Source organism: Delftia sp. PE138, from assembly GCF_018320755.1.
GTDB classification, from domain to species: Bacteria; Pseudomonadota; Gammaproteobacteria; order Burkholderiales; family Burkholderiaceae_C; genus Comamonas; species Comamonas tsuruhatensis.
On the sequence record NZ_JABEPN010000001.1, the window covers coordinates 1,461,735 to 1,571,683 of the forward strand.

General features: G+C 68.6%; 103 protein-coding genes (2 of these 103 cut by a window edge). 58 read left to right on the forward strand and 45 right to left on the reverse strand.

All coding sequences use genetic code 11. The annotated features are described in order from the left end of the window. Positions 1–161, forward strand: the 3' portion of a protein-coding gene (locus HFGMBDPB_RS06575) for a LysR substrate-binding domain-containing protein (RefSeq protein ID WP_212645094.1). The gene continues 145 nt to the left of window position 1, outside the view; only the last 161 of its 306 coding nucleotides appear in the window; the start codon falls outside the window, past its left edge; the stop codon is at positions 159–161. A gap of 190 nt (positions 162–351) precedes the next feature. Then, positions 352–1,110 carry a sulfite exporter TauE/SafE family protein gene (locus HFGMBDPB_RS06580; RefSeq protein ID WP_088165982.1) on the forward strand — a complete coding sequence of 253 codons (759 nt, stop codon included), beginning with the start codon at positions 352–354 and terminating at the stop codon, positions 1,108–1,110. Between the two features lie 10 nt (positions 1,111–1,120). Here HFGMBDPB_RS06580 and HFGMBDPB_RS06585 read toward each other — a convergent pair whose 3' ends face one another. Further along, a complete protein-coding gene (locus HFGMBDPB_RS06585; protein WP_212645095.1) occupies positions 1,121–1,486 on the reverse strand; it encodes an Arc family DNA-binding protein in 366 nt (121 codons plus the stop codon). Between the two features lie 156 nt (positions 1,487–1,642). Here HFGMBDPB_RS06585 and HFGMBDPB_RS06590 point away from each other — a divergent pair, with 156 nt between their 5' ends. Continuing rightward, positions 1,643–2,008, forward strand: a complete 366-nt coding sequence (locus HFGMBDPB_RS06590) for a hypothetical protein (RefSeq protein ID WP_249343353.1) — start codon at positions 1,643–1,645, stop codon at positions 2,006–2,008. 126 nt (positions 2,009–2,134) lie between these two features. Here the strand turns inward: HFGMBDPB_RS06590 and HFGMBDPB_RS06595 are convergent, their stop codons facing one another. The 3 genes from HFGMBDPB_RS06595 to HFGMBDPB_RS06605 form a co-directional block, all read right to left on the reverse strand. Then, positions 2,135–3,958, reverse strand: a complete 1,824-nt coding sequence (locus tag HFGMBDPB_RS06595) for a dipeptidase (protein WP_212645097.1) — start codon at positions 3,956–3,958, stop codon at positions 2,135–2,137. Between the two features lie 122 nt (positions 3,959–4,080). Then, on the reverse strand, positions 4,081–4,551 hold the full coding sequence (gene dtd, locus HFGMBDPB_RS06600; RefSeq protein WP_034366821.1) for a D-aminoacyl-tRNA deacylase: 471 nt from the start codon (positions 4,549–4,551) through the stop codon (positions 4,081–4,083). After that, the gene (locus tag HFGMBDPB_RS06605; RefSeq protein ID WP_212645098.1) at positions 4,548–5,558 is read right to left on the reverse strand and encodes a cation diffusion facilitator family transporter; all 1,011 of its coding nucleotides are present in this window, start codon (positions 5,556–5,558) and stop codon (positions 4,548–4,550) included. The genes dtd and HFGMBDPB_RS06605 overlap by 4 nt, the downstream gene beginning before the upstream one ends. 86 nt (positions 5,559–5,644) lie before the next feature. Between HFGMBDPB_RS06605 and HFGMBDPB_RS06610 the strand changes: the two genes are divergently transcribed. The 8 genes from HFGMBDPB_RS06610 (at position 5,645) to HFGMBDPB_RS06645 (ending at position 15,405) form a co-directional block, all read left to right on the forward strand. After that, positions 5,645–7,183: a sensor histidine kinase gene (locus tag HFGMBDPB_RS06610; RefSeq protein WP_212645099.1), complete on the forward strand. Its 1,539-nt coding sequence runs from the start codon at positions 5,645–5,647 to the stop codon at positions 7,181–7,183. Beyond that, complete coding sequence (locus tag HFGMBDPB_RS06615) at positions 7,180–7,821, forward strand: response regulator transcription factor (protein ID WP_016446543.1); 642 nt, start codon at positions 7,180–7,182, stop codon at positions 7,819–7,821. The genes HFGMBDPB_RS06610 and HFGMBDPB_RS06615 overlap by 4 nt, the downstream gene beginning before the upstream one ends. 157 nt (positions 7,822–7,978) lie before the next feature. After that, positions 7,979–8,482, forward strand: coding sequence for a GlcG/HbpS family heme-binding protein (locus tag HFGMBDPB_RS06620; protein ID WP_209799110.1), 504 nt, complete (start codon positions 7,979–7,981; stop codon positions 8,480–8,482). A gap of 210 nt (positions 8,483–8,692) precedes the next feature. After that, complete coding sequence (locus HFGMBDPB_RS06625; protein WP_016446545.1) at positions 8,693–10,765, forward strand: putative bifunctional diguanylate cyclase/phosphodiesterase; 2,073 nt, start codon at positions 8,693–8,695, stop codon at positions 10,763–10,765. Between the two features lie 3 nt (positions 10,766–10,768). Continuing rightward, entirely contained in the window at positions 10,769–12,265 is a 1,497-nt protein-coding gene (locus tag HFGMBDPB_RS06630) for an AMP nucleosidase (RefSeq protein ID WP_016446546.1), read from the forward strand. Between the two features lie 62 nt (positions 12,266–12,327). Further along, positions 12,328–13,611: a GGDEF domain-containing protein gene (locus HFGMBDPB_RS06635; protein WP_212645100.1), complete on the forward strand. Its 1,284-nt coding sequence runs from the start codon at positions 12,328–12,330 to the stop codon at positions 13,609–13,611. Positions 13,612–13,635: 24 nt separating this feature from the next. After that, a complete protein-coding gene (locus HFGMBDPB_RS06640) occupies positions 13,636–14,577 on the forward strand; it encodes an ATP-binding cassette domain-containing protein (RefSeq protein ID WP_016446548.1) in 942 nt (313 codons plus the stop codon). Positions 14,578–14,583: 6 nt separating this feature from the next. Continuing rightward, positions 14,584–15,405, forward strand: coding sequence for an ABC transporter permease (locus HFGMBDPB_RS06645; protein ID WP_017406567.1), 822 nt, complete (start codon positions 14,584–14,586; stop codon positions 15,403–15,405). A 14-nt stretch (positions 15,406–15,419) separates the two neighbouring features. Here the strand turns inward: HFGMBDPB_RS06645 and HFGMBDPB_RS06650 are convergent, their stop codons facing one another. Then, positions 15,420–17,012 (reverse strand): GMC family oxidoreductase, encoded by a 1,593-nt coding sequence (locus tag HFGMBDPB_RS06650; protein WP_212645101.1) that lies wholly within the window; start codon positions 17,010–17,012, stop codon positions 15,420–15,422. A 157-nt stretch (positions 17,013–17,169) separates the two neighbouring features. Between HFGMBDPB_RS06650 and HFGMBDPB_RS06655 the strand changes: the two genes are divergently transcribed. Further along, entirely contained in the window at positions 17,170–18,018 is an 849-nt protein-coding gene (locus HFGMBDPB_RS06655) for a 3-hydroxybutyryl-CoA dehydrogenase (protein WP_016446551.1), read from the forward strand. Positions 18,019–18,093: 75 nt separating this feature from the next. On the opposite strand, the gene HFGMBDPB_RS06660 is transcribed toward HFGMBDPB_RS06655, so the two are convergent. Both HFGMBDPB_RS06660 and HFGMBDPB_RS06665 read right to left on the reverse strand, forming a co-directional pair. Next, complete coding sequence (locus HFGMBDPB_RS06660; RefSeq protein ID WP_016446552.1) at positions 18,094–19,422, reverse strand: HipA domain-containing protein; 1,329 nt, start codon at positions 19,420–19,422, stop codon at positions 18,094–18,096. Further along, on the reverse strand, positions 19,419–19,823 hold the full coding sequence (locus tag HFGMBDPB_RS06665; protein ID WP_016446553.1) for a helix-turn-helix domain-containing protein: 405 nt from the start codon (positions 19,821–19,823) through the stop codon (positions 19,419–19,421). The genes HFGMBDPB_RS06660 and HFGMBDPB_RS06665 overlap by 4 nt, the downstream gene beginning before the upstream one ends. A gap of 212 nt (positions 19,824–20,035) precedes the next feature. On the opposite strand from HFGMBDPB_RS06665, the gene HFGMBDPB_RS06670 reads away from it, so the two are divergent. From HFGMBDPB_RS06670 to HFGMBDPB_RS06680, 3 genes are all read left to right on the forward strand, one after another. Next, on the forward strand, positions 20,036–20,851 hold the full coding sequence (locus tag HFGMBDPB_RS06670; RefSeq protein WP_047218472.1) for a crotonase/enoyl-CoA hydratase family protein: 816 nt from the start codon (positions 20,036–20,038) through the stop codon (positions 20,849–20,851). A 102-nt stretch (positions 20,852–20,953) separates the two neighbouring features. Further along, positions 20,954–21,424: a MarR family winged helix-turn-helix transcriptional regulator gene (locus HFGMBDPB_RS06675; RefSeq protein ID WP_016446555.1), complete on the forward strand. Its 471-nt coding sequence runs from the start codon at positions 20,954–20,956 to the stop codon at positions 21,422–21,424. A gap of 67 nt (positions 21,425–21,491) precedes the next feature. Further along, a complete protein-coding gene (locus tag HFGMBDPB_RS06680; RefSeq protein WP_016451896.1) occupies positions 21,492–21,908 on the forward strand; it encodes an organic hydroperoxide resistance protein in 417 nt (138 codons plus the stop codon). Here the strand turns inward: HFGMBDPB_RS06680 and HFGMBDPB_RS06685 are convergent, their stop codons facing one another. Next, positions 21,909–22,661: a 2'-5' RNA ligase family protein gene (locus HFGMBDPB_RS06685; protein WP_212645102.1), complete on the reverse strand. Its 753-nt coding sequence runs from the start codon at positions 22,659–22,661 to the stop codon at positions 21,909–21,911. A 30-nt stretch (positions 22,662–22,691) separates the two neighbouring features. Here HFGMBDPB_RS06685 and HFGMBDPB_RS06690 point away from each other — a divergent pair, with 30 nt between their 5' ends. Both HFGMBDPB_RS06690 and HFGMBDPB_RS06695 read left to right on the forward strand, forming a co-directional pair. Next, the gene (locus tag HFGMBDPB_RS06690; protein WP_016446558.1) at positions 22,692–23,756 is read left to right on the forward strand and encodes a serine/threonine protein kinase; all 1,065 of its coding nucleotides are present in this window, start codon (positions 22,692–22,694) and stop codon (positions 23,754–23,756) included. Between the two features lie 116 nt (positions 23,757–23,872). Further along, positions 23,873–24,823 carry a diguanylate cyclase gene (locus HFGMBDPB_RS06695; protein WP_016446559.1) on the forward strand — a complete coding sequence of 317 codons (951 nt, stop codon included), beginning with the start codon at positions 23,873–23,875 and terminating at the stop codon, positions 24,821–24,823. A 74-nt stretch (positions 24,824–24,897) separates the two neighbouring features. Here HFGMBDPB_RS06695 and HFGMBDPB_RS06700 read toward each other — a convergent pair whose 3' ends face one another. Next, entirely contained in the window at positions 24,898–25,365 is a 468-nt protein-coding gene (locus HFGMBDPB_RS06700; protein WP_212645103.1) for a hypothetical protein, read from the reverse strand. A gap of 271 nt (positions 25,366–25,636) precedes the next feature. Between HFGMBDPB_RS06700 and HFGMBDPB_RS06705 the strand changes: the two genes are divergently transcribed. Then, positions 25,637–26,848 carry an MFS transporter gene (locus tag HFGMBDPB_RS06705; RefSeq protein ID WP_502757458.1) on the forward strand — a complete coding sequence of 404 codons (1,212 nt, stop codon included), beginning with the start codon at positions 25,637–25,639 and terminating at the stop codon, positions 26,846–26,848. Between the two features lie 28 nt (positions 26,849–26,876). Here the strand turns inward: HFGMBDPB_RS06705 and soxR are convergent, their stop codons facing one another. Then, positions 26,877–27,347, reverse strand: a complete 471-nt coding sequence (gene soxR, locus HFGMBDPB_RS06710; protein ID WP_017407202.1) for a redox-sensitive transcriptional activator SoxR — start codon at positions 27,345–27,347, stop codon at positions 26,877–26,879. A 129-nt stretch (positions 27,348–27,476) separates the two neighbouring features. On the opposite strand from soxR, the gene HFGMBDPB_RS06715 reads away from it, so the two are divergent. The 7 genes from HFGMBDPB_RS06715 (at position 27,477) to ureC (ending at position 33,550) form a co-directional block, all read left to right on the forward strand. Continuing rightward, positions 27,477–28,004 (forward strand): RidA family protein, encoded by a 528-nt coding sequence (locus HFGMBDPB_RS06715; protein WP_061287165.1) that lies wholly within the window; start codon positions 27,477–27,479, stop codon positions 28,002–28,004. A 46-nt stretch (positions 28,005–28,050) separates the two neighbouring features. Then, positions 28,051–29,289 (forward strand): MFS transporter, encoded by a 1,239-nt coding sequence (locus HFGMBDPB_RS06720; RefSeq protein ID WP_160851696.1) that lies wholly within the window; start codon positions 28,051–28,053, stop codon positions 29,287–29,289. Between the two features lie 201 nt (positions 29,290–29,490). Then, the gene (locus HFGMBDPB_RS06725) at positions 29,491–30,399 is read left to right on the forward strand and encodes an urease accessory protein UreD (RefSeq protein WP_212645104.1); all 909 of its coding nucleotides are present in this window, start codon (positions 29,491–29,493) and stop codon (positions 30,397–30,399) included. 17 nt (positions 30,400–30,416) lie between these two features. Beyond that, on the forward strand, positions 30,417–30,719 hold the full coding sequence (locus HFGMBDPB_RS06730) for an urease subunit gamma (RefSeq protein ID WP_012203116.1): 303 nt from the start codon (positions 30,417–30,419) through the stop codon (positions 30,717–30,719). 158 nt (positions 30,720–30,877) lie between these two features. Next, positions 30,878–31,501: a HupE/UreJ family protein gene (locus tag HFGMBDPB_RS06735; RefSeq protein WP_017407198.1), complete on the forward strand. Its 624-nt coding sequence runs from the start codon at positions 30,878–30,880 to the stop codon at positions 31,499–31,501. A gap of 27 nt (positions 31,502–31,528) precedes the next feature. Beyond that, positions 31,529–31,834: an urease subunit beta gene (locus HFGMBDPB_RS06740; protein WP_026062842.1), complete on the forward strand. Its 306-nt coding sequence runs from the start codon at positions 31,529–31,531 to the stop codon at positions 31,832–31,834. A 12-nt stretch (positions 31,835–31,846) separates the two neighbouring features. Then, positions 31,847–33,550, forward strand: coding sequence for an urease subunit alpha (gene ureC, locus HFGMBDPB_RS06745; RefSeq protein WP_012203113.1), 1,704 nt, complete (start codon positions 31,847–31,849; stop codon positions 33,548–33,550). Between the two features lie 15 nt (positions 33,551–33,565). Here the strand turns inward: ureC and HFGMBDPB_RS06750 are convergent, their stop codons facing one another. Together HFGMBDPB_RS06750 and HFGMBDPB_RS06755 are read right to left on the reverse strand one after the other, a co-directional pair. Then, positions 33,566–33,970, reverse strand: a complete 405-nt coding sequence (locus tag HFGMBDPB_RS06750) for a type II toxin-antitoxin system death-on-curing family toxin (protein WP_034366858.1) — start codon at positions 33,968–33,970, stop codon at positions 33,566–33,568. Continuing rightward, positions 33,967–34,194 carry an AbrB/MazE/SpoVT family DNA-binding domain-containing protein gene (locus tag HFGMBDPB_RS06755; protein ID WP_016446570.1) on the reverse strand — a complete coding sequence of 76 codons (228 nt, stop codon included), beginning with the start codon at positions 34,192–34,194 and terminating at the stop codon, positions 33,967–33,969. Before HFGMBDPB_RS06755 ends, HFGMBDPB_RS06750 begins: the two co-directional genes overlap by 4 nt. 65 nt (positions 34,195–34,259) lie before the next feature. On the opposite strand from HFGMBDPB_RS06755, the gene ureE reads away from it, so the two are divergent. From ureE to ureG, 3 genes are read left to right on the forward strand one after another with little or no spacing between them, the layout of a single operon-like run. Continuing rightward, positions 34,260–34,904, forward strand: a complete 645-nt coding sequence (ureE, locus tag HFGMBDPB_RS06760) for an urease accessory protein UreE (protein ID WP_046239194.1) — start codon at positions 34,260–34,262, stop codon at positions 34,902–34,904. Beyond that, positions 34,897–35,613, forward strand: coding sequence for an urease accessory protein UreF (locus tag HFGMBDPB_RS06765; protein WP_043789353.1), 717 nt, complete (start codon positions 34,897–34,899; stop codon positions 35,611–35,613). The genes ureE and HFGMBDPB_RS06765 overlap by 8 nt, the downstream gene beginning before the upstream one ends. A 20-nt stretch (positions 35,614–35,633) precedes the next feature. Further along, a complete protein-coding gene (ureG, locus tag HFGMBDPB_RS06770) occupies positions 35,634–36,275 on the forward strand; it encodes an urease accessory protein UreG (protein ID WP_016446573.1) in 642 nt (213 codons plus the stop codon). A 19-nt stretch (positions 36,276–36,294) separates the two neighbouring features. Here the strand turns inward: ureG and HFGMBDPB_RS06775 are convergent, their stop codons facing one another. The 4 genes from HFGMBDPB_RS06775 to htpG form a co-directional block, all read right to left on the reverse strand. Further along, positions 36,295–37,050 (reverse strand): exosortase H-associated membrane protein, encoded by a 756-nt coding sequence (locus tag HFGMBDPB_RS06775; protein ID WP_212645105.1) that lies wholly within the window; start codon positions 37,048–37,050, stop codon positions 36,295–36,297. Between the two features lie 10 nt (positions 37,051–37,060). Further along, positions 37,061–37,612, reverse strand: a complete 552-nt coding sequence (gene xrtH / locus HFGMBDPB_RS06780; RefSeq protein WP_017407194.1) for an exosortase H — start codon at positions 37,610–37,612, stop codon at positions 37,061–37,063. Between the two features lie 149 nt (positions 37,613–37,761). Continuing rightward, entirely contained in the window at positions 37,762–41,370 is a 3,609-nt protein-coding gene (locus HFGMBDPB_RS06785) for an IPTL-CTERM sorting domain-containing protein (protein ID WP_212645106.1), read from the reverse strand. Between the two features lie 365 nt (positions 41,371–41,735). Beyond that, positions 41,736–43,682: a molecular chaperone HtpG gene (gene htpG / locus HFGMBDPB_RS06790; RefSeq protein ID WP_017407192.1), complete on the reverse strand. Its 1,947-nt coding sequence runs from the start codon at positions 43,680–43,682 to the stop codon at positions 41,736–41,738. Positions 43,683–43,925: 243 nt separating this feature from the next. On the opposite strand from htpG, the gene aqpZ reads away from it, so the two are divergent. The 3 genes from aqpZ to HFGMBDPB_RS06805 all read left to right on the forward strand — a co-directional run bounded on the left by aqpZ (position 43,926) and on the right by HFGMBDPB_RS06805 (position 47,909). Next, positions 43,926–44,630 (forward strand): aquaporin Z, encoded by a 705-nt coding sequence (aqpZ, locus tag HFGMBDPB_RS06795; protein WP_016446578.1) that lies wholly within the window; start codon positions 43,926–43,928, stop codon positions 44,628–44,630. A gap of 239 nt (positions 44,631–44,869) precedes the next feature. Continuing rightward, positions 44,870–47,095 carry a TonB-dependent receptor gene (locus tag HFGMBDPB_RS06800; RefSeq protein ID WP_016451913.1) on the forward strand — a complete coding sequence of 742 codons (2,226 nt, stop codon included), beginning with the start codon at positions 44,870–44,872 and terminating at the stop codon, positions 47,093–47,095. A 133-nt stretch (positions 47,096–47,228) separates the two neighbouring features. Next, positions 47,229–47,909, forward strand: coding sequence for a Fe2+-dependent dioxygenase (locus tag HFGMBDPB_RS06805; protein ID WP_212645107.1), 681 nt, complete (start codon positions 47,229–47,231; stop codon positions 47,907–47,909). Positions 47,910–47,933: 24 nt separating this feature from the next. Here HFGMBDPB_RS06805 and HFGMBDPB_RS06810 read toward each other — a convergent pair whose 3' ends face one another. The 4 genes from HFGMBDPB_RS06810 to HFGMBDPB_RS29660 all read right to left on the reverse strand — a co-directional run bounded on the left by HFGMBDPB_RS06810 (position 47,934) and on the right by HFGMBDPB_RS29660 (position 53,771). Next, positions 47,934–50,345, reverse strand: a complete 2,412-nt coding sequence (locus tag HFGMBDPB_RS06810; protein ID WP_212645108.1) for a TonB-dependent siderophore receptor — start codon at positions 50,343–50,345, stop codon at positions 47,934–47,936. Positions 50,346–50,464: 119 nt separating this feature from the next. Continuing rightward, entirely contained in the window at positions 50,465–51,535 is a 1,071-nt protein-coding gene (locus tag HFGMBDPB_RS06815; RefSeq protein WP_212645109.1) for a FecR domain-containing protein, read from the reverse strand. Beyond that, positions 51,535–52,032: a sigma-70 family RNA polymerase sigma factor gene (locus HFGMBDPB_RS06820; protein ID WP_016451916.1), complete on the reverse strand. Its 498-nt coding sequence runs from the start codon at positions 52,030–52,032 to the stop codon at positions 51,535–51,537. The genes HFGMBDPB_RS06815 and HFGMBDPB_RS06820 overlap by 1 nt, the downstream gene beginning before the upstream one ends. Before the next feature lie 212 nt (positions 52,033–52,244). After that, positions 52,245–53,771, reverse strand: coding sequence for a pseudouridine synthase (locus tag HFGMBDPB_RS29660; RefSeq protein WP_249343354.1), 1,527 nt, complete (start codon positions 53,769–53,771; stop codon positions 52,245–52,247). Positions 53,772–54,061: 290 nt separating this feature from the next. Here HFGMBDPB_RS29660 and HFGMBDPB_RS06830 point away from each other — a divergent pair, with 290 nt between their 5' ends. After that, positions 54,062–54,343: a hypothetical protein gene (locus HFGMBDPB_RS06830; RefSeq protein ID WP_155524836.1), complete on the forward strand. Its 282-nt coding sequence runs from the start codon at positions 54,062–54,064 to the stop codon at positions 54,341–54,343. Continuing rightward, the gene (locus HFGMBDPB_RS06835) at positions 54,340–54,879 is read left to right on the forward strand and encodes a hypothetical protein (RefSeq protein WP_034368690.1); all 540 of its coding nucleotides are present in this window, start codon (positions 54,340–54,342) and stop codon (positions 54,877–54,879) included. Before HFGMBDPB_RS06830 ends, HFGMBDPB_RS06835 begins: the two co-directional genes overlap by 4 nt. Before the next feature lie 17 nt (positions 54,880–54,896). Here the strand turns inward: HFGMBDPB_RS06835 and HFGMBDPB_RS06840 are convergent, their stop codons facing one another. Next, entirely contained in the window at positions 54,897–55,763 is an 867-nt protein-coding gene (locus HFGMBDPB_RS06840) for an IclR family transcriptional regulator (protein WP_203400034.1), read from the reverse strand. Positions 55,764–55,820: 57 nt separating this feature from the next. Here HFGMBDPB_RS06840 and HFGMBDPB_RS06845 point away from each other — a divergent pair, with 57 nt between their 5' ends. The 3 genes from HFGMBDPB_RS06845 to HFGMBDPB_RS06855 are packed head-to-tail and all read left to right on the forward strand — an operon-like array spanning position 55,821 to position 59,211. After that, positions 55,821–56,990, forward strand: coding sequence for an acyl-CoA dehydrogenase family protein (locus tag HFGMBDPB_RS06845; RefSeq protein ID WP_203400035.1), 1,170 nt, complete (start codon positions 55,821–55,823; stop codon positions 56,988–56,990). Positions 56,991–57,004: 14 nt separating this feature from the next. Next, on the forward strand, positions 57,005–58,003 hold the full coding sequence (locus tag HFGMBDPB_RS06850; RefSeq protein ID WP_126311341.1) for a Bug family tripartite tricarboxylate transporter substrate binding protein: 999 nt from the start codon (positions 57,005–57,007) through the stop codon (positions 58,001–58,003). Then, a complete protein-coding gene (locus tag HFGMBDPB_RS06855; protein ID WP_212645110.1) occupies positions 58,003–59,211 on the forward strand; it encodes a CaiB/BaiF CoA transferase family protein in 1,209 nt (402 codons plus the stop codon). Before HFGMBDPB_RS06850 ends, HFGMBDPB_RS06855 begins: the two co-directional genes overlap by 1 nt. 18 nt (positions 59,212–59,229) lie before the next feature. Here the strand turns inward: HFGMBDPB_RS06855 and HFGMBDPB_RS06860 are convergent, their stop codons facing one another. The 3 genes from HFGMBDPB_RS06860 to HFGMBDPB_RS06870 all read right to left on the reverse strand — a co-directional run bounded on the left by HFGMBDPB_RS06860 (position 59,230) and on the right by HFGMBDPB_RS06870 (position 61,767). After that, positions 59,230–60,144 (reverse strand): nucleotidyl transferase AbiEii/AbiGii toxin family protein, encoded by a 915-nt coding sequence (locus tag HFGMBDPB_RS06860; RefSeq protein WP_126311252.1) that lies wholly within the window; start codon positions 60,142–60,144, stop codon positions 59,230–59,232. Further along, positions 60,141–60,878 carry a type IV toxin-antitoxin system AbiEi family antitoxin gene (locus HFGMBDPB_RS06865; RefSeq protein ID WP_016446591.1) on the reverse strand — a complete coding sequence of 246 codons (738 nt, stop codon included), beginning with the start codon at positions 60,876–60,878 and terminating at the stop codon, positions 60,141–60,143. The genes HFGMBDPB_RS06860 and HFGMBDPB_RS06865 overlap by 4 nt, the downstream gene beginning before the upstream one ends. Before the next feature lie 160 nt (positions 60,879–61,038). Then, positions 61,039–61,767: a Crp/Fnr family transcriptional regulator gene (locus HFGMBDPB_RS06870; RefSeq protein WP_016446592.1), complete on the reverse strand. Its 729-nt coding sequence runs from the start codon at positions 61,765–61,767 to the stop codon at positions 61,039–61,041. Between the two features lie 320 nt (positions 61,768–62,087). Between HFGMBDPB_RS06870 and HFGMBDPB_RS06875 the strand changes: the two genes are divergently transcribed. The 8 genes from HFGMBDPB_RS06875 to HFGMBDPB_RS06910 all read left to right on the forward strand — a co-directional run bounded on the left by HFGMBDPB_RS06875 (position 62,088) and on the right by HFGMBDPB_RS06910 (position 72,082). Further along, entirely contained in the window at positions 62,088–64,025 is a 1,938-nt protein-coding gene (locus tag HFGMBDPB_RS06875; protein WP_017405426.1) for an AMP-dependent synthetase/ligase, read from the forward strand. 14 nt (positions 64,026–64,039) lie between these two features. Continuing rightward, positions 64,040–64,825 (forward strand): ABC transporter ATP-binding protein, encoded by a 786-nt coding sequence (locus HFGMBDPB_RS06880; RefSeq protein WP_012203089.1) that lies wholly within the window; start codon positions 64,040–64,042, stop codon positions 64,823–64,825. Positions 64,826–64,835: 10 nt separating this feature from the next. Beyond that, entirely contained in the window at positions 64,836–65,765 is a 930-nt protein-coding gene (locus HFGMBDPB_RS06885; RefSeq protein WP_016446594.1) for a branched-chain amino acid ABC transporter permease, read from the forward strand. Between the two features lie 24 nt (positions 65,766–65,789). After that, on the forward strand, positions 65,790–66,854 hold the full coding sequence (locus tag HFGMBDPB_RS06890; RefSeq protein ID WP_016446595.1) for a branched-chain amino acid ABC transporter permease: 1,065 nt from the start codon (positions 65,790–65,792) through the stop codon (positions 66,852–66,854). A 230-nt stretch (positions 66,855–67,084) separates the two neighbouring features. After that, the gene (locus HFGMBDPB_RS06895; protein ID WP_016446596.1) at positions 67,085–68,401 is read left to right on the forward strand and encodes an ABC transporter substrate-binding protein; all 1,317 of its coding nucleotides are present in this window, start codon (positions 67,085–67,087) and stop codon (positions 68,399–68,401) included. Positions 68,402–68,574: 173 nt separating this feature from the next. After that, complete coding sequence (locus HFGMBDPB_RS06900; RefSeq protein ID WP_016446597.1) at positions 68,575–69,408, forward strand: ABC transporter ATP-binding protein; 834 nt, start codon at positions 68,575–68,577, stop codon at positions 69,406–69,408. A 194-nt stretch (positions 69,409–69,602) separates the two neighbouring features. Continuing rightward, positions 69,603–70,850 carry a phenylacetate--CoA ligase family protein gene (locus HFGMBDPB_RS06905; RefSeq protein WP_016446598.1) on the forward strand — a complete coding sequence of 416 codons (1,248 nt, stop codon included), beginning with the start codon at positions 69,603–69,605 and terminating at the stop codon, positions 70,848–70,850. Between the two features lie 242 nt (positions 70,851–71,092). Beyond that, positions 71,093–72,082: a tripartite tricarboxylate transporter substrate-binding protein gene (locus HFGMBDPB_RS06910; RefSeq protein ID WP_016446599.1), complete on the forward strand. Its 990-nt coding sequence runs from the start codon at positions 71,093–71,095 to the stop codon at positions 72,080–72,082. A 109-nt stretch (positions 72,083–72,191) separates the two neighbouring features. Here the strand turns inward: HFGMBDPB_RS06910 and HFGMBDPB_RS06915 are convergent, their stop codons facing one another. After that, complete coding sequence (locus HFGMBDPB_RS06915) at positions 72,192–72,707, reverse strand: hypothetical protein (RefSeq protein ID WP_016446600.1); 516 nt, start codon at positions 72,705–72,707, stop codon at positions 72,192–72,194. Positions 72,708–72,771: 64 nt separating this feature from the next. Beyond that, a complete protein-coding gene (locus tag HFGMBDPB_RS06920; protein ID WP_017406673.1) occupies positions 72,772–73,656 on the reverse strand; it encodes a LysR family transcriptional regulator in 885 nt (294 codons plus the stop codon). Positions 73,657–73,807: 151 nt separating this feature from the next. Between HFGMBDPB_RS06920 and HFGMBDPB_RS06925 the strand changes: the two genes are divergently transcribed. Then, a complete protein-coding gene (locus HFGMBDPB_RS06925; protein ID WP_212645111.1) occupies positions 73,808–74,791 on the forward strand; it encodes an aldo/keto reductase in 984 nt (327 codons plus the stop codon). A 22-nt stretch (positions 74,792–74,813) separates the two neighbouring features. Here the strand turns inward: HFGMBDPB_RS06925 and HFGMBDPB_RS06930 are convergent, their stop codons facing one another. Genes HFGMBDPB_RS06930 through HFGMBDPB_RS06940 form a run of 3 tightly spaced genes read right to left on the reverse strand, consistent with a single transcriptional unit; the run spans position 74,814 to position 77,138 of the window. Then, the gene (locus HFGMBDPB_RS06930) at positions 74,814–75,143 is read right to left on the reverse strand and encodes a DUF1840 domain-containing protein (protein WP_016446603.1); all 330 of its coding nucleotides are present in this window, start codon (positions 75,141–75,143) and stop codon (positions 74,814–74,816) included. A gap of 33 nt (positions 75,144–75,176) precedes the next feature. Beyond that, entirely contained in the window at positions 75,177–76,505 is a 1,329-nt protein-coding gene (locus HFGMBDPB_RS06935; protein ID WP_016446604.1) for a class I SAM-dependent methyltransferase, read from the reverse strand. Positions 76,506–76,529: 24 nt separating this feature from the next. Next, entirely contained in the window at positions 76,530–77,138 is a 609-nt protein-coding gene (locus HFGMBDPB_RS06940; protein WP_016446605.1) for a hypothetical protein, read from the reverse strand. A gap of 22 nt (positions 77,139–77,160) precedes the next feature. Between HFGMBDPB_RS06940 and HFGMBDPB_RS06945 the strand changes: the two genes are divergently transcribed. Continuing rightward, positions 77,161–78,450, forward strand: a complete 1,290-nt coding sequence (locus tag HFGMBDPB_RS06945) for an aminopeptidase (RefSeq protein WP_212645259.1) — start codon at positions 77,161–77,163, stop codon at positions 78,448–78,450. Here HFGMBDPB_RS06945 and HFGMBDPB_RS06950 read toward each other — a convergent pair. Further along, positions 78,402–79,829: an ATP-binding protein gene (locus HFGMBDPB_RS06950; RefSeq protein ID WP_016451928.1), complete on the reverse strand. Its 1,428-nt coding sequence runs from the start codon at positions 79,827–79,829 to the stop codon at positions 78,402–78,404. The genes HFGMBDPB_RS06945 and HFGMBDPB_RS06950 overlap by 49 nt on opposite strands. Beyond that, positions 79,822–80,496: a response regulator gene (locus HFGMBDPB_RS06955; protein WP_016446608.1), complete on the reverse strand. Its 675-nt coding sequence runs from the start codon at positions 80,494–80,496 to the stop codon at positions 79,822–79,824. Before HFGMBDPB_RS06955 ends, HFGMBDPB_RS06950 begins: the two co-directional genes overlap by 8 nt. Positions 80,497–80,645: 149 nt before the next feature. Between HFGMBDPB_RS06955 and HFGMBDPB_RS06960 the strand changes: the two genes are divergently transcribed. Beyond that, positions 80,646–82,412 carry a phosphoethanolamine transferase gene (locus tag HFGMBDPB_RS06960; RefSeq protein ID WP_212645112.1) on the forward strand — a complete coding sequence of 589 codons (1,767 nt, stop codon included), beginning with the start codon at positions 80,646–80,648 and terminating at the stop codon, positions 82,410–82,412. A gap of 18 nt (positions 82,413–82,430) precedes the next feature. Here HFGMBDPB_RS06960 and HFGMBDPB_RS06965 read toward each other — a convergent pair whose 3' ends face one another. From HFGMBDPB_RS06965 to HFGMBDPB_RS06990, 6 genes are all read right to left on the reverse strand, one after another. Continuing rightward, positions 82,431–82,946, reverse strand: coding sequence for a nucleoside deaminase (locus HFGMBDPB_RS06965; RefSeq protein ID WP_126311247.1), 516 nt, complete (start codon positions 82,944–82,946; stop codon positions 82,431–82,433). A 14-nt stretch (positions 82,947–82,960) separates the two neighbouring features. Beyond that, positions 82,961–83,728: an ABC transporter permease gene (locus tag HFGMBDPB_RS06970; RefSeq protein WP_012203071.1), complete on the reverse strand. Its 768-nt coding sequence runs from the start codon at positions 83,726–83,728 to the stop codon at positions 82,961–82,963. A 16-nt stretch (positions 83,729–83,744) separates the two neighbouring features. Beyond that, positions 83,745–84,587 (reverse strand): ABC transporter ATP-binding protein, encoded by an 843-nt coding sequence (locus tag HFGMBDPB_RS06975; protein WP_012203070.1) that lies wholly within the window; start codon positions 84,585–84,587, stop codon positions 83,745–83,747. Positions 84,588–84,656: 69 nt separating this feature from the next. Next, complete coding sequence (locus HFGMBDPB_RS06980; protein ID WP_203400039.1) at positions 84,657–85,694, reverse strand: ABC transporter substrate-binding protein; 1,038 nt, start codon at positions 85,692–85,694, stop codon at positions 84,657–84,659. 55 nt (positions 85,695–85,749) lie between these two features. Continuing rightward, positions 85,750–86,265, reverse strand: coding sequence for a nucleoside deaminase (locus HFGMBDPB_RS06985; RefSeq protein ID WP_012203068.1), 516 nt, complete (start codon positions 86,263–86,265; stop codon positions 85,750–85,752). Between the two features lie 10 nt (positions 86,266–86,275). Further along, positions 86,276–87,304 (reverse strand): ABC transporter substrate-binding protein, encoded by a 1,029-nt coding sequence (locus HFGMBDPB_RS06990; RefSeq protein ID WP_016446613.1) that lies wholly within the window; start codon positions 87,302–87,304, stop codon positions 86,276–86,278. 597 nt (positions 87,305–87,901) lie between these two features. Here HFGMBDPB_RS06990 and HFGMBDPB_RS06995 point away from each other — a divergent pair. Further along, a complete protein-coding gene (locus HFGMBDPB_RS06995) occupies positions 87,902–88,924 on the forward strand; it encodes an isopenicillin N synthase family dioxygenase (protein WP_016451933.1) in 1,023 nt (340 codons plus the stop codon). A 227-nt stretch (positions 88,925–89,151) separates the two neighbouring features. Here HFGMBDPB_RS06995 and HFGMBDPB_RS07000 read toward each other — a convergent pair whose 3' ends face one another. From HFGMBDPB_RS07000 to HFGMBDPB_RS07015, 4 genes are all read right to left on the reverse strand, one after another. Continuing rightward, positions 89,152–89,406 carry an acyl-CoA-binding protein gene (locus tag HFGMBDPB_RS07000; RefSeq protein WP_012203065.1) on the reverse strand — a complete coding sequence of 85 codons (255 nt, stop codon included), beginning with the start codon at positions 89,404–89,406 and terminating at the stop codon, positions 89,152–89,154. A gap of 126 nt (positions 89,407–89,532) precedes the next feature. After that, positions 89,533–90,312 carry an ABC transporter ATP-binding protein gene (locus HFGMBDPB_RS07005; protein WP_203400040.1) on the reverse strand — a complete coding sequence of 260 codons (780 nt, stop codon included), beginning with the start codon at positions 90,310–90,312 and terminating at the stop codon, positions 89,533–89,535. Between the two features lie 61 nt (positions 90,313–90,373). Continuing rightward, positions 90,374–91,582 carry a M20 aminoacylase family protein gene (locus HFGMBDPB_RS07010; protein ID WP_017407670.1) on the reverse strand — a complete coding sequence of 403 codons (1,209 nt, stop codon included), beginning with the start codon at positions 91,580–91,582 and terminating at the stop codon, positions 90,374–90,376. 26 nt (positions 91,583–91,608) lie between these two features. Further along, positions 91,609–92,766 (reverse strand): ABC transporter substrate-binding protein, encoded by a 1,158-nt coding sequence (locus HFGMBDPB_RS07015; RefSeq protein ID WP_212645113.1) that lies wholly within the window; start codon positions 92,764–92,766, stop codon positions 91,609–91,611. A gap of 197 nt (positions 92,767–92,963) precedes the next feature. On the opposite strand from HFGMBDPB_RS07015, the gene HFGMBDPB_RS07020 reads away from it, so the two are divergent. Next, complete coding sequence (locus HFGMBDPB_RS07020; protein ID WP_212645114.1) at positions 92,964–95,042, forward strand: molybdopterin-containing oxidoreductase family protein; 2,079 nt, start codon at positions 92,964–92,966, stop codon at positions 95,040–95,042. Between the two features lie 90 nt (positions 95,043–95,132). Further along, the gene (locus HFGMBDPB_RS07025; protein WP_212645115.1) at positions 95,133–96,908 is read left to right on the forward strand and encodes an ABC1 kinase family protein; all 1,776 of its coding nucleotides are present in this window, start codon (positions 95,133–95,135) and stop codon (positions 96,906–96,908) included. A gap of 196 nt (positions 96,909–97,104) precedes the next feature. Here the strand turns inward: HFGMBDPB_RS07025 and HFGMBDPB_RS07030 are convergent, their stop codons facing one another. The 3 genes from HFGMBDPB_RS07030 to HFGMBDPB_RS07040 all read right to left on the reverse strand — a co-directional run bounded on the left by HFGMBDPB_RS07030 (position 97,105) and on the right by HFGMBDPB_RS07040 (position 100,193). Continuing rightward, complete coding sequence (locus HFGMBDPB_RS07030; RefSeq protein ID WP_016446620.1) at positions 97,105–98,079, reverse strand: Bug family tripartite tricarboxylate transporter substrate binding protein; 975 nt, start codon at positions 98,077–98,079, stop codon at positions 97,105–97,107. 81 nt (positions 98,080–98,160) lie between these two features. Beyond that, positions 98,161–99,174 (reverse strand): TraB/GumN family protein, encoded by a 1,014-nt coding sequence (locus HFGMBDPB_RS07035; protein WP_212645116.1) that lies wholly within the window; start codon positions 99,172–99,174, stop codon positions 98,161–98,163. Beyond that, positions 99,171–100,193, reverse strand: a complete 1,023-nt coding sequence (locus HFGMBDPB_RS07040) for a fumarylacetoacetate hydrolase family protein (protein ID WP_026062874.1) — start codon at positions 100,191–100,193, stop codon at positions 99,171–99,173. The genes HFGMBDPB_RS07035 and HFGMBDPB_RS07040 overlap by 4 nt, the downstream gene beginning before the upstream one ends. 126 nt (positions 100,194–100,319) lie before the next feature. On the opposite strand from HFGMBDPB_RS07040, the gene HFGMBDPB_RS07045 reads away from it, so the two are divergent. From HFGMBDPB_RS07045 to HFGMBDPB_RS07080, 8 genes are all read left to right on the forward strand, one after another. Continuing rightward, complete coding sequence (locus tag HFGMBDPB_RS07045; RefSeq protein ID WP_133073431.1) at positions 100,320–101,099, forward strand: IclR family transcriptional regulator; 780 nt, start codon at positions 100,320–100,322, stop codon at positions 101,097–101,099. Continuing rightward, complete coding sequence (locus HFGMBDPB_RS07050; protein WP_074920700.1) at positions 101,092–102,279, forward strand: DUF3108 domain-containing protein; 1,188 nt, start codon at positions 101,092–101,094, stop codon at positions 102,277–102,279. Before HFGMBDPB_RS07045 ends, HFGMBDPB_RS07050 begins: the two co-directional genes overlap by 8 nt. A gap of 235 nt (positions 102,280–102,514) precedes the next feature. Further along, the gene (locus tag HFGMBDPB_RS07055) at positions 102,515–102,808 is read left to right on the forward strand and encodes a BTH_I0359 family protein (RefSeq protein ID WP_034363542.1); all 294 of its coding nucleotides are present in this window, start codon (positions 102,515–102,517) and stop codon (positions 102,806–102,808) included. 238 nt (positions 102,809–103,046) lie between these two features. Continuing rightward, on the forward strand, positions 103,047–104,504 hold the full coding sequence (locus tag HFGMBDPB_RS07060; protein WP_047326278.1) for an MFS transporter: 1,458 nt from the start codon (positions 103,047–103,049) through the stop codon (positions 104,502–104,504). A 13-nt stretch (positions 104,505–104,517) separates the two neighbouring features. After that, the gene (locus tag HFGMBDPB_RS07065) at positions 104,518–106,059 is read left to right on the forward strand and encodes an FGGY family carbohydrate kinase (RefSeq protein WP_212645117.1); all 1,542 of its coding nucleotides are present in this window, start codon (positions 104,518–104,520) and stop codon (positions 106,057–106,059) included. Then, positions 106,056–107,738 (forward strand): glycerol-3-phosphate dehydrogenase/oxidase, encoded by a 1,683-nt coding sequence (locus HFGMBDPB_RS07070; protein ID WP_126311238.1) that lies wholly within the window; start codon positions 106,056–106,058, stop codon positions 107,736–107,738. Before HFGMBDPB_RS07065 ends, HFGMBDPB_RS07070 begins: the two co-directional genes overlap by 4 nt. After that, positions 107,732–109,282: an FAD-binding oxidoreductase gene (locus tag HFGMBDPB_RS07075; RefSeq protein WP_212645118.1), complete on the forward strand. Its 1,551-nt coding sequence runs from the start codon at positions 107,732–107,734 to the stop codon at positions 109,280–109,282. The genes HFGMBDPB_RS07070 and HFGMBDPB_RS07075 overlap by 7 nt, the downstream gene beginning before the upstream one ends. Before the next feature lies 1 nt (position 109,283). Further along, on the forward strand, positions 109,284–109,850 hold the full coding sequence (locus HFGMBDPB_RS07080) for a glycerol-3-phosphate responsive antiterminator (RefSeq protein ID WP_012203049.1): 567 nt from the start codon (positions 109,284–109,286) through the stop codon (positions 109,848–109,850). A gap of 8 nt (positions 109,851–109,858) precedes the next feature. Here HFGMBDPB_RS07080 and HFGMBDPB_RS07085 read toward each other — a convergent pair whose 3' ends face one another. Beyond that, positions 109,859–109,949, reverse strand: partial view of an AbrB family transcriptional regulator gene (locus HFGMBDPB_RS07085; RefSeq protein WP_212645119.1) — the 3' portion only. 1,004 nt of this gene lie beyond the right edge of the window; the window shows 91 of its 1,095 coding nt (coding positions 1,005–1,095); the start codon falls outside the window, past its right edge; its stop codon occupies positions 109,859–109,861.

The window sequence follows — 109,949 nt, forward strand, 5'->3', positions numbered from 1 at the left end:
AGGCCTCGCGCCGGTCGCTGGGGGTGCGCAGGGTGCATGTCACACCCGCCATCTCCATGGGCCCCGTGGCGCTGATCTACCGCAGCGCCGTCGCCAACCCGCGCGTCGCCCTGCTGCGCGCCACGCTGGGCCTGCCCGGCCCGGCGGTGGAGCCGCCCTAGTCGTCAGGCGGCCGCCACGCCGGCGCGATCCTGTCCTTTTGCGCAAAGCAGCCCTGACCCCGCCGCCATGCCGGTGCGACAGCCCGGCCGATGGTCCGGCACTAAGATCAGCCTCGACCTATAACACCGGCCTGGCCGCGCAAGGCCACGGCGGCCTGCCGATGCCCGGCCCCAGGAGGAGACAACACCCATGTGGGACATCGCACTGCTCATGAGCGCCGCCTTCGTGGCCGGCGCGCTCAATGCCGTTGCCGGAGGCGGCAGCTTCCTCACCCTGCCCGCCCTGGTCTTCACCGGCGTGCCGCCCGTGGCCGCCAACGCCACCGGCACCGTCGCCCTGCTGCCCGGCTACATGGCCGGTGCCTGGGGCTTTCGCCAGGACATGGAGCCGCCGCCCGGCCTGGGCATGCGCGGCGTCATCGTGCTGTCGCTCATCGGCGGCTCGCTGGGCGCGGCCCTGCTGCTGGTCACGCCCGACCACCTGTTCCGCAAGGTCGTCCCCTGGCTGCTGCTGGCCGCCACCGCCATGTTCGCCTTCGCGCCCCAGCTCAGGCGCATGGCATCACGCGGCAGCGCCGAGCATGCAGCCCATGCCTCACCCGTCAAAGCCGGCGCCGGCATGCTGGCCGTGGCCATCTACGGCGGCTACTTCAACGGCGGCCTGGGCATCCTGCTACTGGCCCTGTTCGGCCTGCTGGGCCAGACCAGGCTGCATGCCATGAACGGCATGAAGAACCTGGTCTCCGCCCTGCTCACGGCCATTGCCGTCGCCATCTATGCGGCCGGCGGCGTCGTGCAGTGGGAACAGGCCCTGATCATGATGATTGCCGCCACCGCAGGCGGCTACGGCGGCGCCCGCCTGGCGCGCCGCATCCCGCCCGAATGGCTGCGCGCGGGCATCGTGCTGACGGGGCTAGTGATGGCGGGGGTGTTTTTCTGGAGGCAGTGAGGCCAGAAAGCTACTTCTTCGGCGCCGCACTCTGCGCTGACTTCGATACGCGCTTGCCTGTGGATTTTTCCGGCGTCGCCCCATCCGTGGCTGGCTGAGAGCCGCTCTGTGGCAGGGCCAGGGCTTGCGCAAGCGATTGCAACCGCTCTTCGATACGCTTCACGGTTTCCAGCGTTTCGTCACCGACGCGGGTATCCAGATTCATTTGCGAACTACCGCTGTCCATGCCCGAAACGTGCGGCGCCGCAAAGGTCTGCTGTAGCCGAGCCACGACCTCGGCAGTCATTGAGCGCCGGTTCTCTTCGGAAGCGGCATCCAGCAGATCCTTCAACTCCTGAGGGATACGCATGTAGATGGTTGGGTCGTCGCGTGCCATCCGCGCACTTTGCCATGGAACACACTTGCCATTTTCTATGCACAGTACATAGAATATTGAGTGCATAGATCGTGCATAGAAAGCCCGAGTCATTGAAGCGACGACAAAGGAATCGATATGGCTGCGTCACGGCACTCAACGAACAAGCCCTGCACGATGGACACCGCTGCTTGGCCCACCATGCAGCAAATGATCGCCCTGTCCATTGCCCGCGCAGAGAGGGGGCTGGTTGCCCTGATCGAAACACGCTGTGCCGACATGGACTGGCATGACACGGATGTCGAGGTGGACCTGGCCGCAGACCTGGCGCTGAACCACATCCGGCAAATTCGGCACAAGGTATTCGAGGACGCCAGTGAATTCGACAACGAGTGGTACCTCGCCCGCGCAGCCATCGCCCTGGCCGCCCAGGCCTTCAATCGTCCACACAGTCTCTACGCCCGGCGCCTGAAACTGCTCTTGCAACTGTTTGATGAAGCACCGTCCTTTGTGGAATACGCGGAGCATGGTCCGGAAGGTTGAGGGCAGGCAGGCCTGTGCCGCATCCAGGGCAGTCGGCTTTCATGTGTCGAATGACTGGGCGGAATTGGACGAAAAAAAGCGCCTTGCTTTCACAAGGCGCTTTCGCATTTCAATAGCCGGAGAATGTCACTGCATCTGCTTCAGATTCCCGATGCGCACCAGCATTTCCGTGAACATCTGCATGTCGGCGCGCAGGTCGGGCAGTTCCTTGTATTCGAGCGCGTTGTGCGCCGTGTACTTCTTGCCGGGCATGGCGGGGCCGAAGTTGATGGCGTTGGGCATGAGCTTGGCCGTGGTGCTGCCGGCCGTGGGCACGGGCTTGGCGTCCAGGCCCGTGGTGTCGCCGAAGATGTTGAGCAGGGTGGACAGCCAGGCGCCCTTGGGATCGCGCGCCATCCAGTTGCCCTGGGTGTACTGCAGGGTGAGGGGAACCTTGGCGGCCTCGCTCCAGCGGGTGATGCGCTGCTCGACTTCGGTGCGCAGTTGCTCTGGCGTCTTGCCGCGCGGCATGCGCACGTTGGTGGTGACTTCGAGCTTGCCGTCTGCCGCCTTGATGAGGTTGGGCGACAGGGTCAGCGGGCCCATGAAGTCGTCGGCATAGGCAACGCCCAGCTGCTTGCCGAAGTAGTCGAGGCCGAAGGCGCCGTTGATGTAGCGCAGGGCGTTGCTGTAGGCATTGGGCTGGACCAGGGCCACGCCATCGGTGGGCATGAGCACCTGCTGCAGGAACAGCGTCAGGCGCGGCACGGGGTTGACGCCTTCCTCGGGGCGGGAGCCGTGGGCCGAGGTGCCCGTGACCTTGACGGTGGCCGTCGCGCCGCTGTGCTGTATGTCGATGGTGAACGGTCCGCCCTGCCCGACATAACTGGTGGTGAAGTCACCCTTGGCCGCCTGCAGGCGCGCGGCGATGGCGGCAATGGCGGCTTCGTCGCTGGCCGTGATGGTGGCGGTGGCGGTCTGGGCAATGGCGTTGGCCGAGGCGGCGCCGGCCATGGCGGTGATGGCCGGGCGGGCTGGGTCGGTCTTCACGTCGTCGAACACGGCCTTGAGCGCGCCCGAGCCTTTTTCCGCGACGACGGCCGGGTACTTGCTGTCCAGCACGATGTTGTAGGCAGGCAGCGTGGTCTTGCCCTGGTAGTACTTCATGGCGTCGCCGCCGGTTTCCTCGGTGGTCTCGATCATGAGGCGTATGCCGCGCGACAGGGGCAGGCCGCTGTCCTTGACGGCCTTCATGGCGAACAGCACAGTGGCGATGGAGCCCTTGTCGTCGATGGTGCCGCGCCCGTAGATCCGATCAGGCATGGGTGGGACAAGCACCGGGGGATGGCTCATCAGGGTGATCCCGCTGTTGCCGGGCACAAAGGTAACCTCGAATGGGTTGATTTGCTTGCCGTCCAGCACCCATTCGGCGGCCACGGCAGGTACGACGTCGGCATGGGTGAGGATGCCGAATTCATCGGTGCCCGCGTTCGCTGCGTTCGCAGGCAGGGTGACCTCGAAGATGCGGTTGTCCACGTTGCGGTACTGCAGGCCGAAGTCCTTGGCCATCTGCTGCACCAGTTCGCCGAAAGCCAGGATGGTCGGGCTTTCGTGCGGCGGCACCTTGGGGTCGCGCACCGTGGGCAGGGCGACCATGCGCTCGATGCTGGCCAGCACGGCCCGCTCCTGCGTGAGACGCGTGTACAGGCCCAGCAGGCGGGCGATGTGGTTGAGTTCATCCCCCGTGAGCGCGGCGCCTGCGGCATGGCGCTGCACGGCCTGGGCGATGGCAGGCTGCGCGGCCGCGGCCTGCTTCAGGAAGCTGGCGAAGTCGGTAGGTGCCGGCTGCGCCTGGGCCAGCGCGTCCAGCGCGGGCTTCTTGAGGGTGTCGGCGCCGGCCGCGCCGCTCCACGCCAGGGCCATGCTCATGGCAAGGGCCAGGGTGGAGGCTTTGAACGGATGGTTCTTCATGGTCGTCGGTCTGTCGATGAATGCTGAGGCCGCAAGAATACGGTCTTTGCAGCCCTTTTCCGGCCAGGCCGCGCTCGCAGATCGCGCCAGAATCCGCCCCAGAACAGCAGGTCTGCGGCGCGCTATGCCGCGGTGGCCGGAGCTATCGACAGCGGGATGGTCACGGGCCCGTCGTTGAGCAGGTGCACCTGCATGTCGGCCCCGAAGCGGCCCGTGGCCACGTCGGGATGCAGGGCGCGCGCCCGCTGGACGATGTAGTCGTACAGGCGCTCGCCCTCGGCCGGTGGCGCGGCGCGCGTGAAGCTGGGGCGGTTGCCGCCGCCGGTGTCGGCCGCCAGCGTGAACTGACTGACGATGAGCAGGCCGCCGCAGGCGCCCTGCCCGTCCAGGTCCTGCACGCTGCGGTTCATCTTGCCCGCGTCGTCGGCAAAGATGCGCAGCTTGAGCATCTTGGCCAGCAGCTTGTCGGCTTCGGCCTCGGTGTCGCCGCGCTCTGCGCAGACCAGGGCCAGCAGGCCAGGGCCTATGCTGCCGGCGACCTGGCCATCGATTTCCACGCGGGCCTGTTGCACGCGCTGCAGGATGCTGATCATGGTTCGGGGTTCGGGTTCTTGTCGGTGGATGGGGAAGAAGTGTCCGCCTGGCCTGCCGCCTCGATGGCGGCTTCCATGGCTGTCTGCATGCCCAGCGGCAGCAGCTCTATGCGCGCGTACAGGCCGGGCACGGCCTGCAGCAGTTCGGCCTCTATCTCGGTGCGCAGCCGCGCGGCGCGGGCCACGCTCCAGTCGCCGGGCACATGCATGTGCAGGTCGGCAAAGCTGCGCTCGCCGGCGCGCCGGCTGGAGATGTTGTCAAAGACCACGCCATGCGCGCGGTGCGCATGGCGGTCCAGAACGGCGTCGATGCGCAGGCGCTCGGGCGCGTCCAGGGCCTGGTCCATCAGGCCCTGGGAAGACTGCCAGACCAGTTGCGCGCCCTGCACGCAGATGTTGATTGCAACCCCGATGGCCACGGCCGCGTCCAGCCACAGCCAGCCTGTGAGCGCTGCGCCCATCAGGCCGATGACCACGCCGGCCGAGGTCCAGACATCGGTGAGCAGATGGCGGGCATCGCCCTCCAGCGCCATGGAGCGGTGCTGGCGCGCCGAACGCAGCATGGCCACGGCCAGCAGGCCGTTGAGGGCAGAGCTGGCCACGGACAGCGCCAGGCCCCAGCCCAGCTGCTCCAGCGGCTGCGGGTTCCACAGCCGCGCCAGCGCCGCCCAGCCAATGGCCAGGCTGGCTCCGATGACCAGGATGCCCTCGAAGCCCGCAGAGAAGTACTCGGCCTTGTGGTGCCCATAGGGATGGTCGGTGTCCGCCGGCCGCTTGGCGATGGTGACCATGGTCAGCGCGAACACGGCGCCCGCCAGGTTGACGAAGGATTCGAGCGCATCCGACAGCAGGCCCACCGATCCCGTCAGCCACCAGGCCAGGGTCTTGAGCACGATGGTCAGCAGGGCCACGGCCACCGAGATGCGAAGCAGGCTGTGCGGCGCCATCCAGCCGGCCGCGGAAGCGGGGGCGGGAGCGTTGGCAGTAGAGGGAGTGGGTTCGGCCATGCTGCGCTGCGGTACGTGGGGGGGTGCTTCGGATTAGACCACCGCGTGCCCACCGCGTGCGCGAGCCGCATGACAGAATCCGCGCCATGAATGGATGGCAGCGATCAGCGGGGTGGGTGCTGGCCTGGGCCGTGGCCGCAGGCTGTGGCGCGGCCTGGCTGGCGCATGGGCGCCTGCAGTCGCTGCGCGAGGTCTTCGACACCGATGCCCGCATTGCCCACCGGCTGCTGAGCCAGCGCATGGTGCAGCACGACGCCATTCTGGGCACGCTGGCGCTGCTGCAGCCGCGCCAACCCGCATCCGGCCAGGCGCCATGGAGGCAGCTGCAGCGCCTGTATCCCCAGGTGCTGGATGTGGCGCGCCGCGCGGCCACCGCAGGCGAGCCCTGGCCCGAGACCTGGCCGCCCGGCATGGCCGAGGCCGAGCGCCGCTCCCAGGCCAGCGGCCAGGCCGAACTGGCCCTGGCCGACCTGGTCCGGGGCCGGCTGTACCTGGTGCAGGCCGGGCTGCCGGCCAGCTACGCGCTGCTGCTGGACCTGCGCGCCACGATTCCCGCCGACGAGTGGCCGCTGCCGCCCGCCACCAGCCCGGTGCGCGCATGGCTGGCCCTGGGCGGGCAGGAATTCGTGATCCAGCCGGGCCGAGCCGCCGCGCACGGCTGGAACACATGGTCGTGGGAGGTGAGCAAGACCCTGGCCTCGCCCAGCCAGCCTCTGGTGCTGCACCTGCGCCAGCCGCTGGACGCCTCGGTACTGCCCTGGACGGCCATGCTGGGCTGGGCCCTGGGCTGTGCGCTGGCGGTGGCCGGGCTGCGCACCCTGCTGCGCCAGCGCGTGGCCCGCCGCCGCGCCGAGCAATTGCTGCAGCTGGGCCAGGTGGCGCGGCTCAATACGCTGGGCGAACTGGCGGCCGGCATGGCGCATGAGCTGAACCAGCCGCTGACGGCCGTGCTGTCCAACAGCCAGGCCGCGCGCCGCCTGCTGGCCGAGGACCCGCCCGAGATGGACGCCGCACGCCAGGCCATGGGGCAGGCTGCCGAGCAGGCCAAGCGCGCATCGGCCGTGGTGGGCAGGCTGCGCCGCCTGGTGGAGCGGCCGGGGCTGGCGCCCCAGGCCGAGCCGCTGGATCTGGGCCAGGCCGTTGCCGAGGCGCTGTATCTGCTGGAGCCCGAGCTGCGGCGCCGCCAGGTTCAGGTCATGGTGCAGGCCGCCGATCTGCCCGCCGCCCAGGCCGACCCCGTGGCGGTGCAGCAGATACTGCACAACCTGCTGGTCAATGCACTGCAGGCCATGGACGAGCAGCCGCCCGCAGCCCGCCATCTGCGGGTGGAGCTGGCACGCCGCGACAGCCGCCTGATGGTGGCCGTGCACGACAGCGGCCCCGGCGTGGCGCCCGAGATGCGCCAGCGCCTGTTCACCCCGTTTGCCACGGGCCGCGCCCAGGGCCTGGGACTGGGCCTGACGCTCAGCCAGAGCCTGGCCGAATCCATGGGCGGCAGCCTGGAGCTGGCCGCATCCGCCGCCACCCCGCCGCAAGGCGGAGCGCGCTTCGAGCTGCTGCTGCCTGCGGCCCATGGCCCGGCACCTGCCGCACCCAACGCCCCTCAGGAACCACTGACCCCATGACTGCCGCGCCCGCCCAAGACCTGTCCCCGCTGATCCATCTGGTCGATGACGACGAGGCCGTGCGCGACAGCCTGGCCCTGCTGATCGGCACCGTGGGCCTGCGCGTGCAGTGCTGGGCCGATCCGCTGGCCTTTCTCGACGGGCTGGACCGCCAGGGCATAGGCGCCATCGTGCTGGACGTGCGCATGCCCGGCATCGGCGGGCTGGCCCTGCTGGGCCGGCTGATGGAGCAGGGTGTGGACCAGCCCGTGATCATGCTCACCGGCCATGGCACGGTGGACATGTGCCGACGCGCCTTCAAGGCCGGCGCGGCCGAGTTCCTGGAAAAGCCCGTGGACGACGAAGTGCTGATCGATGCGCTGCAAAGCGCCGTGCGCCAGCATGTGCAGTCGCGCGAACGCCAGCAGGCCGACCGCGATGCCCAGCAGCGCTTTGCGCAGCTTTCCGCGCGCGAACGCGAGGTGCTGGGGCTGATCGTGCAGGGGCTGACCAACAAGGAGATAGGCCGCAGCCTGGAGCTGTCGCCCCGCACGGTGGAGACGCACCGCGCCAACCTGTTCGCCAAGCTGGATGCGCCCAGCCTGGCGCAGCTCATACGCCGCTACGCCAGCCTGGCCGATCCGGCGGCAGGCGCCTGAAGTTCCATCGCCGCGCCCAGCGCGCCTGGCTTCTCCGTATTTCTACGCAGCGGCGCGCGTAGCCGTCCGAATGGTGCGCGGCGACGGCATTTTCTACAGTGCATGCATGCCGTCCGGGCTTGTGTCCCGGGCCGTCCTGACCCCCAAGGAGAAGACCATGCAACGCCGCACCACCAAGCTCGCCACCCTCGCCACCCTGACCCTTGGCCTTATCGCCACCGCCGCCCAGGCCGATGCCGTGCGCACGGAAAAGAACATGTCGCTGGAGCTGGCCAACCAGATCGCCGCACGCAGCGTGGCCGCCTGCGCCGCCGACGGCCATGCCGTCACCGCCACCGTGGTGGACCGCGCCGGCACCGTGCGCGCCGTGCAGCGCGCCGACAATGCCGGCCCCCACACGCTGGAGGCCAGCCGCCTGAAGGCCTACACGGCCGCATCGGCCAAGAACAGCACGCTGGCCATCATGGAAGGCGCGCAGAAGAACCCCGGCGCCGCCAACCTGGTGAATATTCCCGGCTACCTGCTGCTGGGCGGTGGCCTGCCGGTGAAGGTGGGCAACGAGGTGATCGGCGCCGTGGGCATCGGCGGAGCGCCTGGCGGCCACCTGGACGACAAATGCGCCCAGGCCGCGCTGGGCCAGGTGCAGGAACTGCTCAAGTAAGGCGCCCGCAAGGGCTACCACATTGCGCCGCACCGCGCCCGGCCGCGCCTGCCCTTGATGCGGCGCTGCAAAAAAAAGACAGGCCGCCACGGCGGCCCCTGATGCCCGACAGCCGCACGCGCCCCCACGCGTCAGCGGCCGCTCACCCTCGCACAAGAGCGCTATCAAAATCTCTGCGATTCCGCTATAAATCCCCAGCGAGGGGGACGCATGCCAGAGAACATCGATGCGCAAGACACGGGGCCCGATGATGCGCTGTTGCGGCTGATAGCAGACACGGCTCCGGCCATGCTGGCCTATTTCGATGCGCGCACGCTGCGCTGCCGCTTCGCCAACATCAACTACGCACGCAATTTCGGCTTGACGCCCGCCGAGGCCGTGGGCAAGACCGTGCGCGAGATCGTGGGCGAGGCCGTGTGGCAGCTCATCGCGCCGCAGGTGGAGCGCGGCCTGCGCGGCGAGCATGTGCGCTACGAGCGCGAAGTGCCCCAGCCGGACGGCCCGCCTCGCCATATCGAGTCGCTGCTGATGCCGCACTTCGAGCAGGGCCGGCTGCAGGGCGCCGTGGTGCAGATCACCGACGTGAGCCACCACCACCATGTGGCGCAGAAGGTGCGTGACAGCGAAGAGCGCATGCGCAAGTTCACCGAGGTCACGACCGAGGCCATCGTCATGCACCGCGACGGCCTCATCATCGACGGCAACGAGGCCCTGTCCCGCCTGGCCGGCTACACGCTGGACGAGCTGATCGGCCGCCCCATCCTCGACTACATCTGCCCGGAATTCCGCCTCTACGCGCTGCAGTACATGCGCAGCGGCCGCGAGGACCGTTTCGATGGCGCCCTCCAGCACAAGGACGGCCACCGCATTCCCGTGGAGATCGAGGCCAAGACCATGCCGGCCGGGGGCAGGCCCTACCGCATCGTGCTGGTGCGCGACATCACGCTGCGCCAGCTGGCCCAGGAGCGCATGGACTTCCTGGCCCAGCACGACCAGCTGACCCAGCTGCCCAACCGGGTGCGCCTGATCCAGATGCTGCGCCAGGCGCTGTCGCTGGCCTCGGTCAAGCAGCGCACGCTGGCCGTGCTCCTCATCGACCTGGACCATTTCAAGACCATCAACGACTCGCTGGGCCACCAGGCCGGCGACCTGCTGCTGTGCGAGGTCGCCCAGCGCCTGCGCGGCAGCGTGCGCGCCCATGATCTGGTGGCGCGCGTGGGCGGCGACGAATTCGTGGTCGTGCTCACCGATGATCCCGATCCGCAGGAGACCGAGACCCAGGCCAGGCACCTGCAACGCATCATCGAGGCACCCTGCACCATCGACGGCACGCCGCTGGTGGTCTCGCCATGCATGGGCATCGCCATGTACCCGGGCGACGGAAAAAGCGCCGAGGAACTGCTCAACCGCGCCGAAAGCGCCACGCATACGGCCAAGGACAGCGGCCGGCGCAACCTGCAGTTCTACGCACCCGCCCACGGCGGCCAGGCCACCCAGATGCTGATGCAGGAGCAGCAACTGCGCGGCGCGCTGGAGCGCGGAGAGTTCGAGCTGCACTACCAGCCCCAGACCTTCACGGCCGATGGCCGGCTGGCGGGCTTCGAGGCCCTGGTGCGCTGGCGCCACCCGCAGCGCGGCCTGGTGCTGCCCGGCGAGTTCATCGGCTTTGCCGAGGCGCGCGGCCTGATCTCGGCCATAGACCACTGGGTGCTGCGCGAGGCCTGCCGCCAGGCTCGCCAGTGGCAGGACGAGGGGCTGCGGCCCGTACCCCTGTCCGTGAATGTCTCCGCGCTGGAATTTCGCCAGCGCAACATGGCGCGCGAGGTGGCCCTGGTGCTGGAGGAAACCGGCCTGGAAGCGCGCTGGCTGCACATCGAGCTGACAGAGTCCACGCTGATGCACACCAGCGGCCAGGTGCAGGACACCTTGCAGGCGCTGCAGGCCCTGGGCGTGGGCCTGGCCATCGACGACTTCGGCACCGGCTATTCCTCGCTGGCCTATCTGCGCCGCCACCCCATCAACCAGCTCAAGATAGACCGGTCCTTCATCGCCGACGTGCCCGATAGCGAGGACGACACGGCCATCGTCACCGCCATCGTGCAGATGGGCCACAGCCTGCATCTGGACATCGTCGCTGAAGGCGTGGAAACACCTGCCCAATTGGAGCTTTTGCGCGACCTGGGCTGCGGCATGATGCAGGGGTACCTTGTGGCGCCGCCCATGCCGGCCGACAGAGCGCGCGCCTGGCAGTTGCACAACAGTCATCCAGTCCAACGACAATAGCCCATGGTTTCGCTTCACAACCCCTCGCAGGCCTCAAGGGCCGCAGCCACCTTGCACACCGACCCCCAGCGGGCCCTGGAGCACGTACAGCAGATCTACCGGGAGCAGATAGAGCACCTGCGCACGAACATGCAGCGCTTCGTCTCCGGTGAAACCCCGGCCGCCCCCGTCCACGCCTACTACCCCTTCGTGCGCATGCATACGGCCACCGTGTCACGCGCGGACACGCAGCTGGCCTACGGCTTCGTCGAGGGCCCGGGCACGCACGAGGCCACGCTCACGCGGCCCGACCTGTTCTCGCGCTACTACGCCGAGCAGTTCCGCCTGCTGATCAAGAGCCACGGCGTGCCGCTGGAAGTGGGCCTGAGCGACAAGCCCATCCCCATCCACTTCTCGTTTGCTGAGAACGACCACATCGAAGGCACGCTGTCGCGCGAGCGCCGGCAGCTGATGCGCGATGTGTTCGACCTGCCCGACCTCGAGGCCATGGACGACGGCATCGCCAACGGCACCTGGCGCCCCCAGCCGGGCGAGGCCCTGCCGCTGTCGCTGTTCACGGCCCCGCGCGTGGACTATTCGCTGCACCGGCTGCGCCACTACACGGGCACCCAGCCGGAGTGGTTCCAGAACTTCGTGCTGTTCACCAACTACCAGTTCTACATCGACGAGTTCATCCGCCTGGGCCACGCCGAGATGGCCCGGGAGGACAGCGAGTACGTGGCCTTCATCGAGCCCGGCAACGTGGTCACGCGCCGCACCGGCCTGCCGGCCCAGCCCAATGACGAGCTGGGCACGCCGCCGCCGCGCCTGCCGCAGATGCCGGCCTACCACCTGGTGCGCGCCGACCACAGCGGCATCACCATGGTCAACATCGGCGTGGGGCCGGCCAATGCCAAGACCATCACCGACCACATTGCCGTGCTGCGCCCGCACGCCTGGATGATGCTGGGCCACTGCGCGGGCCTGCGCAACAGCCAGCAGCTGGGCGACTACGTGCTGGCCCACGCCTATGTGCGCGAGGACCATGTGCTGGACGAAGAGCTGCCGCTGTGGGTGCCCATTCCCGCGCTGGCCGAAATCCAGCTGGCACTGCAGCAGGCCGTGGCCGACGTCACGCAGATGGACGGCCCCGACCTCAAGCGCATCATGCGCACCGGCACCGTGGCCAGCACCGACAACCGCAACTGGGAGCTGCTGCCCAACAACCTGCCCCAGCTGCGCTTCAGCCAGAGCCGCGCCGTGGCACTGGACATGGAAAGCGCCACCATCGCGGCCAACGGCTTCCGCTTCCGCGTGCCCTATGGAACGCTGCTGTGCGTGTCCGACAAGCCGCTGCACGGCGAGATCAAGCTGCCCGGCATGGCCAACCACTTCTACCGCGAGCGCGTGGACCAGCATCTGCGCATCGGCATGCGCGCCATCGACATCCTGCGCGAGGGCGGCACCCAGCGCCTGCACAGCCGCAAGCTGCGCAGCTTCGCGGAGGTGGCGTTCCAGTAGCGCCCCGCCACCGGCCACCTGCTGCCAAGGGCCCCGCTTAGCACCGCCATCCAGGGACGCACATGCCATCCACGCTGCCCACCCTGGATTTTTTCTCCATGACCTCGGTCGTGGCCCTCAACATGATGGCCATGTCGGCCGCCCTGCCGCTGGCCATGGGGCGGCGCGTCAGCGGTGCCGCGCGCCATGCCCAGCATTTCTTCCTGATCCAGGCCGGTGCCTGGATCTTCATCCTCATCGCCAGCCGCCTGCCGCAAGGCCTGCTCTCGCGCGAACTGCTGTCGCTGGGCGCAGCAGCCTGCGCGGCATCGGCACAGTGGCAGATGGCGCGCGCCTTGCGCGAATGGCTGGGGCCCCGGCCGCCCTGGCTGGAACGCGGCCTGATCGCGCTGTGCTTTCTGGGGCCGCTGGGCTTCACCCTGCTGCTGCCCCACTTGTCCTTGCGCACCGGCTGGTTCAGCGCCGCCCACGGACTGAGCCTGCTGGCGCTGGCCGGCCTGTGCCTGGCGCCACGCCGCCCCGTGGCACGCAGCTGGCGCTATCTGATGTGCGGCGTGGCCGTCTTCATGGGGCTGGTACTTCTGGTGCGCAGCTACCTGGCCCTGGCCACGCCCTTCCTGCCCAGCTTCACGGCCGACAGCGGCGCCAACCAGATATTCGCCCTGCTGGTCACGCTGAGCAGCACGCTGCTGATGGTGGCCGTGCTGGTGGCCTGGCGCGACGAGACCAACCAGCAGCTGCGCGACATGGCCTTGCAGGACATGCTCACCGGCCTGCCCAACCGCCGCGCCCTGCTGGAGCGCGCCCCCGCCATGCTGGCGCATGCCCAGCGCCACCGGCAGGCCCTGGCCCTGGTGATGCTGGACCTGGACCACTTCAAGCATGTCAACGACGAATACGGCCATGCCACGGGCGACCGTACGCTGTGCCTCTTCGCCCGCCTGCTGCAGCAGCAATTGCGCAGTGACGAAATCGCTGCGCGCTGGGGTGGCGAGGAGTTCTGCCTGCTGCTCTACACCACGGACGACGGTGTGGATACCCTGTGCACCCGGCTGCAGTCGGCGCTGCTGCAGGCCTCGACGCAGACGCTGGGCTTCGAAGTCCGCTTCAGTGCCGGCTGCGCCCACGCGCCCCAGGTCTGGGACGGCCTGCGCCTGGAAATGCTGCTGCCTGCCGCCGATGCCGCGCTCTACGCTGCCAAGCGCCGCGGGCGTGACTGCTGGACGCAGGTGCGGCTGAGCCCACCGCAGCAGCAGGCCTGCGCCGATGCGCCAGCTGTATCGGAGACGCCGGAGACGCCGGATGCGCCGGCCAGGCCCGCACTGGCCGCCAAGCCTGCGCGCTAGCCCCGGACCCCAGGAAAACGCTCCATGCCCGCGCTCTTCGACGCCCTGAACCTGCGCAAGCGCTACGGCGACACCACGGTGGTCGATGACCTGTCCTTTTCCATCGCTCCCGGCGAATGCCTGGGCGTGATCGGCCCCAATGGCGCGGGCAAGACCACCACGCTGCGCATCTGCCTGGGCCTGACGGCACCCGATGCGGGCCATGTTCTCTACCACCCCGAAGACGGCTCGCCGCCGCTGCACATGCCTGCCGATGCACTGGCCATCAAGGCGCGGCTGGGCGTGGTCTCGCAGAACGACACGCTGGACCCCGACTTCAGCTGCGCGGAAAACCTGGGCGTCTACGCGCGCTACTTCGGACTGGGTACGGCGCAGATGCGTGACCGCATACCGCAGCTGCTGGACTTCGCGGCGCTGTCGCACAAGGCCGCGGCCAGGCCGGGCGAGTTGTCCGGCGGCATGAAACGGCGCCTGTCCCTGGCGCGCGCCCTGGTCAACGACCCGCGCCTGCTGCTGCTGGACGAACCCACCACGGGCCTGGACCCGCAGGCACGCCACCTGATCTGGGAGCGTCTGCAGTGGCTGCTGCAGCAGGGCAAGGCCATCTTGCTGACCACGCATTTCATGGACGAGGCCGAGCGCCTGTGCTCCCGGCTGCTGGTGCTGGACCACGGCCGCAAGATCGCCGAAGGCCGCCCGCGCGAACTCATCGCCGAGCACCTGGAGCCCGAAGTGGTCGAGGCCTACGGCAACGGCGCCCTGGGCCTGGCGCATGACACGGCACTGCGCCCCCTGGCCGGGCGCACCGAGGTCAGTGGCGACACCGTCTTCTTCTATACGCACGACGCGCGCCCGCTGCTGCAGGCGCTGGCCGCGCACAGCCACCTGCGCACCCTGCACCGCCCGGCCAACCTGGAGGACCTGTTCCTCAAGCTCACCGGCCGACAGATCAGAACCGACGGCTGAACCACCATGACCGAACCCGCATCGGACACCCCCAGCATCTGGCGCCCCCCCGACCTGTCGCTGCGCTGGTGGCCGGTGTTCCTGCGCAACCTGCTGGTGTGGCGCAAGCTGGCCCTGCCCAGCCTGATCGGCAACATCGCCGAGCCGCTGATGTGGCTGGTGGCCTTCGGCTACGGCATGGGCGCCTTGGTGGGCGAGGTCACCGTGGGCGCCACGGGCCGGCAGGTGCCCTACATCCTGTTCCTGGCCAGCGGCTCCATCTGCATGAGCGCCATGAATGCCGCCAGCTTCGAGGCGCTGTACTCGGCCTTCTCGCGCATGCATGTGCAAAAGACCTGGGACGGCATCATGAACGCGCCCATCAGCCTGGACAGCGTGCTGCTGGCCGAGATGCTCTGGGCCGCCTTCAAGGCGCTGTTCACGGTCACCGCCATCCTGGGCGTGATGCTGGCGCTGGGCATCAGCCATTCGCCCAGGCTGCTGGTGGCCTGGCCCGTGCTGCTGTGCGTGGGCATCATGTTCTCCAGCATCGCGCTGATCTTCAACGCCCTGGCCAAGGGCTATGACTTCTTCACCTACTACTTCACCCTGGTGCTCACGCCCATGATGTTCCTGTCCGGCGTGTTCTTCCCGCGCGAGCAGCTGCCCGAGGCCGTGCGCCTGGCCTCGGACTGGCTGCCGCTGACCAATGCCGTGGAGCTGGTGCGCCCGCTATTCATGGACGAGTGGCCGGCCCACCCGCTGCGCCACGGCCTGGTGCTGGCCGCCACCACGGTGGCGGCCTACTGGTTTGCGCTGGCGATGACGCGCAGGCGCTTCAGGGCCTGAGATCCGGCCGTTCTTCAGCGCGCTGCGGCGCGGATCATTTCCACCGCCTTCTCCGCGATCATCACCGTGGGCGCATTGGTGTTGCCGCTGACGATGCGCGGCATGACCGAGGCATCGACCACGCGCAGGCCCTTGATGCCGTAGACACGCAGCTGCGCATCGACCACGTCCATGGGCCCCGGCCCCATGCGGCAGCTGCCCACGGGGTGGTAGATGGTGTCGGCATGGCTGCGGATGAAGGCCTCGATGCCCGCATCGTCCTGTGCGCCGGCCGAGGCCGGCATCTCGCGCCCGCCCAGGGCCGCCAGCGCCGGCTGGGCCAGGATCTCGCGGGCGCGGCGCACGCCGTTCACCATGCGCCGCAGGTCCTGCGCGTCGGAGAAAAAGGCCGGATCCACCAGCGGCAGGGCCAGCGGGTCGGCACTGGCCAGACGCAGGCTGCCGCGGCTGGCCGGCTGCAGCACGCAGACATGCAGGGAATAGCCGTGGCCCCAGACCGTCTTGCGCCCATGGTCCACCAGCTTGGCCACCACGAAGTGCAGCTGCAGGTCGGGCGCAGCCTCGCCAGGGCTGCTGCGGATGAAGCCGCCCGCCTCGGCAAAGTTGGTGGTCAGCATGCCGCGCCGCTGGCTGCGCCATTGGCCCACGGCGGCCAGCAATCTGCGCGCACCGCCCAGTGACAGGCCGAAGCTGTCGGTCAGCTGCGCGCCATCGACCACCAGCACCACATCCGGGTGGTCATGCAGATGGGCGCCCACGCCGGGCAGGTGGTGGACCACATCGATGCCCAGCGAACGCAGGTGATCGCCCGGCCCCACGCCAGACAGCATCAGCAGCTGCGGCGACAGCAGTGCGCCGCCGCAAAGCAGCACCTCGCGCCGGCAGTGCAGTTGCTGCACCGTACCGCCCTGCAGGTACTCCACGCCCACGGCGCGCCGGCCCTCGAACAGAATGCGCAGCACCTGGGCACCCGTTTCCACGCGCAGATTGGGCCTGGCACGGTGCGGCGCCAGATAGGCCTTGGCGACGTGGTGGCGCTCGCCATTGCGCTGGGTGACCTGGTACAGGCCCACGCCCTCCTGCGCCTGGCCGTTGAAATCCGCGTTGTGCGCATGGCCGGCCTGCACGCCCGCCTGCACGAAGGCCCGGGACAGCGGGTTGGGATCGCGCAGCTCGGCCACGTTCAGGGGCCCGCCCGTGCCGTGCCAGGCATCGGCGCCGCGCTCGTTGTGCTCGGCGCGCAGGAAGTAGGGCAGGACTTCGCTCCAGCTCCAGCCCGGATTGCCCTGGGCCGCCCAGTGGTCGTAGTCGGCCGGCTGGCCGCGCACATAGACCATGGCGTTGACCGCGCTGGAGCCGCCCAGCACCTTGCCGCGCGGCTGGTGGCCACGCCGCCCGCCCAGGCCCGGCTGCGGCACGGTGGACAGGCCCCAGCTGTGGCGACCGCCCTTGGCCATGGCGGCCATGCCTGCCGGACAGTGGATGAGCACGCTGGAGTCGGCCGGCCCGGCCTCCAGCAGCGCCACCTGCGTCTGCGCATCCTCGCTGAGCCGCCCGGCCAGCACCGAGCCCGCCGAGCCGCCTCCGATCACGATGTAGTCCAGCATGCCTCCCCCTCCCCTGCGGTGTAGCCATCCACTGTTGCAGTCGCCTGCGCGGCGCCGCAAGCCGGGGCAAACCCGGTGGATGCTCCGAATCCCGCTACGATCACTGGATCGCATTCACGTTCGCATTCACTTTGTTCGTTTGAGGAGACTGACAGTCATGGCAATTCAAACCGTAGGCATCATCGGCGCAGGCACCATGGGCAACGGCATCGCGCAGGCCTGCGCGGTATCGGGCATCGACGTGGTCATGGTGGACATCTCCGATGCCGCCGTCCAGAAGGGCGTGGCCACCGTCTCGGGCAGCCTGGACCGCCTGATCAAGAAGGAAAAGCTGACCGAGGCCGACAAGGCCGCCGCCCTGGCCCGCATCAAGACATCGACCGACTACGCGGCGCTCAAGGGCGCGCAGCTGGTCATCGAGGCCGCCACCGAGAACTACGAGCTCAAGGTCAAGATCCTCAAGCAGCTGGACGCCCTGCTGGATGCCGACGTCATCGTCGCCACCAACACCTCGTCCATCTCCATCACACAGCTGGCCGCCGTGACGGGCCGTGCCGACAAGTTCATCGGCATGCACTTCTTCAACCCCGTGCCCATGATGGCGCTGGTGGAGATCATCGTCGGCCTGCAGACCAGCGACGAGACGCACGCCACGGTCAAGGAACTGTCCGAGCGCCTGGGCAAGAGCCCCATCACCGTGAAGAACGCACCCGGCTTCGTGGTCAACCGCATCCTGGTGCCCATGATCAACGAGGCCTTCTTCGTGCTGGCCGAAGGCCTGGCATCGGCCGAGGACATCGACGCCGGCATGAAGCTGGGCTGCAACCAGCCCATCGGCCCGCTGGCCCTGGCCGACATGATCGGCCTGGACGTGTGCCTGGCCGTGATGGAGGTCTACCTCAAGGAATTCGGCGACAGCAAGTACCGTCCCTGCCCCCTGCTCAAGGAAATGGTGGCCGCCGGCCGCCTGGGCCGCAAGACGGGCCGCGGCGTGTACAGCTACTGATACACCGCCCCCAAGGCCAAGCGAAGGCGAAGGCAGCTCAGGCTGGCCTTCGCCTTTTGTTTTGGTGGCCGCGCGCTACTTGGTTTTGCGCACCAGCGCCAGCATGTCCTCGATGACGATGTGACGTATCGACCTGAGCATTCTCAGGTGGGCACTTCTTGTGGAATGGTCCATTGCAGAGTCGGCAGGCTGGTGGAGCTGGCCAGCCTCGAATTCTGCGATCAACGTATCGGCCTGCGGAGCCAGCATGCCAAGCATCCTGTCGAGCACACGTCCGCTTGTGCTCTGGGTCAGGCCCAAGGCCGTACCTGCGGCCAGCAGCTTTCCGTAGGTCACGTCGGCAAAGAAGGCCGCACCCGCAAGCGGAACCGTCAGCCGCTCCTGTGGCCATACCGCATGTTCATCGGCGTAAGCCCGCGTGTGATAGACGGCGGTGCTCAGGAGATCGTAGAACGGCGCCAGCCTGACGCCGCCCCGGTCCACCAGGAACGACAGATTCTTCAGATGACTGTCGCTGTTGCCCACCAGGGTGTTGAACAGCAGCCACTGATAGATGCCCATCCGGGCTTGCGCCTTTTCGCGGCAGCGGTCCATCAACGACGCCAGTGTCTGGATGCTGGCTCCTTGATATTTGAAAGTCCGGGCCAGGTCGAGCAGTTGGCAGGCATCCACCACATGCAGTCGCAGCCACTCTTGGGACGCTTCATCAAACACGCGGTCAAAGCGGTTGATGACATAGGCCGGCTCGGGCGTGTACAGCAGGTGTACCGGCGGCACATCAAGCCCCAGGCGCCCGGCAAGCTTCATGGTGAAGGCCTCGTTGACGGTCGAGTGCGGATAGCCTTCGGCCGTGGAGTCCGGCTTGAGGATATGGCTGGAAGCCGTCCCTTGGAAGGGTTCCTGCAGGCGAGCGGTTTTCTCGTCGTACAGCACCACCATTTTGTGCTGCGCTCCAGCCAGGGACATGCGCTTGGGTGATCCGGCATGCAAGGATGTGCGCGGCAAGTTCCTGAGTCTTAGTGACAGTTCGCCGAACTCCAGCCTCCTTGCGCCGCGCTCGGCTGCACCCGCCCCAGGCGGCAGCAGGACCAGGGATCCGGCCGATTCCGCGCCAAGGGCCTGCAAAAGGCCGAAGGCATCGTGCTCATTCACCTCCAGCTCTTTGCTGATCGCACTGCGCAGTGCTTCCTCGGGCAGCAGGTTGTCGAAGAACCATTGGACGCTGCGGTGCGTAGATCCGTCGATGTGCCTGCGCTTTGCCAAGGAAATGCCGGGCGCCAATGGGAAAGCGCGAGGGTCGCCCATCCACTCCTCCTCATAGGCAAAGCCCCAGACATCCCTGTTTTCGACCAGCTTTCCGGCAAGCCGGCCGTTGATGAATACGTCCAGGATGCGTGCGGTCACGGCCTGTTCTTTTCGAAGGCGGTGCGGAAGAACGCATCGTCCGAGTCGCGGGCACCGGGCTCCTCCCTGACTTCAGCGGCTGGCCCTCCGTCCGGTGCGCCCTGGCGCGTTCGGTACTCGTGGGAACCATGGGACTCAGGTGGCAGCCTGGCCTGGCGGCGCTGCAGATAGGCCTGCTCGGTTCCCTCGGGAAGGTCGATGAGCACCTCGATTCCCAGTTCGGACAGCAGTTGCAGCACGCGCCCAAACTGGACCGTGGGCTTGCCGCGCTCCACGTCCCGCACAAAGACATGGCTCACGCCTGCGGCGCCTGCTGCATCGTCCTGGCGCAAGCGCCGCGCCTTGCGAACGGCCCATACCGCGTCACCGAGTGCATCCACAGAGTCGATGGAGATCTTCATGGCTTCAATGAAATCGAAAGCATGGTTTCGATCTTATCGATCGGCAATGGCGCTGGCAATGAATCGAAACGAACTTATCGATTTTCATCGATCAGCTTCCCAAACCTCAGAAAACGAAAGCATTGCTTAGATATTCATTTCGTTTTCAACCGTCCTCTGCGCGACTGCACCCATCCCTGGCCTGCTCTAAGGTCCATGCGCAGGAGACAACCATGGACATCAACACCCCCACCCCGCCGCCCGAAGGCTGCATCAGCTGCGAAGTGCGCGGCCATGTGCTGCTGATCGGCATCAACCGTCCCGCCAAGCGCAACGGCTGGACGCCCCCCATGTTCCAGCAGCTGGCCGAGGCCTATACCCGGCTGGACGACGACCCGCAATTGCGCGTGGGCGTGCTGCATGCGTTCGGCAGCCATTTCACGGCGGGGCTGGACCTGCCGGTGATGGCGGAGTACCTGCGCTCGGGCAGGAAGGCCATCCCGCAAGGCCTGGTGGAGCCGCACGACTACGGCCTGGTCGGCTACCGGCGCCGCGCCAAGCCCATGGTGGTGGCGGTCAAGGGCATTTGCTTCACGGTGGGCATCGAGCTGATGCTGGGCGCCGACATCGTGGTCGCGGCCGATGACTGCCGCTTTTCCCAGCTGGAGGTGCAGCGCTGCATCATGCCCACGGGCGGCGCCACGCTGCGCATGGCCGAACGTGCGGGCGTGGGCAATGCCATGCTGCACCTGCTGACGGCCGACGAATTCGACAGCGCCGAGGCCTATCGCCTGAACTTCGTGCAGAAGGTGGTGCCGGCCGGCGAGGAGCTGGCCGAGGCGCTGCGCATTGCCGAGCGCATTGCCGCCCAGGCCCCGCAGGCCGTGGTGGCCACGCGGCTCAATGTGCTCAAGGCCATCGAGCTGGGCCAGGCCGCCGCCGTGGCCGACTTCATTCCCGTGCAGCAGCGCCTGGCCAGCAGCGAGGATGCGGCCGAGGGCGTGCGCTCCTTCATCGAAAAACGCCCCGCTCGCTTCACGGGCCGATAGGCCCCCTCGGTCCCTCGACCCCTGCGGATCTTCACCTTCCGATCCGAAGGGGTTTTTCAAATTAAGTTGTGCACAATTTAATTGACAGCAATAATTCAACCCATGCCCAGCAGCCACCCCCTTCCTCTCGACAGCTCCGAGCTTCTGCGCCTGGACAACCAGGTCTGCTTCGCGCTGTACTCGGCATCGCTGGCCATGACCAAGCTGTACAAGCCCCTGCTCGATGGCATCGGCCTGACCTATCCGCAGTACCTGGTGATGCTGGTGCTGTGGGAGCGCGACGGCCTGACCGTGTCCGAGATCGGCGAACAGCTGTATCTGGATTCGGGCACGCTGACCCCGTTGCTCAAGCGCCTGGAAGGCGCGGGCCTGCTGGAGCGGGTGCGCGATGCGCATGACGAGAGGCGCGTGCGCATCACGCTCACGCCGCAAGGCCGGGCGCTGCGCGATGCGGCTGAAAAGATTCCCGCCTGCGTGCTGCAGAGCACGCAGTGCACGCTGCCCGAGTTGCAGGCGCTGACGCAGCAACTGGGCGCACTGCGCCAGCGGCTGGTGCCGCGCCGCAGCGATTGACGACCACCCGCAGACGATTTCCTCCACCCGTCCGCACCGCCGGACAACTTTGCAAAAGGAAGACACCATGGCCCAGCTCGAAAAAGTCCTGTACACCGCACGTGCCCACACCACCGGCGGCCGCGACGGCGCCTCGCGCACCGATGACGGACGCCTGGATGTGACCCTGTCCTCGCCGGGCACCAGCGGCACGGGCACCAACCCCGAGCAACTGTTCGCCGCCGGCTACTCGGCCTGCTTCATCGGCGCCATCAAGGCCGTGGCCGGCAAGCAGAAGATCAGCCTGCCCCAGGACCTGGCCATCGACGCCGAAGTGGACCTGGGCACCATCCCCAACGCCTACGGCATCGCCGCGCGCCTGAAGGTCAGCCTGCCCGGCATGGACAGGGCCGCCGCCCAGGCCCTGGTGGACGCGGCCCACCAGGTCTGCCCCTACTCCAACGCCACGCGCGGCAACATCGACGTGCAGATCACCCTGGCCTGATCAGGCCCAGTCCGGCCTCTGCAGCCAGTGCAACCTGCGGCCCAGGAGGTCGTAGCGGGCGTGGCAGGTCAACGGCCCGTGCAGCACATCGGCTGCATAGCTGACCAGCGCGATCTCGCCCACGGCGGCCTGCCAGTGCTCCTGCATTGGCAGGCCGCTCATCCATTGCAGCACCTGGTCACGGGGCCAGGCAGCGCTCCAGGCGCCCAGCGTCACATGGGGCACGTAGGGGCGCATCGCCTCGGTCAGCGCCAGCCCTGGCCCTGTCTGCGCGAGCACGCCATGCAGTCCATGCAGCGTGCAGCCGTCCGGCCTGCCGTCGCGCACCTGAAGGTATGGCGCCATCTCGAAACTTCCCCAGCCACCGAACTCCAGCTGCAGCGGCGCGGCCGGCAGGTGCTGCAGCGCGAGCAGGTCGCGCGACAGTTGCGCCGCGCCGTAGGCCTGCGGCAGTTGCGCACCGCCATCCAGAAAGCCCGCGGTGGCCAGGGTCACGTGCAGTTGCCGCTGGCAGTGCGGGACCAGCGCCGCGCCCAGCCAGCGGCGTGCCTGCGCACAGGCGGCTTGCACGGCGTCGCGCACAGGCGGGGTCAGCGCCTGCATCGTCACCACCCAGACCGCATAGCGGCCACGGCCGAGGTGCCAGGCGCTCCAGTCGTCGGATGGCCCGGCCGCACTGGCGATGGCATGGGATTGCAGGAAGTGGGGCAGCAGCGGCACGGCGGGCGGATCGGCGTTGTCGGGCGGACGCAAAGCTTAAGCCAGCCCGGCGACAATCGCCCCATGTCTGCCACACCATACGATCCTGATCTGAGTGCCGTCCCCGATGCCGGTTCGCACGCCTATGCCCGGCTCACGCCCGACGCCGTGCTCGACGCACTGGCCTCGGTCGGCCTGTGGGGCGATGGCCGGCTCACGGCCCTGGCCTCCTACGAAAACCGCGTCTACCAGGCCGTGCTGGAGGACGGCGAACGCGTGGTGCTGAAGTTCTACCGCCCGGGCCGCTGGAGCCGCGATCAGATCCTGGAGGAGCACGCCTTCAGCGCCGAGCTGACGGCCGCCGAAGTGCCTGCCGTGCCCCCGCTGGTGCTGGCAGGTGCCACGCTGCACAGCTACGCGGGCTTTGATTTCTCGGTCAGCCCCTGGCGCGGTGGCCGCCCGCCCGAGCTGGACGATTTCGAGGTGCTGGAGTGGACCGGGCGCTTCCTGGCCCGCATCCACACCGTGGGCGAAGCCCGCCCGTTTGTGCACCGGCCCGCGCTGGATCTGGCCACCTTCGGCCACGACTCCATGCAATGGCTGCTGGACCGGAAAATGATTCCGCTGGAGGTGGAATCCACCTGGAAAGCCGCCTGCCAGCGCGCCCTTGAGCTGATGGCACCCGCTGCCGACGGCCTGAGCGCAGCCGGCCACTTCGGCCTGCACAGCGCGCGCACGCTGCGCCTGCACGGCGACTGCCATCCCGGCAACGTGCTGTGGACGCCGCTGGACGACGAAGGCCATGGCGGCCCGCACTTCGTGGACCTGGACGATGCGCGCACGGGCCCGGCCGTGCAGGACCTGTGGATGCTGCTGTCGGGCGACCGCAGCCAGCGCACGCGCCAGCTGGGGGCCCTGCTGGATGGCTATGAACAGTTCCGCCCCTTCGACCGCCGCGAGCTGGCCCTGATCGAGCCGCTGCGCACGCTGCGCCTCATCCACTACAGCGCCTGGCTGGCGCGGCGCCAGGACGACCCGATCTTTGCCATCAACTTCCCCTGGTTCGGCACGCCCGACTACTGGCGCGGGCAGGTGGACATGCTCAACGAGCAGATCGAGGCGATGCAGGAAGAGCCTCTATACGCCTGAGGCCACCGGGCCGCCTGCCTGCCGAAGACAGAGATCTTTACAAATTGTCCAGACCTCCTGCGCCCTATCCAGGGCTGCGGGTTCCGGGGTATTCTCGGCCCGAAATCCCACCGGCCATGCCCTACTCCGCCTTCCCCCCTACGCTGCCCAACCCGCTACAGCCCTTGCCTGCCGGGCAGAAGGTGCTTGTGGTGGACGACGTCCCGGACAACGCCGCCATCATCTGCCAGGTGATCAAGGATCTGTGCAGCGTGCTCATGGCCCACACGGGCGAGGACGCGCTGACCCTGGCCCGCCAGTACCTGCCCGACCTCATCCTGCTGGACATCCGCATGCCCGAGATGGACGGCTTCGAGGTCTGCCGGCGCCTAAAGGCGGACCTGGAAACCGCCCACATCCCCGTCATCTTTCTCACGGCGCTGACCGAGCCCCATTGCGAGGAACTGGGACTGAACCTGGGCGCGGTGGATTTCGTGACCAAGCCCTTTCGCCCGCCCGTGCTCAAGGCGCGTGTGCGCACGCATCTGGAGATTGCACAGCAGCGCAAGATGCTGCAGCTGCTCTCGCACAGCGACGGGCTGACGGGCACGGCCAACCGGCGCTTTTTCGGCGCCCAGCTGGAGCGCGAGTTCATGCGCCTGCAGCGGCTGGGCGAGCCGCTGTCGCTGGTGATGATCGATGTGGACCACTTCAAGGCCTACAACGACCACTACGGCCATCTGGTCGGCGATGAATGCCTGAGCCAGCTGTCCCAGGCCATACAGGGCGCGCTGCACCGGCCTGGCGACCTGCTGGCGCGCTATGGCGGCGAGGAATTCGTCTGCCTGCTGCCCCATACGGCGCTGGACGGCGCGGTGCTGGTTGCGCAGGGCATCGTCGATGCGCTCAGGGCGCTGGACCTGCCCCACGCCGCCTCGCCCCTGGGCCATGCGCTGACCGTCAGCCTGGGTGTGGCCAGCATGGCGCCTTCGCCCGACAACAGCGCCGACCAATTGCTGGCCGATGCCGACCGGCGCCTGTACCTCGCCAAGAACGCGGGCCGGGACCGTATCGTCTGGGCGGGGTGAACCGAAGCTCCCCCTGAGCGGCTGCCCTAGGCTGGGCCAGGCGCACCTTCCAGGGCGACGCATACGCTTAAGCGTTAGCAACGCCCGTCGACGCGGCAGGCCGGTACGACCTGACCGCTGGCGTCGCGCCATTGCAGCTGGCTGGCGGGTGTCTGGGAGGGCGCTGCAGGTGCGGGCTCCTGCGGTGTTTGGGTGGCGGGGCGCTGCGGGTCGTGCAGCACGGTGGACGAGCCCACGCCCACACCCACCCGCGCGCCGCCCACGCCCGTGGAGGCGCCCACGCCGGCGCTGCCCAGGACCTGGCCGCTCTGGTTGACGCCCACGCCAACGCCCAGCGGCCCCACGCCCGTGCCGACACCGGCGCTCAGCCCGCCGCTGCCCAGCCCGACGCCCACCGATACCGGGCCGACGGGAATGCCTATGCCCACGCCGCCGCCTACCGAGTCGCAACCGGCCAGCAGCAGCGCGCAGGCGGCAAGCGCGGCCCCAGCCGCCTTGCGCGATGGCGGGCAGGTGATGAAGGCGGTGGGTGGAACTGGCATGCCGGACTCTCTGGACAAGGGAAAACACAGGGACGGCCACAGGGTACACCCGCCCGCCTGGCGCACGATGCCAGCGGTATGCCCGGGTGCATGCCAGGGGCTCGGAGGCGGCGAAACACCCAGGACACGCGGGTTTCTTAGAATTCACCCATTGGCCTGCGGGTCATTCCAGATTCCATGCGCTCCCGGACAGTGCCGCGGCGCCTCGGGGCGCAAGGCCTGCGCGGCGCCTCTTTCCCTCGCTTTCGTCTTCTTCGCGTTCCCTTTTTCTATGCAAACCCGTTGGCCGCCCTATGCGTGGGTGTGTTTTTCCATGTGCGTGGGTGTCATGGGCACGGCCCTGGCCAGCCCGCTGTACCCGCTGTACCAGCAGGCCTGGGGGCTGCAGCCCAGCCACATCACGCAGATCTTCGTGGCCTACATGTTCGGCGCGCTGGCCAGCCTGCTGTTCCTGGGCCGGCTGACCGACCGCTTCGGCTTTGTCGCCGTGCTGCGCGCAGGCCTGATCCTGATGACGCTGGGCGTGCTGGCCTCCGCCGTGGCCTGGAACGTGCCCAGCTTTGCGCTGGGCCGCGTGGTGATCGGCGTGGCTTCGGGGCTGATCACCACCTCGGCCTCGGTGGGCATGACCCGGCTCAACAACCGGGGCGACCTGCAGCGCGCCGCGGCCACGACCAGCCTGACCATTGCCTTCGGCTTCGGGCTGGGCCCCGTGGTGGGCGGGCTGATCGCGCAGTGGCTGCCCTGGCCGCTGGTCACGGCCTACATTCCGTCGCTGGGGCTGGGCCTGCTGGCCGTCTATGCGCTGTACCAGGTGCGCATTGCCGAGCCGGCGGAGCTGGCCTCCACCCAGGCACGCGCGCTGCACTGGCGTGATTTCATGCCCACCATCACCCTGCCCGAGCGCCGCTTTGCGCGCCACTACGCGCTGGGCGGCATGTGTGCGTTCTGCGCCTTCGGCATGTTCAGCCTGTTCGCATCGCTGGCGCCCAGCTTCATGCAGCGCATGGTGCCCTGGCATGGGCCGGCCGTTTCGGGCCTGTCCATCGGCGTGATCCTGTTCCTCTCGGCGGGCTTCCAGTACTTGGCGCGCCCGCGCCCGACCAAGGGCTCGGCCATTCTGGGCTTTGCCTGCCTGGTGGCCTGCAACCTCCTGCTGCTGGTCAACAGCTTTGCGGGCTCGGCCCTGCTGTTCGCGCTCAGCGTGATCGCCACGGCGGCGGGCCACGGCCTGTGCAATCTGGCGGGCATGTCCATCGTCAACAAGGTCTCGACACCGGCCACGCGCACGGGCCTGCTGTCCACCTACCTGGTGGTCGGCTACCTGGGCACCATCGTGCCCATCCTGGGCCTGGGCTGGCTTTCGGACCACATCGGCATCACCGAGGCCCTGGTCGCCTACTGCATCGTCATGGGCGTGCTGGCCGGCTGGCTGTGCTGGATGTGCACGCGCACGCCCACGCTGCCCATGCCCAAGCACTAGGACCTGTTCACGCCCAAGCGCAGGCTGTTCAGCGAAAGTGCGGCCCCGGCCCGTCCTTGGCCAGGCAATCGCCGTCATTGCGCAGCGGGCAGACCTTGAGGGACAGGCAGCCGCAGCCAATGCAGCCGTCGATCTGGTCGCGCAGCTGGGTCAGCCCCTGGATGCGCGCATCCAGCGCATGGCGCCAGCGCGCGGACAGCGCGCTCCAGTCGGCCTGCGTGGGCGTGCGGCCGCTGGGCAGCTCCTGCAGCGCCTCGGCAATCTCGGCCAGCGGCACGCCCATGCGCTGGGCCACCCTGATGACGGCCACGCGCCGCAGCACGGCACGCGCATAGCGGCGCTGGTTGCCGGGCGTGCGCAGGCTCTCGATCAGTCCCTGGCGCTCGTAGAAATGCAGGGCCGAGACGGAGATGCCACTGCGCCGGGCCACTTCGCCCACGGAGAGGATGGCCGGCCCGTCATGGTCGGACGCGGTGACACCGGCAGAAGACAGATTCATGGCAGCAGGAAAATAGGCGCAGGAAAAATAGGTCCAAGCAGGCCTGCATTTGACCTCAACTTTGGTTGAGGTTTCACACTGGCAAGCCTCGCCGGTCCAGCCGGCGCACTTTCGGACTCCAGGCCCACCATGCAACACGACGCACTTCCAGCCGCCTCGGCACAGCCCGCCGCTTCCACGGCCCCGCAACTGCACCATCTGCAGCCCGCCGGTCTCTACGACGCCACGCCCAACGGCTACACCCATGTGGTCACCGTGCACGGGCCGGCGCAATGGGCCTTCGTCTCGGGCCAGGGCGGCGAGAACCAGGCGGGAGACCTGCCCGACAGCTTCGCGGACCAGGCGCAGCAGGCGCTGTCCAACCTCAAGCTGGCGCTGCAGGCGGCGGGTGCGGACATGGGCCAGGTGGTCAAGCTGACCCTGCTCATCGTGGACCACTCGGAGGCCCGCTTCAACGACTGGCAGGCCGCCGTGCGCCTGCATTGGGGAGATGGTTCCCCCGGCGATGGCGCACCCAGCAATACCCTGCCGCGCTTTCCGGCCTGCACCCTGATCCCCGTGCCCCGGCTGGCCCTGCCCGGCATGCTGATCGAGGTCGATGCCGTGGCCGCACTGCCCGCCACCGCCCAGCCGGCGCGACCGCCGCTGTGGGTCTGAGCCATCCGCTTGCCACCCATCAGCAGATACCACAGGCATTCGTCCGATGAACAGATCCTCCCCGGCCCCCGCCCTGCCCTCGCCGCCCATGCAGGCCACCGCCGCGCCCGTGCTGCCCCAGAGCACCCTGCTGCTCATGGCCACGGCCTGCGGCCTGTGCGCGGGCGCCAATTACTTCAACCAGCCGCTGCTGCACTCCATCGCCATCGACCTGGGCATCAGCGAGGCGCGTGCCTCGCTGACGGTGACCATGGCCCAGGTCTCCTATGCGCTGGGACTGCTGCTGCTCGTGCCGCTGGGCGACATGCTGGAACGCCGCCGCCTGGTGCTGGGCCTGATGCTGCTGGCCGCGCTGGGCATGCTGGCCAGCGGCATGGCGCACAGCTTCACCCTGCTGGCGGCGGGCACGCTGATGACCGGGCTGTTCTCGGTCGCGGCCCAGGTGCTGGTGCCCATGGCGGCCAGCTTTGCGGCGCCCGGCGCCAGCGGGCGCGCCGTGGGCCTGGTCATGAGCGGGCTGCTGATCGGCATCCTGGCCTCGCGCAGCGTGGCCGGCGTGCTCTCGGACCTGGGCGGCTGGAATGCCGTGTACTGGGTCGGTGCCCTGGCCACGGCCGGCGTGGCCCTGCTGCTGCGGCGCGCGCTGCCGCTGGCGCAGCCGGCCCAGCGCATCGGCTATGGCGCGGTGATGCGCTCCCTGCTCACGCTGGCGCGCGAGCAGCCGCGCCTGCGCAGCCGGGCGCTGATCGGCGGCATGGGCTTTGCCACGGTGAGCGTGCTGTTCTCCACCATGGCGCTGCTGCTGGCCGGGCCGGGCTACGGGTTCGGCGATGCGCAGATCGGCCTCATCGGCCTGGTCGGCGTGGCCGGCGCCCTCATGGCCAACATGGCCGGCCGGCTGGCCGACCGGGGGCTGGAGCAGCGCACCACGCTGGCCGGTGGCCTGCTCATGCTGGCGGGCTGGGGGGCGCTGTGGCTGGGCGGCACCAGCCTGTGGTGGTTCCTGGCGGGGCTGCTCATCGTCGATGCTGCGCTGCAGGCCCTGCACATCAGCAACCAGAACGTGATCTACGCGCTGGCGCCTTCGGCGCGATCGCGCATCAATGCGGTCTACATGACGGGGTACTTCATCGGCGCCTCGCTGGGCTCGGCCGTGGGCTCGACGGTGTGGCTGCACTGGGGATGGACGGGTGCCAGCGTTGCAGGCCTGGCCCTGAGCCTGTGCACGCTGGCCGTGGTCGCCTGGGACAGAAGCCTGGCGCGCCAGGCCAAGGCACGGGCGTAGGGCATCGCACCAACCTGCGGCACGGCGGCGCAGGAATGCACCGCAAGCGTGCCGCATTCCGCCCCGCGCATGGCAGCGCACGCACCAATCCGATGCGCAAGCGCACCAGCAGGGCGCAGCCGCCACTGCACCGGATTGGCACGCTAAATGCATGACGGAAGGCCGTTACCACCCACACGCCCTGTACCGTCCGCCCCGCCCATGTCCGCAGCGCTACCGATCACCGCCGTGCCCACGTCCGCCTCGGGCTGGCAGGCCATGCTGGAGCTGCGCTTCGGGCACCGCGCCGGCCAGGGCAGCGTGCTTTCCCACGCACGCCACAGCGGCCCGCTGCGCGTGCAAAAACCGCTGCACCCCGAAGGCCCCGGCATCTGCCATGCCGTGCTGCTGCACCCGCCCGGCGGCGTGGCTGGCGGCGACCAGTTGCAGATCGATGTGACCGTGGAGCCCGGCGCCCACGCCCTGCTGACCACGCCAGGCGCCACGCGCTGGTACAAGTCCCAGGGCCGCCCGGCCGCGCAGCGCGTGCGGCTGCGCGTGGAAGAAGGAGCCATCCTGGAATGGCTGCCGCAGGAAAACATGCTGTTCGCCGGTGCCGACGCCACCATGGCGCTGGACCTGGAGCTTGCGCCGGGCGCGCGCGCCATCGGCTGGGACGCCACGGTGCTGGGCCGCTATGGCGCAGGCGAGCACTGGAACCATGCCGACGCACCGCCTGCGCGGCTGCAGCTTCACAACCGGCTGAGCCATGCGGGCCTGCCACTGTGGCTGGAACAGGGCGAGCTGCACTGCGGCCATGCCCTGCTGTCCAGCCCGGTTGCCTGGGCAGGCTTGCCCATACAGGCCAGCCTCTGGGCCGTGGCCCCGGAACCCCTGGCGGCCATGGAGCCATTGAGCGAGCAACTGGCCGCCAGCCTGCCCTGGAGCGATGAAGTGCGCGCCGGTGCCAGCCTGCTGGCCGGCCAGGGCGGCGCGCCCTCGGTGCTGCTGCTGCGCGTGCTGGCCCGGCGCATGGAGGCGGCACGGGCCGTGCTGCATGAAGGCTGGCGCCTGCTGCGCCCCGCACTGCTGGACATGCCTGCCCGCCCTCCCCGCCTCTGGGCCACCTGATCAACGGAGACTCATCCATGGAACTCACCCCGCGTGAAAAAGACAAGCTGCTGCTGTTCACCGCAGCCCTGGTGGCCGAGCGCCGCAAGGCGCGCGGCCTGAAGCTCAACTACCCCGAGGCCGTGGCGCTGATCAGCGCCGCCGTGCTGGAGTGGGCGCGCGACGGCAGGACCGTGGCCGAGCTCATGCACCTGGGCACCACGGTGCTGACGCGCGCCGATGTGATGGAGGGCATTCCAGAAATGATCCCGGACATCCAGGTCGAAGCCACTTTCCCGGACGGCACCAAGCTGGTCACCGTTCATCACCCAATAGTTTGACCCCCTGAGCGGCTACGCCGCTTCCCCCAAGGGGGACGGCGCCATCGCTGCGGGGCGGCGCGGCCAGCTTAGGCCCTTGCTGGGCACCCCCAACCAGCCCGCTGCATCCGCTTGTGCCGTGGGCAGATCCAGTCTCGATAGCGATCAAGGAGATCTCCATGTTCAGATTCCGCAACACTTTCAACTACCTGCTCGCCCCGGCCCTGCTGGCCGCCGCCACGGCTGCCAGCGCCCATACGGGGGCCGGCGCCCACCTGCATGCCGGCGACGGCGCCATGCAGGCCCTGATGGCCGGGCTGTCCCATCCCATTGCGGGCCTGGACCATCTGCTGGCCATGGTGGCGCTGGGCCTGTGGTGCGGGCTGATGCTCAAGCGCCAGTGGCTGCCGCCCGTGGCCTTTGCCGCCTGCATGGCGCTGGGCCTGGCGCTGACGCAGACCCCGCTGGAGCTGCCGGCCGTGGAGCCCATGGTGGCCGCCTCGCTGCTGGCCTTCGGCCTGCTGCTGGTGGCCCAGCGCCGCCTGCCCGTGGCCCTGGCCATGGTGCTGGCCGGCGCCTTCGCGCTGTTCCACGGATACGCGCATGGCGAGGTCTTCCCCCACGCGCTGCCCGCAGCCGTGTTCTGGGCCTACATGGCGGGCATGGTCGCCACCACGCTGGTGCTGCATGCCCTGGGCGTGGCCTTTGGCCGGGCCATGCGCGGCGGCACGGCTTCGGCCTGGGCCGCACGCCTGGCAGGTGTGGCCGCCATGGGCTACGGTGCCGTGGCGCTGGCAGGCTGAGCGCGGGAGCCGCACATGACCGAGCGCATCACCCCCGGCGAACTGCTGGCCGAGCCCGGCGAGATCCTGCTGAACGCAGGCCGGCCCGTGCAGACCCTCACGGTCACCAACACCGGCGACCGGCCCGTGCAGGTGGGCTCGCACTTTCATTTCTTCGAGGTCAACGAGGCCCTGCACTTCGACCGCGCCGCCGCACGCGGCTGGCGGCTGAACATCGCGGCCGGCACGGCCGTGCGCTTCGAGCCGGGCCAAGAACGCACGGTGGAACTGGTGGAAATCTCCGGCGACCGCATCATCTATGGCTTCAACGCCAAGGTGATGGGACCTCTCTGAAAGGGAACATTCATGGCAAGCATCACGCGCCAGGCCTATGCCGAGATGTTCGGCCCCACCGTGGGCGACCGCCTGCGGCTGGCCGACACGGCCCTGGTCATCGAGATCGAGAAGGACCACACGATCTACGGCGAAGAGGTCAAGTTCGGCGGCGGCAAGGTCATCCGCGACGGCATGGGCCAGAGCCAGCGCATGGCCGCCGACTGCGCCGACACCGTCATCACCAATGCCGTGATCATCGACCACTGGGGCATCGTCAAGGCCGACATCGCCATCAAGAACGGGCTGATCGCCGGCATAGGCAAGGCCGGCAACCCGGACATGCAGCCGGGCGTGACCATCGTCATCGGCCCCGGCACGGAAATCATTGCGGGCGAGGGCATGATCGTCACGGCCGGCGGCATCGACACGCACATCCACTTCATCTGCCCGCAGCAGATCGACGAGGCGCTGACCAGCGGCGTGACCACCATGATCGGCGGCGGCACGGGCCCGGCCACGGGCACCTTCGCCACCACGGTCACGCCCGGTCCCTGGCACATGGAGCGCATGCTGCAGGCCGTGGACGGCTACCCCATGAACATCGGCCTGCTGGGCAAGGGCAACGCCAGCCAGGCCGCGCCGCTGCGCGAGCAGATCGCGGCGGGCGCCATCGGCCTGAAGCTGCACGAGGACTGGGGATCGACGCCCGCCGCCATCGACTGCTGCCTGGGCGTGGCCGACGAGACCGACACCCAGGTCGCCATCCACACCGACACGCTCAACGAGGGCGGCTTCGTCGAGGCCACGGTGGCCGCCTTCAAGGGCCGCACCATCCACACCTACCACACCGAAGGCGCGGGCGGCGGCCACGCGCCCGACATCATCAAGGTCTGCGGCGAGGCCAACGTGCTGCCCTCGTCCACCAACCCCACGCGGCCCTACACGGTGAACACGCTGGACGAGCACCTGGACATGCTCATGGTCTGCCACCACCTGGACGCCTCGATTGCCGAGGACATCGCCTTCGCCGAAAGCCGCATCCGCCGCGAGACCATCGCCGCCGAGGACGTGCTGCACGACCTGGGCGCCTTCTCCATGATCTCCAGCGACAGCCAGGCCATGGGCCGCGTGGGCGAGGTCGTGCTGCGCACCTGGCAGACCGCGCACAAGATGAAGGTCCAGCGCGGCAGCCTGCCGGGCGACAACGCGCGCCACGACAACTTCCGTGTCAAGCGCTACGTGGCCAAGTACACCATCAACCCCGCACGCACGCATGGCATCGCCCATGTCGTGGGCTCGGTGGAGGTCGGCAAGCTGGCCGACCTGGTGCTGTGGCGGCCTGCGTTCTTCGGCGTCAAGCCCAGCCTCATCCTCAAGGGCGGCAGCATCGCCAGCGCCGCCATGGGCGACCCCAACGCCAGCATCCCCACGCCCCAGCCCGTGCACTACCGCCCCATGTTCGCGGGCCAGGGCAGCGGCGTGGCGGCAGCCAGCCTCACCTTCGTCTCGCAGGCCGCCCAGCAGGCCGGCGTGGCCGACCGCTACGGCCTGCGCAAGCGCACCGTGGCCGTGGAAAACTGCCGCAGCGTCAGCAAGCGCGACATGGTGCACAACGACTGGCAGCCCGACATCAGCGTCGATCCCGAGACCTACCAGGTCGTGGCCGACGGCCAGCTGCTGACCTGCGAGCCCGCCACCGAGCTGCCGATGGCGCAGCGGTATTTTCTTTTTTAAGGGGGAGCAATGGGGTCAGCGGGGCAAGGGCGCACTGTGCTCACGTATCCAGAGGGCGAACCCGGCCTCGTCCAGTTCGCCTGCGGCCAAGGCCACCATGGTCAGCACACAGGACTCGTCACCCGCCGTCAATTCCCAGCCATTGAGATGGAGAAACAGCTCGGTCGCCACAAAGGCTGTGCGTTTATTGCCATCCGCAAAGGGATGGTTGCGCGCGATGCCAAAGCCATAGCTGGCTGCCAGCTCGGCCGCATCAGGCGCCCCATAAGCGGCCAGATGGCGTGGCCTGGCCAGGGCGGATGCCAGCAACCCGGCATCACGCACGCCCGCCGGGCCACCATGCTCGGTCAGTTGCTCTTCGTGAACAGCCAGCATGACGGCCTCGCTGAGCCAGACCCAAACCTGCATGTTCCCGGTCATTTCGCCAGCTCACGCAAAACACCACGCCGCTTTTTCATGATCAGGCGCGCTGCATCCATCTGCTGCCCGAAGTCCTCGTCATACGGAGAAAGCTTGATGCCACCGTCGGCAACCTCGGTCAGATACACCGTGTCGCCTTTGCCCAGGTTCAGCTTCGCCAGAATCTCCTTGGGCAGGATCAAGCCCACGGAATTGCCGACCTGGGTGAGTTTGAGAGTGGTCATGATGGAATCTCCAGGGAAGTCATTGACCTCGCAATGTTATAACGAACGTTAATACGAAACAATTCATGCTCACCGTCAACAAACACATGCCCCAGGGCGGCGGCCTTGCCGCCGTGCTGGTCAGGCGCGCCGCCACGCTGGAACTGGACTGGGACATGCGCCAGAAGAGCCGCTTTGCGGCCATCGACTCCACGGGGCGCGAGCTGGCCGTGGTGCTGGCGCGCGGCAGCGTGCTGCGCGGCGGCGACGTGCTGGTGGCCGAGGATGGCAGCCTGGTCGCCGTGCGCGCGGCGCCCCAGGCGGTGTTGCGCGTGACGGCGGCCACGCCGCTGGGCCTGCTGCGTGCGGCCTACCACTTGGGCAACCGGCATATCCCGGTGGAGGTCACGCCCACGCACCTGCACCTGGAAAACGACCCCGTGCTGCACGACATGCTGCTGCGCCTGGGTGCGCAGGTGGCCCTGGTGGATGCGCCCTTCGAGCCCGAGGCCGGCGCCTATGGCGGCGGCCACCGCCACGGCCATGACGCCAGCTTTGCCGAGGACCAGGCACTGGCGCAGAGCGTGTATGCGCTGCATGACCATGGGCACGCACACGGCCATTCACACGATCATTCCCACGGGCATGAACATGGCCACGACCACAGCCATGACCATGATCACAAAGGCTGCTGCGGACACGGGCACGGCCACGACCATCCTCATGGCTGACCTGTCGATACAGGGGCTGTGCGCCCTGCTGCACCTGGCATCGCCCCAGCTGCCCGTGGGCGGCTTCAGCTATTCGCAGGGGCTGGAGGCCGCCATCGAGCACGGCCTGGTCACGGATGCCGGCACGGCGCGCACCTGGATTGCCGATGCGCTGGCCCACGGCTTTGCACGCTGCGAGGCGCCGCTGTGGCTGCTGCTGCGCCGGGCCTGGAGCGAAGGCGACGAAGGGGCAGTGCACGAATGGAACCAATGGTTCATTGCCAGCCGCGACAGCCGCGAGGCCCGTGCCGAGACGCTGCAGATGGGCTGGTCGCTGCACAGCCTGCTGCGCTCCGTGCCCTGGGGCGGCGAGGCCTTTGCGCCCCGCATCGCACAACTGGGCGCCCTTGTGGACACCCCTGGCCTGGCCTATCCCACGGCCTTTGCCTGTGCCTGCGCCGCCGTGGATGCCGACGAGGACCATGCCCTGCTGGCCTATGGCTTTGCCTGGCTGGAGAACCAGGTGGCCGCTGCCATCAAGGCCGTGCCACTGGGCCAGGTGGCGGGCCAGAGCCTGCTGCTGGCCCTGCATCCGCTGCTGGAGCAGGCCGTGGGCGAGGCACGCCGCCGCGCCAGCGAGGCGCCGCCCCGGCTGGACACCATGCTGCCCCAATGGAGCGTGCTGCAGGCGCGGCACGAACACCAGTACTCCCGGCTCTTCCGGTCCTGATCACTCACCCCAAGTCCACCATGAACACCCGCACCAAGAAACTCCCCCCGCTGCGCGTCGGCATCGGCGGCCCGGTCGGCTCCGGCAAGACCACGCTGCTGGAGATGCTGTGCAAGGCCATGCGCGCCCACTACGACCTGGTGGTCATCACCAACGACATCTACACCAAGGAGGACCAGCGCCTGCTGACGGTGGCCGAGGCCCTGCCGCCCGAGCGCATCATGGGCGTGGAGACCGGCGGCTGCCCGCACACGGCCATCCGCGAGGACGCCTCCATCAACCTCGAGGCCGTGGACCGCATGCTGCGCCAGTTCCCCGAGGCGGACATCGTCTTCATCGAAAGCGGCGGCGACAACCTGGCCGCCACCTTCAGCCCCGAGCTGTCGGACCTGACCATCTACGTGATCGACGTGGCCGGCGGCGAGAAGATTCCGCGCAAGGGCGGCCCCGGCATCACCAAGAGCGATCTGCTGGTGGTCAACAAGACCGACCTGGCGCCCTACGTGGGCGCCAACCTGTCCATCATGGAAGCCGACACGCAGCGCATGCGCGCCCACAAGCCCTATGTGATGGGCAGCGTGAAAAGCGGCAAGGGCCTGCGCGAGGTGATCGACTTCATCACCGAGCGCGGCCTGCTGCCGCCCATGCCCGCTCAGGCCTGAAGACGGCCGCGCACGGCCTTCAGCGCTGCGGCGTGCCGCTGGTGGCCTTGGCCTTGGGCAGGGTGGCCGCGCTGCTGGAGGACACCAGCGGGTGGCCGGTGGAGGTGGTGGCGCCATCGGTCTGACGCCAGGCCGAGGGCTTGGGCGCCACCATGGGCTGGGGCGCGGCGGCAGGCGCCCGGCTGCGGTTCCAGGCCGGCAGCAGCACGCGGCGCACAAATCCCATGTCCAGCGCCAGCCACAGCAGCACCGGGCACAGCGTGGGCACCATCAGCCCGCCCATCTGGTAGGCGTAGACGATGGCCTCCAGCTGCCATGTCTGTATGCCCAGCACGTTGAGGTCGAGCCGCGCCGCAAGGCACAGCTGCATCAGCACCTGCGAGACCACGCTGAAGGTCTGCAAGGGCAGCAGCGCCACATACCCCACCAGGATGCGCCACCACCGGCCCGGCCCCCAGGCCGCCAGCAGCATGGCCACCAGCACCGGCAGGCCGTAGCCGTAGCGGGCGGGATCGACCTCGACGATGGCCTCGGCGCGGCGCCAGCCGGTCTGCTCGTTGGAGACCTGGACCGAGGAATTGACGACCAGGTTGCGGGGCGTCTCCAGGTCCACGCGCTGCACCCAGCCGTTGGCGGCGTTCTCCAGCACCCACTTGCTCATGCCGGACACCGGCACGGCCAGCCAGCCAGCCGCCAGCGTCCAGGCCAGGGTCAGCACCACGATGCCGCCCATGGCCAGGGCCGCGAAGCGCGAGATGGGATTGCGTCCGATCATGGCCTGCTCCTCAGGCGGCCACGGCGGCAGAGGCAGCCGTGGCAGGCGGCAGCGGCGGCTGGCCGCCGTCATCGTGCGACGGCGCCTTGCGGCCGCTCCAGCGCACCCACAGCAGCCAGAACACCAGCACGTCCAGCATGATCAGTGCCTGCCAGAGGTACTCATGCGCGAAGTTGAAGGCCGTGGTGCTCCACTGGCCCAGGTAGAACAGGCTGATGACGCGCAGCACGTTGATGGCCTGCACGGCCACGAAGCCGGCCAGCAGGCCCACCAGCTTCTGGCGCCATGACGAGGGGAAGGCCATCACGGCGGCAAACAGCACGATGTAGGCCTCCAGGCCGTTGCAGCCGGCCTCGATGGAGACGCCGAAGCCCGTGGCCGTGTTCCACAGCACCTTGCCCGTGGCCGAGGCCGTGCTGTCGAACCAGGTCACCAGCGAGGCGCAGATGTGCGCCAGGAAGGCCGTCCAGGGCAGCACGATGTGCTGCTGCACCCAACTGAGCAGGTTCAGCCCGAACATCGTCAGCTGGATGGCCAGAAAGATCAGAAAGAAACGCAGCATGGCAGGTCTTGGAGTGTTGGTTGCCGGGCTTGCGACCTGGCGGTTGCGAAACAGTGTCCCTCTATAGGCTCGCATTATCTTCGGACCGCTCAAAGACGACAAAGGCCGGTGCGTGAATCACGCCACCGGCCCTTGTCGTCACGGGCGCATCACCGACGCTCGCGCCTGCGCATGGTCCCCAGCGCCATCAGCGCCAGCAGGGACGACATCAGCATCAGGCCCCACTGCGACAGCGTGGGAATGCTGGCCGTGCCGCCCGGCCCCGGCTTGAGCGGCGTGGTGGTCGTGCTCTTGTCGTTGTCGGGATTGCCGTCACCGGGCACCGAGACCGTTGCCGAGTTGACCAGCGGGCGGGCGCCCTTGTAGGGCTTGTCCAGCTTGGTCTCCAGCGTGAAGACGGCCGTGCCGCCCTGGGCCAGCTGCGGCACGCTGCAGGTCACGGTGCGCGTGCCGCTGGCATAGCTGCAGCCTGCCGAGGCCGAGACGAACTCCAGCCCTGCGGGCAGCACGTCGGTCACCGAGCCGCCCGCGGGCGACTGCGGATCGCGGCCGTAGTTGGTGACGGTCAGCGTGTAGCTGGCCGTGTCGCCATCGTCCAGCGGGCCGGCGGGGCCCTGCTTGCCGATCCCCAGGTCCACGGCATTGCCCTGGCGGCTGGTGGAGGTCCGGTCGGTGGTGGTGTTGTTGACGATCACATCGCCGCCATTGCTCAGCCATTCCGTCTCGAAGGGCTTGACCGAGGCCTCGTGGTAGATGGTGCCGCCCGAAGCCTTGTCGGGCAGGGTCTGTGCACGCATCTTGAACTTGATGGTCATGCTCTGGCCCGGCGCCAGCGAGGGGATGGTGCACTGCAGAGGCCCGCTGGTCGCGTTCAGCGCCGGCTGCACGCCGCACCAGGATGCGGAGGCGCCGGGAATGCCGGCCAGCGCCAGGCCGTTCTGGTAGCTGAAGGTGGCCGTGGAGCCCGATGCGGGGAACTTGTCGGTCACGACCACCTGGGTGGCGTAGGAGGGGCCGGAGTTGGTCACCGTGATGGTGTATTCGGTGTCCTCACCCAGCACCAGGCCGTCCGCCGTGTGGCGCATGCTGATGTTCACATCCAGCTCGGCACGCTTGAGCCGGGCCTTGGCCTCGGCCTGGTTGTTGGCCTTGGTCAGTTCCTCGGTGGTGGTGTCGACGGCGACCGTGTTGAGGATCTCCGTGTCAGCCGCCAGATCGCCGCGCGAGCGCATCTTGTAGGTCACGGTGTACTGCGCGCCTGTGGGCAGCGGATTGGCCCAGGCGCACTCCAGCGTTCCGCCCTGCACGCCATCGGTGGCAGCCGGAGTGCAGGTGCCGCCGCCGGAGACCGTGGGCGTGCCGATGAAGATGGCGTCTGCAGGCAGCACGTCCTTGAGCGTGACATTGGCGGCCGACGAGGGGCCGTAGTTGGGCACCGTGACCGTATAGGTCAGCGGCTCGCCCGCAGCCGCCACCTTGGGCGAGACCTGCTTTTGCGCTGCGATTTCCGCGATGGCCTGCACGGTGATGCTGGCCGTCGAGGAATCGTTGCCGGGATCGGCGTCATGGATGTCCAGAGACTGGGCCGAGGCCGCGTTGGCATAGGTGCCGGTGGTGGCGCGCTTGGGGCGGATCTTGACCTCGATCACCACCTCGGCCTCCGGGGCCATGGAGGTGATGTCGCAGGTCAGATCGCGCGTCTCGCTGTTGACGCCGCCCGAAGGAGTGCCGCAGCTGGCGTTGGCGCCGGAGACGATGCGGCTGGAGACAAAGCCGCCGCCCGGGTAGGTGTACGGCACGGGATTGCCGGCCTCGTCCACCGGGTTGCCGCCCACGATGCGCACGCCGTCGGTCTGCTTGACCAGGGACTGCAGCGCGTCGCGCACGCGGACATTCGTCACCGTCGTGCTGGCCGAGTGGTTCTTCACCACCAGCTGGTAGGTGACCTCCTCACCGCTCTTGATGGCAGCCGGCGGCACGGGGCTGACCACGCTCTTGACGATGCCCACATCCACCTTGTCGGCAGACACGGTGACGGTCGCGGAGGTGGTGGCCGATGCATTGTCCCGGCCGATCACGCCAGCGGAGGCGTTATTGGTGAAGTCCAGATGGCCCGAAGCCAGCGTGACCTTGGCCCTGACCTTGATCTGGCGGCTGGCGCCCACGGCCAGGCCCGCGGTCGAGGTGCAGCTCGGGGTGGTGCAGGTCCATTCCCCCGCGCCGGTGCCCGCACCGGACATGCTGACGATGGCCATGCGGCCGTCTGCGGGGTTGTCGGTCACAGTGATCTGCTGATTCGGCAGCACGGGCATGGGGCCGGTGTTGGTCACCGTGATCGTGTATTCGAACTCCTGGCCTGCCAGCACCGGGCGGCCAGGGCCGGCCTTGGCCAGCCTCAGCCGCGCATCGTTGCTGAAGTCCACGGCCGCGCTGGCCGTGTTGTTGGTCGTATTGGGCTCGTTGAGGCCGGGTGCCACACCGATCACGCCCTGGTTGACCAGCTGCGTGCCGGGTGTCCCGCCCGCAGCCACGCTGGCCTTGAAGCGGATGGCCTGCATGTTGGCGTAGCCGGCCACCGGGTACTCGCCCGCATGAGTGCAGGTGATGGTGCCGCTGTTGTGGCCGCAGTTCCAGGGCGCCGTGCTGCCGTCGAAGCCCGTGAAGGTCACGCCGGCCGGCAGGGTGTCGGTGACGGTGAGATCGCGCGGCACGAGGGAGCCGCCTTCGCGGCGCGGCTGCAGCGTGTAGGTGACCTCGGTTGCCTGCAGCGCATCCAGCACTGTAGGCGCCACCTGCTTGCGCAGCGAGACATCCACGAACTCGCTGCCGCTGGAGACCACGGCGGCGCTGGCGGTGTTGTTGCCGGACTGGCCGTCGGGCATCTCCGTGCTGGCGTCCTTGTAGCCCTTGACGCTGGCAGCGCCGGCAATGGTGCCGCTCATGTTGGCGATGGCCGGCACGGTGATGGCTGGCAGCACGGCGCCTGGCAGCACCGGGCCGCCGCGCGTGCAGTTGAGCTCGCCCGAGATCAGCGGATAGCCCGAGGCCGGCGTGCAGCTCCAGCCGCTGCCTGAGGGCACGCCCGTGACCACGGCGCCGTTGGGCACGGGGAAACGCACCACGGTACGGCCACCGGCGGGGACCTCGGACGGGCCCTTGTTCTGCACGTCGATGACGTACTGGAAGGCGCCGCCGTTGGCGACGCTGGCGGGAGCCGCCATCGCAATGGCCAGATCGGCGGCCTCGGTGGTGGTGAAGTTGCGGTCCAGCTGCGTGTTGTTCTGGTCGTTGTCGTAGTCGGGCGATGCCATGCGCGCGCTGGCCACGGCGCGCCAGTTGGTGCCGACGGTCGGCAGGATGACCTCGAAGCCCACGGACTTGAAGCCATCGGCGGGCGCCAGGTTGCCGATGTTGCAGACCAGCGTGTTGTTGCCTGCGGTGAGCACCGTGCCGGCAGCCGGTGCCGTGCAGGTGATGCCGCCCGGGCTGCTGCTGTAGCCCTGGAACACGGCGCCCACGGGCAGCACCTCGGTCAGGGTGACGCCTACGGCGTCGGGACCGATGTTGTTGTGCCTGACCTTGGCCACATAGGTGAAGGTGCCGCCGGCAGGCCCTGCCGATGCGTCCTGTCCGTCATAGAGACCATCCTGGTTGACCAGGATGTCGGTATCGGCCGGCGCCGCCACGGCAGCCGCTGTTGCCAGCAAGCCGCCGGACAGCAGCGCACGCGCCAGCCAGCCCTTTCTCGTGAAAGCCATACAAACCTCTCTTTTGCTTCGTTGACAGCGCCGAATGCCGCAGGCACGGACGCACGGGGTGCCCGGCTGGAACAGCTCTGTCAAAAAGCCGACAACCGGACGCACCAAAGGGAGGCATGATGGTTCTTTATTACCAAAAGTAAATATGATCTGGAATTTTTGACAAAAGTGAGTATTTAGAAGAATTTGTGAGTTTTCCGTGAGTCCACCGACGACTACCGGTTTTCCTCACGGATTGCAGACGTGAAAAAGCCGGTGGCAGCTTGGCTGGCACCGGCTTGGAAGGCTTGTCTGCCGTGCGCTGGCACGACAGTGAGCAGGCACTGAGGCCTATGGAATGCGCCTGGGCGATCCTTGTGAGGAACTCACGCGAGAAGAGCGTTCACGCGCTTGACGTAGGCGGCCGGGTCCTCGGGCATGCCGCCTTCGGCCAGCACGGCCTGGTCGAACAGGATGTTGGCCAGGTCATGGAAATGCACTGATCCGTCCAGCTTCTTGACCAGCGGATGCTCGGGGTTGACCTCCAGCACGGGGCGGGCGTCCGGCGCCTGCTGGCCGGCCTGCTTGAGCAGGCGCGCCAGCTGCAGGCTCATGCCGCCGTCCTGCACCACCAGGCAGGCCGGCGAGTCGACCAGGCGCGTGGACACGCGCACGTCCTCGGCCTTGTCCTTGAGCGCCTCCTTGAGCTTGGCCAGCAGGGGCTTGAAGGCTTCGGCCGCTTCCTCGGCGGCCTTCTTTTCCTCTTCGTCCTGCAGCTTGCCCAGGTCCACGGCGCCCTTGGCCACGGACTGCAGCGGCGTGCCGTCGAAGTCGGTCAGGTAGCCCATGGCCCATTCGTCCACGCGGTCGGCCATCAGCAGCACTTCGATGCCCTTCTTGCGGAAGACTTCGAGCTGCGGGCTGTTGCGCGCTGCCGTCAGGGAGTCGGCCGTGATGTAGTAGATCGCGTCCTGGCCTTCCTTCATGCGGGCCTTGTAGTCGGCCAGCGAGACCATGGCGTCTTCCTGGCTGGTGGAGGCAAAGCGCAGCAGCTTGGCGATGCGTTCCTTGTTGGCGAAGTCCTCGCCCAGGCCTTCCTTGAGCACGGCGCCGAACTCGGCGTAGAACTGGCTGTACTTGCCTTCCTTGGCCTTGTCCTCTTCGCTGACCACGTCGGTGACGCCGTCCGTGCCTTCGCCGGCCTCGTGGCGATCGTGCTTGGCCAGGTCTTCCAGCATGGACAGCACGCGCTTGGTGGAGCCGTCGCGGATCAGGCGCACGTCGCGGCTTTCCTGCAGCAGCTCGCGGCTGACGTTCAGCGGCAGGTCGGCCGAGTCGATCACGCCCTTGACGAAGCGCAGGTAGCCGGGCATCAGCGCCTCGGCGTCATCCATGATGAAGACGCGCTTGACGTAGAGCTTGACGCCGGCCTTCTTGTCGCGGTTGTAGAGATCGAACGGTGCCTTGGCCGGAATGAACAGCAGCTGCGTGTACTCGGTGTTGCCCTCCACGCGGTTGTGGCTCCAGGTCAGCGGGTTCTCGAAGTCGTGGCTGATGGCCTTGTAGAAGTCCTGGTACTGCTCGGCCGTGATGTCCTTCTTGGGACGCGTCCACAGCGCGCTGGCCTTGTTGATGGTCTCCCACTCGCCGGTCTTGACCATGGCGCCGGGCTGGTCGTTCTCGCCGTCCTTCCATTCCTCCTTTTCCATGAGGATGGGCAGGCTGATGTGGTCGGAGTACTTGCCGATGACCTGCTTGATCTTCCAGGCATTGAGGAACTCCTCGGCCTCGGGGCGCAGGTGCAGCGTGATGCTGGTGCCGCGCTGGGGGCGCTCGATCTGCTCGACCTCGAACTCGCCCGTGCCGCCGCTGGTCCAGCGCACGCCTTCGGCGGCCGGCAGGCCCGCGCGGCGTGTTTCCACGGTGATCTTGTCGGCCACGATGTAGCCCGAGTAAAAGCCCACGCCGAACTGGCCGATGAGCTGCGAGTCCGACTTCTGGTCGCCCGACAGCTTTTCCATGAAGGCCTTGGTGCCGCTCTTGGCGATGGTGCCCAGGTTGTCGATGGCTTCCTGCTCGCTCATGCCGATGCCGGTGTCGGCAATGGTCAGCGTCTTGGCGGCGGCGTCGAAGGACACGCGCACTTCCAGGTTGGGCTGGTCTTCATACAGCGCGGCATTGTTCAGCGCCTCGAAGCGCAGCTTGTCGCAGGCGTCCGATGCGTTGGAGACCAGCTCGCGCAGGAAGATCTCGGGGTTGGAATACAGCGAATGCGTGACCAGGTGCAGCAGCTGTGCAACTTCGGCCTGAAAAGAATGGGTTTGCTTGCTCATGCAGACAGTGTCCTATGTCCTATGGGTTCACAACAGGGAAAAAATCAGCCCTCATCTCGGGTCGGCGGATGCAATTTCAAGAGCCCGCCGCCCCTGTGGCGACGCAGGCTCTGGACGATTGTTCACTTTCTTGCCCTCTCGGCAGGCCAGGCGCAGCGCTATAACTGCGCCACTTTCCGCCATTCGGCGGGCAGTGCGCGCAGGGCCCGGGCGCAGCGGCGGGCCTGTTTCAGGAGATTTCCCATGCACAGCTCTGTTCAAAAATGGTCCGCAGAATTCCTCGGAACCCTGTGGCTGACCCTGGGCGGCTGCGGTGCGGCCGTGCTGGCCGCCGCCTTCCCGCAGGTGGGCATCGGCCTGGTCGGCGTCTCGCTGGCCTTCGGCCTGACGGTGGTCACCGGCGCCTATGCCTTCGGTCCCATCTCGGGCGGGCACTTCAACCCTGCCGTCTCCGTGGGCCTGGCCATGGGCGGGCGCTTTGCCTGGAGCGAGCTGCCGGGCTACGTCGTGTCCCAGGTGCTGGGCGCCATCACGGGCGCAGGCATTCTCTACGTGATCGCCACGGGCAAGGCCGGTGCCGACATCGGCGGCTTTGCCACCAACGGCTTCGGCACGCATTCGCCGGGCGGCTACGGCATGACGGCTGCCCTGGTCACCGAGGTGGTGATGACGGCCTTCTTCATCCTGGTCATCCTGGGCGCCACGGCCAAGCGCGCGGCAGCCGGCTTTGGCGGGCTGGCCATCGGCCTGTGCCTGACGCTGATCCACCTGATCTCGATTCCCGTGACCAACACCTCGGTCAATCCCGCGCGCAGCACGGGCCCGGCCCTGTTCGGTCCCGAGATCGCCGTCTCGCAACTGTGGCTGTTCTGGGTGGCCCCCATCGTGGGCGCGCTGATCGGCGCCGTGATCTACAAGGCCCTGCTGTCCAATCCGGCCGACGAGTAAGGCCAGGCACGGGCGCAGCAGGCGCCCCGCAGCAAACCCCGGCGGCTGGCGACAGCCGCTTTTTTTTCGTCCGGCAGCAGCCGCGTTTTCATTGGACCTGTGGTGAAACACGGTTTTCGTTTGTTGCATGGCGGCAACGCGAAGGACTTTTACCCAGGGCAAACAGGCCAACTTTACGAAGCAGAAACCGAACACTAGTGATTCGCAATAACAATCCGCGGGCTTTCATCGGAGTGAACATGAGCAAAATCCAACAAATCCTCCCCCCCGCGAACCTCACCCAGCTGGCCCTTGCCGCTGCCCTGTGCCTTGCTGGCACCCCGGCCTTTGCGCAGGCCAGCACCACGCTGGGCACCGTGAACGTGACGTCTTCGACCGAAGCGCCCGTCAAGACCGACAACGCCTCCTCGGCCAAGTTCACGGCCCCGCTGGTGGACACGCCCAAGACGGTGCAGGTCATCAACGAGGAAATCATCAAGCAGACCGGCGCGACCAGCCTGCAGGAAGCCCTGCGGTCCACGCCCGGCATCACCTTCGGCAACGGCGAAGGCGGCAACCCCTCGGGTGACCAGCCCTTCATCCGCGGCATGGATGCCCAGGCCAGCACCTTCGTGGACGGCATGCGCGACATCGCGGCCGGTACGCGCGAAGTGTTCAACCTGGAATCGGTGGAGGTCATCAAGGGTGCCGATTCGGCCTATGCCGGCCGCGGCGGCGCTGGCGGCTCCATCAACCTGGTGACCAAGAAGGCCAGGAACGAGAACTTCATCAGCGGCGACGTGGGCCTGGGCACGGACAGCTACCGGCGCGCCACCATCGACGCCAACCGCGTGCTGGGCGAAGGCGTGGGCCTGCGCCTGAACGCCATGGTGCACGACGCCGACGTTCCCGGCCGCAGCGGCCCCGAGAACAAGCGCTGGGGCATCGCCCCCACGGTGACCTTCGGCATGGGCACGCCCACCGAGGTATCGCTGTCCTGGCAGCACCTGCAGACCGACAACATTCCCGATGGCGGCGTGCCCTACCTGTACACCAGCACGGCGGCCGCCGGCCTGCCCGGCGGCAGCGTGGTGCGTCCCACCTACGGCAGCAACCGCGACAACTGGTACGGCCTGACCAGCCGCGACTACGAGAAGGAAAAGAGCGACCTGTTCACGGCCACCGTCGAGCACAAGTTCACCGACACGAACAAGTTCCGCAACAGCCTGCGCTACAGCAAGTCCGAACAGGACTACCTGTGGACCCAGCCCGACGACAGCAAGGGCAATGCCATCAACGGCTATGTGTTTCGCCGCGGCAATGCGCGCGTGGCCGACATCAAGACGCTGCAGAACCTGTCGGAATTCACGGGCAAGGCACAGACCGGCAGCGTGGGCCACAGCTACGCCTTCGGCCTGGAGTTGTCCAAGGAAAAGGCCGAGTCCCGCACCGCCGCGCTGCAGACCACCAACACCACCTGCACGGCCGCCAGCCTGTGGTGCGCCTCGCTGAACAACCCGGACAGCAGCCCGCTGTGGAACCTGCCCGTGACCCTGGGCGACCCCAGCCACAACAAGATCGACACCGTGGCGCTGTACGGCTTCGACACGCTCAAGTTCAACGACCGGTGGCTGCTCAACGCCGGCCTGCGCCTGGACCACTACAAGCTCAGCGCCTCCGGCCCCGCCGGCCGCAACACGCCGGCCTATGACCTGAGCCGTTCGGACACGCTTTTCAACTACCAGCTGGGCCTGGTCTACAAGCCGGCCACCAACGGCAGCATCTACGCCAGCCTCGGCACCTCCTCGCGCCCCGGCGGCTCCATGCTGGGCAACGGCAACGAGGACCTGGGCATCTCCACCGACCAGCTGGCCAACCTGGCGCCCGAGAAGACCCGCTCGCTCGAGCTGGGCACCAAGTGGGACCTGATGGAAAAGCGCCTGGCGCTGACCGCCGCGCTGTTCCGCAACGACGTGACCAATGCGCGCATCACCGAAAACGGCGTCACCTACATGGGCGGCAACAAGGTGGTCAACGGCGTGGAGCTGGGCTTCACGGGCAGCGTGCTGCCGGGCCTGAGCGTCTTCGGCGGCTACACCTACATGGACAGCGAGCAGAAGAACGCAGGCGCAGGCAACGTGGCCAACGGCCAGCCCTTCCCCAACACGCCCAAGCACAGCTTCAGCCTGTGGACCAGCTACAAGCCCATGGCCAAGCTGACCGTGGGCCTGGGCATCTACGCCCAGAGCAGCGTGAACCAGAGCTACATCCGCTCCACCGTGGATGGCGGCATCGTCACCAAGGGCGCCAGCGGCTATGCACGCTACGACGCCATGGTGGCCTACCAGATCGACCGCAACCTGACCGTGCAGCTGAACCTGTACAACCTGGGCGACAAGGTCTACTACAGCGGCGTGCGTTCGCCCCACTACGCGACCATGGCGGCAGGCCGCTCGGCCGTGGCATCGCTCAAGTGGACGTACTGATCTGCTGATCGCCCCGGGCGAACGCGCAGCGGCTTGACGCTGCGCAGATCACCGCAAAGCCCCGCAGGCCATCGCCGCCTGCGGGGCTTTTTTGCGGGACACTCATTGATTCCGCCCTTGAGGACCGCCTGCCATGATGCTCCGCATACCCGCCCTGCTCAGCCCCGACGAAGTGCGCCAGTGCCGCCAGGCGCTGGAGCAGGCCCCGTGGCAGGACGGCCGCGCCACGGCCGGCCCCCTGTCGGCCCAGGTCAAGGCCAACCTGCAGCTGCCGCTGGACAGCCAGGCCGGCCAGGCGATAGGCAACCTCATCCTCGACAGGCTGGGGGCCAGCGCGCTGTTCATGTCGGCCACGCTGCCGCTGAAGGTGCTGCCGCCGCGCTTCAACCGCTACGAAGGCGGCGGCACCTACGGCAACCACATAGACAATGCCATCTTCACCATCCCCGGCACGGCCATCAAGGTGCGCAGCGATGTCTCCACCACCGTATTCCTCAGCGAGCCCGACGAATACGAAGGCGGCGAGCTGGTCGTGGAAGACACCTTCGGCCACCAGAGCGTGAAGCTGGCCGCAGGCGACGCCATCGTCTACCCCGGCACCAGCCTGCACCGCGTCAACCCCGTCACGCGCGGCACGCGCTACGCCAGCTTCTTCTGGACCCACAGCCTCGTGGCCTCGGACGAGAAGCGCCGCCTCCTGTTCGACCTGGACCAGCAGATCCAGCAGTTGACGCTGCGCCACCCGGGCGACCCCGCCCTATCCGCGCTGTCCGGCACGTACCACAACCTGTTGCGGATGTGGTCGCAGGCCTAGTGGCACAGCCGCCAGGCAGCCGCATCAGAACCTGTAGCGGGCCGTGACCAGCACATTGCGCGGATCGCCATACACGCCCGTGCCGTACGAACCCAGGCCCGGCATATAGGTCTTGTCGAACAGGTTGTTGACGTTCAGCGTCACCGACCACTGGCGGTCCACGTCGTAGCGCGCCATCAGGCCCACCAGCGCATAGGCACGCTGGTCGGCGCGCGCGTAGGGAGCGGCGGACTGCTGGTAGTAGGTCAGGCTCTGCCAGGCCAGCGACCCGCCCACGGTCCACTGCGGGTTGAGACGGTAGCTGGTGCTGAGCTTGAACAGGTGGCGCGGCTGGTTCGTGTTGACCGCGCTGAGGATCACGTCGGGCTGGGCCGGCGCACGCGAAGTGCGGTAGGTGTAGCCGCCGTAGATGTTCCAGGCCGGCGTGATGCTGCCCGACACTTCCATCTCCAGGCCCTTGCTGGCCACGCCGTCGATGGCCGCATAGACCTCTTCCCCGGATTGCGGGTTGGCGCTGACGTACTGCGCGGCATTGCGCTGCTGGATGTGGAACAGCGCCAGCGAGGCGTTGAGCCGGCCGTCCAGGAACTCGCCCTTGACGCCCACTTCGCGGCTGCGGCCCGTGAGCGGCGGCAGCGGGCTGCCGGCAGCGTCCTTGTAGTAGGTCTGCGGATTGAAGATATCGGTCTGGCTGGCGTACAGCGACAGCTGGCGGTTCAGGTCATACACCACGCCCGCATAGGGCACGGTCTTGTGCGCCACGCGCAGCGCGTTGTTCACGACGTAGCTTCCGTTCAGGCCCGTGGTGTCGTCCAGCATGTCGTACCAGCTCACGCGCGCACCCAGGATCACCGACAGATCGTCCGTGGGCCGCAGGCGCGCGGCGCCGAAGACACCCTTTTCCACGATGCGCGTCATGCGGTGGTTGCGCAGCTGGAAATCGGGCCGGGGCACCTGGCCGTCCCACTCGAAGTAGTTGCCCACGGGGCCGTAGGCATTGCTGTAGCCGGGCGCATGGCGGCGCTGGCGCGACCAGCTGGCGCCGAACGACAGCTCATGCTCGCGCCCGAACAGCTGCAACGGCCCGGACAGCGCCGCATTCACGGCCTGCGTGGTGGCATCGGTGGGAATCTTGTTGGACAGCATGTTGATGCCCAGGCCGCTGACCGGGTCCACCATGCCGTGGGCTGCCACGCCGACCTCCACGTCGCGCGACTGGCGCAGCCGGCTGGCAGACAGGTCCATCTTCCAGCCATTGCCGAAGCTGTGCTTGAGTTCGGCAAACACGTTGGTGCTGTCGTTGTCCCAGTACGACCAGCGCGCCGCAGGGTTGAGCGAGGTGGGGAAATGCGTGCGGCTGCCATCCTTGAAGAACAGCGGGATGTGGCCGAAGCTGGCCCCGTCGGCGCGCGTCTGCATGTGGTCAATGCCCAGGCTGGCCACGGTGCCCGGGCCCAGGTCGGCCTCGATGATGCCGTACAGGCTGCGCACGTTGCGGCTGTAGTCGTCCACATGGGACCTGGCGTTCTGCGCCACGGCCACCACGCGGGCGCGCACGCGGCCGTCTTCGGTCAACGGTGCGGAGATGTCGCCCACGCCGCGCAACCGGTCATGGCTGCCGATGGCCGCCTCGGCCGAGGCCTGGAAGGTCTTGGTGGGCCGCTTGCGCACCAGATTGACCACGGCCGACGGATAGCCCGCGCCCGTGAGCAGGCCTGTGGCGCCCTTGACCACCTCCACGCGGTCATAGATGGCGCTGTCGGCCAGCGAGGTGGTGTACTGGTTGGCCGAGTCCATGGTGTTGGGCACGCCGTCGAACTGGAAATTCTCGATGGCATAGCCGCGTGAGTAGAAGGTGGTGCGCTCGCTGTCGTTGCGGCCCACGGTGATGCCGGGCGTCTTCTCCAGCACCTCGGGCAGGCTGGTCAGGCCCTGGTCGTCCATCAGCTGGCGCGTGACCACGCTGACCGACTGCGGCGTCTCGCGCTGCGACAGGCCCAGCCGTGTGGCCGTGCTGGACTGGCGCGTGGCGTAGGAGCCCGTGCCTTCGGAGACCGCGCTGCGCTCGGCAGCGGCCGTCACGTTGACCGTGGCCAGCGTGGCACCGGCGGCCGCCACGGGCGCCACCTGCTCCACGCGCCGCAGCGCATAGCCGCCGCCGGCCTGGCGCACGGCCTGCCAGGCGGTGCCGGCCAGCAGCGCCTCGAAGGCAGCCTCCACCGTGTAGCTGCCGCGCAGTCCCGCGCTGCGCTGTCCGGCCGTCTGCTCGGCCGTGAAGATCAGGGCCACGCCGGCCTGGGCGGCCGTGCTGCGCAAGGCGGCATCCAGCGGGCCGGCAGCGACGTCATAGCTGCGCTGGGCCTGGGCCAGCACGGCGGCGGGCATGAGCGCGATGGCCAGCGCCAGCGCGGGGCGGGGCATGAAAAGGGGTTGCATGGTCCTGGGTTCTCCCTGTGTTCCGATATCGAAAATCAAAGCTCTCGGAAACAAGGAAGCGCGGCGCGGGAAATCGGGTCACCCCCGGCGCAAAAAAAGCGAAAAGGAAGAAAAAAGCCTCAGCCGCGCACCTGCGCAGGCTCCACCACCACCCACCAGCGCGTGCGCCAGCGCAGCTGCACGGGCAGAGCACCGGGCAGCATGGCCAGCACGGCGTCCGTGCCGTCGATGCCGCCTTCGTCCAGCGGGAACACGCCTGAGAACCGCAGCCCGGCCACGGCCGGATCGGCATGCAGCCAGCCGGGGCGGTAGCGGTTGAGCTCGGCCAGGAAGTCGTCCAGGCGCTGGTTGTCCACCCACAATTGGCCCCGGCTCCAGGCGTCATCCGCAGGGCCGGCCGGCTGCACCGTGCCCCAGCCCGTGCGCGTGAAGTCCATGGCCTCGCCCGCCTGCAGGCGCCGTGCGGTTGCGCCTGTACCGGCCGGGCGCAGCTCCACGGCGCCCTCGAACACCGCCACGCGCGCACCTGCCTGGTTGCTGCGCACCATGAAGCGCGTGCCCAGGGCGCGCACGCGGCCGTGGGCGGTCTCCACCACAAAGGGCAGATCGCCCAACGTTCCTGCGGGATGGCCGGTGGTGAACAGCGCCTCGCCGGCCAGCAGGCGCAGCCGGCGCTCGCTGCCGTCGAACTGCAAGGCCACGGCGCTGCCGGGGCCCAGCAGCATGTCCGTGCCGTCGGGCAGGCTCCAGCGGCGGCGCTGCGTGCCGGTGGAGTAGTCGGCCGCCATCTGCTGCCACTGCGGCGGGCGGCTGGCCAGCCAGCCCGCGCCCACCGCCGTGCCCAGGCCCGCGAACAGGCCCAGCAGGCGCCGCCGCGCAGCCCGGGGAGCGGCGGACAGGCCGCGATAGCCCGCGCCACCGGCGTTGAGCCCCGTCAGCGCGCCCGTGACGGCCTGCAGATGGGCCCAGGCGCGGCCATGGTCGGCGTCTTCATCGAGCCAGCGCTGCCAGCGCGCCCGGTCGGCGGCCGAGGCCTGGCCCGATTGCAGCAGCGCAAACCAGCCGGCAGCCGCCCGCGCCACGCCGGCCGGCAAGGGCCGGCCCAGCGCCTGGGGCGCCTGGATACTGCTGCCGGGTAGCGGCGTGGCGCTGGACAGGCGCCGAGGATCGGAAGGAGGCACCGGCGCCATCAGGACAGCGCCAGCACGAAGCAGCGCTCATAGCCCTGGGCCAGGTAGCGCTTGACGCTGGTCATGGACACGCCCAGGCGCGTGGCGATGTCCGCATAGCTCAGGCCTTCGAGGTGGGCCAGCAGGAAGGCCTCGCGCACCTTGGGCGCCAGCGCGTCCAGCGCCTGGTCCACGGCCTGCAGTGATTCGAGCGCGATCAGCCGCTCCTCGGGCGAGGGAGCCAGCTCGGCCGGCAGCAGGGCCAGGGTGTCGAGATAGGCGCGCTCCAGCAGCCGGCGCCGGTGCTGGCGGATCACAAGATGGCGGGCCACGGTGGCCAGGAAGGGGCGCGGCTGCTCGATGCGGCCGGCCATGCCCGAGGTGATCACGTTGACGAAAGTGTCGTGCGCGATATCGGAAGCCTCGAACACATTGCCCAGCCTGTGGCGCAGCCAGCCTTGCAGCCAGCCGTGGTGTTCGACATAGAGGGTGTGTACAGGATCGGCCGGTGCGCGCATGAAAAGACGGACGCGCCCCGGACTGGCGTGCCGCAGCGCTGAAGCTCGTTTGAGAATGGTTCGCATTCTAAACACGAGCTGTGCGCTCACTGAAACCGGCGCGGCCCAAGACCAGAGACACCAAGCAAGGGCCGCCCCGCCGCGAGGGTGTCGTCCCCCTCCCCCGCGAAGCGGGTAGAGAGGGGGAAGCGGCGCAAGCCGCTCAGGGGGTGCTAAAAGCCTTCGTGTGCACCCAGATAGCGCCACTGGCCCACAGGCAGGTTGCCCAGCGTCACGCGGCCGATGCGGATGCGCTTGAGGCCCACCACGCGCAGGCCCACCAGTTCGCACATGCGGCGGATCTGGCGCTTCTTGCCTTCGGTCAGCACGAAGCGCAGCTGCTCGGGGTTCTGCCAGTCCACCTTGGCGGGCTTGAGTTCCTCGCCGTCCAGCGACAGGCCATGGCACAGGCGTGCCAGCTGCTCGGCCGGGAACACGGATTGCACGTCGATGTCGCGGTCGCCGTAGGTCACGCGTACCAGGTACTCCTTGTCCATCTCCGAGTCTTCGCCAATGATCTGGCGCGCCACGCGGCCGTCCTGGGTCATGACCAGCAGGCCCACGGAGTCGATGTCCAGCCGGCCGCAGGGCGCCAGGCCCTTGAGCTGCGCGAAGTTGAAGCGCGTGCGGCTGGTGTCCTGGTTCCAGTGGTTCTGGGGAGTGACAAGGACCACGGCGGGCTCGTGGCCATCCTCGGCCTGTCCGCTGACGTAGCCCATGGGCTTGTGGATCAGGATGGTGACCTGCTGGTCCTGGCGGTCACGTGCCTCGCGCTCGACCGTGATGCGGTCGGCGGCCACCACGTTCTGGCCCATGACGGCGAGTTCGCCGTTGACGCGGACCCAGCCCTTGTCCACCCACTCGTCGGCCTCGCGGCGCGAGCACAGGCCCATGTCGGCCAGGCGCTTGTTGATGCGCACGGCGCCCGGAACCTGCTCCTGCACGGGCGCGGGGGCACGCTTGACGGGAATCTCGCGGCTGGCGCCACCGTCGGCGGGACGGTAGGTGCGGATGCCGCTGAGCGGACGGTAGGCGGGTTCGGCCTGGGCCGGCGCATCGCGGCGCGGGCCGCGGGCGTCATCACGGCGGGGGCCCCGGGCGTCGTCACGGGGGCGATCACGGAAGCCGCCCTCCCGGGGGCCGTCACGGGGGCCGTCGCGTTGCCCATCACGCGGACGCTCGTCGCGCTGGCCATAGGGCCGGTCGCGGCGATCATCCGGGCGGGGCGGACGCGGGGGACGGGAGTCGCGCATGTCGCCCGCATGGCGCGTGTCACGCGCATCACGGGGATCGCGCTGCTCGCGCGGGGCACGGTTTTCGCCGCCGCCCTGGCCACGCCAGTCGCCACGCGGCTGGGAACGGTCCAGGTCCTCGGCACGGCCGAAACCGCTGCTGCGCGGGCGCTGATCACGGGCGTCGCCGCGGGGTGCCGCATCACGGGCATCGCCGCGAGGGCCTGCATCACGGCGGTCGGAGCGCTCGTAGCGTTCATTGCGCCCGCCGCGTTCATTGCGGTCATTGCGGTCGTTGCGCGGGCCGCGTGCGCCCGCAGATCTGCCTGCGCCACCAGAGGGGCGGCGGGCATCGCCAGCCGGCTCGGCCTGTGGCTTTTCGGGGCGGCGCAGCACAGGGCGCGCGGAGGGCGCTGCCGCCTCGTCGGCGCCGGGCCGGGACGGTTTGGAAGAAGTAGGGGATGACATTAGGCCGCCATTGTCGCGCGGCACGGCCTGCAGCGGCAGCGCCCTGCGGCCAATACGGGCATTGCGCTCGGCTATCGGCCCCGCGCTGCCCCGCGCTGCCCCGCGCTGCCCCGGCCCGCCGGGACCCCTGCGCGGTCCCGCAGCGAAGCGCCTGCACGAAGGACGGCACACCCGTTGTGCGAGCCCGATTCCCGTCCATGGCAATGCACCTGGCCCCCAGGCCCATCCCATTCGCTGTATCCGTCGCGATATGCATATTCATATGAATCCCCACTGAAAGATGGATCAGGTTGAATCAACTCGCCACGAAAATTCGCCATCCGGCCAATGAGGAAATAACAGCCCATGGCATTGAATATGTAAAAAACTGTATTTCTCACGAGCGCATTCATTCATTTTCCATTGCAAACCAATCCATTGGGCTTGCCATTTCCCATGTATCTCCCCATAGAATGGCGCCCGTCCAGAGACAGGGGCTCTCTTTCGAGACAACAGCCCTGCGCGCAGCGCCCGCTGCGGCATCCAGACCATCACGCCCGGAATCCCGCCTCATTCAACAAGGAAAACCATGAGCGATACACCCAACCTATTGAATTCCATGCCCTTGAAAGAACAATTCAAGGCGCTGCTCATCACCAAAATGGACTTGACGGGAATCGAGTGGTCCGATATGGAGACCGCCATCGGCCCGAATGCCGACAAATACCGTCCGCTGTGGGAGCGCATGGTCAGCGGGAAAAAGGGATTCTTCGCCGCACTCAGTCCCTGCTGGACGGCCATTCCCTTCATGGGCGTGTCCTGGGCCATTGCCCGCCGCGTCTACGCCTATGCCGTGGTGGCCTTCATCACCCTGTTGATCATCAACCTGCTGATGCCCGGCACGGGCGGCGCGGGCCGCGTGCTCGGCATCGCGGTGGCGATTTCCTTCACTGTCAAGCGCACCTACCTGCAGTGGCTGGTCACGCGCGTACAGCAGGTCAACCAGATGGGCCTGGCGGGCGCTGCGCGTGAAGAGGCGCTGCGCCAGATCGGCGGCCTGGACCAGAAGAACGGCTGGATCTCCTTCGGCGTGCTGCTGGCCATCGGCATCGTGCTGGCCGCCTTCTGAAGCGCCAGGCCCGCAGATCAGCGGTCCACGGGCAGCCGGTCGCACAGGGCCACCAACTGCGCCAACTGGGGGCCCACATCCCGGATCAGCGTGCGGGCCGGCATGCGCAGGCCCGGTACGGCGCAGTTGAACAGCAGCCGGCGCGACCCGTAGCGGATGCGCGAGGCCGCGCCCACCGCGCACACGCCCAGGCCGGAGTCGCCCATGTTGACTGCGAAGCCCCGGGCGGCATAGTGCGCCAGGCTTTCGCTGGCGTTGTCCCTGCAGCGCGCGTATTCCTCGGGCCGCTGGCTGCGCACGCGGTCCAGGAAGCGCTGCAGTTCCCCGGCATCGAGCTGGGCAAGCCCTGCCCGGCCCATGGCCGTTTCCAGCACGCCGCGAACCGCGCCCACGCCGGGGCGCTTGAGCGTGCCGCCTTCCCAGGCGCAGGTATCCAGGTAGACCACATCCAGGTCCATGACCACGCCCACCGATACCGCCCCCTTCACGCGGTCGGCCAGGGCCTGCATGGGCAGGCGCAAAGGCCCCAGCAGCGGCGTGTTGATCACATAGGGGTAGCCCAAGGCGACGGCGGCCGGGCCGACGAAGTAGCGGTCCAGCCGCTCGTCATGGTCCAGGTAGCCCATGGTCTGCAGGCTGCGGCACAGCCTGGACACGGTGGGGCGCGGCAGGCCCAGGCGGCGGGCCAGCTCGCTGTTCGCATGCGGGCGCGGGTCGCTGACGAAGCACTGCAGGATCATCAGCCCCTTGGCCAGCGTGCCCGCGAAATACGGGTCCTGCTCGCGGATGCGGCAGACATCCTGCGAGTCCCTGGGTTGGTGGGCAATGGGGGTGTGGGGCACGTAGCGATTGTGCGGACCACGGCCGCAAAGCCGCAACTGCATTTCAATATTTGAAACTGCATTGCAGCCCTGGTGCCCGCGCTTCCTACAGTGCGGCCCATGAGCCAAGCCCCCACCCCCCAACCCGCCGACGCCCGCCTGCAGGCGTTGATCGCAGACATCCGCCATTTCGTGCGCCACCGCTGGCATCCGCTCGAAGAGCAGATCGAGCGCGATGACGAGATCCCGCCCGCCGTGGTCCAGGAGCTGCGCGACAAGGGCTATTTCGGCTGGAGCATTCCCCAGGCCCATGGCGGCCTGGGCCTGAGCACCGAGGAGCTGGTGCGCTGCGCCTTCGAGCTGTCCCAGGCCTCGGTGGCGCTGCGGGCCCGCGTCGGCACCAACACCGGCATTGGCTCGGAAGCCCTCGTGGCCGACGGCACCGAGGCGCAAAAGCAGCGCTGGCTGCCGCGCATGGCGCGCGGCGAGCTCACGGGTTGCCTGGCGCTGACCGAGCCGGACGCGGGCTCGGAGGCGAGCAACATCCAGACCACGGCGCGCCGCGAGGGCGACCACTATGTGCTCAACGGCAGCAAGCGCTTCATCACCAATGCGCCGCTGGCCGATGTGTTCACCGTCATCGCCCGCACCGGCGAAGGCAGCACGGGCAGCGAGGGGCTGACGGCCTTCTTCGTGGAGCGCTCGCCGGGCCTGGTGACAGGCCAGCCCTATCGCAAGATGGGCCAGGCGGGCTCGCCCGTGTCGGACGTGCATTTCCAGGACTGCCGCGTGCCGGCCGACCAGATCATCGGCGGGCGCGAGGGCCAGGGCTTCAAGACCGTGATGAAGGTGCTCAACAAGCAGCGCCTGCACCTGGCCGCGCTGTGCACGGGGCCGGCGATCCGCATGCTGGACCTGGCGCTGGCCCATGTGCGCCAGCGCGAGCAGTTCGGCCAGCCGGTGGCGAACTTCCAGCTGGTGCAGGCCATGCTGGCCGACAGCCGCACCGAGATCTTCGCGGCGCAATCCATGATCCTGGAGGCCGCCCGCGCCCGCGACCGGGGCGAGGACGTGGCGCTGTCCGCCTCCATGTGCAAGTACTTCGCCTCCGAGATGTGCGGCCGCGTGGCCGACCGCGCCGTGCAGATGTTCGGCGGCGCGGGCTATGTGGCCGACTTCAGCCCCATCGAGCGCTACTTCCGCGACGTGCGCCTGTTCCGCCTCTACGAAGGCACCAGCCAGATCCACCAGCTCAACATCGCCAAGCTCATGCTGCGCGAGAGTGCCTGACACCGGAGGCCCCCATGACACGCCCCCTCACCTCGAAGCACCTGGCCACCCTGGGCCTGCTGGCCGCGCTGTGTGCCTGCGCGCAGGCTGCCCAAGCGGCACAGACGGCCCAAGCGGCTTTTCCCGATCGGCCCGTGCGCGTGATCGTTCCCTTTCCCGCAGGCGGCAGCACCGACCTCGTGGCCCGAGCGCTGTCGGTGGAACTGGGCAAGGCCCTGGGACAGCCCGTGGTGGTGGAGAACAAGCCGGGCGCGGGCAGCCTGGTCGGCTCGGAACTCGTGGCCCGCGCCGCGCCCGACGGCTACACCCTGCTCATGGCAGGCCTGAGCAATGTCTTCCTGCCCCATGTGCACGCCAACCTCAAGTGGAATCCGCTGACCGACTACGAGTACATCGGCCTGGTGGCGGACCTGCCCAACGTCATCGCCGTCAACGCCAAGACCCCCTACCGCACGCTGGCCGAACTGGTGGCGGCCGACAAGGCCAGGCCCGGCACGCTGTCCTTCGGCTCGGCCGGCACGGCCACGCCCTCGCACCTGGTCTGCGAGATGGTCAACCACCGGCTCGGCACCAAGATGCAGCACCTGCCCTACAAGGGCAACGCCCCGGCCGTCAACGACCTCATGGCCGGCCACATCCCGGTGATGTGCAACAACCTGGGCGGCACCCTGCCCTACATGCAGGGCGGGCAGATCCGCATCCTGGCGCAGACCGGCAAGAGCCGCTCGCCCGCCGCGCCCGACATTCCCACCTTTGCCGAGCTGGGCGTGGCCGGGCTGGACACCGGCCTGTGGGTGGGCCTGGCCGCGCCCAAGGGCACGCCGCAGCAGATCGTGGCCACGCTCAACCAGGCGCTGGCCAAGGCCATGGCCTTGCCCAAGACACGAGACAAGCTGGCGCGCCTGGGCGCCACGCCGCTGCCCACGCAGGCGGCGGACTTCCACCAGCGCGTGGCCGAAGACCGCCGCGCCTGGGAGCCCGTGCTGAAGAACGTGGACCTGAAAGGCAACTGATGCAGCGCCAAGGCTATCCGCTGGAGGGTGTGCGCATCCTCGACATGGCCACGGTGCTGGCCGCCCCCTTCTCGGCCACCCTGTGCGGCGACCTGGGCGCCGACGTCGTCAAGCTGGAGCTGCCCGGCGGCGGCGACACGCTGCGCAGCCTGGCCCCCGTGCACGACGGCCACGCCGTGTTCTGGAAAACCGCCAACCGGGGCAAGCAGGGCATCTCGCTGGACGTGCGCAAGGCCGAGGGCCGCACGCTGTTCCTGCGGCTGATCGAGGATTTCGACGTGCTCGTGGAAAACTTCCGCACCGGCACGCTGGACCGCTGGGGGCTGGACCTGGCCACCTTGCATGCCCGCAACCCGCGCCTCATCGTGCTGCGCCTGACGGGCTTCGGCCAGACCGGCCCCTATGCGCGCCGGCCGGGCTTTGCGCGCATCTTCGAGGCCATGAGCGGCTTCGCCCACCTCACGGGCGAGGCGGGCGGCCCGCCCCAGCACATGAACTACCCGCTGGGCGATGCCGTGGCCGGGCTGTTCGGCGCCTTCTCCATCGCGGCCGCACTGGCCGAGCGCAATGCACAGCCTCCAGGCGAACGGCGCGGCCTGGAGATCGACCTGTCGGCCACCGAAGCCATGCTGCGCCTGCTGGACCCGCTGGCGGCCGAATTCCAGCTGGGCGGACAGGCGCGCAGCCGCACGGGATCGTGCGCGGGCTACACGGCGCCCTCCAACGTCTACCGCACGCGCGACGGCGCCTGGCTCACCGTGGTCGCCACGGGCGATGCCATCTTCGCGCGCCTGTGCCAGACCATGGACCGCGCCGACCTGGCCGCCGACCCGCGCTTTGCGGACAACGCCGCGCGCATCCGCCACCTGCAGGCACTGGATGCGCTGATCGTGCAATGGTGCGCAGGCCTGGACTGCACCCAGGCCATGGCCGCGCTGGCCGCGCACGACATCCCGTTCAGCAAGGTCTGTTCGGCCCAGGACGTGCTGCAGGACCCGCATTTCGCGTCACGCGGCAGCTTCATCACCCTGCCCGACCCCGACCTGGGCCCCCTCGCCGCCCCCGCCCCCGTGCCACGCTTCACGGGCCGCCAGGCCCCTTCGCCCCGCAGCGGCCCGGCCACAGGCCAGGACAATGCATGCATCTATGCGGCGTTGGGGCTGGATGCGCAGCAGCAGGAGAGGCTGCGGCGCGAGGGCGTGATCTGAAGGTGTGCAGTGCTGGCGTCAGATGGCCAGCCATGCGGCCAGCAGGTCCGCCTGCTCGGCGAACTTGCGGGGATGGGACGTGCGCAGTTGCGCCAGGTTCTGCACCTTCCATCGCACGCCGGGCAGGTGTTCGAGATGGGCGATGTCCAGCGCCGGCCAGTCGGGCGCTCCAGCGGCCAGCGACAGCAAAAAGCGCCGCTCACTGGCATCCAGCCCTTGCTGAAGCTCCCGCAGCAACCGCTCGCGTGCTGCGAGCAGAGATTGCAGCGACACAGGCTCGGCCGTCATGCCCCGGAAGTTGTTTTCGAAATCGTGCCGGACATCACGCAAGGGAGGAAACAGCACTTCGTGCAACGGCCGGTTGCTGCAGGCCAGATAGACCACGAACGCGCGCCGGATGCCAGGAGTGATGCCGCCGTGCGCGAACAGCTGCATCACATCGAACAGATCACGCGGGTGCTGCCGGTCCAGGGCGGCCACAAGCTTGCCGCCGTACACGTCCTCTGCCGAGACCACGGGAATCTCCAGGTCGGCCATCAGCACATCGCGCGCAGCGGGCGTAAGCGATGCCCGCCGTACCGGCAGCACCGTGCCCCGCATGACATAGTTCACTTCGATCTTGACCTGCACGGAACCACGGCGCACCAGCAGCTTGGTCTGGCCCGCTGCAGCCACCGGCGCATGGGTCTGGAAGCCCCGCTTCGTCAGGCGTATAGCCGCTTGCCGGATGGCCTCATTGATCCGTTGTAGCGCCTCGTCGCGCGACGGCCTGTGGTCGGGAAACACCAGGTCCAGATCAACGGACAGACGCGGCATATCGCGCACGAACAGGTTGATCGCGGTTCCGCCCTTCAGCGCGAACGTGTCATCCACAAACACCAGCGGCGCGACCTGTGTCAACAGGCGCGCGGTATCGAGATAGGTCTGGTTCATGGCTTGAGCACCAACAGGCCCTCGGCCGACCGGGACACCCAGGGCCTGTCGCTTCCCGTCGGCAGCGAGGCCGTCTCCAGCCTGGCGACCCAGGGCAGCGCCCCCTCGCGCCCGAGTTGAAGGCACAGGCGCACGGTCTTGACGCTGGTGCAGCGCTGCAGAAGTTCACGCAGCACATCGGCGCGCAGGCTGTACGCGCTCTCCACCAGCTCCCTGGCTTCCTGCAGCGGCTGGCGCACGCCCACATCGCTCAGAAGCTCCAGCAGTGCACGCTCCGGCGCCGAGACCTGGGCGGCACCGCTGCGTTGTTCGAAGGGCCCGACATGCAGCAAGGCACCGGGTTGCTCGTCGAACAGCCTCTTGCGGTGGTATTCAGCGGGAAAACGCTCGGTGAACCATGGCGGCAGCTGCCCGGCGGCCCAGCCATACAGCTGCAGCACCGGCTGCTGCGCCACATACTGGCGCATGCCGTACCAGTCCAGCGCCGACTTGCCCCCCACATGCAGGCCCTCCAGGCGGCGCTGCAGCACGCCCAGGCTCGGATGCAGGGCCAGACTGTCGTTGGGCCGGCAGAAGACCCCCCGCATCAGGCGCTTCAGCCAGCCCGCGCGCACGTAGTGGACAGCCAGGTCTGCGGAGATGCCCAGCCCTGCCAGATCCTGCGAGGTGATGGGTGTGCCCGCAGGCAGCTGCGTGTAGAGCGCGTTTAATTTGCTTGCCCCGGTCGTAGTCATGCTGCGATTCAAGCACTTATTCCAAACACGGGCAACTTTGATATTTCCTTCCAATCGTAGTTCTACTACGATTTTCAATACTTTTCAAAATTTCATGGCGACATGCATCGGTACTGGTCCATGCCGATGGGTACGGCGCCAAAGCGGACGCCGCGCATGCTCAGGCCGCCCGCCGCGCCGTCGCAAACAGCCCGCTGCGCAGCGCTTCCAGGTCGAGCACGCGCAGGCCGCCGTACTCCACGACGATGGCGTTTTCGCGCTGCAGCACGGACAGCGCCTCGTTGACGCGCTGGCGCGACAGGCCCACCAGGTAGGCCAGCTCCTGCTGGGTGATGCGCAGCACCTCGCCCACGCCCGGGTACAGCAGCGGGTGAAAGAGCGCGGCCAGGCTGCGGGCCACGCGCAGGTCGGGGTTGGTGAGGCGGTCGATTTCGCGGGCCGAGATGAACTGGCCCAGGCGCTCGTTGAGCTGGCTCATGACGAAGCGGTTGAAGCCGATGGAGTGGTCCAGCAGCCAGTGGAAGGTGTCGATGGGCAGGCCGGCGACCACGCTTTTTCGGATGGCCTGCACGTTGTAGCGGTAGGGCTCGCGCTTGACGGCCGTGCCCTCGCCGAACCAGCCGCCCGGAGGCAGGCCGGCCAGCGTCATGCTGGCGCCATCGGCGCCATCGGTGTTCATCTTGAGCAGGCCTTCGACCACGCCGAACCAGTAGGTGGGCGCGCGGCCGGTGCGGCAGACGTAGTCGCCGGACTGTGCGTCGCCGACGACCAGCGCCTTGTGCGCGCGCTCGCGCTCGGCGGGCTGGAGCAGGGCCAGCCAGGGAATGCCATCGAGTTCCTCGGGTCGGGGCGCACGGCGGCGCTGGTGCAGTGACAGTTCTTGGCTCATGGAGTCGCGGCGAGGGTGCGCGGATGAATCAACAAAACCACCCAAGCATTGCCCGAGGCCAGTGGCTGGCGTGAGCGGGATTTCCAGAAGGACGGCGACCCGCTGCGAACGGGCTGGAGCGCAAGCCCCCCAACGGGCAATGAGACCGTTTTGGCACCATTTGTTACGGCGCGTTTTCCCGATGATGAGTTTCCCGAAGATTGTCGTCAAACAGACACCGCGGCGTCAAAGCCAGTCCTACGATGCAGTCCAAGCCGGTGGGTCTCAGCCTGGGCATTTGCACCACGCGGCCACCATCCACGAACAACCAAGGACATGGAATGACGACCACGTTCCCGCACCTGCTGCTCCAGCATGCTGCCCAGCGCCCACAGGCACCGGCGCTGCGCGAGAAGGAATACGGCATCTGGCAGACCTGGAGCTGGAGCGAGGCCGCGCAGACCGTGCGCCACATGGCCTGCGGCCTGGCGGCGCTGGGCCTGGCACGCGGCCAGAATCTGGCCTTCATCAGCGACAACCGGCCCCATGTCTACATGGGCTTCCTGGCCGTGCAGGCGCTGGGCGCCGTGCCGATCCCGCTGTACCAGGACGCGGTGGCGGCCGAGATGCGCTTCGTCATCGAGGATGCCGAGATCGACTTCGCCTTCGCCGAGAACCAGGAGCAGGTGGACAAGCTGCTGGAGGTGCGCGAGAGCGTCCGCGGCCTGGGCCACATCATCTATGACGACCCGCGCGGCCTGCGCCACTACGACCAGCCGGGGCTGATCAGCACCGAGGCGCTGCTGCAAAAGGGCAAGGAATGGGAGGCCGCCCACCCGGGCGCCTGGGATGCCATGCTGGCGGCGCTGTCGCCCGACGACGTGTCCGTCATCCTCTACACCTCGGGCACGACGGGCAAGCCCAAGGGCGTGTGCCAGACCCACCGCAGCTTTGGCGAGTCGGCACGCGGCGGTGTGCAGGTGGACCGCCTGGGCCCTGGCGACAACGTGATCTCCTACCTGCCTCCGGCCTGGGTGGGCGACCACCTGTTTTCCTTCGCGCAGTGGCTGGTGGCGGGCTTCACCATCAACTGCCCGGAGTCGGCCTCGACCGTGTCCATCGACCTGCGCGAGATCGGCCCCAGCTACTACTTCGCGCCGCCGCGCATCTTCGAGGGCATGCTGACTTCGGTGTCCATCCGCATGGAGGATGCCGCGCCGTTCAAGCAGTGGATGTACGGCCGCGCCATGGCCGTGGCGCGGCGCGTGGGATCGGACATCCTGGACGGCAAGAAGGTGGGCGCGCTGGACCGCCTGAAGTACGCGCTGGGCGACCTGTGCATCTACGGCCCGCTGCGCAATGCCATGGGCCTGTCGCGCATCCGCGTGGCCTATACGGCGGGCGCGGCCATCGGGCCCGAGCTGTTCCGCTTCTTCCGCTCCATCGGCATCAATCTCAAGCAGCTCTACGGCCAGACCGAGACCTGCGCCTATGTGTGCATACAGCGCGACGGGCAGGTGGAACTGAGCAGCGTGGGCCAGGCCGCACCGGGCATCGAGCTGAAGATCGCCGACAACGGCGAGGTGCTGCTCAAGGGCGTGTCCGTGCTCAAGGAGTACTACAAGCGCCCCGACGCCACGGCCGAGGTGGTGGATGCCGACGGCTGGTTCCACACGGGCGATGCCGGCGTGATCGACGCCAGCGGGCAGCTGCGCATCATCGACCGCGCCAAGGACGTGGGCAAGACCAGCCGGGGTGCCATGTTCGCGCCCAACTACATCGAGAACAAGCTCAAGTTCTTCCCCCAGATCAAGGAGGCCGTGTGCTTCGGCCACGGTCGCGACCAGGTCTGCGCCTTCATCAACATCGACTACGAGGCCGTGGGCAACTGGGCCGAGCGCCAGGGCCTGCCCTACGGCGGCTATGTGGACCTGGCATCGAAGGCCAAGGTGCTGGAGATGGTGGCCGACTGCGTGGCCCAGGTGAACGCCGACCTGGCCGCCGAAGCCGGCATGGCCGACACGCAGGTGGCGCGCTTCCTGGTGCTGCACAAGGAGCTGGACCCCGACGACGACGAGCTGACCCGCACGCGCAAGGTGCGCCGAGGCTTCATCGCCGACAAGTACGGCGTGCTGGTCGATGCGCTGTACACGGGCAAGCGCGAGCAGTTCATCGAGACCCAGGTCAAGTTCGAGGACGGCCGCACCGGCAGCGTCAGCGCCACGCTGTCCATCATCGATGCCAAAACCCATTCGGTGGCTGCCACCGCCAGGGCCTGACCGGAGCCGCTGACATGACCCACAAGAAGATCGGCGATGTCATCCTCGACATCAAGAACATCAGCCTGCGCTTCGGCGGGGTGAAGGCGCTGACGGACATCTCGTTCGATGTGCGCGAGCACGAGATCCGCTCCATCATCGGCCCCAACGGCGCAGGCAAGAGTTCGATGCTCAACTGCATCAACGGCGTGTACACCCCGTCCGAGGGATCGATCACCTTCCGGGGCAAGACCTTCAGCCACATGAACAGCCGCCAGGTGGCCGAGATGGGCGTGGCGCGCACCTTCCAGAACCTGGCGCTGTTCAAGGGCATGAGCGTGATCGACAACATCATGACCGGCCGCAACCTGCAGATCAAAAGCGGCATCCTGATGCAGGCCCTGCGCCTGGGCCCGGCCCAGCGCGAGGAGATCCGCCACCGCGAGTTCGTCGAGCACATCATCGACTTCCTGGAGATCCAGGCCTACCGCAAGACCCCCGTGGGCCAGCTGCCCTACGGTCTGCAAAAGCGCGTGGACCTGGGCCGCGCCCTGGCCATGCAGCCGCAGGTGCTGCTGCTGGACGAGCCCATGGCCGGCATGAACGTGGAGGAAAAGCAGGACATGTGCCGCTTCATCCTCGATGTGAACGACGAGTTCGGCTCCACCATCGTGCTGATCGAGCACGACATGGGCGTGGTCATGGACATCAGCGACCGCGTCGTGGTGCTGGACTACGGCAAGAAGATCGGCGACGGCGCACCCGACGAGGTGCGCCAGAACGAAGACGTGATCCGCGCTTACCTTGGCACAGGCCATTGAGGGGACTGACATGGGATTTTTTCTGGAAACCTTGTTCGGCGGCCTCATGGTGGGCACGCTGTACGCGCTGATCGCCATCGGCTTCGTGCTGATCTTCAAGGCCTCGGGCGTGTTCAACTTCGCCCAGGGCGCGATGGTGCTGTTCTCGGCCCTGGCCATGGCGCGCTTTTCCGAGTGGATCCCGAAGTGGATCGGCATGGAGCCGGGCTGGTTCACCAACCTGCTGGCCATCTGCGTGTCGCTGGCCATCATGGTGGTCGTGGCCTGGGTGATCGAGCGGCTGGCGCTGCGCCACCTGGTCAACCAGGAGCCCATCACGCTCTTGATGGCCACGCTGGGCATCGCCTACCTGCTCGACGGACTGGGCCCGATGATCTTCGGCAGCGCCGTCTACAGCATCAACGTGGGCATGCCCAAGGACCCCATGTTCATCCTCGACGGCCTGTTCGAGGGCGGCGTGCTGCTGAGCCAGGAAGACCTGTATGCGGCCTGCATCGCCGCGCTGCTGGTGGCCGCGCTCAGCGTGTTCTTCCAGAAGACCAAGACCGGCCGCGCGCTGCGCGCCGTGGCCGACGACCACCAGGCGGCGCAGTCCATCGGCATCCCGCTGTCGCGCATCTGGGTCATCGTCTGGTCGGTGGCCGGCGGCGTGGCCCTGGTGGTGGGCATCATCTGGGGCTCCAAGCTGGGCGTGCAGTACTCGCTGTCGCTGGTGGCCCTGAAGGCCCTGCCCGTGGTGATCCTGGGCGGCCTGACCTCGCTGCCCGGCGCCATCATCGGCGGCCTGATCATCGGCGTGGGCGAGAAGCTCTCCGAGGTCTACCTGGGCCCCATGGTCGGCGGCGGCATCGAGACCTGGTTCGCCTACGGCCTGGCCCTGTGCTTCCTGCTCGTGCGGCCCCAGGGGCTGTTCGGCGACAAGATCATCGACCGCGTCTGAGACCGTATACGGAGAACTTGCACCATGTTTTATCGTGAGAACGGTCAATTCAAGACGACCTACGCATCCGACCAGCAGATCTTCGGCGTCGCCCAGGACCGCTGGGCCATCGTGGCGCTGCTGGCCGTCGCCTTCCTGGTGATTCCCTTCAGCGTCAGCGACTACACCTTCCAGGCCGTGCTGATCCCCTTCCTGATCATGTCGCTGGCGGCGCTGGGGCTGAACATCCTGGTCGGCTACTGCGGCCAGATCTCTCTGGGAACGGGCGCCTTCATGGCTGTGGGCGCCTATGCGGCCTACAACCTGCAGGTGCGTTTCGAGGGCATGCCGCTGCTGGTGGCCCTGATCGGTGGCGGCGTGCTGGCCATGGTCTTCGGCGTGATCTTCGGCCTGCCCAGCCTGCGCATCCGCGGCCTGTACCTGGCCGTGGCCACGCTGGCCGCCCAGTTCTTCGTGGACTGGCTGACCAGCCGCGCCGCCTGGGTGACGAACAACTCCTCCTCGGGCTCGGTGAGCGCGGGCCCGCTGTCCATCATGGGCTGGAAGATCGACACGCCCATGGAGAAGTACCTGCTGTGCCTGGGCATCCTGTGCCTGCTGGGCCTGGCGGCCAAGAACCTGGTGCGCGGCGCCATCGGCCGCGAGTGGATGGCCATGCGCGACATGGACGTGGCCGCCAGCGTGATCGGCATCCGCCCGACCTACGCCAAGCTCAGCGCCTTTGCCGTGAGCAGCTTCATCGTCGGCGTGGCCGGCGCGCTGTGGGGCTTCGTACACCTGGGTGCCTGGGAGCCTGCGGCCTTCAGTCTGGACCGCTCGCTGCAGCTGCTGTTCATGATCATCATCGGCGGCCTGGGTTCGGTGGTCGGCAGCATCTTCGGCGCGGCCTTCTTCGTGCTGCTGCCGCTGCTGCTCACCCAGGTGCCTCACTGGCTGGGCCTGCCGCTGTCCACGGCCACGGCGACCTACCTGGAGCACATGATCTTCGGTGCGCTGATCGTGTTCTTCCTGATCGTGGAGCCGCACGGACTCGCGAAGCTGTGGGCAACGGCAAGGCAAAAGCTTCGCGTCTGGCCCTTCCCGCATTGATATGACACCCCCTGAGTCGCTTCGCGCCTTCCCCCTCTCTACTCGCTACGCGAGGGAGGGGGACGACACCCTCGGTGCGGGGCGGCCCTTCCTCGGTGTCCCTGACCTGGGGCTCGCCAGTTCCACAGATGGCGCCAGGAAACATGGAATGTTTGATTCTGATCGAGACAGGGCGCCACAGAGTGCCGGATAACCGGGGAATCTTCCCCAGCCAACTAGGAGACAACGTCATGATGTTCAAGAAAGTCGCCATCGCCGCCGCCACCGTCGCAGCCGGAATCGGCGGCCTCGTGGCCGCCCCCGCCGTCCAGGCCCAGGACCAGTTCGTGCCGCTGCTGGTCTACCGCACGGGCCAGTTCGCTCCGCTGGGCATTCCATGGGCCGATGGCAAGCAGGACTACATCAAGCTGGTCAACGCCAAGGGCGGCATCAATGGCGTGAAGATCGCCTACGAGGAATGCGAGACGGCCTACGACACGGCCAAGGGCGTGGAGTGCTATGAGCGCCTGAAGGGCAAGGGCGGCGGCGCGGCGGGCTTCGATCCGCAGTCCACCGGCATCACGTTCGCCGTGACGGACAAGGCGCCCGGCGACAAGATGCCCATCATCACCACGGGCTACGGCCTGTCGCAGTCGGCCGACGGCAAGGTCTTCGAGTGGAACTTCCCGCTGCTGGGCAACTACTGGACGGCGGCCGACTCCATCATCCAGGACATCCTCAAGAAGGAAAAGGGCAGCCTCAAGGGCAAGAAGATCGCCCTGGTCTACCACGACTCGCCCTATGGCAAGGAACCCATTCCGCTGCTGCAAAAGCGCGCCGCCAAGGAAGGCTTCGACCTGACGCTGCTGCCCGTGACGGCGCCCGGCGTGGAGCAGAAGTCCACCTGGCTGCAGATCCGCCAGCAGCGCCCCGACTACGTGCTGCTGTGGTCGGCCGGCGTGATGACGCCCACGGCCGTGCGCGAGGCGCAGGCCACCGGCTACCCGCGCGAGAAGATGTACTCCATCTGGTGGGCCGGCTCGGACCATGACGTGAAGGACATCGGCGCCGGCGCCAAGGGCTACAACACCGTGACCATCCACAACACGGCCGAGCACGACAAGGTGCACGACGAGGTCAAGGCCATGGTCTACGACAAGGGCCAGGGCACGGCCACCGACGCCAAGGAACTGGGCGCCATGGCCCATACGCGCGGCATGGTGATCTCCATGCTGCAGGTGGAGGCCATCCGCACGGCACAGGAAAAATACGGCAAGGGCAAGGTCATGACCTCCGAGCAGGTGCGCTGGGGCCTGGAGAACCTGAACCTCACGCAGGAGCGCCTCAACGAGCTGGGCTTCGGCAAGATCATCCGCCCCGTCAAGACCAGCTGCGACAACCACCTGGGCACCGACTGGTCGCGCATCGCCCAGTGGGATGGCGCCAAGTGGAAGGTGGTCTCCGACTGGTACCAGGCCGACAAGTCCATGGTCGAACCGCTGGTCAAGGAGTACGCGGACAAGTACGCCAAGGAAAAGAACGTAAAAGCTAGAACTTGCACCCCCTGAGGCGCTTGCGCGCCTTCGCCCTCTCTACCCGCTTCGCGGGGGAGGGGGACGACACCCTCGGTGCGGGGCGGCCCTTCCTCGGTGTCCCTGAGTTGGGGCATGCCCCGCGCAGAGATGCTTCGAGAGTTGCGGCCCCGCACTCCGCTTTCGTATCAACGCCCATGGACGACGCCATGACCACCGCACCCACCTCCGCCCCGGCCGCCAGCGATCCGCTGCTCGTGGTCAATGGCATCGAAGTCATCTACAACCATGTGATCCTGGTGCTCAAGGGCGTTTCGCTCCAGGTGCCGCGCGAGAGCATCGTGGCCATTCTGGGCGGCAACGGCGCGGGCAAGACCACGACGCTGCGCGCCATCTCCAACCTGCTCAAGGGCGAGCGCGGCGAGGTGACCAAGGGCACGATCGAGCTGGAGGGCGAGCGCATCGAAAGCCTCACGCCCTCCGAGCTGGTGCAGCGCGGCGTGGTCCAGGTCATGGAGGGGCGGCACTGCTTCGCCCACCTGACCATCGAGGAAAACCTCATGACCGGCAGCTACACGCGCACCGACAAGGGCGAGATCGCGGCCAACCTCGAGAAGGTCTACAACTACTTTCCGCGCCTGAAGACGCGCCGCACCTCGCAGGCCGCCTACACCTCGGGCGGCGAGCAGCAGATGTGCGCCATCGGCCGCGCGCTGATGGCCAACCCGCGCATGGTGCTGCTGGACGAACCCTCGATGGGCCTGGCCCCGCAGATCGTCGAGGAGGTGTTCAACATCGTCCGCGACCTCAACAGCAAGGAAAAGGTCACCTTCCTGCTGGCCGAGCAGAACACCAACATGGCGCTCAAGTACTCGGACTACGGCTACATCATGGAAAGCGGCCGCATCGTCATGGACGGCGCGGCCTCGGACCTGGCCAGCAACGAGGACGTCAAGGAGTTCTACCTGGGCGTGGGCGGCGGCGAGCGGAAAAGCTTCAAGGACGTGAAAAGCTACAAGCGCAGAAAACGTTGGCTTGCATGAATACCCCCTGAGTCGCTTCGCGCCTTCCCCCTGAAAGGGGGACGACACCCTCGGTGCGGGGGCGGCCCTTCCTCGGTGTCCCTGGGGTTGGGCCGCGCCGGTTTCGCGGGCCAGGGGCGGCACAAGGATTGTTGGAATCTTTCTTTCACCGCTGGCCGGACTCCATCTGCCCTTTTCCACATACAGGACTAGCCATGAGTGCCTTCTACGACGCGCTGGAGACGCGCACCCCTGACGAACGCGAAGCGGCGCTGCTGGCCGCCCTGCCCCGACAGATCGCCCATGCGCAGCAACAGTCGGCTGCCTTCGCCCGGATCCTGGACGGCGTCGACGCCGCGCAGATCACCAGCCGCGAGGCCCTGGCCCGCCTGCCGGTGACGCGCAAGTACGAGCTGCTGCAGCGCCAGGCCGAGCAGCGGCCCGCGCAGATCTTCGGCGGCTTCAACGCCATCGGCCTGGGCCAGCCCATGCCGCGCCTGTTCTGCAGCCCCGGCCCCATCTACGAGCCCGAGAGCCGCCGCCCCGACTACTGGCGCATGGCGCGCGCGCTGCATGCCTCTGGCTTTCGGCCCGGCGAGCTGGTGCACAACTGCTTCAGCTACCACTTCGTGCCCGCGGGCTCGATGATGGAAAGCGGCGCCCATGCGCTGGGCTGCACGGTGTTCGCAGGCGGCACGGGCCAGACCGAGCAGCAGGTGCAGGCCATGGCCGACCTGCGTCCCGCCGGCTACGTGGGCACGCCCAGCTTCCTCAAGATCATTGTGGAAAAGTCCGTGGAGATGGGCCTGCCCATCCCGTCCGTGACCAAGGCCATGGTCTCCGGAGAGGCCTTTCCGCCCTCGCTGCGCGACTGGCTGGCCGAGCGCGGCATCGCGGGCTACCAGTGCTACGCCACGGCCGACCTGGGCCTGATCGCCTACGAGACCGAGGCGCGCGAAGGCCTGGTGCTGGACGAGCAGGTCATCGTCGAGATCGTGCGCCCCGGCACGGGCGACCCCGTGGCGCCCGGCGAGGTGGGCGAACTGGTGATCACCACCTTCAACCCCGACTACCCGCTGATCCGCTTCGGCACGGGCGACCTCTCTGCCGTGCTGCCCGGCCAGTGCCCCACGGGCCGCACCAACGCACGCATCAAGGGCTGGATGGGACGCGCCGACCAGACCACCAAGGTGCGCGGCATGTTCGTGCACCCGGGCCAGATTGCCGACGTCGTGCGCCGCTTTCCGCAGGTGGGGCGCGCAAGGCTGGTGGTCACGGGCGAGATGGCCAATGACCAGATGCAGCTGCTGGTCGAAACCCGCGAGACCTCGCCGGGCCTGGCCCAGCAGCTGTCCGACGCGGTGCGCGAAGTGACCAAGCTGCGCGGCGACGTGCAGATGGTGCTGCCGGGCACGCTGCCCAATGACGGCAAGGTGATCGAAGACGCGAGGTCGTACAAGTAGCCACCGAGGCGCGGGGGACGGTGGCCGCGCCGCCGCGCAGCCGGCGCAATTCCTGAAAACATGACGCCTGTCAAGCCTCCAAGGGTTTGCACTAGATCAATGGCAAGGGAATCTGCTGAGGCGCAATAGAAACAATTCTTAAAATTCGTCTCCTCGTGCATTCGGTTTCTTTTGCGTGTTTGCCCTTTAGGGCGAAAACGCATCGCCCCCTATCATTTGCACGCCATTCACCTGGAGACACTATGAAAGCATTGTTCAAGATCGCAGCCATCGCCCTGGCAGCCGGCGCAGCCATTGGCGCTCATGCGCAGGACTATCCTGCCGCAGGCAAGACGATCACCCTCATCGTGCCGTTCACCGCAGGCGGCCCGACCGACAAGGTGGCCCGCGATCTGGCCGAGTCCATGCGCAAGCATCTGAACAATGCCACCATCGTGGTGGACAACGCCGACGGCGCCGGCAGCACCATCGGCACGGCCAAGGCTGCACGTGCCCGCCCTGACGGCTACACGCTGCTGATCAACCACATCGGCATGTCCACGATCCCGTCGCTGTACCGCAAGCTGTCGTTCAACGTGCTCAACGACTTCGAGTACGCCGGCATCATCAACGACGTGCCCATGACCCTCATCGGCCGCCCCAGCCTGCCGGCCAAGAACTTCGCCGAGGTCAAGGACTGGATCGGCAAGAACCAGGGCAAGGTCAACCTGGCCAATGCCGGCATCGGTTCCGCCTCCCACCTGTGCGGCCTGATGCTGCAGGCGGCCATGAAGACCGAAATGACGCCCGTGCCCTACAAGGGCGCCGCGCCGGCCATCGCCGACCTGATCGGCAACCAGGTCGACCTGCTGTGCGACCAGACCACCAACACCACGGGCCAGATCACTGCCAAGAAGGTCCAGGCCTATGCCGTGACCACGCCCAAGCGCCTGGTCATGCCCGCACTGAAGGACCTGCCGACGCTGGCCGAAGTGGGCGTGCCTGACTTCCAGGTCACCATCTGGCATGGCCTGTACGCGCCCAAGGGCACGCCGGCCGACGTCGTCAAGAAGGTCAACGAGGCCATGAAGGCCGCCCTCAAGGACCCCGAGTTCATCAAGCGCCAGGAAGCCCTGGGCGCCGTGATCGCCAGCGACGGCCGCATCGAACCCGAAGGCCACAAGAAGTTCGTCCAGGCCGAGATCGAGAAGTGGGGCAAGGTCATCAAGGCAGCCGGCACCTACGCCGACTGATCCCGAGGACCACCACCGCGACGGATCGCCCAGTTGCAACCACGATCAAGCCCGGCTTCGGCCGGGCTTTTTCGTTGGCGGGGACGGCGCGACAGCGGCGATGCAGGGTTCAGGGCGCCGGCCCGCGCAGCGCCATCACGGCCTGCCAGCTGCCGCCGCGCTGGCTTGCGTTGTAGAGGTTGCTCTGCGTGTTGCCGGGACCTTCGTAGTAGCTGCCGCGCATCAGGCATTGCGATCCCGAGGCCGTGCAGTGCACAAGCTCGACGCCGAACATCAGCGCCGGCCGGCCGCTGGCCCGGTCCAGCACCTGCTCGCCGCCCTTGCCCACGTCGCAGGCCGAAGCCGGCCGCACCTGGCTCTGGCCGCTGAGCAGGGCCAGCGTGCCGGCATCGGGGTCCAGCAGCGCCCAGCCCCGGCCGTTGCCTATGCAGTAGGCCGCCGCCTTGGGGCCGAGGTTGGAGGCGTTGTCCAGAAACAGCAGCGAATACACGGCCGCCGCCGCTCCCGGGGGCGCCTGCGGGCCGGTGGGCGCCTTGGGCCTGTCGGCGCAGGCGGCCAGCGCCAGCGTGGCGGCCAGCGCGCCCAGCCAGGGCAGGAATCGGGAGGAATGACGGAGGCGGTGCATGGAAGTCCTTTCTTTCTCGCAATCTGCGTGCGTGTTTAACACGGCGCGCGGCCCCTGCTGCGGCTCAGGCCGGGCCTTCGAGTTCGGCATGCCGCCGCTCGAACAGTTCAATGAGGTGGTCCGCCACGGCCCGCACCCGCCGCGAATGGGCAAGGTCGGCATGCATGGCAAGCCAGATGGGCTGATCGGCGCCCAGCTGCGGCTCCACGCAGACCAGCCCCGCCTGCCGCGCCAGGAAATGCGGCAGCACGGCCAGGCCCAGGCCCGCCTGGGCCGCGGCCAGCTGCGCGGACAGGGTGTTGGTCTCCAGCCGGCAGGGACGCCCGCGCAGGGCGCGCGCCATCCAGCGTGCGGCGGGCAGGTGGGCATGGCTGTCGTCCCAGCCGATGAAGGCGTCGCCTTCGAAGGGGTCCGGGCCGCTTCGGCCAGCGCGGCCAGCAACATGGCCGGCCGATCCGTACAAGCCGAAACCCAGCGTTCCCAGGCGCCGGATCGTGACGTGGCCGGCCTCGGGCTGGGTCATGCGCACGGCCAGGTCGGCATCGCGCCGGTGCAGGTTCAGCGTCTGCACGCCGCTGACCAGCTGCACGCGCAGCCCCGGATGGCGCGCGAACAACTGCGCCAGCGAGGGCACGATCAGCGGGTTGGCCAGGTTCTCCGCCGTGGCCAGCCGCACCACGCCCGCCACCTGTGCCTGGCTGTGCGCTGCATCGCCCAGGGCCTGGGCCGCCTGCTCCAGCGTCTCGGCCGGGGCCAGCAGCGCCTGGCCGTCGGCCGTGAGCCGATAGCCGCTCTGGTGGCGGCTGAACAGCGGCATGGCCAGCGCGGACTCCAGCCGGTCCAGCCGGCGCGAGACCGTGGCCACGCCCAGCCCCAGCGCGGCCGAGGCGCCGCTCAGGCTGCCGGCGCGGGCAATGGCCAGGAAGATGCGGGCGTCGTCCCACTGCAATGAAGTGCTCCTTGGTTTTCCTGGAAAGCCCTTGCGCAGAGCCTTTGCGGAAATGTTTTCCGGAAATGGAAGATCGAAGCGCGATTTTCTCAGTAGGCAAGCCCACCCCGGAAAACCATACTGGCCCCTTGTTTCAGCAAGAGGATATGCAATGCAACAACGCACACTTGGCCACGATCTGCAGGTATCCGCCCTGGGCCTGGGCTGCATGGGCATGAGCGAGTTCTATGGCCCGCGCGACGACGCCCTGGCGCTGCAGGCACTGGACCATGCCGTGGAGGCCGGCATCGACTTCCTGGACACGGCCGATGTCTACGGGCCGCACCACAACGAGGAGCTGATCGGCCGCTTCCTGGCATCGCGCCGCCCGCGCGTGAAGATCGCCACCAAGTTCGGCATCGTGCGCAAGGCCGGGGAGTACCGGCGCAGCATCGACAACAGCGCGCAGTACGCGCGGCAAAGCTGCGAGGACTCGCTGCGGCGCCTGGGCGTGGAGCGCATCGACCTGTACTACGTGCACCGCGTCGATGCCACGCGGCCCATCGAAGAGACCATGCAAGGCCTGGCGCGCCTGGTGCAGGAAGGCAAGATCGCCCGCATCGGGCTGTGCGAGGTCAGCGCAGCCACGCTGCGCCGCGCCCATGCCGTGCACCCGGTGGCGGCGGTGCAGACCGAGTATTCGCTGTGGACGCGCGAGGTGGAGGACGAGGTGCTGCCCGCCTGCCGCGAGCTGGGCGTGGGGCTGGTGGCCTATTCGCCGCTGGGGCGCGGCTTTCTCACGGGACGCTTTCATGGCGGCACGGCCTTCGAGCAGGGCGATTTCCGCGCCAGCCTGCCGCGCTTTCAGCCCGGCAACATCGACACCAACCAGGCCCTGGTGGGCGCCGTATCGGCCCTGGCGCAGCGCAAGGGCAGCACGCCCGCGCAGATCGCCCTGGCCTGGCTGCTGGCCCAGGGGCCTGACGTGGTGCCCATTCCGGGCACCCGGCGCATCGCCCATCTGCAGGACAACCTGGGCGCGCTGTCCGTGACACTGACGCCCGGCGAGCTGGACGAGCTGCGGCGCGCCAGCGACGAGCTGCCCGTGGCCGGGCGGCGCTATACGGAGGAAGGCATGAAGGGCATCAACGCCTGACGGGCCAGCGGGGGCCGCCGGCTTACCAGGTGACGTCGCTGTTCTCGGCGGCGCTGCGGCGCAGCATGTCGATCATGGGCGCAGCGCGCTGGCGCAGGCTGACGGCATCGCGTGCGCCCGGTGCGGCATTGTCCTGGTCGCCATCCTGCGCATCCTCTTCCTGGTTGGCCTTGCGGCGGGCATCGTCATCGGCCACGGCGGCTTCCAGCGCATCGATGGCGGCCGGGATCTGCTGGACGGTGATGATGCCGCTGGCGCCGGGCGTCTTGCCGACGATCTCCAGGACCTGGCGGCCGTTGGATTCGAGCATGATGACGTCGGCCGTGGCACGGGACTTGAACTTGTAGAGCATGGCTATCCTTTTTCTGTGTGGCGTGTCATGCACTCAGCGGTACATGTACTCGCGGTTGAAAGCATAGTCCGATTGGGCTCCCACCATGGACCCCGACTGCAGCCGTCCGTCGGGATGCGTGCACAGCATCTGGTGCAGGGCGATCCAGCCGCGCTCGAAGCCCATGGCGCAACCCGCCAGATAGAGCCGGTAGGCGCGCAGCACCTTGGCGGCACCTTCGGCATCGGCATGCTGCTCAAGGATACGCTGCGCCTGCGGCAGCTGGGCCTCCAATGCGTCGGACCAGTTCCACAGCGTGCGTGCGTAGTGGGGCCGCAGGTTCTCCGTGTCCACCATTTCCAGCCCGCTGTGGCCCATGTCGTGCAGCACGCGGCTCACATGCATCAGCTCGCCGCCGGGGAAGATGTAGCGGTCGATGAACTCGCCCATGCCCGCGCCCAGCTGGGTGTTGTCCACGCCGCCCGCGGTGATGCCGTGGATCAGCGCCATGCCGCCCGGGCGCAGCAGGCGGTGCACGGTCTGGAAGTACTCGGGCAGCTGGGCCTGGCCCACATGCTCGAACATGCCCACCGAGCCTATCTTGTCGAAGGGCTGGCCGGGCGCCAGCGCGCGGTAGTCCAGCAGTTGCATGTCCACCCTGCCCTGCAGGCCGCGCTCGGCAATCAGCTGCTGCACATGGCGGTGCTGGTTGTGCGAGAGCGTGATGCCCGTGGCCGTGACACCGTAATGCTCGGCCGCCCACAGCAGCAGCGCGCCCCAGCCCGCGCCGATGTCCAGGAAACGCTCGCCGGGCCGCAGGTCCAGCTTGCGGCAGATGTGGTCGAGCTTGGCCTCCTGGGCCTGGGCCAGCGTCATCTGCGGATCGCGGAAGTAGGCGCAGGAATAGACGCGGCGCGGGTCCAGCCACAGGCCGTAGAAGTCGTCGGAGATGTCGTAGTGGAACTGGATCTGCTGGGCGTCGCGCGCCAGCGTGTGCGCGGCCATGGAGCGCATGCGGGCCATGGCATGCACCCACCAGTGCGATGTGCCGCGCACCGGATCGGATTGCAGCAGGCTGGCGGCCACCGCCATCACGTCGCGCATGCGGCCATCGATGCGTACCAGCCCCTCCACGATGGCACTGCCCAGTGTCCCTATCTGCCCGGCCGCCAGGCTGGCCATGGCCGCCATGGACTGGAAATGCAGCACCACCTGCGCATCCGCAGGACCGGCGCGCTGGCCGGACGGCAGGATCACGGCCACGGGAACAGGGAGAGACGCCAGCCGCGCCTCGATGGAGCTCAGCACTTGTGTCATGGCGTTCATTTTTGACAGCAAGCCGCACTGCGTCAATCGCAGCCTGGGCTGTGCATGGCGGGGCATGGCGCCCCGCCACAGAGGTGGCGATCAGGCGATCAGCTGCCTGTAGTCGCGCCGTGTCTGGTCACTCACCGAAGCAAGCACTTGCTCGAAGGGCGTCTTGTGCCGTGCGACCAGCCGCAGGGATGCCACGGCGCGCGATTTGCAAAACCAATGACAGGTGTACTGCATGAGCAACAGCTCGGCCGTCATCATGAAGGCGCGCGCACGGCGTTCTTCCTCGGTGGCGCTGTCGGCCACGCGCACGGAGGCAATGCCGCGCGCATGCAGCTGCATGGCTTCGCGCAGATCGAAGCCGGACGACGGGAACAGCCGGTCCAGATAGGGCAGCGCCACGGGCAGCGTGCTCACGCGCGTGAGCTGCGGATCGGCCGAGGCCATTTCCTTGGCAAAGCGCTGGAACTGCTCGACCAGGCTGGTTTCGGTGTTGTCCAGCACGGTCCAGATCTGGGCGCGGCGCTGCTCGTCGTTCTCGCCCAGGGCGCGCAGATAGCCTTCGATCAGGCCGCCCATCAGCTTCTCTATCTGGAAACGCCCCAGATACTGGGCCAGCAGCAGGGTATGCCGGCGCTGCTCCTGCGTCTTGAGAAGGTAGATTGCGATGAAGACAATGATCGCCAGCGTGAAGAAGTCCATGAAAGCAGCAAGGGGGCCAAGGGTGCGTGAAGGCTTGAGTGTAGTCAGGCGCGGCCTGCCCGCGATTTTGGCGGGCATAGGCCTGCTGCTGGGCGGCTGTGCCAGCACGGGGGCCGGCGGCGACGGCCTGGGCTATTACTGGCAGAGCCTGCGCGGCCAGATACACCTGCTGCAGGCCAGCCGCCCCATTGACGACTGGCTGCAGGACGACAACCTGGCACCCGCGCTGCGCGAGCGCCTGCTTGCGGCCCAGCGCATGCGCAGCTTCGCCGTGCAACGGCTGGGCCTGCCCGACAACGCCAGCTACCGCCGCTACGCCGATCTGCAGCGGCCCTTTGCCGTGTGGAACGTGGTGGCCGCGCCGCCCGACAGCCTGGAGCTGCACCGCTGGTGCTTTCCCGTGGCCGGCTGCGTGGGCTACCGGGGCTACTTTTCCGAGGCAGACGCCGTGGCCCAGGCCCGGCTGCTGGCCGACCAGGGCCTGGAGTCCGGCAGCTACGGCGTGCCCGCCTATTCCACGCTGGGCTACCTGAACTGGCTGGGGGGCGATCCGCTGCTCAACACCTTCGTGGGCTGGGGCGAGGGCGAGTTCGCCGGCCTGCTGTTCCATGAGCTGGCCCACCAGGTGGTCTACGTGGCCGGCGATACCGCCTTCAACGAATCCTTTGCCACCACCGTGGAGCGCCTGGGCACGCCGCTGTGGCTGGCCACCGAGGCCGGCCCCGCCGCCCGCGCACGCTGGGATGCAGGCCAGCTGCGGCGCGCGCAGTGGCGGGCGCTGACCGGCCACACGCGCCAGGCGCTGCAGCAGCTGTACCAGGACCCGCAGCAGCGCGGCCCCGCCATGCAGCAGGCCAAGGCGCAGATCTACCAGCAGCTGCGCAGCGACTACGCTGCGCTGCGCGCGCAATGGCGCAGCGCCGATGCAGCCTTGCTGACCACCGACGCGCAGCGCCAGCTCTACGACCGCCACCAGGCGCGGCTGGACCAGTGGGTGGCCGATGCCAACAACGCCAGCTTCGGCGCGCTGGCCGCCTATGACGACTGGGTGCCGGCCTTCACCGCGCTGTGGCACCAGGCCCAGGCCCAAGCAAAGACCCAAGCTCCGGCCCAGGCCCAGTCCGGCAACGAGGCAATCCAGGGCTGGCAGCGTTTCTATGCCGAGGTGCGGCAGCTGGCCGCCCTGCCCGCAGCGCAGCGCAACGCCAGGCTGTGCAGGCACATGCCGGCCGATGCGCCCCTGCCGTCTGCCTGCGACCCGGCTCAGGCCGGGGCGTCGGAATCCGCGGACGGATCGCGCCCCGGCAACTGAATGCGTGCCAGCAGGCCGCTGGAGCTGCCAGGCGGTGGCGACTGCAGCTGCAGGCTGCCGCCGTGCTGGGCCACGATCATGGACACGATGGACAGGCCCAGGCCATAGCCCGGCGATGCCAGTTCGCGCACGGCGCCCTGGGGCAGGCGCAGATCGTCCACATGGCGCACATGGCGCTCGCGCGCGGTGCCCAGCGCCACGGCGTCCATGCCCGGCCCCTCGTCGCGCACCTGGACGGTATGGCTGTCGCAGACTTCGAGCAGCACCTCCGAGCCATCGCTGTAGCGCAGCGCGTTCTCCACCAGGTTGCGCAAGGCAATGGCCAGCGTGTCCACGTCGCCCGCCACCGGCCCGCAGGGCTGCTCGGGCAGCACCACATCCAGCCGCAGCTGGGTGGATTCGTCCTGCTGCCAGAACTCGGAGGCCACCATGCTGGCCAGCGTGTCCAGCCGCACATCGTCCTGCGCCAGCGCCGAGCCCGAGGCCGCGCGCGACAGCTGCAGCAGCTTTTCCGTGCGCTGGCTCAGCCGCTCCAGCGCCTCGTGCGCGGCCCGCACGTCGGCGTTGTCCACGCCACGGTCCAGGGCCGTCTGCAGGCGCAGCGTGGCCACGGCCAGCGGCGTGCGCAGCTCGTGGGCCGCATTGGCGGCCATGGAGCGCTCCACCTGCAGCGCATGCGACAGGCGCTGCATCAGGTGGTTGATGCCCCGGCCCAGCCGCCACAGCTCGCGCGGCATGGCGTCCAGGTCCAGCGGCTCCAGGTTGGAGCCGCCGCGCTCGCTCAGCTGCAGCTGCATGTCGCGCAGCACGCGCAGGCGCCGCCGCGCGGTCACGCGCAGCGCCCAGCCCATGAGGGCGAGCATGACCAGCATCACCGAGCCCAGCGCCAGCAGCGCCCGCTGCAGCGCCTCGCTGCGCTCGACCATGGGATCGGCCAGCATCAGGAACAGCGGCTGCCGGGGATGGGCCACCACATAGATGCGCCAGCCCTCGCGCTCGTAGAAGCCCTCGCGCATGGGCACGGCAAAGGCCGCCACGGGGGCGGCCTGGGTGCGCAGCAGCACGTTGCCGCGGCCGTCCTGCAGTTGGTAGACCAGATCCTCGGCCTCGTCGCCCGGCTGCGAGGCCACATGCGGGCGCTGCACGCCCTCGCGCGAGTGGTCTTCCTGTTCCAGCTGGTGCACGGCCACCTCCAGCAGGCGGTGGCCGCTGTCGATCATTTCCTGGTCGAAGTTGTGGTGCACGATGTGGCTGACATACCAGGCCAGCGCCAGCACGCAGGCCAGCCAGACGGCGGCCAGGGCCAGTGTCAGCTCGCGGGCCAGCTGGTCTGCCAGACGGGGCGGCAGCGCCAGGCTGTAGCGCTGCGGCTCATCCATGCTCGAGGGCCAGGCGGTAGCCGGTGCCGCGCACGGTCAGGATGCGGTCGCGCCCGAGCTTGCGGCGCAGCCGGCTGATGAACACTTCCAGCGTGTTGCTGTCGGCCTCGGCATCGAAGCCGTAGAGCGCATCGAGCAGATGCTCGCGCGCGTGCACACGCTGCGGCTGGGCCGTGAGCACGCGCAGCAGCGCCCATTCCTTGGGCGTGAGCAGCAGGGTGCGGCCGGCGTCGCGCACCATTTCACGGGCCAGGTCGATCTCCAGCGTGCCCATGCGCAGCACGGCGTCCTGCCCGGCCTGCATGCCGCCGCCGCGCCGGCTCACGGCGCGCAGGCGGGCCAGCAGTTCCTCGGGGTCGTAGGGCTTGACCAGATAGTCGTCGGCGCCCGCGTCCAGCCCGCGGATGCGGTCGCTGACCTGGTCGCGGGCCGTCAGCACGATGGTGACGGGAGGCTGCGCCAGCCGGCGCAGCGTGGGCATGAGCGCCAGGCCGTCACCGTCGGCCAGGTGCAGGTCCAGCAGCACGGCCGCGTAGCTGGCACCGGCCAGGCAGGCGCGCGCCTGGGCCAGCGAGGGCACGCTGTCGATCAGAAAGGCCTTGGAGCGCAGATAGCTGCCCACCGCCTGGGCCAGGGCCTCATCGTCTTCGACCAGCAGGATTCGCATGGGAGGTTGGGCCTTCGCACATCAGGATGCGCACCGGATACGGACGGAACAAGCGTGGCGCAAGAGGGGGGGCGGCAGGGGTTCAAGCTGAACGGAGTCTGAACGCGGGGTTCAGATGTTCTTAAGCTGCGAATTCTACGCTCGCGGCCATGTCAGAACGCCTGCTCGCCCGCCCCCCCTTTGCCGGCTCCTCCGGCACCGGCCAAGCCCCGGCCCCATCTTCTGCCCAGCCTGCCCAGGCGGCCCCCGCCAGCCTCGCGGCACGGCTGCGCATGGCCTGGACCGCACCGCGCTCGCCCCAGGCCGTGGCCCTGGTGCTGGCGCTGTGGCTGCTGGCCACCGCCAACTGGGCGCTGTGGCGGCGCCTGCCCCACCTGGAAGGCTATGACGGCAGCCTGGCCGCCCTGGTGCTGCGGCTGCTGCCCCTGGGCCTGGGCGGCCTGCTGCTGCTGCTGTCGCTGACGGCCTGGCCGCGCGGCATGAAGCCGCTGTGGATTGCCCTGCCCTGGATTGCCGGCGCGGCCCAGTACTTCATGACCGCCTACGGCACGGTGATGGACGGCGGCATGATCAACAACATCCTGCAGACCGACCTGCGCGAGAGCAGCGACCTGTTCAACCCCCAGCTGCTGCTGCAGCTGCTGCTGGTGGCCGGACTGCCCACGGCCTGGCTGCTGCGGCTGCGCGTCATCCGCCCGCGCCGCAGCATGCAGACCGTGCTGCGCACGCTGGCGCTGCTGGCCGCCTCGGTGCTGCTGCTGGCGGCCTCGGTCTTTGTCTCGTACCGCGAGCTGGCGCCCGTGGTCCGCAACAACCTGTGGATGCGCCACATGCTCAATCCGGTCAGCCCGGTGCTGGCCTCGCTGGACGCGGTGCTCAAGCCCATCCTGCGGCCCAAGCGCCCGTTCGCCAGCATCGCGGCCGGCGCCACGCTGGGGGCCACCTATGCGGCCGAGCGCAAGCCGCCGCTGTTCGTCATCGTCGTGGGCGAGACGGCGCGCGCCGCCAACTGGGGCCTGAACGGCTATGCGCGCGACACCACGCCCGAGCTGGCCAGGCGCCAGGTGCTCAACTGGAGCAACGTGACCTCCTGCGGCACCAGCACGCGCGAATCCGTGCCCTGCATGTTCTCGCACCTGGGCCGCACCGGCTTCTACAAGAGCAAGGTGGACTACGACAACCTCGTGGACGTGCTGTACAGCGCCGGCCTGGCCGTGCTGTGGCTGGACAACCAGGCCGGCTGCAAGGGCGTGTGCGACCGCATTCCCAACGCCAGCACCGCCGACCGCCTGGACACGCCCGACGGCAAGGCGCTGTGTTCCAGCGATGGAGAATGCCTGGACGGCATCCTGCTCAGCGGCATCGACGAACGCATCGCCGCGCTGCCGCGCGAGCGCCGCGAGCGCGGCGTGGTGCTGGTCATGCACCAGATGGGCAGCCACGGGCCAGCCTACTACAAGCGCTCCACGCCGGAGACCAAGGTCTTCCAGCCCGAATGCCTGACCAATGCGCTGTCCAGCTGCACGCGCGAGCAGGTGGTCAATGTCTACGACAACTCCATCCGCTACAACGACCATTTCCTGTCGCAGACCATCGACTGGCTGACGCGCCAGCAATCGCGCTACCAGACCGGCATGGTCTACATGTCCGACCACGGCGAGTCGCTGGGCGAGATGGGCATCTACCTGCACGGCATGCCCTACGCCATGGCGCCCGACGAGCAAAAGCACATTCCCATGATTGCCTGGCTGGGCAACCTGGGCGAGCGCACCGGCGTGTCCGAACGCTGCGTGCGCGGCCAGCTGGACGCGCCGCTGTCGCACGACAACCTCTACCACACCACCCTGGGCCTGCTGGACGTGACCAGCCCCACCTACCAGAAGCCCCTGGACGCGCTGGCCGGCTGCCGCAGTTGAGCCGCCCGCGCAGGCGGCTCAGCCCTGTTGCCAGAAGCCCCGGTGCGGCGCCAGCATCTCCTCCTGCAGCGCAGGCACGGGCCCCACGACCTGCACGCTGCGCTGCCCGCGCGCGAAGACCTCGCGGCAGGGCAGGGACAGCGTGGGATTTTCGGGATGGTCGCCCGTCAGCGCCAGCAGCGCCGTTTCCTCGGCGCCGTAGAGCACGCGGCCTATGCCGGCCCAGTAGATGGTTCCGGCGCACATGGCGCAGGGCTCGAAGGTGGTGACCAGGGTGCACTGCGCCAGGTAGGCGCCCGGATAGTTGGCGGCGGCCGTGCGCGCCAGCGTGGACTCGGCATGGTTCACCGTGTCGATGTTGCCCTGCTCGGCCAGCACGGTCTCGCCATCGGGCGCCAGCAGCAGCGCGCCAAAGGGATGGCGGCCCATGGCCATGGCCCGCTCGGCCACGGCGCCTGCGCGGCGCAGCTGGCGGGCCGCCTGTTCGTCGGTCAGGGGCGTCATGGAAGGTGTCGTCGCGGGTGCGGGCGTCATGGCCGGATTCTCCCTCACTCGCCCTGCGAGCCGCGCCGGGCCCAGCCCGTGGTGCGCTTTTCGATGGCGCTGAACAACTCGTACATCACCATGGCCATGGCGCCCACCACGATCAGGCCGGCAAAGGCCAGGCCCATCTGCATGGACGAGCCGGCCGACACCAGCAGGTAGCCGATGCCTTCGTTGGCCGCCGTCATCTCGCTGACCGTGGTGCCCACGAAGGCCAGGGTGATCGCCACCTTCAGCGAGCCGTAGAAGTACGGCATGGAGCGCGGCAGGCCGACCTTGATCAGCACGTCCCAGCGCCGGGCGCCCAGCACGCGCAGCACATCCTCCAGCTCGGGCTCCAGCGTGGCCAGGCCGGTGGCGATGTTGACCATGATGGGAAAGAAGCTGATCAGGAAGGCCGTGAGGATGGCCGGCCCCGCGCCGATGCCGAACCAGACCACCAGGATGGGCACGAAGGCCGCCTTGGGCAGCGCGTTGAAGGCCGTCATCAGCGGATAGAACGCCGCATAGGCCAGGCGCGAGGAGCCGATCAGAAAGCCCAGCAGCACGCCCACCACGATGGCGATGCCAAAGCCCGCCATCGTCACCCAGTAGGTGCGCCAGGCATGGGCGGCGATGATGCCGCTGAACTCGGCCAGCTGCCGGCCGATGGCCCAGGGGCTGGGGAAGATGAATTCCGAGACCTCGAAGGCCGAGCAGATGACCTGCCACAGCAGGATGACCGCCAGCAGCAGCACCCAGGGCGCCCAGCGTTCCGCGTATTTCTTGTGCATGTGAATCTCCCCCGTTCTATTGTTGGATGGCCGCGCCGGTCTTGCGCATGGCGCCGATGTGGCCGCGCAGCTCGTGCACGATGTCGGTGAATTCGCGCGTGTAGGTCAGCTCCAGCTCGCGCGGGCGCGGCAGCTCGATGTCGCGGCGCACCACGAAGCGGCCCGGGCTCTTGCTCATCACGTACACGGTGTCGGCCAGGAAGACGCTTTCGCGCAGGTCGTGCGTGACCAGGATGACGTTGAAGCGCTGCTCGGCCTGCAGGTCGCGCAGCACGCACCACAGCTCCTCGCGCGTGAAGGCGTCCAGCGCGCCGAAGGGTTCGTCCAGCAGCAGCATCTGGGGCTCGTGGATCAGCGCGCGGCAGATGCTGGCGCGCTGCTGCATGCCGCCCGACAGCTGCCAGGGGTACTTGTCCTCGTAGCCGCCCAGGCCCACCTTCTGCAGCAGGGCGCGCGCACGCGCCTCGTACTCCTTGCGCTTTTGGCGGAACAGCGAGCGGTGCGGCTCCACGATCTCCAGCGGCAGCAGAACGTTGTCCACCGTGGTGCGCCAGGGCAGCAGCGACGGCGCCTGGAAGGCCATGCCCGAGATCTTCAGCGGCCCGGTCACACGCTCGCCGTTGACCATGACACGGCCCATGGAGGGCATCTTCAGCCCCGTGGTCAGCTTCATGAAGGTGGACTTGCCGCAGCCCGAGGGGCCGACGATGGCGATGAACTCGCCGCGCCGCACCTGCAGGTCGATGGCCTCGACCGCGAAGTGGTTGGCGCGCAGCAGCTCCTCGTTGTAGGCAAGCCAGACGTCGCGGAACTCGACGAAGAAGGCGTCGTCATCGCCGTGGGATGTGGAGGAATTCATGTCAGGCAGCAGGCAAGGGCCGTGCACGCCACCCGCTGGCGCACGCGCACGGTGTCAATCACTTTGTCGTCACTTCTTGGGCAGGATGTTCAGCTCGGCCGCAGACGGCAGGAAGCTGCCGTTCCAGACCTCGGCCGGGTTCACGCGCGTCTTGGTGGCGTAGACATCGGAGACCTGCGACGCCATCAGCGACAGGCGTGTGGGCACGACCTGGCCAAAGCCTTCGGCACGCGCGTCGGCGCTGTTGACCACGGTGTCGATGGCCAGCTGCAGGCGGCGCGTCTCCAGCTGGGTGTTGACGATGCCGTCGCGCTCCTTCACGTAGGCAATGGCCGCGCTCGGGTTGGCGATGACTTCCTTGGCCCCCTTGGCGAAGGCCTGCAGGAAGGCCTTGATGGCGGCCGGGTTCTCCTTGATCAGCTTCGGGCTGGCGATGATGGCGTTGCCGTACAGCTTCACGCCGAAGTCCGCATAGGGCATGACCACCACATCGGCGGCCTTGATGCCGCGCGCCTCCAGGTTCAGCAGCGAGGTGAAGGTGAAGCCCGTGATGGCATCCACGTCGCCGCGCACCAGCATGGTCTCGCGCAGCGGCGGGTCCATGGCCGTCCACTGCACGGTGCCGACCTGGTTGGCCTTGGCGAACAGCGGGAAGGCGCGGCGGCCCGCATCGAACACGGGCGCGCCCAGCTTCTTGCCGGTGAGGTCGGCCGTCTTGGCGATGCCGCTTTTCTTGAGCGCCATCACCGAGGCCGGCGTGTTGTTGTAGACCATCATCACGGCCACGGGCTTGTTGGGCATGTCCGGGTTGTTGGCCTGGAACTCCATCAGCGCCGCGATGTCGGCAAAGCCCAGGTCATAGGCGCCCGAGGCCACGCGCTGCACCACGCCGCCCGAGCCGCTGCCGGCATCGACCGTGACATCCAGGCCCGCGTCCTTGAAGTAGCCCTTGGCCACCGGCTGCAGGAAGAAGGCGGCCGGCCCCTCGAAGCGCCAGTCCAGCTGGAACTTCAGCGGCGTGGCCGCGTGGGCCTGTGTCTGGGCCATTGCCAGGCCCGCGCTGGCGGACAGGGCCAGGACGGTGTGCAGGAACAGTCGTTTTTGCATGGTGGGCTTCCTCTCTGGTGGTCAAAAGAAACGGTGGGGACGGAACGGGGCCGGGTCAGCTTTTCCAGGCGCCCTGGTGCGATGCGGCGGCCTCGCCGATCAGCGCCGGGCCTATGCATTCGATGGCGTGGGACGAGGCGGCGAACACATCGCGGCAGGACAGCTCGGCATCCTTCTGGTCCAGGCGCTCGCCGCGGAATTCGCGCAGGCGCACGGCGTCTATGCCGTAGACCACGCGGCCTATGGCCGACCAGAAGATGGCGCCCGCGCACATCACGCAGGGCTCGGCCGATGAATACAAGGTGGCTGCGGACAGCGCCTCGCGGTCATGCAGGGGGCTGGCCAGGCGGATGGCCGACAGCTCGGCATGGGCCGTGCAGTCGCCGCTCTCGCCATTGGCGTTGGAGGCCTCGGCCAGCACGCGGCCATCGGCGGCCACGATGAGTGCGCCGAAAGGGCGGTTGCCGCGCTGGCGCGCGCGGTCGGCCATGGCGATGGCGCGGCGCAGGTACAGGCCGTCGCGCTCGTCGAGCGAGGCCTCAAGGGGCAGTGAAACGGTGGCGTGGTCCATGTGCACTCCCTCAGGCCTTGGCCATGCGCGCGGCCAGCGGCGGCAGCAGGCTGCGGTTGAACAGCGCATCGGCCGACACGGGTGCCTTGAGGCCGAAGGCCTGGCTGACCTGCTCGGCCTGTCGGGCCAGCAGCTGCGGGTCGATGTCGCCCAGGCCGTGGCGCTGCGTATCGGGCGCGGCCAGGTATTGCGAGGTGATGGCCCAGCGCGCCAGTTCCAGCTTTTCATCCAGGATGGGCTCGCGCTGGCGCACGGCGGCCACGGCCAGCGCAGGCTGGGCCAGGCATTCGATGAGGGCGCGGTTGCTGGCACGCAGGAATCCCGCCACCAGCGCCGGCTGCTCGGCCACCAGAGCGCTGGAGGCCAGGATGGCATTGCCGTACAGCTGCACGCCCGCATCGGTGTAGCGCAGCACCGACAGCTCCTCGGGCTTGATGCGTGCGAACAGCGACACGGCCGAGTCATGGAAATAGGTGGCCGCATCCACATCGCCGCGCACCACCACGTTGTCGCGCGCCGAGAACTCCGTCGTGGTCCAGGCGAACAGGTCGGCCGGCAGGTTCTGGCGCTGCGCGACCAGGGGCCAGACGCGGCGCGTGGACTCCACGGCGGCGGCGGCCACCTTCTTGCCCTTGAGGCTGGCGAACTCGCCCGTGATGCCCCGGTCCTTGCGGCCGATGATGGCGAACGGCGCGCGGTTGTAGTACTGGTAGACGGCCTGCACGCGCGCCGCGCCTGCGTTCTGCGCATTGAACTCGATCAGCGAGCTGATGTCGCCCAGGCCCAGCTGGTAGGCGCCGCTGGCCACCCGCGTGATGGATGCCACCGAGCCCGAGCCCACGTCGATGCTCACGTCCAGCCCCTCGTCGCGGTAGTAGCCCTTTTGCAGCGCCACGAAAAAGGGCGCGGTCTGCGAGGTCACGCGAAAGTCCAGCGTGAACTTCAGCGGTGTCAGCGCCTTGCCCTGGGCGAAGGCACCGGGCATCACGGCACTGGCAGCGGGAAGGGCGGCGGCGGCAAGGAAATGGCGGCGTTGCATGGTGGAACTCTCAGTCGCTATCAACATGGGGACCGGCCGCTGGCATGGGGCCGGGCGGCTGGCGTGACATGAGCAATTTCCGGGCAACGCGCACTGGGCGCGTGCTGAACGCTTCTACTCAGTGATGCTTGTATGCAAAGTGCGTACCACCCCCTGAGTCGCTTCGCGCCTTCCCCCTCTCTCGCTGCGCGGGAGGGGGACGACACCCTCGGTGCGGGGCGGCCCTTCCTCGGCGTCACTGGGCTGGGCGGCGCCGGTTTTCGACGCGGCGGGCATGCATCAGATTGGTGCCAGACGGTTCCGATGCGGCGCGTGCACCAAGCTGCCCGGCCCTCTTGCACCACGATGGAACGCAGGCGGCCATGAACCGGCCTTCGCGGGCTGGCGCGCTGTTTGCTTGGGTGGTTGGCAAGAGTAGAAGCGTTCAGCTTGCCGGTCTGTGCCGGCGCGGGTCATTGCTCTTGAAGCGGGTGCGGGAGCGGCGTGGCTGCGACCTGTGCCCTGTCAGCCACTTCAAGAGCGACGGGCGGGATCGGTGTCTTTTTGCGCCGGCCGCCGCGTGCCTTGCCACTGCCTTTGCGGCAAAGGAAACAGACCATGAACATGCTTGCCAACCCCACCCTGCCTTCGGCACCGGCGTCAGATTACGCGCTGGGTGAACTCGCCAAGGAGGCCCGCATGGGCGGCCAGGGGCAGGAGACGCGCGCACGGGAGGTGCGGGTGATCGACATCTCCGACTTCGACCGCCGCAAGGCCGAGATCGCCGATGCGATCTGGCAGGCCTCGGTGGAGATCGGCTTCTTCCAGGTGTCGGGCCACGGTATTCCCCAGCCCGATATCGATGCGGCCTTCGGGCGTGCCGAGCAGTTGTTCGCGCTGCCGCGCGAGGTGAAGGCGCAGTGGCCGCTGTCGCGCAATGCGGGCTGGGAGCACAAGGCGCAGATCCGGCCTTCCACGCGCACGCCCGACCAGAAGGAGTCCTACCAGGTGACGCGCCCGCGCATGGCCGGCCTGTGGCCCACGCAGCAGGAGCTGCCGGGCTTTCAGCAGGCCACGTTGGACTTTGAGCGCCAGTGCTGGCAGGTGGGCATGCAGCTGCTGTCGTGCTTTGCGCACAAGCTGGGCTTCGATGCGGACTTCTTCACGCGCGCCCACGACCCTTCGGTGCCCGCCTACCAGAGCACGCTGCGCATGCTGCATTACTTTGCGGTCGACCCCGCGCTCAAGGATGAGCTGGGCCTGTGGCGCGCAGGCGCCCACACCGACTTCGACTGCCTGACCCTGCTGTTCCAGCGCGCGGGCCAGGGCGGCCTGCAGGTGCTGCCGGGCAAGGAGATGGAGGGCCAGCAATGGACGCCCGTGGACCCCGTGGAGGGCGTGATCACCTGCAACATCGGCGACATGCTCACGCGCTGGAGCGACGACCAGCTGCCCAGCAACTTCCACCGCGTGCGCAATCCCCTGCCCCATGAATACCAGGGCGCGCGCTACAGCCTGGCCTTCTTCTGCCAGGCCAACGAGGACGCGGTGATCGAGGGCCCGCAAAAGAAGTACCCGCCCATCACGGGCGCGGAATATCTGCGCCAGCGCATCAGCGCCAACTTCTCGAACAAATATTGATCCCCCTGAGCGGCTGCGCCGCTTCCCCCTTCTCGCTTCGCGGAGGGGGACGACGCCTTCGGCTGGGCGCCCCCGCCGCGAGGTGGCTCTTGCTCGGCGTCCCTGAGTGGGGCCGCGCCAGTTTCCAGCGCTCCACTCTTTGACATAGTGTGGTGTGGCCTGGCCGGAAACGACAAGGCCCCGGAGTCCGGGGCCTTGCCTGTGTCTGCGATCGGTGGTGGTGTTGATCAGCGCAGCGATTCGATCAGGTCGATGTACTGCTGCTTGGCGTCGTCAGCCGAGGTGTCCTTGAGCTTTTCCCAGGCGTCCCACTTGGCGCGGCCGACCATGTCGGTGAAGCTGGGCTTCTTGGCCTCGTTGTCGCCTTCGGTGGCCTGCTTGTACAGCGCGTAGAGCTTGAGCAGCGTGGCGTTGTCGGGGCGCTCGCTGATCGAGGTGGAGTTCTTGACGGCGGCCTCGAAGGCGGCGTTCAGATCGGACATGGCGGGTCTCCTGGTGGGCGGTTCGTGTAGCGGCACAGTGTAGCCAAAAAAGCAGGAATTTAGAACGACCGTGCTTTTTTCGCCGTCAACCGCACCGAGACCGGCCACGCCGCCCCTATGCCGCTCCTACGCTGCGCTGCACAGGTGCCCGGCCACGGGCCATCGGTCGGCCTCGCAAGGCACGGGGGCCGGCGCCTGGTCCCGGGCGCTGCCCGGTTGCAGGATGCGGCCGTGCTCCATCACGACCACGCGGTCGGCGACGGCGAAGGCCTGCTGGCGGTCTTGCGTCGCATAGACGGCCGTACAACCCAGGCTGCGCAGCAGCTGGGGAATTTCCTCGCACAGGCGCTCGCGCAGGTTGCCGTCGAGGCCGGACAGGGGTTCGTCCAGCAGCACCAGGCGCGGGCGCTCCACCACGGCGCAGGCCAGCGCCGCACGCTGCTGCTGGCCGCCCGACAGGCTGCCGGGAAGGCGCTCGCCCATGCCCTGCAGCCCGACCAGGCCCAGGGTCTGCTGCACCCGCTCGTGGATCTGCGCGCGAGGCAGGCCGCGCATTTCCAATGGGAAGGCCACGTTGGCCTGCAGGCTCATATGGGGCCAGAGCGCATGGCCCTGGGGCACCAGGCCCAGCTCGCGCCGCTCGGGCGGCAGGGACTGCGAGGCGCTGGCCACGCACTGCCCGCCCATCCAGACTTCGCCGCGGCTGGGCTGCTCCAGCCCGGCCAGGATCTTGAGCAGGGTGGTCTTGCCGCAGCCCGAAGGCCCCAGCAGGGCCAGCACCTCGCCGGGGGCGATCTGCAGGCTGATGTCCTGGAGCACGGCGCGCCCGCCGTGGATGCGCTTGAGCTGCCGGGCTTGGACGGCCACGCCCTGCGCGGCGGCCGTGGAGGATTCGATGGAGATCACAGGGACCGCATGCTAGGTGCGGTGTGTGACATGCCGGTGTCGGCCGGACCCTGCAAGGGCCTCAGCGCGTGGGCTCGCTCAGCCAGCGCTGCGCCAGCTTCACCCAGAACGTGGCGCCCTGCGGGATCAGCTGGTCGTTGAAGTCGTAGCTGGGGTTGTGCAGCGTGCAGGGACCGCCGCCGTGGCCGATGGCGCGGTGGTCGCCGTCGCCATTGGCGATGAAGCAGTAGGCGCCGGGCTTTTCCAGCAGCATGAAGGCGAAGTCCTCGGCGCCCATGGACGGCTCCTGGGGCAGCACATTGGCTTCGCCCACGACCTCGGCCATGACGCGGCGTGCGAACTCGGCCTCGGGCGCGGAGTTGATGGTGGGCGGGTAGTTGCGCACGAACTCGAACTCGCAGCGCGTGTCATGCGCCGCACAGATGCTCTCGGCCAGGGCCTTCATGCGCCGCTCGATCAGGTCCAGCACCTCCAGCGTGAAGGTGCGCACCGTGCCCTGCAGCTCCACGCTGTCGGGCACCACGTTCGTGGCCTCGCCCGCGTGGACCATGGTCACCGAGACCACGCCCGCCTCGATGGGCTTGACGTTGCGGCTGACGATGGTCTGCAGGCCCAGGATGAGCTGGGCCGCCACGGGCAGCGGGTCGATCACCATGTGCGGCATGGCCGCGTGGCCGCCCTTGCCGCGCACGACGATGCGGAACTCGTTGCTGGACGCCATGGCCGGGCCCGGGCCCACGGCCATGGTGCCGGCCTTCATGCCCGGCCAGTTGTGCATGCCGAACACGGCCTGCATGGGGAACTGGGTGAACAGGCCGTCCTCGACCATCTCGCGCGCCCCGCCGCCGCCCTCTTCGGCCGGCTGGAAGATCAGGTGCACCGTGCCCTCGAAGCTGTCGCGGTGCGCGGCCAGGTACTGCGCGGCGGCCAGCAGCATGGCCACGTGGCCGTCATGCCCGCAGGCATGCATTTTCCCGGCGTGGCGGCTGGCGTGCTCGAAGGTGTTGAACTCCTGCATGGGCAGGGCGTCCATGTCGGCGCGCAGGCCGACGGCGCGGCCGCTGGCGCCGCCGTCACGGCCGTGGATGGTGCCCACCACGCCCGTGCGGCCCAGGCCGCGGTGCACGGCAATGCCCCAGCCTTCGAGCTGCCGGGCCACCAGGTCGGCGGTGCGCAGTTCCTCGAAGCACAGTTCGGGATGGGCATGTATGTCGCGGCGCAGCGCGGTGATCTCGGGTGCGCTGTCCAGCAGTTCCTGCAGCAAGGCCATGGGGTTCTCCTTCTAGAGCTGCAAGCCTACACCCGGACCTTGCCGTCGCCGGTCAGCATGGACAACTCCACGAAGCGCGGCTTGGCCGATTGCGGCTTGAAGGCCAGCGGGAAGCCGGCCACCTGCTGGCCGTGCATGGCGTCGAGCGCGGCCACCAGGCCGTCGCGCGTGGGCTTGCCCGAGGCCGAGGCCTGGCGCAGCGCATCGGCGAACACGCGTGCCGCCAGATAGCCTTCCATGCTGGAGTAGTTGGGCGTCAGCTTGCCGCCGCCCTTCTGGATGGCCGCCAGGAAATCGCGCGTGATCTGGCGCGAGGTCTGGAAGGGCGAGGGCACGACCTGGGTGACGACCACCCCTTCGGCATCCTTGCCCAGCGTCTGCGCCAGAGCCTGCGAGCCGACGAAGGAGACGTTGTAGAACTGCCCGCCAAAGCCCGCCTGGCGCGCGGCGCGCACAAAGGCCGCGCTGGCCGAGTAGGTGACGATCTGCACGATCACATCGGCGCCCAGCGGCACCAGCGTCTTGACGGCGGCGGCCACGTTGTTCGAGTTGCGCTCCACCGTGGCCGCGCCCACGGGCTCCAGCCCCTTGGCGGCCAGCGCCGCCTTGACGCCAGCCAGGCCCGACTCGCCATAGGCATCGTTCTGGTGCAGCACGGCCACCTTCTTCAGGCCCAGGCCCGTGAGGTGCCGCACCATCAGCGCCGTCTCGTCGGCATAGGAGGCGCGCACGTTGAAGACCAGTTGGGCCAGCTGGGGCTGGCGCAGCGCGTCGGCGCCCGACAGCGGCGCGAACAGGGGCACGCGCGCCTTTTGCAGCAGCGGCAGCGCGGCCATGCTGGTGGAGGTGCCCACGTAGCCGAACAGCGCGAACACGTCGTCGGACAGGAAGCGCTGGGTATTGGCCGCGCAGCGCTCGGGCTCGTAGCCGTCGTCCATCACGCGCAGTTCGATGTTGCGCCGGGCAATGCCCCCCTGCGCGTTGAGCTGCTCGAAGTACAGCTTGGCGCCTTCATGGAAGGGCTGGCCGATCTGTGCCGCGGGGCCCGTCATCGGGCAGGACTGGCCCAGCACGATGGTGCCTCCCGCGTCCTGGGCGCGCACTGCGCCGGTCCAGGTGGCGGCAGCCGCCGTGCTGGCTGCGATGAACTGTCTGCGGCTGAACGCCGTCTTGGGTCGGAGCATGAACTTGCCTGTTTTTGTCACTGGAATCGGCGCCGTTGCTGCGTGCAGCCGGCTGCAAGGGTCCGCATAATAAAGACAAGCGGCGATTGCGGCATGCAAGACCGGCACCGCCCCTTGCCCGTGACGGCCTTTTCCTGTTTTTCCGGCTTTTACGGTTCTTTCGCAAAGTCCCCACCCTGTCCGAGACCGCTGCCACCATGTCCTCCGCCACGCCCCCACTCCAGGCCACCTCACAGGTCCTGGGCGCCTGCCCCCATGACTGCCCCGATACCTGCTCGCTGGTGACCACGGTCGAAGACGGCATCGCCAAAAGAGTCCAGGGCAACCCCGACCATCCGCACACGGGCGGCGTGCTCTGCGCCAAGGTCAGCAAATACACCGAGCGCAGCTACCACCCCGAGCGTGTGCTCACCCCGCTGCGCCGCGTGGGCCCCAAGGGCTCCGGGCAGTTCGAGCCCGTGGGCTGGGACGAGGCGCTGGCCGACATGGCCGCACGCCTGCAGTCCCTGGCGGCGCGCGATCCCGAAACCATCCTGCCCTACAGCTACGCAGGCACCATGGGACTGGTGCAGGGCGAGAGCATGGACCGGCGCTTCTTCCACCAGCTCGGCGCCTCGCTGCTGGACCGCACCATCTGCTCCAGCGCCGGGGGCGAGGCCCTGAACCTGACCTACGGCGGCAAGCTGGGCATGCGCGTGGAGCATTTCACCGAAAGCCGGCTCATCCTCATCTGGGGCAGCAACAGCATCGGCAGCAGCCTGCATTTCTGGCGCTATGCGCTGGAGGCAAAGCGCAACGGCGCGCGCCTGGTGTGCATAGACCCGCGCAAGACCGAGACCGCCGACAAATGCCACGAGCACCTGCAACTGCTGCCCGGCACCGATGCCGCCCTGGCGCTGGCCCTGATGCACGAGCTGATCACGCACGGCTGGCTGGACCATGACTACATCGCGCGCCACACGCTGGGCTGGGAGGAACTCAAGGCCCGCGCCCTGCAGTGGCCGCCCGAGCGCGCGGCCCAGGTCTGCGGCCTGCCCGTGGAGCAGATCCGCCAGCTGGCGCGCGACTACGGCACCACCACGCCCACCGCCATCCGCCTGAACTACGGCGTGCAGCGCGCGCGCGGCGGCGGCAATGCCGTGCGCGCCATCGCCTGCCTGCCGGCCCTGGTGGGCGCCTGGCGCCACCGTGCCGGCGGCCTGCTGCTGTCCGCCTCGGGCGCCCTGCCCGCGCAGCGCGCCCGACTGCAGATGCCGCACCTGCTGGGCGAGCGCCGCCCGCGCACCATCAACATGAGCACCATCGGCGACGCCTTGCTGCACGAAGGCGGCAATGGCTTCGGACCGCGCGTGGACGCCATCGTGGTCTACAACAGCAATCCCGTGGCCGTGGCGCCCGAGTCGGCCAAGGTCGTGGCCGGCTTTGCGCGCGAGAACCTGTTCACCGTGGTGCTGGAGCATTTCATGACCGACACGGCCGACCTGGCCGACTACGTGCTGCCGGCCACCACGCAGATCGAGCACTGGGACATCCACGGCAGCTACGGCCATACCGACGTGCTGCTCAACCGCCCCGCCATCGCGCCGCTGGGCCAGGCGCGCAGCAACGGCCAGATCTTCCGCGACCTGGCCGCGCACATGGCGCGGCATGACGACGCCTTTGCCGCTGCCCATTTCCAGACGGGAGACGAGCAACTGTGCCGCGAGGCGTTCGAGGGCCGCGGCGTGGACTTCGACGAGCTGCTGGACAAGGGCTTTGCCACCCTGGCCCTGCCCGAGGCCCCCTTTGCCGAGGGCGGCTTCGCCACGCCCTCGGGCCGCTGCGAATTCACCAGCGCCGAGCTGGCGCGGCGCGGCATGGACCCGCTGCCCGACTACCTGCCCAACTACGAAACCGCCGAAACGGATGCGCGCTACCCGCTGGCCATGATCTCGCCGCCGGCACGCAACTTTCTCAACAGCAGCTTCGTCAACGTCAAGAGCCTGCGCACCATGGAAGGCCGCCCGCTGGTGGAACTGCACCCCGACGACGCCGCCACGCGCGGCGTGGCCGAGGGCGACCGCGTGCGCGTCTTCAACGACCGGGGCAGCTACGAATGCCACGCCACCCTCAACGGCCGCGCGCGCCGTGGCGTGGTCAACGGCCTGGGCATCTGGTGGCGCAAGCATGGCGACAACGGCACCAATGTCAACGAGCTCACCCACCAGCGCCTGACCGACCTGGGCCGCGCGCCCAGCTTCTACGACTGCGCGGTGCAGGTGCAGCGGCTGGCCTGAGCCCCGCCCCGGAGGCGGGCGATTCCTGCGCAATGGCGTCTGGCGCATCGGCACAATGGACCGCATTGCCACCACCGACAGGAGATGCCCATGCTGCAAACCGCCGTGGTCGCCGTGCGCGACCGTGCCCGGCTGCAGGAAATCGTCGGCGTGCTGCTGCGCTTCGGGCTGGCCGACCTGGTCGACACGCTGGGCCTGGCCCGCTTCGCGCCGCGCGGCAGCCAGCCCCATCCCGAGCATCCGCTGGATGCCAGCCGCCCCGAGCGCCTGCGCATGGCCCTCGAACACCTGGGCCCCAGCTTCGTCAAGCTGGGCCAGATCATGGCCACGCGCTCGGACCTGCTCGCGCCCGAATGGACGGCCGCCCTGCAGCAACTGCACAGCCACGCCGCCCCGCTGCCCTGGGAGACGGCCCAGCCATTGATCGAGCAGTCGCTGGGCCTGCCCGTGGAGCAGGTGTTCACGCATTTCGACCCCGTGCCGCTGGCCTCGGCCTCCATGGCCCAGGTGTACCGCGCGCGGCTGCCTGCGGCCGAAGACCGGGATGACCGGGATGACCGGGATGACCGGGAAGGCCGGGAGGACGGCAGCGGCAGCGACAGCCCCCCTGCGGCCCGCGCTGCCGACATCGAAGTCGTGGTCAAGGTCCAGCGCCCCGGCCTGCGCCCCCAGATCGAGGCCGACCTGCGCCTGCTCGAGCACCTGGCGCTGCTGGCCCAGGAACAATGGCCGCAGCTGGCACGCTACCGCCCGCGCGAGGTCACGCGTCAGCTGGGCCAGGCGCTGCGCGAGGAACTGGATTTCACCGTCGAAGCCCACAACGGCGACGCCGTGGCGCGGCACTTCGCGGCCCAGCCCGAGATCGTCGTGCCGGCCATCCACTGGGCATTGAGCGGGCCGCGCCTGCTGGTGCAGGACTTCGTGCCGGGCGTGCAAGCCTCGGCCGTGGGCGCGGACCCCGCGCTGGACGGCCCGCTGCTGGCGCGCCGTGGCGCCTGCGCGTTTTTGCAGATGGTGCTGCGCGACGGCCTGTTCCACGCCGACCCGCACCCCGGCAACCTGCTGGCCCTGCCCGGCAACCGCGTCGGCTTCATCGACTTCGGCATGGTCGGGCGGCTGTCTCCCCAGCGCCGCCGCCAGGTGCTGGGCCTGATGCGCGCCCTGGTCGAGGGCCAGGGCCGCAGCCTCTCGGGCGTGCTGCTGGACTGGGCCGCCGAAAGCGAAATGCCCGGCCGCGCCCCGCCCTCGGCCGCGCGCATCGAGGCTGCCGTGGACCGCTTCGTGACCCGCCATGGCCCCGGCGCCAGCAACGGCCGCCTGGTGATGTCCCGCGCCCTGCAGGACTTCATGGCCCTGGCCCGCGAAACCGGCGTGGCCCTGCCCGCCGACATGGCGCTGCTGCTCAAGGCCCTGATCACGGCCGACCAGGTGCTGCTGCAGCTGGACCCGCAATTCGACGTGGTGCAGACGGCCACGCCCCTGGTCAAGGCCCAGCTGCTGCAGCGCTACTCCCTGCGCAGCCTGGCGCGCCAGCGCCGCGCCGCCATGGCGCAATGGATGGACCTGGCCGACGACGCGCCGCACACCCTGCGGCTGGTCATGCAACGATTGCGCTCCGGCCGGCTGCAGGCCGACCTGGACATACGCCATATCGACCGCCTCTCCCAGGCCCTGGAACGCGCCGCCACCCGCCTGGCCCTGGCCGTGGTCTCCGGCGCCTTCATCCTGGGCCTGGCCCCCGGCCTGCTGACCATGGGCCCGCGCCTGTGGGGCATCCACCTCTTCGCCGCCCTGGGCGTGGCCGGCGCCGCCGCCAGCCTGGCCGTTCTTTTCACCACCATGCGCAGGCAGAAGGCGCTGGATTGATGGCTGGATTGATCGCTGGATTGGCGATCAGGAACGCCAAAAAAAAGCAGCACCAGCGCATCAGATCAAAGCCGGGCGCCGCCCCCAAAACCGCCACGGCCCAACCCAGAGACACCGAGGAAGGGCCGCCCCGCACCGAGGGTGTCGTCCCCCTCCGCGAAGCGAGAAGGGGGAAGCGGCGCAGCCGCTCAGGGGGTCAGTCCAATTTGACGCCCGCGCTCTTGATGATCGCCCCCCAGCGCTTGGATTCCGCGCGCGACATGGCCAGGAACTGCTCGGGCGTGCCGGGCAGCGCCTCCATGCCGAAGTCCTGCATGCGCTTGACCACGGCGGGGTTGGCCAGGGCCTTGTTGAGCTCGGCGTTCAGGCGCTGCACCACGGCCGGGGGCATCTTGGCCGGGCCCAGGATGCCCTGGAAGGCATAGACCTCGGTATCGGGCACGCCGACCTCGGCCAGCGTGGGCAGCTCGGGCAGGCTGGGCACGCGCTTGCCCGTGCCGATGGCCAGGGCGCGCACCTTGCCCGACTGGATCACGGGCAGGCCCGAGGCCAGGTCCAGGAACATGCAGGGCACCTGGCCGCCCATCACGTCGGCCAGCGCGGGCGCCGCGCCACGGTAGGGGATGTGCGTCAGGAAGGTGCCCGTGCGGTTCTTGAACATCTCCATGGCCAGGTGGTGGGGCGAGCCGTTGCCGGGAGAGGCGTAGTTGACCTGGCCCGGATGCGCCTTCACGTAGGCCAGGAATTCCTTGAAGGTCTTGGCCTCGAAGTTCGGGTTCACCACCAGCGCCATCGGGAAGCGGCTGATGCCGCCGATGTAGGTGAAGTCCTTTTCAGGATTGAAGGACAGCTTGCTGAACAGGTGCTCGTTGTAGGCCAGCACGGCGTTGTCGGCCGACATGATGGTGTAGCCGTCGGGCTTGGCCGTGGCCACGATCTGGGCGCCGATGTTGGTGGAGGCGCCGGGGCGGTTGTCCACCACGATGGTCTGGTTCAGCGTCTGGCGCATGGCCTCGGCCACGGTGCGCGCCAGCACGTCGGTGCCGCCGCCGGGCGGATAGGGCACGACCCAGCGGATGTTGCTGGCGGGCCAGTCCTGCGCCTGTGCAAAAGGCGCGGCCATGCCGGCGGATGAGGCCGCCACGGCGGCCAGGAATTGTCTACGGTCCATTGTTGTCTCCTGTGGGATGGGTGTGGATGGGTCCTGGCCGCGCCCTGTTGCTTTTGTTCATGGAGGCGGCGGCCGTATGTTTCAGGGCGGGCTGGCTGCGGGGAACTCCACGCGCTGCACCTTGAAGCCCTGGGCCGCCAGCAGCGCCGGCAGGCCGCGCGTGCCCACCATGTGCAGGGCGCCCACGGCGGCGAACACGCTGCGGCCGGAACGGATCTGCCGCGCCACTTCGCGCGCCAGGCCGGGGTTGCGGCCATAGACCATGCGGTCGTAGTCGGCACGCTCGGCGGCATTGGCCATGCAGTCGCACCAGTCGGGCAGGCTTTCCAGCAGGTGGATGCGGCCATCGGCCCAGACGCCTGCGATCAGCCCCAGTTTCTGGGACGCGGTGCCGCTTTCGAGCTGGCGCAGGCCGGACTCCACCGTCTCGGCCACGCGCGCGGGGTCGTCCGAGACCAGCTCGCGCAGTTGCAGCTCGGGTGTCTCCAGCGACAGCACGGGCTTGCCCAGGGCCAGCGCCACGCCGGCCAGCGAGAAATCGATGCCATAGGACGCGTCCAGCCCCTCGCTGCGGCCGGCCAGCGACAACAGGGAGATCACCTGGGCGTCGGGGCGCAGCAGGGCCAGCTCGGGGCCGGCGCAGGCCAGGCGCCTTTGCTCCTCAAGCCGGCGCTGGAGATCGCCGCGCAGCGGCGGCGCATCGGGCCGCGCCTGCATGCCGGCGAACAAGACCTTCATGACATCGGGATCGAGGATGTTCAGCTCCAGCGCCAGGCTGTCGGAGGCGCGCAGCGCGTCCGCCACCGTGGGGCCGGGCACGCTCCAGTCGAGCTTGGCCGCGTGCATGGTCCCGTAGAGCCAGCTGGTGCGGCCCCGGTGCTCGATGCGCCACAGCAGTCCACGGTCCTGCGCCTTGCGCTGCATGGCGCGGATCTCGTCCGTGCCGGGCATGCGCGCCTCGGGCGGGCAGGTGACGGGGTCCGCGGCCGGGGGCGCCGCGAATGCCCCCGCCAGCGGCGACAGCGCCAGCGCGGCCAGGCCGGTGCGCAGCGACCTGCCCGCCAGGCGCCACCAGGGTGCGCAGACGCGGCTCATTCGGCAGGCTCGACGATGTTCTGGTCGATGGCGCCGAAGATGCTCTGGCCGTCCTTGCCCTTCATCTCGATGCGGATGGTGTCGCCAAAGCGCATGAACTCGGTCTTGGGCGCGCCGTCCTGGATGGTCTCTATGCAGCGCTTCTCTGCGATGCAGCTGTAGCCCTTGGGCCACTCCATGCGCCGGTTCTTGCCCTTGCCGCTTTCCACACCCTTGTTGCTCACGGTGCCGCTGCCCACGATGGAGCCGGCGCGCACATTGCGCGTCTTGCAGATATGGGCGATGAGCTGGCCGAAATGAAAGCTCATGTCCTCGCCCGCATCGCACATGCCGACCTTGCGGCCGTTCCAGGTGGACTGCAGCGTCAGGTGCAGGCGGCCGCCCTTCCAGGCGTCGCCCAGCTCGTCCAGCGTCACGGCCACGGGGCTGAAGGAGGTGGCAGGCTTGGACTGGAAGAAGCCGAAGCCCTTGGACAGCTCATTGGGGATCAGGTTGCGCAGGCTCACGTCGTTGGCCAGCATGACCAGGCGCACGCCGCCCAGCGCACGCTCGGGCGTGGCGCCCATGGGCACGTCGGCGGTGATGACGGCGATCTCGGCCTCGAAGTCGATGCCCATGGACTCGCTGGGCACCACCACGTCGTCGCAGGGGCCCAGGAAATCGTCGCTGCCGCCCTGGTACATCAGCGGGTCGGTGTAGAAATTGGCGGGCACCTCGGCGCCGCGCGCCTGGCGCACCAGCTCCACATGGTTGATGTAGGCCGAGCCGTCGGCCCACTGGTAGGCGCGCGGCAGCGGCGCCATGCACTGGCGCGGATCGAAGGCAAAGGCATGGACCGCCTTGCCGCTGTTGAGCAGGTGGTAAAGGTCCTGCAGCTGGGGCGCCATGTAGCTCCAGTCGTCGAGCACCTGCTGCATGCGGCTCGCTATGCCGGTCGCATAATGGGCCTGGCTCAGGTCGCGTGACACCACGACCAGTTGCCCGTCCCGCGATCCGTCCTTGTATGTGGCAAGTTTCATGCTGCTCCCCCGTGCCGCCGCCGCGCGCCACGGCATCCGGGCAGCGGCCTGGATACCCATGGCGACGCAGCCACGAATTACGATAAGTTAAATTGATTTAACTAAACAAAACCAAATTCTATTGCAATGGACAAGGAACGCGCAGGGATTCAATCGGTCGAGGTCGGTTTTACATTGCTGGAGGCGCTGACGCGCGCCCGGGGCCCGCAGATGCTCAAGGACCTGGCGTCCGACGCCGGCATGAGCGCCGCCAAGGCGCACCGCTACCTCGTGAGCTTCCAGCGCATCGGACTGGTCACCCAGGACGCGCGCACCTCCCGCTACGACCTGGGCCCGGCCTCGCTCAAGCTGGGCCTGGCCTCGCTGGCGCGTCTGGACCCCGTGCGGCTGGCGCGCGAACGCATGCCCGCGCTCATGGAGCGCATCCAACACACGGCGGCCATCGCCGTCTGGGGCAACCACGGGCCGACCATCGTGCACTGGGAGGAAAGCGCGCAGTCGGTCACCGCCAACCTGCGCCTGGGCGACGTCATGCCCATGCTGGCCTCGGCCACCGGGCGCTGCTTCGCGGCCTGGCTGCCGCGCGAGGTCACGGCCCCGCTGCTGGAGCCCGAGGTGGACAAGGCCCGCCGCATCCAGCGCAAGGACCTGCCGCTCACCCCCGAGGCCATAGACGCCATGCTGGCCGAGGTGCGCGAGCGCGGCACCGCCCGCGTGGTCGATACCGTGCTGCCCGGCATCGTGGCGTTTTGCACGCCGGTCTTCGACTCCTCGGGCCATATCGTGCTGGGCCTGACCACGCTGGGCTCGATTGCCACTTTCGACCCCGAATACGGCGGCGCCATCGATGCGCCCCTGCGCGAGGCCTGCGTGCAGCTGTCCCAGGACCTGGGCTGGAATGCCTGAAATGCACCTGCGCCAGCGCGCCCTGCCCGCCCTCACCGCCGTGGTGCTGGGCGTGCACGCCCTGGCCCTGCTGGGCCTGCCGCTGTGGAGCCAGGTGTCAGCGCCGCACACCGAGGTGGCGGCCATGCAGACACGGGCGCTGTCCCTGCCCGAGCCACCCGCTCCCCCGCCTGCCGCCGCGCCCGAGACACCTGCGCCCGTACCCAAGCCGCAACCCCGCCCTCGCCCCAAGGTCCAGCGCCCGACACCCGCCGCGCCCACCGCACCCGTGGCCGAGCCGCTGGACACGCCCATCCGCGAAACCGTGGAGCCCTTGCCGATGGCCGCAGCGCAGGAGCCTGCTGCATCGGACGCCTCGGAAACCGCCCGTGCTGCTGCCGATACGGGTGCCGGCAGCGAGCCAACTCCGGCCACACCGCCGGCGCCGCCCGCTCCCAAGCCCGAACCCGAAACACCGCCCACGCCCTCGGCCGGACCGGCCCAGGGCATGGCCATCACCTCGCCCGACGGCACGCCGCTGGCCTCCGACGCCCCCGTTCCCGTGCAACTGCCCGATCCCGCGCGGCTGTCGTTCGCCGTCACCGGCCAGGCAAAGCGCTTCAACTATTCGGCCAATGCCGAGCTGGTCTGGCGCCATGCCAACGGCCAGTACCAGGCCAGCCAGGAAGTCAGCCTGTTCCTGCTGGGCTCGCGCTCGCAGACCAGCGAGGGCCGCATCACCGACAGGGGCCTGGAGCCCAGCCGCTTCAATGACAAGGCGCGCAAGGAGCAATCGGCGCAGCTGGCGTTCGACCAGAACCTGGCGCGCTTCAGCACGGGCGCGCCCGACGCGCCCATCGCGCCCGGCGCCCAGGACCGGCTCAGCGTGTTCCTGCAGCTGTCGGCCCTGCTGGCGGCGGCGCCGCAGCGCTACCCGGCGGGCACGCAGATCAGCTTCATCACCGTCAGCGCGCGGCGCGCCGACCGCTGGACCTTCCGCGTGGGCGAGACCGAGACGCTGGACCTGCCCTCGGGCAGCACGCAGGCGCTGCGGCTGGACAAGATCGCGGCGGCCGGCGATGACCAGCAGGCCTCGCTGTGGCTGGCGCCGTCCATGCAATACCTGCCCGTGCGCATCCGGCTGGCGCAGGACAACGGCGACTTCGCCGATCTGCAGCTCAAGAGCCGCCAGGCGCCTTGACACACGGGACACCGGTGGGACACCGGTGATTTCCCGGTAGTCCTGCACTTGCAGCCACCGCCACCGCCCGCCTACCACAGCGCGGCCTGCGGCACACGCCGCAGCGCATGCCAATCCGTGGAATACTGCATGCAAGTGCCTGCGATAGATCGGGACCCCCACGGTCCTTGAAATCCGGCGCTTCGCAGCCATGTAGGCTGTGCGACGCCCGGCAACGGGCCAGAAAGGGAACACCATGCAAATGCTTTACGACTCCGAATCTTTTGTGGTGCTCCATCTGCGTCCCGACATGGATCCGGATGCAGCGGCCGGCGAAGCTGCGGTCGATGCCGCCCGGCAGCTGCCACGCCACGGCTTCGAAATCGTGGACAAGCGCTCGGGCAAGGAGGTCTACCTGGATGGATCCTGGGCCGAGATGTTCCAGAAGCAGATCATCGCCTGGCAGCAGGACGCCCCCACCGAGGAAGAGGTCGAGGACGCCCTGGAGCGCTACGCCGGCCTGGCCCAGCAGCCTGTCGTGGTCCACTGACAGCACACAGCGCACGGTCCCGTGAAGGGACTTCGCGCCAGGCCCGCCGCAGGTTCTCTGCGGCGGGCCTTTTCTTTGGGCGCGGCCATTGCGCGCACCCTGGTGCTTTCACCGATCCGCAGGCTGCGCCTGCTGCCTAGAATCGCCGCACAGGTTCAAGATTTGAAGACCATCTGTGAGATGGTCTTGTCGCGCCTGTACGGTTTGCCGGCCTCTTGCAGAAACACAGGAGGCCAGCATGCAGACCAGCATCCACAGGGTTCGCGGCGTTCAGGATGTCATCGCCTACATCGACGCACGCCAGGGCATTTCAGGCCGCGCCGGCACCATCTGGTGGCTGGCCCTCGGCGGACTTTTCCTCGACGCATTCTCCAACTCCGCACTCAGCGTGGGCCTGGGCCCCATGACGCGCGACCAGCAGCTGACGCCGGCCGAAGTGGCCTGGATGACGTCGCTGGCCTCCTGGGTGTCCATCGCCTTCAATCCCATCGGCGGCTGGATGGCCGACCGCTGGGGCCGCATGCGCCCGCTGGTCATCGCCAAGGTGCTGGCCGTGGCCGGCGCGCTGCTGGTCAGCATGGCGCCCGACTACGCCACCATCCTCTTCGGACGCTTCTTCGTGGGCGCGGCCTATGGCATCGACTTCGCCATCGCCATGGCGGTGCTGGCTGAATTCACGCCCGCCCGCCTCAAGAGCCGGCTCAATGTCTGGCAGGGCATGTGGTACATGGCCGTGTGCAGCAACCTGGTGCTGGCGCTGTGGTTCCATTCCTGGGATGTGGGCGATTCGCTGTGGCGCTATTCGGTGGCCGCCACGGCGGTGTTCGGCCTGTTCATCCTGGGCATGCAGGCCGCGCTGCTGGTGGAAAGCCCGACCTGGCTGGCACGCAAGGAGCGGCTGGATGACGCCGCCCGCGCCATGACGCGCATCTACGGCGCACACGGCCAGCGCTTCGAGGCCGCGCCGCCCGCCGAACGCCTTCCCGTGCTCAACCCGGCGCGGCGCGGGCTGGCCAATGTGCTGCTGATCTTTCGCGGCATCTACCTGCCGCGCACGCTGCTGGCGGCCACGGTGCAGATAGGCCAGTCCATCCAGTACTTTGCCGTGGGCTGGTACCTGCCGCTGATCAGCGCCTCGCTGTTCGGCAAGGACTTCCGCGAGGCCACGCTGGGCGCGCTGGTGTTCAACGTGTTCGGCATCGTCGGCGGCTTCCTGTCGCCCGTCATCGGGCGCAGGCTGGGCCTGCGGCGGGCCTCGGCCTTCGGCTTTGCGCTGGTGTTCCTGATGCTGCTGGTGCTGGGCCTGTTCAACGGCCGCATGCCGATCTGGCTGGCCGTGGCCGTGCCCTCGCTGTTCATCCTCTTTCATTCGGGCGGGCCCGGCGCCAACGGCAAGAGCCTGTCCACGCTGTCGTTCCGCAGCGAGCTGCGCGCGGGCGCCAACGGCGTGATCGGCGCGCTGGGCGCCATGGGCGCGGCGCTGGGGCTGCTGGTGTTCCCGCTGTTCCGCCAGCAGTACGGGCTGGAGAACACCTTCCTCATCCTGTCCGTGGTGCCGCTGCTGGCCAGCATCGTCTGCTTTTCCATCCGCTGGGACCCCACGCGCACCACGGTGAACCCCGACGACGAGCCCGGCGCGCCCCAGTTCGCGGACGCCGCCGCCCCGCCCGCCAAGATCGCTCAAACCACCGCCTGAAAGAGACCACCCCATGCACCATGAAGCCGTGATCCTTTGCATCGACGAAGGCACCTCGGGCACGCGCGCCGCCGTCGTGGGGCGCGACGGGCAGGTGTCCGCCCAGGACTATCTGCCGCTGGAAATCCACTGCCCGCGCCCCGGCGTGGTCGAGCAGGACGCCGACCTGCTGCTGGAGCGCACGCTGGACGTGTGCCGCCGCGCCATCGCCCGCGCCCAGGGCTGCGGCCAGCAGATCGTGGCCCTGGCCATAGCCAACCAGCGCTGCTCGGCCGTGCTCTGGGATACGGTCACAGGCCGGTCGCTGGCGCCCATCATGGTCTGGCAGGACTCGCGCCACCGCGACGAACTGGCCCTGCTGGCCGGCGACTGGGATGCGCGGCTGATCCGCCACGCGGGCCGGCCCGTGGGCGTGCGTTCGCCCTACCTGTGGGCCGCGCGCAAGCTGCGTGAGGATACGGCCGTGGCCCGTGCCTGGCAGCAGCGCCGCCTGGCCTTCGGCACCATCGACTCCTGGCTGCTGTGGCATCTGTCGGATGCGCGCGCCGTGGTCACCACGCCCACCAATGTGACCTCGGGCAACGCCTATGCGCTGGGCGATCACCGCTACCTGCAGGACTGGCTGGACGCGCTGGAGTTTCCCGCCGAACTGCTGCCCCGCCTGTGCGAGGACGTGCAGGACTTCGGCCGCACGCGCACCGAGCTGCTGGGCCTGGCCGTGCCCATCCTGGCCTGCGCGGGCGACCAGCATGCGGCCGCCGTGGGCCTGGGCTGCCTGGAGCGGGGCCAGGCGCTGTGCGTGCATGGCACGGGCAGCTTCGTCGATGTGCTCACGGGAACAAAGCTGCCCGCGCATGACGCGGCCCATGAAAGCTCGCTGACCATGACGGCGCGGCGCATGGACGGTGTCTCGCGCTATGCCATCGAGACCTATGTGCCCACCACGGGATCGGCGCTCAACTGGATCTGCGAGAAGCTGCAGTGGTTCGACAACCCGCAGCAGATCAGCACCCTGGCCCGCGAGGCCAAAACGCCGACCGACCTGGTCTTCATCCCCGCGCTCACCGGCCTGCGCCTGCCGGCCATGGAGCCGGGCGCGCGGGCCTCGATCTCGGGCGTGTCCATGGCCACCTCGCGGCCGCAGCTGGCGCGCTCCATCCTCGAAGGCATTGCGCATTCCGTGGCCTCCTGCGTGCAGGCGGACGAGGCGGCCGCAGGCACCGAGGTGGGCGAGCTGCTGGTGGGCGGCGGCCTGTCGGGCAGCGATGCGCTGCTGCAGATCCAGGCCGACCTGGGCGGCCTGCCCGTGCGCCGCCTGGCCGATACCGACAAGGCCAGCCTGCGCGGCATCGCCTTCATGGCCGGCAGCGCAGGCCTGCTGTGGGACGGGCTGGAGCAGGCCTGCGCCACGCTGCGCACCGAAGCGGTCTTCACCCCACGCATGGCCGCCGACGAGCGCGGCGAGCGCCGCCGCATCTGGCGCGCCCGCGTGGGCGACGAACTGGCCCGCGCCCGGGCCCCCGGGCGCAGCGCCGCCCTGGAGGGCTGCGCATGATGCAATGGCCCTTTGGTAAGGAGCGCAGGGACAGCGCCATGCTGACCCAGACCGCGCCGCTGCAGCTGCAGCGCGCGGACCAGCTGGCTCGGCTGGGCGACGAGGCCTTCGACCTGCTGGTCATCGGCGGCGGCATCACCGGCGCCTATGCGGCGCTGGACGCCAGCCTGCGCGGCCTGCGCGTGGCGCTGGTGGAGAAGGACGACTTCGCCTCGGGCACCTCGTCCAAGTCCTCCAAGATGGTGCACGGCGGCCTGCGCTACATCGAGCAGGGCAACCTGGGACTGGTGCGGCACTCGCTGCTGGAGCGCCAGCGCCTGCGCCGCAATGCGCGGCACCTGGTGCAGCGCCTGCCCTTCCTGTTTCCCGTGATGGAGCGCGACGGCGTCTTCGACGCCCGCCTGGCCAAGGCCTTCGGCAGCCTGCTGTGGACCTACGACCTGGCCGGCGGCTGGCGCGAAGGCATCCTGCACCGCAAGCTCGGCAAGGCCGAGGTGCTGTCGCACTGCCCGACCTTCCGCGAAGAGCAGCTCCTGGGCGGCTACATGTACTTCGATGCGCGCGTGGACGATGCGCGGCTCACGCTGGCCGTGGCGCGCACGGCGGCCTTCCATGGCGCGGCCGTGCTCAACCATGCCCGGGCCACCGCCATCACGCGCAACGCCCACGGCGGCGTGGACGGCGCCATCGTCCAGGCCGATGGCCGCGAGATCACGGTGCGCGCGCGCAGCGTGGTCATGGCCACGGGCGTCTGGCTGCGCGACTGGGATGGCCGCAGGCCCGACCAGCAGGCGCAGCTGCACGTGCGCCCCGCCAAGGGCGTGCACGTGGCCATTCCCTGGCTGCGCATACGCAACGACTGCACCGTCACCATCCCCGTGCCGGGCCGCAGCCGGCGCGCCACCATCACGCGCTGGGGCGATGTTTCCTACCTGGGCACCACCGACGAGGACTATGCGGGCAGCCTGGACGACGTGCACTGCACGCGCGCCGAGCTGGACTTCCTGCTCGAAGGCGCCCGATCGGCGCTCAAGGTGGACCTGTCGCCCGAGGACGTGGTCGGCTCCATCGCCGGCTGCCGCCCCCTGGTCGGCCCGCCCGGCGGCAAGACCGTGGAGATGAAGCGCAACCACGAGATCCATGTGGCAGCCGACGGCCTGGTCACCATCGTCGGCGGCAAGCTCACCACCTCGCGCCACATGGCCGAGCAGACCGTGGACGCCGTGGAAAAGCTGCTGGGCCGGCGCACGCGCTGCACCACCGCCTCGGCCTTCCTGCTGGGCGCGGCCGGCTACGACGCCCAGGCCATCACGGCCACGGGCGGACTGTCGGCCCACCTGGGCGAGCGCTACGGCACGGAGGCGCGCTTCGTCAGCGACATCCTCGACGCGCATCCCGCGCTGGCCCGGCCCATCGTCGAGGGACTGCCCCACACCGAGGCCGAAGTCCTCTACGCCGCGCGCCACGAAATGGCGCGCACGGTGGAAGACGTGCTCTCGCGCCGCATGCGCGCCCGGCTCATGGCGCGCGATGCGTCGGCCCGCGCCGCAGCGCGCGTGGGCGACATCCTGGCCCAGGAACTGGGGCTGGCACCTGCGCAGATAGCGCAGCAGATCCACGACTACCGCCGCGCCATGGAGCGCGAGAAACAGATTTTGATGGGAGACATCCAATGCTGAGCAAAGACGCAATCGCCCGCGGCTACAACCGCCGCAACTACGTGGTGGGCGCCCCCACGACCCCGGGCTGGGCGGCGCAGACCGCACCCGCAGCCGACCGCCCTGCCTCCGAAGGTCCTGCCTGCGGCCTGCAGCACGAGCCCGTGGCCGTGCCCGAGGCCGCGCTCGCCGCGCTGCGCGCCGCCTGCGACCGCGTGCAGACCGAGCGCGCCGACATCGTCGCCGGCACGCGCGACTGGTGGGCGCGCACCATGGTGGCCGAGACCTCGGGCCACCCGGCCACGCCGCAGGCCGTCATCGCCCATGCATCCACCGTGGAGCAGGTGCAGGCCGTGATGCGCATTGCCGATGAACACGCCATTCCCGTCACCGTCTCGGCCGGGCGCAGCAACGTCACGGGCGCGGCCCTGCCCCTGCGCGGCGGCATCGTGCTGGACCTGTGCGAACTCAATCGCTTCATCGCCATGGACGAGCAAAGCCAGATCGTCGAGGTCGAGGCCGGCATGTTCGGCGACGTGTTCGAGGAAACCATCCAGCGCCGCCACGGCATGACCATGGGCCACTGGCCCTCGTCCTTCGGCATCAGCACCGTGGGCGGCTGGGTGGCCTGCCGGGGCGCGGGCCAGCTGTCCACGCGCTACGGAAAGATCGAGGACATGGTCCACGGCATGGACGTGGTGCTGGCCGATGGCCGCCTCGTCACCGTGGGCGGCTACGCGCGCGCGGCCATCGGGCCGGACCTGCAGCAGCTGTTCATCGGCTCGGAAGGCACGCTGGGCGTGATCGTGCGCATCCGCTTCAAGCTGCACCGCCTGCCCGACCACGGCCGCGCCATCGCCTATGGCTTTGCCAGCTTTGCCCAGGGCCTGGAGGCCTGCCGACAGATCCTGCAGCAAGGCGCCAACCCCGCCGCGCTGCGGCTGTATGACGCGCTGGAAAGCGGCGTGCAATTCGGCCGCAGCGACCTCAACGTGCTGCTGATCGCAGACGAAGGCGCACCCGAGATCGTCGATGCCGTCATGGCCATCTGCGAACGTGTGTGCGCACCCTTGGGAGAACGGCTGGACGGTGCCGCCACCCTGGAGCGCTGGCTGGACACGCGCTACCTGACTGGCAAGAGCGCCGAGGGCTTCAAGAAAGGCCCGGGCTTCGTCGCCGACACGCTGGAGATGTGCGGCCCCTGGAAAGACCTGCCGGCCATCTACGAGGAAGTGGTCGCCGCCCTGCAGGCCATCCCCGGCACCCTGGCCGGCTCGGCCCACCAGTCGCATGCCTATGTGGATGGCGCCTGCCTGTACTTTTCGCTGCGCGGCGAGGTGGCCGTGGACCAGCGTGCCCAGTGGTACCGCGCGGCCTGGGACGCGGCCAACGCCGTGCTGCTGCGCCACGGCGCCACGCTCAGCCACCACCACGGCGTGGGCCTGCTGCGCGCACCCTACATGCGGCAATCGCTGGGCCCGGCCTTTGCCCTGCTGGAGGCCACCAAGCGCATGCTGGACCCCAAGAACCTGCTCAACCCCGGCAAGCTGGGCCTGGACCTCTGACATGGGCCGCCCGGACAACTCCCTGGGCGCGCGGCTGGCGCGCCGCCCCGTCATCGCCACCTTGTACGGGGCCGAGCAGATGGACGCGCTGCTGGCCAGCCAGGCCGAGGTCGCCATCGTCGCCAACATCGAACTGCGCCGCCTGCGCTCGGTGATCTCCACCATCACCGGGGCGGGCAAGATCGCCATCGTCAATATCGACAGCTGCGACGGCATCTCGCCCGACAAGGGCGGCGTGGACTACCTTGTGGACCTGGGCGCCAGCAGCCTGCTGTCCACGCGCGTGGCCACCATCCAGCGCGCCAACAAGGCCGGGCTGCTGACCATGCAAAAGGTCTTCGTCACCGACCGCTCCACCTGGCCGCGCAGCATCAAGGCCGTGGAGCAGAGCGACCCCAACCTCGTGCAGATCATGCCCGCCCCCATGCTGGCCCACATCACCGAGGCCGAGCGCCGCATCCTGCCGCCGCTCGTGGCCTCGGGCTTCGTCTGCAGCCAGGAGCAGGTCCAGCAGGCGTTGGCCGGTGGGGCGATTGCGGTATCGACCAGCGACAGTGGGCTGTGGTGAGGTGGGCCCTAGGCCGTGCGCGACGCGGCCGGCCCGCGCGCCTCCACCCAGCGGAACAGCGGCGCCACCAGCAGCAGCACGGCGATCAGCCGGCAGACC

Excerpts from the sequence above, each read along its gene's own strand:
- HFGMBDPB_RS06655 (WP_016446551.1), top strand. The coding sequence starts at position 17,170 with ATGGCAATTCAAACCGTAGGCATCATCGGCGCAGGCACCATGGGCAAC.
- HFGMBDPB_RS06960 (WP_212645112.1), top strand. The coding sequence starts at position 80,646 with ATGTCAGAACGCCTGCTCGCCCGCCCCCCCTTTGCCGGCTCCTCCGGC.
- HFGMBDPB_RS06815 (WP_212645109.1), bottom strand. The coding sequence starts at position 51,535 with ATGGCGCCGGTGCCTCCTTCCGATCCTCGGCGCCTGTCCAGCGCCACG.
- ureC (WP_012203113.1), top strand. The coding sequence starts at position 31,847 with ATGGCAAGCATCACGCGCCAGGCCTATGCCGAGATGTTCGGCCCCACC.
- HFGMBDPB_RS06805 (WP_212645107.1), top strand. The coding sequence starts at position 47,229 with ATGATGCTCCGCATACCCGCCCTGCTCAGCCCCGACGAAGTGCGCCAG.
- HFGMBDPB_RS06990 (WP_016446613.1), bottom strand. The coding sequence starts at position 87,304 with ATGCAACGCCGCCATTTCCTTGCCGCCGCCGCCCTTCCCGCTGCCAGT.
- HFGMBDPB_RS07040 (WP_026062874.1), bottom strand. The coding sequence starts at position 100,193 with ATGAAACTTGCCACATACAAGGACGGATCGCGGGACGGGCAACTGGTC.
- HFGMBDPB_RS06970 (WP_012203071.1), bottom strand. The coding sequence starts at position 83,728 with ATGCACAAGAAATACGCGGAACGCTGGGCGCCCTGGGTGCTGCTGCTG.
- HFGMBDPB_RS06720 (WP_160851696.1), top strand. The coding sequence starts at position 28,051 with ATGAACAGATCCTCCCCGGCCCCCGCCCTGCCCTCGCCGCCCATGCAG.
- HFGMBDPB_RS06595 (WP_212645097.1), bottom strand. The coding sequence starts at position 3,958 with ATGAAGAACCATCCGTTCAAAGCCTCCACCCTGGCCCTTGCCATGAGC.
- HFGMBDPB_RS06775 (WP_212645105.1), bottom strand. The coding sequence starts at position 37,050 with ATGATCGGACGCAATCCCATCTCGCGCTTCGCGGCCCTGGCCATGGGC.
- HFGMBDPB_RS06860 (WP_126311252.1), bottom strand. The coding sequence starts at position 60,144 with ATGAACCAGACCTATCTCGATACCGCGCGCCTGTTGACACAGGTCGCG.
- HFGMBDPB_RS07080 (WP_012203049.1), top strand. The coding sequence starts at position 109,284 with ATGGGCCGCCCGGACAACTCCCTGGGCGCGCGGCTGGCGCGCCGCCCC.
- ureE (WP_046239194.1), top strand. The coding sequence starts at position 34,260 with ATGCTCACCGTCAACAAACACATGCCCCAGGGCGGCGGCCTTGCCGCC.
- HFGMBDPB_RS06985 (WP_012203068.1), bottom strand. The coding sequence starts at position 86,265 with ATGGACCACGCCACCGTTTCACTGCCCCTTGAGGCCTCGCTCGACGAG.
- HFGMBDPB_RS06705 (WP_502757458.1), top strand. The coding sequence starts at position 25,637 with ATGCAAACCCGTTGGCCGCCCTATGCGTGGGTGTGTTTTTCCATGTGC.
- HFGMBDPB_RS07035 (WP_212645116.1), bottom strand. The coding sequence starts at position 99,174 with ATGAGCCGCGTCTGCGCACCCTGGTGGCGCCTGGCGGGCAGGTCGCTG.
- HFGMBDPB_RS06895 (WP_016446596.1), top strand. The coding sequence starts at position 67,085 with ATGATGTTCAAGAAAGTCGCCATCGCCGCCGCCACCGTCGCAGCCGGA.
- HFGMBDPB_RS06765 (WP_043789353.1), top strand. The coding sequence starts at position 34,897 with ATGGCTGACCTGTCGATACAGGGGCTGTGCGCCCTGCTGCACCTGGCA.
- HFGMBDPB_RS06900 (WP_016446597.1), top strand. The coding sequence starts at position 68,575 with ATGACCACCGCACCCACCTCCGCCCCGGCCGCCAGCGATCCGCTGCTC.
- HFGMBDPB_RS06855 (WP_212645110.1), top strand. The coding sequence starts at position 58,003 with ATGCAGCGCCAAGGCTATCCGCTGGAGGGTGTGCGCATCCTCGACATG.
- HFGMBDPB_RS07015 (WP_212645113.1), bottom strand. The coding sequence starts at position 92,766 with ATGCTCCGACCCAAGACGGCGTTCAGCCGCAGACAGTTCATCGCAGCC.
- HFGMBDPB_RS29660 (WP_249343354.1), bottom strand. The coding sequence starts at position 53,771 with ATGTCATCCCCTACTTCTTCCAAACCGTCCCGGCCCGGCGCCGACGAG.
- HFGMBDPB_RS06865 (WP_016446591.1), bottom strand. The coding sequence starts at position 60,878 with ATGACTACGACCGGGGCAAGCAAATTAAACGCGCTCTACACGCAGCTG.
- HFGMBDPB_RS06890 (WP_016446595.1), top strand. The coding sequence starts at position 65,790 with ATGTTTTATCGTGAGAACGGTCAATTCAAGACGACCTACGCATCCGAC.
- aqpZ (WP_016446578.1), top strand. The coding sequence starts at position 43,926 with ATGCACAGCTCTGTTCAAAAATGGTCCGCAGAATTCCTCGGAACCCTG.
- HFGMBDPB_RS06870 (WP_016446592.1), bottom strand. The coding sequence starts at position 61,767 with ATGAGCCAAGAACTGTCACTGCACCAGCGCCGCCGTGCGCCCCGACCC.
- HFGMBDPB_RS06820 (WP_016451916.1), bottom strand. The coding sequence starts at position 52,032 with ATGCGCGCACCGGCCGATCCTGTACACACCCTCTATGTCGAACACCAC.
- HFGMBDPB_RS06950 (WP_016451928.1), bottom strand. The coding sequence starts at position 79,829 with ATGGATGAGCCGCAGCGCTACAGCCTGGCGCTGCCGCCCCGTCTGGCA.
- HFGMBDPB_RS07075 (WP_212645118.1), top strand. The coding sequence starts at position 107,732 with ATGCTGAGCAAAGACGCAATCGCCCGCGGCTACAACCGCCGCAACTAC.
- HFGMBDPB_RS06690 (WP_016446558.1), top strand. The coding sequence starts at position 22,692 with ATGTCTGCCACACCATACGATCCTGATCTGAGTGCCGTCCCCGATGCC.
- ureG (WP_016446573.1), top strand. The coding sequence starts at position 35,634 with ATGAACACCCGCACCAAGAAACTCCCCCCGCTGCGCGTCGGCATCGGC.
- HFGMBDPB_RS06955 (WP_016446608.1), bottom strand. The coding sequence starts at position 80,496 with ATGCGAATCCTGCTGGTCGAAGACGATGAGGCCCTGGCCCAGGCGGTG.
- HFGMBDPB_RS06875 (WP_017405426.1), top strand. The coding sequence starts at position 62,088 with ATGACGACCACGTTCCCGCACCTGCTGCTCCAGCATGCTGCCCAGCGC.
- HFGMBDPB_RS06925 (WP_212645111.1), top strand. The coding sequence starts at position 73,808 with ATGCAACAACGCACACTTGGCCACGATCTGCAGGTATCCGCCCTGGGC.
- HFGMBDPB_RS06975 (WP_012203070.1), bottom strand. The coding sequence starts at position 84,587 with ATGAATTCCTCCACATCCCACGGCGATGACGACGCCTTCTTCGTCGAG.
- HFGMBDPB_RS07000 (WP_012203065.1), bottom strand. The coding sequence starts at position 89,406 with ATGTCCGATCTGAACGCCGCCTTCGAGGCCGCCGTCAAGAACTCCACC.
- HFGMBDPB_RS06715 (WP_061287165.1), top strand. The coding sequence starts at position 27,477 with ATGCAACACGACGCACTTCCAGCCGCCTCGGCACAGCCCGCCGCTTCC.
- HFGMBDPB_RS06940 (WP_016446605.1), bottom strand. The coding sequence starts at position 77,138 with ATGGACTTCTTCACGCTGGCGATCATTGTCTTCATCGCAATCTACCTT.
- HFGMBDPB_RS06750 (WP_034366858.1), bottom strand. The coding sequence starts at position 33,970 with ATGACCGGGAACATGCAGGTTTGGGTCTGGCTCAGCGAGGCCGTCATG.
- HFGMBDPB_RS06665 (WP_016446553.1), bottom strand. The coding sequence starts at position 19,823 with ATGAAGATCTCCATCGACTCTGTGGATGCACTCGGTGACGCGGTATGG.
- HFGMBDPB_RS06915 (WP_016446600.1), bottom strand. The coding sequence starts at position 72,707 with ATGCACCGCCTCCGTCATTCCTCCCGATTCCTGCCCTGGCTGGGCGCG.
- HFGMBDPB_RS06650 (WP_212645101.1), bottom strand. The coding sequence starts at position 17,012 with ATGCTGGACTACATCGTGATCGGAGGCGGCTCGGCGGGCTCGGTGCTG.
- HFGMBDPB_RS07065 (WP_212645117.1), top strand. The coding sequence starts at position 104,518 with ATGCACCATGAAGCCGTGATCCTTTGCATCGACGAAGGCACCTCGGGC.
- HFGMBDPB_RS06645 (WP_017406567.1), top strand. The coding sequence starts at position 14,584 with ATGACCGAACCCGCATCGGACACCCCCAGCATCTGGCGCCCCCCCGAC.
- soxR (WP_017407202.1), bottom strand. The coding sequence starts at position 27,347 with ATGAATCTGTCTTCTGCCGGTGTCACCGCGTCCGACCATGACGGGCCG.
- HFGMBDPB_RS07055 (WP_034363542.1), top strand. The coding sequence starts at position 102,515 with ATGCAAATGCTTTACGACTCCGAATCTTTTGTGGTGCTCCATCTGCGT.
- HFGMBDPB_RS06905 (WP_016446598.1), top strand. The coding sequence starts at position 69,603 with ATGAGTGCCTTCTACGACGCGCTGGAGACGCGCACCCCTGACGAACGC.
- HFGMBDPB_RS06785 (WP_212645106.1), bottom strand. The coding sequence starts at position 41,370 with ATGGCTTTCACGAGAAAGGGCTGGCTGGCGCGTGCGCTGCTGTCCGGC.
- HFGMBDPB_RS06610 (WP_212645099.1), top strand. The coding sequence starts at position 5,645 with ATGAATGGATGGCAGCGATCAGCGGGGTGGGTGCTGGCCTGGGCCGTG.
- HFGMBDPB_RS06845 (WP_203400035.1), top strand. The coding sequence starts at position 55,821 with ATGAGCCAAGCCCCCACCCCCCAACCCGCCGACGCCCGCCTGCAGGCG.
- HFGMBDPB_RS06620 (WP_209799110.1), top strand. The coding sequence starts at position 7,979 with ATGCAACGCCGCACCACCAAGCTCGCCACCCTCGCCACCCTGACCCTT.
- HFGMBDPB_RS06840 (WP_203400034.1), bottom strand. The coding sequence starts at position 55,763 with ATGCAGTTGCGGCTTTGCGGCCGTGGTCCGCACAATCGCTACGTGCCC.
- HFGMBDPB_RS06670 (WP_047218472.1), top strand. The coding sequence starts at position 20,036 with ATGGACATCAACACCCCCACCCCGCCGCCCGAAGGCTGCATCAGCTGC.
- HFGMBDPB_RS06755 (WP_016446570.1), bottom strand. The coding sequence starts at position 34,194 with ATGACCACTCTCAAACTCACCCAGGTCGGCAATTCCGTGGGCTTGATC.
- HFGMBDPB_RS06850 (WP_126311341.1), top strand. The coding sequence starts at position 57,005 with ATGACACGCCCCCTCACCTCGAAGCACCTGGCCACCCTGGGCCTGCTG.
- HFGMBDPB_RS06910 (WP_016446599.1), top strand. The coding sequence starts at position 71,093 with ATGAAAGCATTGTTCAAGATCGCAGCCATCGCCCTGGCAGCCGGCGCA.
- HFGMBDPB_RS06810 (WP_212645108.1), bottom strand. The coding sequence starts at position 50,345 with ATGCAACCCCTTTTCATGCCCCGCCCCGCGCTGGCGCTGGCCATCGCG.
- HFGMBDPB_RS06615 (WP_016446543.1), top strand. The coding sequence starts at position 7,180 with ATGACTGCCGCGCCCGCCCAAGACCTGTCCCCGCTGATCCATCTGGTC.
- HFGMBDPB_RS06935 (WP_016446604.1), bottom strand. The coding sequence starts at position 76,505 with ATGCCCCGCCATGCACAGCCCAGGCTGCGATTGACGCAGTGCGGCTTG.
- HFGMBDPB_RS06730 (WP_012203116.1), top strand. The coding sequence starts at position 30,417 with ATGGAACTCACCCCGCGTGAAAAAGACAAGCTGCTGCTGTTCACCGCA.
- HFGMBDPB_RS07030 (WP_016446620.1), bottom strand. The coding sequence starts at position 98,079 with ATGGACCGTAGACAATTCCTGGCCGCCGTGGCGGCCTCATCCGCCGGC.
- HFGMBDPB_RS06835 (WP_034368690.1), top strand. The coding sequence starts at position 54,340 with ATGAGCGATACACCCAACCTATTGAATTCCATGCCCTTGAAAGAACAA.
- HFGMBDPB_RS06930 (WP_016446603.1), bottom strand. The coding sequence starts at position 75,143 with ATGCTCTACAAGTTCAAGTCCCGTGCCACGGCCGACGTCATCATGCTC.
- htpG (WP_017407192.1), bottom strand. The coding sequence starts at position 43,682 with ATGAGCAAGCAAACCCATTCTTTTCAGGCCGAAGTTGCACAGCTGCTG.
- HFGMBDPB_RS06625 (WP_016446545.1), top strand. The coding sequence starts at position 8,693 with ATGCCAGAGAACATCGATGCGCAAGACACGGGGCCCGATGATGCGCTG.
- HFGMBDPB_RS06965 (WP_126311247.1), bottom strand. The coding sequence starts at position 82,946 with ATGACGCCCGCACCCGCGACGACACCTTCCATGACGCCCCTGACCGAC.
- HFGMBDPB_RS06800 (WP_016451913.1), top strand. The coding sequence starts at position 44,870 with ATGAGCAAAATCCAACAAATCCTCCCCCCCGCGAACCTCACCCAGCTG.
- HFGMBDPB_RS06635 (WP_212645100.1), top strand. The coding sequence starts at position 12,328 with ATGCCATCCACGCTGCCCACCCTGGATTTTTTCTCCATGACCTCGGTC.
- HFGMBDPB_RS06880 (WP_012203089.1), top strand. The coding sequence starts at position 64,040 with ATGACCCACAAGAAGATCGGCGATGTCATCCTCGACATCAAGAACATC.
- HFGMBDPB_RS07060 (WP_047326278.1), top strand. The coding sequence starts at position 103,047 with ATGCAGACCAGCATCCACAGGGTTCGCGGCGTTCAGGATGTCATCGCC.
- HFGMBDPB_RS06580 (WP_088165982.1), top strand. The coding sequence starts at position 352 with ATGTGGGACATCGCACTGCTCATGAGCGCCGCCTTCGTGGCCGGCGCG.
- HFGMBDPB_RS06680 (WP_016451896.1), top strand. The coding sequence starts at position 21,492 with ATGGCCCAGCTCGAAAAAGTCCTGTACACCGCACGTGCCCACACCACC.
- HFGMBDPB_RS06980 (WP_203400039.1), bottom strand. The coding sequence starts at position 85,694 with ATGCAAAAACGACTGTTCCTGCACACCGTCCTGGCCCTGTCCGCCAGC.
- HFGMBDPB_RS07045 (WP_133073431.1), top strand. The coding sequence starts at position 100,320 with ATGGACAAGGAACGCGCAGGGATTCAATCGGTCGAGGTCGGTTTTACA.
- HFGMBDPB_RS07025 (WP_212645115.1), top strand. The coding sequence starts at position 95,133 with ATGCTGCAAACCGCCGTGGTCGCCGTGCGCGACCGTGCCCGGCTGCAG.
- HFGMBDPB_RS06640 (WP_016446548.1), top strand. The coding sequence starts at position 13,636 with ATGCCCGCGCTCTTCGACGCCCTGAACCTGCGCAAGCGCTACGGCGAC.
- dtd (WP_034366821.1), bottom strand. The coding sequence starts at position 4,551 with ATGATCAGCATCCTGCAGCGCGTGCAACAGGCCCGCGTGGAAATCGAT.
- HFGMBDPB_RS06700 (WP_212645103.1), bottom strand. The coding sequence starts at position 25,365 with ATGCCAGTTCCACCCACCGCCTTCATCACCTGCCCGCCATCGCGCAAG.
- HFGMBDPB_RS06695 (WP_016446559.1), top strand. The coding sequence starts at position 23,873 with ATGCCCTACTCCGCCTTCCCCCCTACGCTGCCCAACCCGCTACAGCCC.
- HFGMBDPB_RS07050 (WP_074920700.1), top strand. The coding sequence starts at position 101,092 with ATGCCTGAAATGCACCTGCGCCAGCGCGCCCTGCCCGCCCTCACCGCC.
- HFGMBDPB_RS06735 (WP_017407198.1), top strand. The coding sequence starts at position 30,878 with ATGTTCAGATTCCGCAACACTTTCAACTACCTGCTCGCCCCGGCCCTG.
- HFGMBDPB_RS06585 (WP_212645095.1), bottom strand. The coding sequence starts at position 1,486 with ATGGCACGCGACGACCCAACCATCTACATGCGTATCCCTCAGGAGTTG.
- HFGMBDPB_RS07020 (WP_212645114.1), top strand. The coding sequence starts at position 92,964 with ATGTCCTCCGCCACGCCCCCACTCCAGGCCACCTCACAGGTCCTGGGC.
- HFGMBDPB_RS06605 (WP_212645098.1), bottom strand. The coding sequence starts at position 5,558 with ATGGCCGAACCCACTCCCTCTACTGCCAACGCTCCCGCCCCCGCTTCC.
- HFGMBDPB_RS06885 (WP_016446594.1), top strand. The coding sequence starts at position 64,836 with ATGGGATTTTTTCTGGAAACCTTGTTCGGCGGCCTCATGGTGGGCACG.
- HFGMBDPB_RS06630 (WP_016446546.1), top strand. The coding sequence starts at position 10,769 with ATGGTTTCGCTTCACAACCCCTCGCAGGCCTCAAGGGCCGCAGCCACC.
- HFGMBDPB_RS06725 (WP_212645104.1), top strand. The coding sequence starts at position 29,491 with ATGTCCGCAGCGCTACCGATCACCGCCGTGCCCACGTCCGCCTCGGGC.
- HFGMBDPB_RS06590 (WP_249343353.1), top strand. The coding sequence starts at position 1,643 with ATGGACACCGCTGCTTGGCCCACCATGCAGCAAATGATCGCCCTGTCC.
- HFGMBDPB_RS06675 (WP_016446555.1), top strand. The coding sequence starts at position 20,954 with ATGCCCAGCAGCCACCCCCTTCCTCTCGACAGCTCCGAGCTTCTGCGC.
- HFGMBDPB_RS07010 (WP_017407670.1), bottom strand. The coding sequence starts at position 91,582 with ATGGCCTTGCTGCAGGAACTGCTGGACAGCGCACCCGAGATCACCGCG.
- HFGMBDPB_RS06995 (WP_016451933.1), top strand. The coding sequence starts at position 87,902 with ATGAACATGCTTGCCAACCCCACCCTGCCTTCGGCACCGGCGTCAGAT.
- xrtH (WP_017407194.1), bottom strand. The coding sequence starts at position 37,612 with ATGCTGCGTTTCTTTCTGATCTTTCTGGCCATCCAGCTGACGATGTTC.
- HFGMBDPB_RS07070 (WP_126311238.1), top strand. The coding sequence starts at position 106,056 with ATGATGCAATGGCCCTTTGGTAAGGAGCGCAGGGACAGCGCCATGCTG.